Here is a 115,343-nt window from a genome sequence, read left to right as displayed (position 1 = left end):
ATTATCGTGATGTACGGAGACCACTACGGCATCTCCGAAAACCATAATAAAGCGATGGCGAAAGTGCTCGGCAAAGATGAGATCACTGAATACGACAATGCCCAGCTTCAGCGGGTGCCGCTCTTTATCCACGCTCCCGGCGTGAAAGGCGGCCGTAATCACAAATTTGCCGGTGAAGTCGATGTCGCGCCGACCGTTCTTCATCTGCTCGGCGTCGATACGAAAGATTATCTCATGTCAGGTTCAGATATCTTATCGAAAGAGCACAGAGAAGTCATTCCGTTCCGTAACGGAGACTTCATCTCACCGAACTATACGAAAGTGTCCGGCAAGTATTACGATACGAAAACCGGAAGACTTTTAGATGATTCAGAAGTCGACAAAAAAGAAGACTCTCTCGTCAAGACTGAGCTTGAAATGTCTGATAAGATCATCAACGGCGATCTGCTTCGTTTCTATCAGCCGAAAGGCTTTAAGAAAGTGGATCCTTCACAATTCGATTATACGAAGCGTGAAGATTCCTCAGCAGATGATCAAAAAGAATAAACAAAAGCCAGATCATATCAATGATCTGGCTTTTTTATGTTCAGCTCCCGGCGGCGGCCATAGAGCGCTTTTGCAGGCTGTCGGAAAGAACTGAATAAGCGACGACTTTCTTTTTCTGCTGTTTGACGACATCTACATGATCTTCGTAGCTGTATACAAACACCGTCACATCTTTTTTTCCTTTTCTCGTCTTAATGACAAGCGGATCGGCTCCGTTTTGCGGATGAAGATAACGCTCTTCATCCCCTGGGTATATATAATGCCGTTCGATAAACACGGCTTCGTTAAAATCATCAATCACCCGGCGTTTGTCTTCGCCTTCCAGACGTTTTCCGCCGAGGGAAACGGCAGCGGACGCGTCACTGAGCTTTGAATGGGTTTCAAACTTGCGGAGGATCCATTCCACCGCTCCGGTAGGAAGGCATGTCAGCACAATCTTAATCAGGCTTATGACAACTATTGAAACAACTGCAATCCATGTCACCTTACATCATCTCCATACTTGTTCTACATGAATCTTAACATAGAAGAAAACGTTGTTTTTTGTACATTATGTGAAACTTGATATATGTTCAAAAAAAATCCGGATCACATAGGTGATCCGGATTTATCAAGTCTGCTTCTGATCGTCAAGGCGGACGGCTTCTCTCAGCTCTTCCGCGACAAATTCGACGTTCGGCCCGATAATGACCTGCGCCGTTTTATTCCCCGTTTTGATAACCCCTTTTGCTCCCGCTTTTTTAAGCGCCGCTTCATTAATGAGAGACGTATCCTGCACGGTCAGCCTGAGGCGGGTCGCACAGTGATCAATCGTTTCGAGGTTTTGCCTGCCGCCGAGCCCCTTGAGCATGGCATGTTCTTCGACGGAACCGGCCGTATCTTCACTAAGCACTTCTTCCTCTTCCTCATCATCTTCCCGTCCCGGCGTTTTCAAGTTTAACGTTTTGATGAGCATATAGAAGACGACAAAATAGATCACTGCATAACAAAGCCCGACAACGAGCAGCAAAAGCGGTTTTTCGGCAATGCCGTAGCTGAGGAGATAATCGATCGCCCCCGCCGAGAATGAAAAACCTGACCTGATTCCGAGAACATTCACGATAAATAAAGAGAACCCGGTTAATATAGCATGAACCCCGTACAAAAGCGGTGATAAAAACATAAATGCAAATTCAATCGGCTCTGTAATTCCGGTAATAAATGCCGTCAGCGCGAGACCGATCATCATTCCGGCCGTCGCTTTGCGCTTACTTGGCTTAGCCGCGGCAATCATTGCCAGACATGCGGCCGGAAGCCCGAACATCATAATCGGGAAGAATCCCGTCATATAAGTTCCCGCCGTCGGATCTTTCGCAAAGAAGCGGGCCAGATCTCCCGTTTTTCCGTGAAAATCGCCAAACTGGAACCAAAAAATATTATTCAGCACATGATGAAGACCGAATGGAATCAAAAGCCGGTTAAAAATCCCGTAAATCCCGGCGCCGATTCCGCCAAGCCCGATCATCCATTCCCCGAAAGACGTAATCACCGACTGAATCGGCGGCCACACAAATCCGAAGATCCCCGCCAAAATAATGGTAATCAGCGCCGTTACAATCGGAACGAGCCTGCGCCCGCTGAAAAACCCGAGATATTCGGGCAGCTTCGTATCCTTAAAGCGATTATACGTGTATCCCGCAATTAACCCCGCGATAATCCCTCCGAAAACGGCCATATTATTTGTCGAATTGATTGATTTTACAGCCGCGTCCAGCATGATATAAGAAATTGCTCCCGACAGAGCGGCGGCCCCGTTGCTGTCTTTCGAAATCCCGATCGCGATTCCGATCGCGAAAATCAGCGGCAGATGATCAAATACCGCGGTCCCCGCCGCGTAAATGAACGGAATATTTAATAAGTCCTCTCTGCCGATGGCCAAAATAATACCAACGGCGGGCAGAACGGCAATCGGAAGCATAAATGATTTTCCGAGTTTTTGCAAAAATTGAAGCATTTTACCCATCCCCCTTCTTTTTTCTTAAATATACCACATAAGTTATCTAGTGATCTATACCAATTTTCCTTCATTTATTCACATAAGGCTTGTTGGTTTTCTATTTATAAACCAGTTGTGGTAAGCTTGAATCAGATGATTAAAAATAGAAAGCGGGAATGACAATGATTGTAACGAACGATCAAGAATTAGAAGGCCTTAAAAAAATCGGCAGAATCGTCGCGCTGGCGCGTGAAGAAATGAAGAAAAAAGCCGAGCCCGGCATGAGCACGAAAGATCTTGACCTGATCGGAAAGGCGGTGCTTGACGAGCACGGAGCCGCTTCCGCTCCGGAGAAGGAATACGATTTCCCGGGCGTGACATGCATCAGCGTAAATGACGAAGTCGCTCACGGTATTCCGAGCGCCTCTAAAATCTTAAAAGCCGGAGATCTTGTAAATATCGATATTTCGGCGGAGTTCGGCGGTTTTTATTCCGATACGGGAATTTCATTTGTACTCGGAGAAGGCGATGAACGTCTGCAAAAGCTTTGTAACTGCGCAGCATCCGCATTTCAGAAAGGATTGGATCAGGCAAAAGCCGGCAAACGCCAAAACCAGATCGGCAGAGCCGTCTATCATGAAGCCCGCTCCAACGGATTTACCGTTATTAAAACGCTGACGGGCCACGGAATCGGCAGAAACCTCCATGAAGCGCCGAACCACATCATGAATTACTACGATCCGTTTGATAACGCGCTGTTTAAAAACGGAACCGTGATCGCGCTTGAGCCGTTTATTTCCACGAAAGCGGAAACGATTGTTGAAGCGGGAGACGGCTGGACGTTTAAAACGCCGGATAAAAGCCTTGTCGCCCAAGTGGAACACACCATCGTGATCACAAAAGACAAACCGATTATTTTAACTGCATTGTAATGTTTCATCTCCCTTCCAAACAGGTATACAACAACTAACCCGAAGGAGGGAGACGCATGAAAAAAGATAAAGAAAAAATCAAAATCGAAAACGAAATACACGCCATGCACGGCGTAACGAAACAGCAGATTTTAGAGGATTTCGAGGAATTTAAGGCGTACCTTCATCAGAAAATTTCCGCCGGAAAAAAACTGGGTCTGGATGACAGCAAAATCATCAAAAGCGCCGCCATCCTCGGGGACTATCTCGCCAAACACGAGGAGCCCCGCAATGCGGAAGAAAAACTCTTACAAGAACTGTGGGACATTGCGGATGACAATGAAAAACAGCATTTGGCCCAGCTTCTCGTCAAACTTGCCGGACACTGATACAGTGCCCGGCTTTTTTATGCTCCGTTATAAGAGTTGTGCTACACTGGACATATGTCTGTGAAAGGAGCCATTTTTCAACATGTGGTTTATTATCTTCGGGTTTATTTTCTTTATTGAAAGCATCATTCTCACCGTTTACGGAGTGAAGAAAAAGAAGGGGATGCTGATTTATTTCGGCGTCGTTTTCGGAATCATGACACTCGGAACGGTGCTGTTAAAATTAACCGGCCATTAAGCATGAAAAGACCGCCCTTTACATATATATGTAAGAAAGCTTTACATCTCTGAATCGAAAGTCTCAGTTTTTGCGTTGTCCCTTTTCAGCGTCTTTTTATAGATGTTACAATGCCAAAAGTTTGGCAAAAACTGAAGAAACCTCCCCAGCGGGAGAACGGAGAAAGGAGTTTTCTGACATGCATTATGGCAGTAAAGGCTGGTATGTAGAAGAGTTAAAGAAAAAAGGAATTACCCACTATGAAGGAAGAAAGCTTCAAAGCTTCAAAAAGTACTTCCTTGCCAATCTGCTGGAAACAAAAAAACAAGCATAACGTAAATCAGCCGTGCTGTCAGTGCAGCACGGCTTTTTTCTATACATTAGTGAGCCTGTCTCTTTTTTTAAGGAAGGACTCCCTCCAGCTTTCTGACAGCGCTTCTTCCCGCAGTATTTCTTCAATCGCTGACAGATTGCCGGAATCACGATATTTCACTTCATTCGCATACCAGACGGAAATGCTTTCTTTTCCTCTCGACAGACGCTTGAGGACGGGACGCGGATCGACATATCCTTCTTCAAGCACCCTGAAATAAAAGCCGGTAAATCCCGTCTGCTGTACACGGAGCACCATATCTTTGATGCCATATTTGAGCGCGAGTTTGACGCAGGGCTGGCGCGGCTGGCTTACTTGAACGACGGCTTCCCCCAGCTGAAAGACGTCTCCGATCCACACGTCTTGTTCGGCCAGTCCTTTGACCGTTACATTCTCCCCGAACGCGGCGGCGGGAAGTTTTCTCGCGAGCGTTGTTTCCCAATATGAATAATGCTCGGCGGGATACACGCACACCGCTTTATCGGGGCCTCCGTGATGCTTCAAGTCGGCTTGCCCGTCCCCGTCAAAATGGGTTTTATACAGCATGACGGGAGAATCTGCGGGCCGCTTTATGATGCCGGAATTGATTTGTCTGCCGGCAAATTCATGAATTGCGGGCTTTCCGAGATTGATAGATAAGACAGAACAGTCTTGCGTCACCTCGTTCACATCCTTTGCGAAATATCCTATCTTTCCTTTATCATAGTAAGAAAAAGGTGGTTTTTCCATGCTTCAGTATCATATGATTGCAGACGGCCGGGTTCAGGGCGTAGGTTTTCGCTACTTCGTCCAGATGGAAGCCGACAGACATAAGGTAGCCGGCTGGGTAAAAAACCGTGATGACGGCCGGGTGGAAATCCTTGCCGAAGGTCCTGAAGAGTCGTTAAAACAATTTGCCGAAGCAGTCAGAAAAGGCAGCCCCTTCTCAAATGTCACAGGCGTAACCATCGAAGAATCACACCGTCTGAAAGGGTACCGCACCTTTTCCATCAGTTACTGATAAGGCTTGTCCTGATAATAATAATTCGGCTTCACAATCGTATTGTCATATGATTTATGGAAAATGTGGGTGGAAGCCGGCGAGATCGGCGGAATCAGCCAGGTCCAGTCGCCCGTCAGCTTTCTGCCCGCGTCTTGTTCCTGTTCTTCAAAGCGTTTAAATTGATTCGCCGCCGTATGGTGATCGACAATGCTGACACCGTGTTTTTTGTATGAATAGAGCACTGCCTTATTCAGTTCCACCAGCACCTGATCTTTCCATAGGTCGGTATTCAGGCTGGCGGAAATCCCCATGACTGCAGCGGCTTTTTTGAGCATATCATACCGTTTTTCGTCAGCAAGGTTCCTTGCGCCGATTTCGGTTCCCATATACCATCCGTTAAAAGGCGCCGCGTTGTACGACAGCCCGCCGATTTCAAGCCTCATATCGGCGATAATCGGAACCCCGTACCATCTGAGATTTAAATCGGCAAACTCTTCAATATCCGGATGGGTGATCGGCACTTCTTTCACGAGCGTCTGAGGCAGGTCATACCAGACCGGCTGCCCGTCCCCTTTCATCCGGAAAAGCAGCGGCAGAATATCAAAATCGGTCCGCTTCCCGCGCCAGCCGAGTTTTTCGCAGACAGCCGTCAGCTCATATGATGCCGGATCACCGACTCTTCCTTTTTCAGTCTCATATCCCGCATAGCGGATGAGCTGGTGATTCCAGATTTCCACTTGCTTCTCCCCATTCTTCTCAGGAGGGAAAATCGTAATCGTCGGTTTAATTTTTCCGCCGTTCGTGGCGATTTCAATATGTTCAAATAATGCGTCGCGCACCTCTTCTTTCGTGTTCACACCGCGCCGGTCAATGACGTTCAGCGATTGCCAGAACAGACGCCCGATACAGCGGTTGCTGTTGCGCCACGCCATTTTCGCCCCGTGTTCAAGCTCTTCCGCCGTATGGACGTAACTTCCCGTCCGATCTATCTCATCTTTTATCGCGTGCAGACGCGCGTTGATTTGCGATTCCATTCCGAGTTCCTGATAGCAGACATCAATAAAATCCTTCGCCTCATCCCAAAGTATTTCCGTATGTTTCAAAAAACTCTCTCCTTCAATTTACATCTGTTTCCCATTGTATCGTTTTTAGGAGTGAACACAATGGTTTTTTTGTATCATACTGGAAACTGCAAAGAAAAAACACCTGTGATGTTCGCAGGTGTTTTACAAAACGGAATGCAGTTTTTCAGCCAGTGTAAGCAAATCCTCACGGTAGTTTTTTCCCGTCATCGGAATTCCGTGACCCGTCAAAAGCGCTTCCGGCTCCAGTTCGGCCAGTTTCTGAACGGATGCGGCCGCCGTCTGCGTATCCGCTGTAAAATAAGCGGGCGGCCCGTGAAGCTCTTGCTTTTGAATGACAACGTCCGCAAGCGATTCCTGTTCAACAGTGATCACGGCATCACCGGCAAGCAGAACGCGGTCTTTATCCCGGAATAATGAAATATGGCCGGGTGTGTGACCGGGCGTATGCACCCATCTCCACTCCTCAAGAAACGGAACGGTACCGTCTGAAGGCAATGCCTGAACGGACGGAATGCGGATCGTATGGCGCGGAAACAGCGGTGACAGCTTTGCGACAAGCCCCTTTTTCGCATCGGGCCTGGCAGGCGGATAATCCGCTTTCCCCGTGACGTACGGGAGCTCCTTTTCATGAATGTAAACCGGCACATCCCAAAACTCAAGCAGCTCTTCAATCGCACCGACATGATCAAAATGACCGTGTGTCAAAATGACCGCCTTCAGCTGATACCCCTCTTTGAACCGGCGTTTCATTTCTTCTGTTATCATCTCCGCCGATTGAGGCATTCCAGCGTCAACCAGAATGATTTCCCGCGGAGCTGAGGGATTTTCGATAAAGTAAACATTCGCAATCTGCACGGTCAGTCCGTAAACGCCGTCCGCCGCTTTAAAACCGGCCCCGCTTCTCACTGAAAAAAGCGGCATAAACGGATCACTCATCATGGCACCTCCTCTGATGCCTTTAGTGTGCGACGAACCGGGTGTTTTATGTTAAAAAATCGTGATTGCGCCGATGATGAGCGCAAAGGCCGTCATGACGATAACGGCAAGAACCGCCCATTTCATGGCAAATTTCTGGTGTTCATCAATGGTGACCCCGGCAAGCCCGACTAATAAATGCGTCGACGGCACGAGCGGGCTTAACATATGAATCGGCTGGCCGATGATCGAAGCGCGGGCGATTTCCACCTTATCTACACCGTACGCCACGGCGGTCTCGGATAAAATGGGCAGCACGCCGTAAAAATAGGCGTCATTGGGCATCAGAAATGTAAAAATACCGCTCGTTAAGGCAACAATTGCCGGAATAAATCCCCCCATCTGTTCCGGAATAAGCGATACGAGGGAAATGGCCATCTCATCAACCATCTTCGTCCCCGTTAAAATTCCGGTAAACACACCTGCGGCAAAAATCATCGAACCGATCGCAAGCACATTGCTCGAATGGGCTGAAATACGCTCCCTTTGATCGTTAAGCTTCGGATAGTTGACAATCAGCGCGATACAAAACGCAATGATGAACAGCACGGTTAAATTCACTTTTCCTGACACTAAAAATCCCACTAAAGAAAGCGTTAACAGTAAATTGAACCACCACAGTTTCGGCCGCCTCCATTCATCTTCCGCAGCCGCAGCCGTTTCATTTGTATGGGACGGCTGCTTTAATTCGATCACCCCGAGCCGTTTCCTTTCCATCCTTCCGAGTACATAAGCGACCACAATCATACACACCATTCCGCTGGCAATGACAGGCAGCATCGGCCCCGTCAGCTCTGCCGGGTCAACGCCGAGCGCACTCGCCGCACGCGGCGTCGCGCCGCCCCATGGTATCGTGTTCATGATACCCATGCCGACACCGGCGATTCCCGCTAAAATAATCGGACGGATTCCGAGCATGATATACAAAGGCAGCATTGCGCTTGTCGTAATCATATACGTCGTCGAGCCGTCTCCGTCCAGTGCGACAAGCATGGTCAAAACGGCTGTTCCGACTACAATTTTGAGCGGGTCGCCTTTAACCAGCTTTAAAATACGCGACACCATCGGATCAAATAAACCGGTATCAATCATAATGCCGAAATAAAGAATCGCAAACATAATCATGACTGCAATCGGCGCCACCTGTTCAATCCCGGAAATCATCATCTCGCCGACCCGGTTAAAAGAAAACCCGGCAAACAGCGCAAACACGATCGGCGTTAATACGAGCGCCGTTAACACTGAAAGCCGTTTTGTCATAATCAGCACCATAAAAACAAGCATCATAAGAAAGCCTAAGATTGCTAACACAGTATGTCCCCCTTATCATGAATACGCTTACATTTTAAAGGCCCGATCCCCTTTATCCGCCTTTTTGCTATCTTATGAGAATTGGATATTGAAGTAAATATTTTGGATTTTAAAGATTTTTAATTTTTTATAACCTTTTCGTTCATTTTGTTCATTTATAAATAAAAAGCCTCCCGCAAATATGCGGAAGGCTTATTTTTCGCTGCTCATCATCTCTTTATAAAACTCGGTCTGCTCTTCTAAAAAGCGTTTTGCGCCGCTGCTGTTTTTATAAAAGCTCTCCCAATCCCGTTTTTTCAACATTTGCTTCCACTCCGCGGATGAGGTAATCTGTTTCAAAGCCTGATCCCAATAGGCGATCTCGCCTTCGGTCATGTCTTTCGGCCCCATGATGCCTCTCCAGTGCGCAAAGACAAACGGCACCCCCTGCTCTTTCCATGTCGGCACATCGCTGAAGCCGGAGAGCCTTTTGTCCGACGTAACGGCCGCCAATGTGATTTTCCCTTTCCGATAGGCGTCTCTCGCTTCTGAAATGGTCATTGAGGCGGCGTCTATCTCGTGGCTGATAAGAGCTTCAATGACTTCATTGCTGCTCCCGTATTGAAAAAAGCGGATATCAAACGGAGAAATTCCGGCCATTTCCGCCGCTCTCGCAAAGGAGAGCTGGTCATCATTTCCGAGGCCGGGCGCAAATCCGATTTTTATGCCGCCCGGATGTGCTTTAATATCGCCGAGCAGCCGCTTTCCGCTTTTTATCTTTGAATCCTTCGGAAGAGCGACGGTCTGCCACTCTTTTGCGATAATGGCCAAAGGCGTAAAATCAGCTGCCTTCAGCCGGCTTTGTCCCAAAATTTCATTGCTTAACAGCAGGCTTGAATTCATACTGATGACATCCGTTTTTCGTTCGTTTACATATTTCCAGCCGCTGTCTCCGCCTCCGCCGGGTTTATAGACGATCTTTACGGGCCGGCCTAATATTTGCTTCCGCTCTATAACCGATTGCAAAGCTTTTGCCGTTACGTCCCAGCCCCCTTGAGGCGCCGCCGGGACGACAATTTCAACCGGCCCTTCGGCTGAACGGATGCCCGCCATCTGCCGTCCGTCAAAAGAAACCAGCGCCGCCAGCATGACAAGAAGCACTCCCAACCGCTTCATTTCTCCCATCCCTTATTCATGTGCTAAATAATATTTCCGTTCCGGCCTGCCGATAATGCCGTACTCTAATTCAGCGAGCGCTTCTTCCTGAGAAACGAGAAACTCGGCGTAGCGCCGCGCCGTTGTTCTGGAGGCGCCCATTTTTTCGCCCAGTTCTTCGGCCGTCATCCCTTTTTGGGCTTCCCTGAGCGCGTTTTTGATTTTTTGAAGTGTAATCGAATTAATCCCGGTCGGCAGATCATTGAGCTGTTTTTGTTCTTTCTGACCGCTTCCGAAAAACATGTCGATAACAGACTGGCTCAGCTCCGGCTGTGAGTGCAGCCATTCTCTTTTTTCCCGGTACTGCAAAAGCACTTCTGTAAATTTATGTGCCGACACCGGCTTTATGACATAGTGGGAAACGCCTGATCTGAGCGCTTCCTGCAGCAGTCTTGTTTCGGCAGAAGCCGTAATAATGATGATATCAACAGAAGGAAAACGGCCGCGGATAAGGGGAAGCAGATCTGTTCCCAGCTCATCCGGCATATAAATATCCAAAAGCAGCAGATCAGGCTGCCGTTTCTCAAGCAGCGATATGGTGTCTTTGGCATTGATTGCTTTGCCGATGACATTGAATCCATCAAGATGTTCGATAAATTTTTCGTGAATTTGCGCTATTCGAAAGTCGTCCTCTGCAATCGCGATGTTAATCACACCGATTCCCCCTTTGGCGTTTCTTTCGGTATAAACACCGTAAATACGGCACCGCCGCTCTTCTGCTGCGAAATCTCTATCGATCCCTGCAATTCACTGACGGCTTCTTTCAGATTGGCTAAGCCGTATCCTCTCCTCGTCCCCTTTGAAGAGTAGCCCTTTTCAAATATCGTTTCTGTTTTTTCCTGAGGCACGCCGTCTCCTGAATCTGCCACTTCGATGACGATATCTCTGCCGATATCGGTCATAAAAAAGGCGACCTCTTTTTTCTCTTTTTCGGCGACGGCTTCGAAAGCGTTATCAATAAGATTTCCGATGATCGTAATGAGCTGGGATGAACCCACATGCTCCGGCAGCGATTCTAAAAAGCTGTTTTCATCTATTGAAAGCTTCACTTTCTTCTCAGACGCCTTTCCCATTTTTCCTAATAGTATGGCCTGAACCCGCTGTGAATGAATGTTTTGAAAGAGGATTTCGTGCTGTTCATTCTGGATGGCGTACTCTTCTTTTATCAGTTCAATGGCTTCATTATATTCGCCCAGCTCTAACAGACCGAGGATCGCGTAAAGCTTATTCGAGAATTCATGCGTTTGCGCCCGAAGATCCTCTGAGTATTTTTTCATTTCAGTCAGCTTGTTAATCAGTTTCTTGAGCTCTGTTTTCTCCCGGAAGCTGATCACCGCTCCGTATACTTGTCCGGTCTGCTTCATTTCTTTCACGTTTAAGATAAATACTTTATCTCCGGCACGCACCTCCACGTTCGGCGGTAATTCTCCCCCTGCCAAAACCGGCATGAGATTTGCGCCCGGCATGATTTCTTTTATATGCCTTCCGATCATCGGTTCCGGAAGATTCAGCATACCAGCCGCAGATAAATTCATCATGGTTACCGCGCCTTCTTTGTTTACGGCGATAATCCCTTCTTTCATCGCAAGGAGCATCGCATTGCGCTCCCTGTACAGCGCTGCAATTTCATGCGGTTCAAGGCCGAGTGTATCTTTACGGATGCTTTTTGCGAGCGCCGCCGCTCCCCCGATGCCGATAAGAAACACCAAACATGCAAAATAGCCTAAATGCCGCAGATGCGCTTTCATATCTTTTTCTATCTCATCTTGTAAAAACTCGACTGTCACCGTTCCGACGACTTCGTTATGATTTTTTTCCTCCAAAATAACCGGGGCGCTTCCCCGGACAGCCTTCATTCCGTCGGAAACCGGTGACCCGCCGAACATGACGGTTTTATTTTGCAGATTTTGATTTTCTTTCGGAATACTGCTTCGGGCCGAATGAAATGCAACATGCCCTTTTTGATCAGTGATGTAGACGGCGTGCGCGCCTGCCTGTTCTTTCATTTGTTCAATGACGTCTAACTTTGTAAAAGCTTCTTGATCCGCAAGCCGGAACGCCTCTTTTACAGGAGGCATGTATGAAATGGTTTTTGCCGTTTGCACCGCCAGCTGTTCAGCCTGCTTCTGGCCTTCCTTTAATTGCTGAAAGGCAAATATAACTGTGAGCGTTCCGATGACAAGTATTAATAAAGCCGCAATTAATCCGGCGATTTTCATTTGCAGAGAGACACAAAACCGCTTTGCTTCCAACACAGCACCAGCCGTCCTTTCCTCCTAAAATCATACCACTTTTTAAATCTTTGTTTCTCATTTTTGAGAATTTTCGTGATCTTGTTCTCTTGCGGCTTACCAAAAAGGTATGATAGGTATATATTTACTTTTACATAGTTTATATAACACACAAAAAAGACCGACCGAAGTCAGTCTGCAATCTATCAGGAAATCGTAACTCCCGCGCTTGCATATCCCGCCACTGTATTAATAAGCGAAAGGCCTGTCGCAGTGGCGGAGAATACCATTAACAGCCGGGTTTGAGGAGTTACCGCAATGTTCAGCCCTGTCGTGATTCCGTTGCTGATGCTGCCGATTGACAATATGCCGGTGAGGGGAGGAGCTAAAGTGACGGATGCTCCGGGGATCGGCGTGAACGTATTGTTCGGCACTGTGGAACTGTATAATTGTGCGGTTATCGTAACAGTCGAGCCGACAAGCGACAATGCTGCGGTTGTACTGAAATAAGCGGCAATTGATGTAATGGTTCCGCTTCTCGGAGCAGAAAAAGCAAAGTTCAGCAGAGTTCCTCCGGCCCCGGTGAGATCAATTGCACCTCCCCCTCCGACATTGACGCCCGTTACAGAATTGCCGAACCCGACAAGGCTCACCGTTCCGATTAATCCGCCGGCAATGGTCGTCACGGCAGTGGGAAGACCTGAAGCATAGGGAATGATCGCGCCTGCTCCGGTTACCCCGGTTACTCCAGTTACACCGGTGGCGCCGATTTCTCCGGTCGAGCCCGTTACTCCAGTAGCTCCCGTAGCTCCCGTTACTCCCGTGGCACCTGTTACTCCAGTAGCGCCGGGATCTCCGGTGGCTCCTGTTATTCCTGTTGCTCCAGTTGATCCCGTTACTCCAGTGACTCCGGTGAGCCCGGTGGCTCCTGTTATTCCTGTCGCTCCGGTATCCCCGGTTACTCCCGTTACTCCGGTCGATCCGGTTACTCCAGTGGCGCCGGTGAGCCCGGTTGCTCCCGTTATCCCAGTGGCTCCGGTTACTCCCGTTACTCCGGTCGCCCCGGTTACACCGGTCGAGCCTGTTACTCCAGTTACTCCGGTGGCTCCAGTCGTGCCCGTTATTCCAGTCACTCCCGTTACCCCGGTGGCACCGGTTATTCCAGTAGCGCCGGTGGCTCCAGTCGCGCCGGGATCTCCAGTGACGCCGGTTATCCCAGTCGAGCCCGTTGCTCCGGTGAATCCCGTTGCTCCGGTAAACCCCGTTGCTCCGGTAAACCCCGTTGCTCCAGTAAATCCCGTTGCTCCAGTCAGCCCTGTTGCTCCGGTCAGCCCCGTTGCTCCGGTGCACCCCGTTGCTCCGGTGAATCCTCTTACATGAAAATGATTTGGATGACAGCATGGACACCATCTTTCATGACAGCAAGAGTTTTCGCAACAGAATCCTTCACAGCAATGTGCACGATTTTGATAACTGCGCCTTTGATTTCTTCTTTTATGTTGAAAATGACAGCAACACTCATTACTATTCCGGCAGTCGTAATCCCAAGAGTCGTATCTGTTATACCAAGTATCTCCTTTTCTCATTACACCACCTCTATTTGCATAATATTTCCATGGGGAAAAAAGGTGTGGCAAAATCCCACTTCTATTGGGCAAATTTTTAAATGTTCTTTAAGGCTGCATCATGCAGCATTTACAGAAAAAAGACCTAACTGTGCATAAGTCAGGTCTTTCATCTTTAAAATATCAGTCTGCTGTTGTCATTAGGTTGTCGGGAAACTTATGCTGTTAAAATCGATATTGAGAGCAGTTGCTGTCGTTAAATTATTAGCAGTTGTGAAAATAATCCTCAGCTGGTACGTGTTTGTTCCTGCGGTCGGCGCAGTATCCACTGTAGTATCAGCCACCCCAAAACGTTGAGTAGTCGCGCTAATAACAGACCGCGACAGAAGTCTTGTGTGAATCTGTACTGCTCCCCTATATAATCTTATTTCAAAGACAAAGTTTGAATTGGCTGTAGATGTTACATCGACGCTGACTGAATAATCAAGCTTTACATTTTGCAAAGTATTAACTGGAATTTCCAGTGCAGCAACAGGAACTTCTGTATTTAACGGCGGGTAAACAGTGAGCGGCCCGTTGGTTCTTGTGAAGAGCAAGGCCGGTGTACTGGCAGTTGGGCCTGTTACTCCTGTTACTCCTGTTACTCCTGTCGCTCCCGTTGTCCCGGTTACTCCTGTCGCTCCGGTTGATCCTGTGACTCCCGTTGTCCCGGTTCGTCCTGTTGGGCCTGTTATTCCTGTCGCTCCCGTTGTCCCGGTTACTCCCGTGGCTCCAGTCGATCCTGTGACTCCCGTTGTCCCGGTTCGTCCTGTTGGGCCTGTTATTCCTGTCGCTCCCGTTGGTCCCGTTGTCCCGGTTACTCCGGTTGATCCTGTGACTCCCATGGCTCCAGTCGATCCTGTGACTCCCGTTGTCCCGGTTCGTCCTGTTGGGCCTGTTGGGCCTGTTGATCCTGTAGAGCCTGTCGGACCGGAATTCACTATGATTTGAAGGAGAGACACGTCATCAATTAGTATTGTTGTGTTCGTATTCACAGATGCCTTACTGATCATAATCTGAGCATCAGTTACTCCATCAGGAACAACAGCTGTTGTTTGGTATACCTCTGTCCATGTATTAAAAATTACATTCGGTAAATGGCCTATCGTGATCGCTGCATCTAAACCTGTTGCAATCGGTTCACCTAATGAATTTAAATATAAGATTTGCAAGTTAACCTGAGGGTTTGAAGCCGTTCCAATGGTTCCTAATGAAACTTGAAAATGATATGCCTGACCGACCGTAACCGGGACGATTTGTGAAAGTGAAGCAACGTTTGTTTCAATCAAAAATTGTGCTGAATATGTTCCTGAATGGGCAAATATACTGTTAACAGCGGCATTGGCCACGTCCCACCCGTTTAAATCTCCACTTTCAAAACCGCCATTGACAATGAGGTTGTCAATCGCCAATTCACTCCCCCTCTCTTGTATTCGTGTTTTCATTGCAGCCGACTTTACATAACTATTGTATCTAAACTCATGGTTATCAAAGCGATATAAAAAAGGTGACTGAAAAAACGATCACCTTTTAAACATTTATGGCAGAGGGAATGATGTTGCGTTTAAAGCCCGGTTTGTAATATCGACTTGTGTTACATTATTTGTATTTCCAACTGTTAATACCGCATTATACACAGTTATTCCGGAAGCCGGAACTTGGTCAACAAACGTATGAGGAATAATAATAGATTGCCCGGCTGAATAGAATAGATTCAATTCAAGAGTTTCGGTGCTGATTATAATTCCATTTCTCTCAAAGTCAAGAGAAAGCACGAGGGAGAAATCAGGTGTCAGCGGATTAAGGGTGATATTAAGCTGAATTGTCGTATCAATCTTCACCAATTGAGTGGCAACTGCAGTTATAGTTGCCGTCAAGACACTTGTCGGAGTACCATCTAAAGGAATCACCACTTGATCAACCGCATTCTGAAAAGCAACCGTCGGCTGTGATCCCGTCGCACCAGTTGGCCCGGTAGCTCCTGTAGCTCCAGTTGGTCCGGTATCTCCCGTCGCACCAGTTGGTCCGGTATCTCCCGTAACCCCAGTTGGCCCGGTAGCTCCCGTAACCCCAGTTGGCCCGGTAGCTCCTGTAGCTCCAGTTGGTCCGGTATCTCCCGTCGCACCAGTTGGCCCGGTAGCTCCTGTAGCTCCAGTTGGTCCGGTATCTCCCGTCGCACCAGTTGGCCCGGTAGCTCCGGTATCTCCTGTAGCTCCAGTTGGACCCGTGATTCCCGTCGCACCAGTTGGCCCGGTAGCTCCCGTAACCCCAGTTGGCCCGGTAGCTCCTGTAGCTCCAGTTGATCCGATATCTCCTGTAATCCCAGTTGGTCCAGTAGCTCCTGTAGCTCCTGTAGCTCCAGTTGGTCCGGTAGCTCCTGTAGCTCCAGTTGGTCCGGTAGCTCCCGTCGCCCCAGTTGGCCCGGTAGCTCCTGTAGCTCCAGTCGGTCCGGTAGCTCCCGTAACCCCAGTTGGCCCGGTAGCTCCTGTAGCTCCAGTCGGTCCGGTAGCTCCCGTCGCACCAGTTGGTCCGGTAGCTCCTGTAGCTCCAGTTGGTCCGGTAGCTCCCGTCGCACCAGTTGGCCCGGTAGCTCCCGTAACCCCAGTTGGCCCGGTATCTCCCGTAACCCCAGTTGGCCCGGTAGCTCCTGTAGCTCCAGTTGGTCCGGTAGCTCCCGTCGCACCAGTTGGCCCGGTAGCTCCCGTCGCACCAGTTGGCCCGGTAGCTCCTGTAGCTCCAGTTGGACCCGTGGTTCCCGTCGCACCAGTTGGCCCGGTAGCTCCCGTAACCCCAGTTGGCCCGGTAGCTCCCGTCGCACCAGTCGGTCCGGTAGCTCCTGTAGCTCCAGTTGGTCCGGTAGCTCCCGTCGCTCCAGTTGGCCCGATATCTCCCGTAACCCCAGTTGGCCCGGTAGCTCCCGTCGCACCAGTTGGCCCGGTAGCTCCCGTAACCCCAGTTGGCCCGGTATCTCCTGTAGCTCCAGTTGGTCCGGTAGCTCCCGTAACCCCAGTTGGCCCGGTAGCTCCTGTAGCTCCAGTTGGTCCGGTAGCTCCCGTAACCCCAGTTGGCCCGGTAGCTCCCGTCGCTCCAGTTGGCCCGGTATCTCCCGTAACCCCAGTTGGCCCGGTATCTCCCGTCGCCCCAGTTGGCCCGGTAGCTCCCGTAACCCCAGTTGGCCCGGTATCTCCTGTAGCTCCAGTTGGCCCGGTAGCTCCCGTCGCACCAGTTGACCCCGTCGCTCCAGTGGCTCCTGTTGGACCCGTCGCTCCCGTGATTCCTGTTACTTCAACAAATGCGACATCATCAATTAATACAACTGGAGTATTACTTGACCCGGCTGTTTTACTGATTAAAATTTGTGCCTGAACAGCTGCAGCCGGCGCAGCAGTTGTTGTTTGATAGACCTCAGTCCATGTATCAAATATAGTATTAGGCATGTTTCCTATTGTGACGTTTATGTTTAATCCAGTTCCTACCACTGCGTTTGAAGCATCTAAATATAAAACTCTCAGATTGATTTCAGGGTTTGCAATTGTGCCAATTTTGCCGAGAGAAATGAAAAGCTGAAATGATTGCTGCGGAGAGACAGGAACAGTTTGTGACAAGGAGGCACTCGTAATTCCGCCTGCAAATTGGGCGGAGAATGCTCCCGTATGAGCAAATGCAGACACAATCGAAGCATTCACCCCGCTCCAGCCTGTTAAGTCTCCGGATTCGAAACTTCCATTGTTTATGAGATTTTGAATCGCCAATCTATACCCTCCTTTCATCATTTTTGCTAGTACAAATCAACATAGCATATGCAGTTTTATCTATTATGGAAACTCAATTCGCGAGATTTCTGTTTATTCCCTATTTAAATGTACTATCCGATCATATTGATGGCACGGTTTGTCACATTAACACCTGTTACATTAACAGAACCGGCAACCGTTAATACCACATCATACGTGATGGTCCCGGCAGACGGCGCCTGGTCTACGAATGTCAGCGGAATAATGAGAGACTGCCCGCCTGAGTAAAACAAATTCAATTCAAGCGTCTCTGTACTGACTGTTATCCCGTCTCTTTTCAGCGTCAAAATCAGCTTCAGTGAAAAATCCGGGGATAAAGGCTCATGACTGATATTGAGCTGTACCGTAGAATCTACTTTTATCAATTGAGAAGCTGCTGCTATAACTGTGCCGGACAGAATATTTGCCGGTGATCCATCCAAAGGAATGACGGCGGCATCAGCAGCTTGTTGAAAAGCCAGAATCGGTATGCCGCCGGGCGGACCCGGGGGACCGGTTGGACCGGGAGGACCTTGAGAGCCCGGAAGCCCTGCCGGCCCTCTCTTCCCCGGAGGTCCTTGTACACTATTAGGAGAGCACAGTGCAGGGTACTTTTCTGCAAAGGAGGGGGTTTTATCACTTTCTATGTGAGAACAGCCATCAGAAATTTTTTCATTATATCTGCGCGAAGGCTCTTTATACCAGCTCTTCACATGACGGCTCATACATTTATAGTGAGAGCTTTGCCCAGTGAACGGATTATTTCGTTTCGCACTCATAAAATCACCTCATACCTTATGGTACTCAGGCGGTTTATACATTGTGAAATGTCCCATCAATCTCTTAGTTCAAAAAAAAAAGAAGGCAGATCGCATCTGCCTTCTTCTTACCACAAACCTAATACTTTCCACCATAATCCGCCGATCACAAGCCATGTCACAATATGGACGATTGACAGGATAAAGCCGATGGACCACCATTTGCTTTGCGATATATAACCCGCTCCGAAAAAGACCGGAGCCGCTCCTGAGCCGTAATGCGTCGTCGAACCGAAAAGGTTGCTGAAAAACGCCAGGCTGAGCGCCGCCAACAGCGGCGGAGCGCCTGCAGCCACGATGACGGCGAGAAATGCCGCATACATGGCGCTGATATGCGCGGTTGCGCTCGCAAAGAAGTAATGCGTGTAATAATACACGACAATCAGAATCATAAATGCCACAATCCATGAAAAACCGGAAACAGAAGATTTCATCATATTGCTGAACCAAGACACCATGCCGAGCTCATTCAGGAAATTCGCCAGCATCACAAGCGCCGCGAACCAAGTCAGCGTATCCCATGCACCTTGTTCCTTTTTGATGTCCTCCCATGTTAATACCTGTGACAAAAGCAAAACGGATAATCCGATCAGGGCCGTCGTCGTTGCGTCAATATTTAAGCTTCCTCCGAAAATCCACAGCGCAAGCACCAATAAAAAGACGATGACCATGGAGAGTTCGGATTTTTTAAACGGACCCATTTCTTTCAATTTTTCCGTTGCGATTTTAGCCGCATCCGGTGTTTCTTTAATTTCCGGCGGATACAGCTTATAAATGACGAGCGGCGTAATGATTAAGCTCGCCAATCCCGGTACAATGGCCGCGATTGCCCAGCTTGTCCATGTGATGTCCACCCCTGCGACATCGTGGGCCAGCTTGGCGATCAGCGGGTTCGCCGCCATTGCCGTCAAAAACATCGCAGACGTAATCAAGTTTCCTTGAAAACCGGTTTTTAATAAGAAAGCGCCGATTTTCCGCTCTGTTCCGTCTGCCGGCGTTGATCCGAAAGTTTCGGATAATGATCTGATAATAGGAAAAATAATGCCGCCCGCCCGTGCCGTGTTGCTCGGAATGGCAGGTGATAAAATTAAATCACTGAAAAGCAGTGAATAAGAAAGGCCGAGTGTTTTCTTCCCGAACCGTTGTACGAATACGTAAGAAATCCTGGCGCCGAGCCCGGTTTTGATGAAACCCCGGGAAATAAAAAAGGCGATGACAATCAGCCAGATTGTCTTGTTTCCAAATCCGCTTAACGTATTTTCAATAGATAGCGTTCCCGTTAACGCGGTGACTGCCAATGCAAAAATTGCAATTGCGCCCATTGGCAAGGGCTTGGAGATAAAGCCGATAATTGTTGCGACAAAAATAGCGAACAAATGCCATGCTTTAGGTTCAAGTCCGGACGGCGCGGGAATAAACCAAATGATTAATCCCACAGCAACAGTAATAAGCAAAGGAATGATTTTTACTGCCTGCTGTTTTTTTGCGTCTTTTTCTGAAGCCATTACAGGTCTCCTCCTATTTTGTTGTCTTCCATCCCCTATCCCATTTTACTACTTAACTAAGTTAATAAACGTTTTTGTTAATTAAAAAACACAAAGGAATATTTTCCTTTGTGCTTCTTGTTTATTATTTTAATATGCCCGACCCGGCTTTAGATATAACATCTGATTTTACATTTGATGATGAGCCGATGGAACCGTGCAATGACGGTGTCCAGCCGACGGACTGACTTAATCCGTTGGCGGCCGACGCGTTAATGGCGGCGCCGTTTAAAAGAGTGCCGTCTTCATGAAGCGCTTTTCCGCCGCTGAAGACGCTGATGACTTTATCAGCAGCCAGTCCCGGCACTTCAAAAACATTATTCTGGGCATATATTTTCGACGCGTGGCCCGCGCCCCACGCATAGCTGAACGGGTATGCGGCGCTTTTAGAGCCTGCGTAAAAATTATTATAAATATGAACCTGCCCGTACCGGACCCGCGGTGCGCGCTGGACGATGTTCTGGTAATAGTTATGGTGAAGGGTCACCTTCAGTTTTCCTTCATCCGACGTCTTGCTGTCGCTGTTTCCGATGACGGAGCCTTTGTCATGGTCATGATATTTATTATAGGACAATGTAATATAATTCGCCCCGTTGGCTATATCCGTCTGGCCGTCATGGTGCTGATATTTTCTCCCGTAATAGTAGGGAAAACCGCTGTCGGGATTCGATCCGTCATTAAAGGTGCAATGATCGATCCAGATGTGCGTCGCGCCGTTAATGGTGATATTGTCATATTCAGAGTTCCAGTTGCCGCTGCTGCCGTCCGTCGGGTCCCATTGCGGAAAATAGTCGTAAGCGTCTTGAAATTCAATGTTGCGGATGATGACATTGTCGACGCCGTTCTTTATATTAAAACTTCCGCCTGTCACTTTGGCATTTGAACCCGAGCCGATGATCGTCGTATTTGAAGGGATGTCAATCACGACCCGTGCCTTCTGGTTTTTTTGCGATCGCTGTCTGGCGTCTTCCTGGGTGCCTGACGGCGCTTTTTTTCCCCATTTGTCCGGGTCGTACGCCTTCAGATAGGCGTTCGGATCATATGCCGGATCTTTATAATCATTAAAGCCGAGTGTTTTATTGCGGTCGTCCGTATTCATATTGATTGTGCCTTGTATGTAAATAATCTTCGGCGTGCTGTTGGCGCTTCCCCCTAATGCGGAAACGAGCTGCTGTCTGTTTGATACGGTGTATACATTCGATGAAGAGGCTTTCGCGCCGCCGGTTGTCCCGCCGGAAGCGGCTCCCCAGCCGTCATTTGTTCCTAACGTCTGCCGTCCCAGATCAGCGGCATAGACGTCCGCAGGGATCATACATAAACAAACCGCCAGCATAAATAACATTTTTTTCATGAATTGTGCTCCTCCTGATTCTTTGTTCCAATTTATTACAATCGAATTGTATCAAATCAGTTGAGAAACAGCACCGAAAATGTACAGAATGTGCCTTTCGGTTTTATTGCGGAAACCGCAAAAAAATCCCAAGGGACCGAAAACCCCTTGGGATCTGTTCAGCTTACGCCCATGATTTTACTTTTTCGTTATCCGTGACAAACAGAAGAACTTTTCCTTCATCTAAGCGCTTTTCAAATTGCGATGCTTCCTCTTCCGAAAAGCCGATTTCGTGAATTTTGTTGCGGAGCTCGTCGCCTTTTTTATTAAACATATTGCCGACCGCGTGTTTAATGCCCGTTTCTTTCGCTCCGATGGTATTGACATCAGTATTATCGGCCAGGCGGTCCGTTCTGTCGTCATCATGAGAAAGCACATATACGTCTTCTTTTGCGACACCCAATTGCTGAAGCTCTTTTACGTCCTGCATCAGTTTTTGATCATTTGTATATTCTCTTACTACCGGTTTCATTGATAAGTCCTCCCTTTTGTTTTGTATATTGGATGTTTACCCGATCAATCAAGGATCAAACAAAAGAAAGAGAGTTCAGTGGGAAAACGGGCAGATTGTCGGTGGATATTTTCTGGCGGGACATGTTACAGTAGAAAAAGCAACTTTTATCAGAAAAATAAAAATCTTCATGAGCCGATTAAGCAGGGAGGTGGTTCCTATTCATTACTTTTCACCGGAACAGCGATTTAACGCTTGGGTTGTCAGTGATTTAGTGAAGCAGGTATTCCGCCGGCATACCCGCTGCCCGGATGGAATAAAAGAGCTTACGGCCTTTGCTGAAGATACTTTTCATATTAATATCGATTTCGTTTTCTCTATCATTATCAATATCGGTGATATCGAATCCGTTCTGCCGAAAGAAATTGAAAATAGGCTGGGTTCTTATCTGACCGCGCTTCAGCCCGTCGTTACCGCTGACATGCTTCATTCTTCAAAAACGAATGCCTATGAATATTTGGAACATGAGAAAAACACCGATGTGTACCGGTTATTCTATTAAATATGCATATAAGGAAAGAAGGGCCCTGGGCCCTTCTTTTTTTATGACCGCTGACGGTTTGATTTTGTAATCGGGAAATGGTTCGTGTTACATTTGGAACAACCACTTATCTTGAAGGAGGATTCAGTATGCCGAATCATCAGCAGCAAATTCAATTGGCAAGACGCCCCAAAGGCGTTCCCGCCCATGACGATTTCCGCTTTGAAACGATTGCCGTGCCCGAACCGAAAGACGGCGAAGTGCTTGTGAAAACGAGTTATGTGTCCGTTGATCCGTACATGCGCGGACGGATGCAGGATACAAAATCATATGTAGAGCCGTTCGCTTTAGATGAAGCCATAACAGGCGGAGTGATTGCCGAGGTTCTGACAGACGGCGATAAGCTGAAAAAAGGAGATGTTGTGATCGGAAATCTCGCGTGGCAGGAATATTCAGCCGTCAATGAGTCCGCCCTCCGCAAGTTGGATACGGATATCGCACCCGCCCAGGCGTATCTCGGCATTTTAGGGATGACCGGACTGACCGCTTACTTCGGGCTGCTCGATATCGGCCGTCCGAAAAAAGGCGAAACCGTCGTCGTTTCAGGCGCGGCGGGCGCCGTCGGCTCAACAGTCGGACAGATTGCCAAAATCAAAGGCGCGCGGGTTGTCGGCATCGCCGGATCTGATGAAAAAATCGCGTATTTGAAAGAGGAGCTTCAATTTGATGAAGCCATTAATTACAAAACGGCGGATGATATTCAAAAAGCGCTGGAACAGGCATGTCCTGACGGCGTCGATGTCTATTTTGACAATGTCGGCGGACCGATTTCAGATGCGGTGATAAACCTGCTGAATGAATTCGCCCGCATTTCGGTATGCGGAGCGATCTCATCGTACAATACCGAAAGTGAAGAAGAAGACATGGGCCCCCGCGTCCAGCCGAAGCTGATCAAAACAAAAGCGCTGATGCAGGGATTCATCGTCAGTGATTATGCTGACCGCTTTTCCGAAGGTGCGAAACAATTGGCCGAATGGCTTAAGGACGGAAAGCTTCATTATGAAGAAACGATTACGGAAGGATTCAGCAATATTCCTGACGCGTTCCTCGGCCTGTTTAAAGGAGAAAACAAAGGCAAACAGATCATCAAAGTCAGTGATCCAAGTTAACATGATGATGACAAAAAGGAGGGCTTTGTCCCCTCCTTTTCTTCTTTTTCGGATCAGCCGCGAAGAATCAAAGTAAGAAAGCCGTCTTCACCAGGCTCCGTATCTTCCAAAGTGAATCCCGCTGCTTGAAAGCAGGCTAAACTGATTTGATTGTCTTTTTCGATGCTTGCCGCCCATTCCCGCACGCTACTAACATCAGGGTCAGTCAGCAGTTTTTGCAAGATCTGTTTTCCGTACCCTTGAAGCTGGTACAAAGGATTGACGATCAATCCGATATATGCCCGCTCCTCCACAAACTCTATAGAGACCATGCCTGTCGGACACTACCCGTCATATGCCATAATGACAGTATCGTCTTCATCTTTATTCAATCGTGCATACCACGCGTCTAATGGCAGCATCGCATCCATTCTCCGTTTGATATTATCGTTCTTAAACCAGTGTTCAAGTATTTTCAGCTCACGTTTCTTCAATATTTGAAATCGGTCTATTGAAACCATCTTCCCGCCCCGCCTGAACCTTTTCTATTATTTTACAACAAAAAAACGAAGGGCTTCCCGCCCTCCGTTTCTTATTTCTCAGATAATTTTCCGCCTGAATAAACGGCCTCTTTCAGCGCAATTCCGAGTGATTTGGCCATTTTTTTCAATTTGGATTCTTCCATCGGCGTGACAAGGCTGAGTACGGTTCCTTCTTTACCGGCCCGCCCCGTCCGGCCTGATCTGTGAATGTACCCATCTTCATTCGGGATGTCCGCGTGAATGACGTACGGAAGATCATCGATATCGAGTCCGCGCGCCGCAATGTCAGTCGCCAGAAGCAGCGGAAATTCTCCCCGTTCAAACGCTGATAATATCTTTGCCCGCTCCATTTTTTTCGCTTCTCCGTGCAGGATGCCGAGATCCACATGGTGATAGGCGAGTTTTTCCGCATAGACGCTTAAATTTCCGATATCTCTGACGAACACGAGCGCCTGCATGCCGTTCAGCCGTGACAGCTTTTGCAATAGCTTTACTTTATCCCGCTGATCGCAGACGAGATATTGATGCGTGACGCGCGCTTTTTCCGCCGTATTCCGCTTCACTTTCAAAACGGCCGGTTCGTGTGCGATGGTATTCAGCACCTGTTCTGTTTCCGGCTGCAGCGTAGCGGAAAAGCTTAAAAGCTGTCGGTCTTTCAGCGTCGTTTTAATGATTTTTTTCATCGTTTCGCGGTGTTCCTGTGTCACGAGCTGATCCGCTTCATCAAGAACGATCGTCTTGACTTCATGCATTTTCAGCTTTTTCGCCTGAATCAATTCGAGCACCCTGCCCGGTGTGCCCGCAATGATATGCGGTTTATTTTTGAGCTTTTCCACCTGCTTTTTCACGTTTGCCCCGCCGATCAAAGACAAAGCGCGAAGATCGGAGCCTTTTATCCAATCCTGAATCACTTGAAAAATCTGCATCACAAGCTCGCGGGACGGCGCTAAAATGATCACTTGCGGATGTTTCTGTTCCGGGTTGATCCGCTCCAGAACCGGAAGCGTGTACGCCAATGTTTTTCCCGTTCCCGTCGGGGATTCGGCAATGACGTCTTTCCCTTCCATAATCACCTGGGCGGCTTTTTCCTGAATGACGGTCGGCTCCTGAAAGCCTGAGGCCTCCCAGTTTTCGGCGATAAATGGTTGTGTATGCTGTAAAAATGGCCATGTTTGGGTCATGTCGTTCTCCTCAATTCTTAAAATCTACTCCATAGTATCTCAAATGCACGCGCCAAACGCAATTTTCTTTTTCCTTCCAAGCCTTTTAACAAACGGTCTCCTCCTTTATAATCATAAATGAGAAAGACACATGATAAAAAAGCGTGTCTGATAACGATAGAGGTGTAATGATGAGTATTTTATCCGTAAAAGATTTAAGCCACGGCTTTGGTGACCGTGCGCTTTTTAACAATGTATCGTTCCGTCTTTTAAAAGGGGAACACGTCGGCTTAATCGGAGCAAACGGCGAAGGTAAATCAACGTTTATGAATATTATTACCGGAAAGCTTGAGCCTGATGAGGGTAAGGTTGAATGGGCGAAAAACGTGCGCGTCGGCTACCTCGATCAGCATACCGTGCTTGAAAAAGGAAAAACGATCCGCGACGTGCTGAAAGATGCGTTCCATTACTTATTTGCGATGGAAGAGGAAATGAATGAGATTTACAACAAAATGGGCGAAGCGGACCCTGATGAGCTTGAGCAGCTGCTTGAAGATGTCGGTGTCATTCAAGACGCCCTGACAAACAATGACTTCTACGTGATTGACAGCAAAGTTGAAGAAATCGCCCGCGGCCTCGGCCTGCAGGATGTCGGACTTGACCGCGACGTCACAGATTTAAGCGGCGGACAGCGGACGAAAGTGCTGCTCGCCAAACTGCTTTTGGAAAAACCGGAAATCCTTCTGTTGGACGAACCGACCAACTACCTTGATGAACAGCATATTGAATGGCTGAAACGCTATTTGCAGGAATATGAAAATGCGTTCATCTTAATTTCTCACGACATTCCGTTTTTAAACAGCGTGATCAATTTGATTTATCATGTGGAAAATCAGGAGCTGACGCGTTATGTCGGCGACTACCATCAGTTTATGGAAGTATACGAAGTGAAAAAACAGCAGCTCGAAGCCGCCTATAAAAAACAGCAGCAGGAAGTGGCTGAGCTGAAAGATTTCGTCGCCCGCAACAAAGCGCGCGTCAGCACGAGAAATATGGCGATGTCCCGCCAGAAAAAGCTTGATAAGATGGATATGATCGAACTGGCGGCCGAAAAACCGAAACCGGAATTCCATTTCAAGCCTGCGAGAACGTCAGGCAAGCTCATTTTTGAAACGAAGGACTTAGTCATCGGCTACGATACTCCGCTGTCACGCCCGCTCAATCTCAGAATGGAGCGCGGACAGAAAGTCGCCCTGTACGGCGCAAACGGCATCGGGAAGACGACGCTGTTAAAAAGCCTGCTCGGTGAAATCCAGCCGCTGGAAGGCACGGTGGAACGGGGCGAGCATCAATACACGGGCTATTTCGAGCAGGAAGTGAAAGAAACCAATAACAATACGTGCATCGAAGAAGTGTGGAGCGAATTTCCTTCCTTTACCCAGTACGAAATCCGCGCCGCCCTCGCCAAATGCGGCCTGACGACCAAACACATTGAAAGCCGCGTCTCCGTTCTCAGCGGAGGAGAAAAAGCGAAGGTCAGACTGTGCAAGCTGATCAATTCAGAAACAAACCTGCTCGTGCTTGACGAACCGACAAACCACCTGGATGTCGATGCGAAAGAAGAGCTGAAACGTGCGCTGAAAGAATACAAAGGCTCTATTCTGCTGATTTCCCACGAACCCGAGTTCTACATGGATATCGCGACGGAAACATGGAATTGTGAATCTTGGACGACGAAAGTGCTGTAAACACAAAAAGGAACTCCCGCCTGTGCGGAAGTTCCTTTTTTTCTTAATGTCCGGCTTTTATTCCGGCGAGATGTTTGCGTCCCATGAGAAGGACAAGCATGCCGACAAAAACGACGATCCCGCCTACTGTATATGGAGTGCTTGCGGTGAAGTGTTCTGACAGCATTCCCGCAATCCACGGAGCGAGCGCACCGCCGATAAAACGGACTGAGCTGTAGGCTGAAGACGCGATTGAACGTTCAACCGGCGCAGAACCCATCACAGCGGTTGTCATGATCGTATTCACCATACCGAGAACAGCACCGGCGACAACGATACACGTAATGATCAACGTCTGATGGTCAGTCCATATCCCCATGACGATGAGAATGACCGCAAAGGCGATAAAGAGAACGACGAGCGAACCCACTGTTCCCAGCGCTTTGTGCACGAGCGGCGCCGTAAAGACTGACGTAATTGCCAGCAATAAACCCCAGCCGAAGAAGACATATCCAAGGCCGTGTTCATCTAAATCCAGCACGAACGGAGAATAAGCAAGCAAAATAAAAAATCCAAAGTTGTATAAGAATGCAGATACTGCCATTGTCAAAAGGCCTTTATATTTGAGCGCCTTCATCGCATCAAACACACCGACGCGTTTCGCCGGTTTCGGCAGCTTCGGCAGCATGAGTGAAATCGCGCAAAGCGCTATGAACATGAGGACAGATACTCCGAAGAACGGAGCGCGCCATGAAATGCTGCCAAGCTCACCGCCGGCAAGCGGCCCGACGGAAATCCCCAAGCCGAGTGCAGCCTCATACAGAATAATGGCTTTGGCGCTGCCGCCGACAGATACCCCGACAATGACGGCAAGCGCGGTTGAAATAAAGAGAGCATTCCCAAGCCCCCAGCCGCCGCGATAGCCGACAAGCTGAGCGATTGAACTTGAGCTTCCGCCGAGGGCGGCAAACACGATGATAAAAATAAGTCCGAGAAGCAGCGTCCATTTTGCGCCGATCCGGCTGGAAATCGCGCCGGAGAAAAACATCATAAAACCGGTAACGAGCAAATAACTTGTAAATAACAGAGATACTTCACTAGGTGAAGCATGTAATTGTGCGGCGATCGCCGGAAGAATCGGATCGACAAGACCGATTCCCATAAAGGAAATAACACAGGCAAACGCAACCGCCCAAACGGCTTTCGGCTGGCTGAATAAGCCTGTTTTCTGTTGTGATGATGTATCCATTTGACCAGACCTCCTGTTTCATCCATTAAAAGAAACGCTATATCCATAGCGTTTACAGCAAAATCATTCGATTGATTGAATGGCGCGGTCAGCTTTTTCTTTCATTCCGTTAAGGCGCGTTTTAAAATGCTGAAATGTGCTGATCTTCTCATCAATCATCTCAAGCTGGTGGTTCAAAGCCTGCTGAATCTCTTCCAGCTTTTCTTTCCGTTCCTTCGGATCCAGTGACAACAAGTACCCCTCTTTGTTTAATTCCAGCTGACGGCTCATCTCCATAAACTGCTGAAGCTCCTGAAGGGAAAAACCGAGCACTTCTTTTGTGCTGGTTACTTTTTCGAGCTCCTCCATATCATCTTCAGAGTAAAGCCGGACGCCGCCTTCTGTCCGTTTAGGAGCAGGAATCAAACCAATCTCCTCGTAAAAACGAATGGTTCGTTTTGTCAATCCGCTTCGCTTGGCAACTTGATCAATCTTCATCCATTCCAAGGTGAATCCCCCTCTTGTCGTATCTGTTTCTATTATACACCATTTGAACCTTAACGTAAACGTAAACTTTTTATGCCTGATAAACTTTGTTTGGACAAAACGTTTGTCTTTAAAGCGCCGGGAGATATCTGTGTAAGATAAAAAAAGCCGGTATGACCCGCCATCTTTCTCGGGGGCCGTACCGGCTTTTCTTAATTCTCAAGTTCTTCAATCATCAGTGACAATTCGGTCCAGCGCTCCATCGCCGCTTCAAGCTCTTCAGCCGTTTTTGCCTGTTCGGCCATCAGTTCTTGAATCTTTCCGAAATCACTTCCCGCTTCAGCGATTTCCGCTTCCAGACGCTGATGCTTTTCTTCAAGGCCGGCGATTTTGTCTTCGATGCCGTCCCATTCGATCTGATCCTTATATGAAAGCTTTTTGCGCTTTTTCTTCGGCTCTTCCTCCGTCTTTTTCTCTTCGGCCGGCTGTTTTACCGCCGTCTTCTTCGCTTTTGCGTGTTCCATGTATTCACTGTACGAACCTTGGAAACGGGAAATGACACCTTGTCCTTCAAATACGATCAGTCGGTCAATGACGCGGTCAAGGAAATAGCGGTCATGGGATACGGTGATGACGACGCCTGGGAACTGTTCGATATAATCCTCGAGCACGCTTAATGTTTCTGTGTCCAGATCATTGGTCGGCTCATCTAAAAACAGCACATTCGGCTCCTGCATCAGTACATTCAGCAAGTACAGACGGCGCTTTTCCCCGCCCGACAGCTTTCTGATATATGTCTGCTGCATCGGACGCGGGAACAGAAAACGCTCAAGCATTTGTTCCGCGGTGATGACATCGCCTTCCGCCGTTTTGACGATTTCAGCCGTCTCTTTTATATATTCAATGACTTTCATATCGCCGTTCATTTCGCTGTGGTCCTGGGTGTAGTAGCCGATCCGGACCGTCTGCCCGATGGTGATATTGCCGCTGTCAGGCTGAATTCTGCCGGCGAGGCTGTTTAAAAGTGTCGTTTTCCCGATTCCGTTCGGCCCGATGATGCCGATTCTTTCCCCCGGGATGACAAGCTCATTAAACTGGCTGATCAGCGCTTGGCCGTTATAGGTAATGGCGACGTTATCGGCTTCGATCACCTGTTTTCCGAGACGGTGGGAGCCGATCGCGAAATCGAGTGATCCGGAGACTGCCGGCCCTTTTTGCTCTTTGAGCGCCTCCGCTCTGTCCACTCTCGCTTTTTGTTTCGTCGAGCGCGCTTTCGCCCCTCTTCTGAGCCACGCCAATTCGCGGCGCAGGAGGTTTTGACGTTTTGTTTCTTTCTGCTCCGCCAGCGCTTCCCGTTCGGCCCGTTTTTCCAAGAATACTTCATAGTTTCCTTTATACGTATAAAGGCTGCCTCTCTCAAGCTCGTAAATTCTGTTCGTCACCCTGTTCAGAAAATATCTGTCGTGCGTGACAAGCATAACGGCGCCCGGATATTGCGATAAGTAGCCTTCCAGCCATTCAATCGTTTCATTGTCCAAGTGGTTTGTCGGTTCATCCAATATGAGCAGGTCTGCCGGCTGGATGACGTTTTTCGCAATCGCGACGCGCTTTCTCTGGCCGCCGGACAGCTCACTGACATCCTTCATCAGATCGGTGACGCCAAGTTTGGTTAAAACCGTTTTGGCTAACGTATTCGCCTCCCACGCATCATTCGCGTCCATTCGGGCCTGCGCATCAAGCAGCTGTTTCTGGCGCTGGTCATTTTCCGGTTCTTCATTCAGCGCCTGAAGCGCTTTTTCGTATTCTCTCATCGTTCTCATGACGGCTGATCCGCCGGAATAAATATGCTCAAGTACGGTTTGTCCGGCCGGAAGATCAGGGTCCTGATGCAAAAACTCAATATGCACGTTTCCTGAAGCCGTAATCTCGCCTTCCTCCGTTGATTCAAGGCCGGCAATGGTTTTCAGAAGCGTAGACTTCCCCGTTCCGTTCGGGCCGATTAAACCGATTCTTTCATTCTCTTCAATATGAAAGGAGATATGGTCGAATAATGTCTTATCTCCGTATGTTTTATAAAGGTTTTCCGCTTTTATGATGCTCATGGTTCCTATCAATCCTCACGTAAGTTCATGTGTTCATTTTAAATCAGGCGCTGGAATAAAACTAGTAAAAGGACAGACAAATTTCTTGGAAGAGATCATTTTGTCCGAAGAATGTTTCCGCCTCTCCTTTTATACACTGGAGGGGAAGAGGTGATGACATGATCAGCGTCAGTTTGTGCGTTATCGTGAAAAATGAAGAGGAAGTGCTTGCGGGCTGTCTTGATTCCGTTAAAGACATTGCGGATGAAATTGTGATTGCTGATACGGGCTCGACCGACCGGACGAAAGAAATCGCGGCCCGTTATACGGATAAGATTTATGATTTTGAATGGATCGATCACTTTGCGGCCGCCCGTAACTTTGTGTTTTCGAAAGCGGAAATGGATTATATTCTGTGGCTGGACGCTGACGATATGCTGACGGAAAAGGACCGTGAAAAGCTGATTGAGCTGAAGGCGTCGCTTTCAAAAGAGGTGGATGCGGTATCCATGTATTATCACGTCGGCTTTGATGCTCGGGGAGAGGTCAGCTTCAGATACCGCCGCAACCGACTCGTCAAGCGTGAAAAAGGGTTCCGCTGGATCGGAGCCGTGCATGAGTATCTTGAAGTATACGGAAACATCATAGAAACCGATATTGCCGTCACACACCGGAAATCCGCGAAAAAGCACTCGCCTCCCTCAGACCGCAACTTGAAGATTTATGAGAAAATGGCGGAAAACAGTGAAACGATGACACCGCGCGATTTGTTTTACTTCGCGAATGAATTAAAGGATCACGGCCAATATCAGCGCGCCATCACGTATTATCACCATTTTCTTTCCACAAAACAGTGCTGGATCGAAGACGAGATCAGAACGTGCCAATATCTATCCGATTGCTACAGGGCGGTCGGCCATGAAGAGGCCGCCATGACGTCTCTCTTAAAATCATTTCTGATCGATTGTCCGCGGCCGGAGTTCTGCTGCAGGCTCGGCGACTATTTTGCGGAGAAACGGCAATACCGGCAGGGCGTGTTTTGGTATGAGCTCGCCCTATCCGCCAAATGCAGTGATGCAGGCTTTACCCAGCTCGAATATTCCACCTGGTATCCCCATCTGCAGCTCTGCGTCTGCCACTGGCAGCTCGGCGACAGAGAAAAAGCGAAGATTCATAACGACAAAGCCGCCTCCTATCATCCGTCACATCCGAGTGTCCTGTATAATCAAAACGTGCTCGGCACATAACATCGAAAAAAAGAGCTGCCCCGTATGAAGGGCAGCTCCTTATTGATCACGCTGTCGGAATTCCTCCGCTTACACTGTAAATTTGGGATGTCACATAGCTCGATTCTTCTGAGGCCAAAAAGACATAAATCCCTGCTAGCTCCGCCGGCTGTCCGGCGCGCTTTAATGGAACGGCCGGTGTTTCCTTACCGAATTTCGGAATGTTTTCACCGGGCTGCCCTCCCGAAATCTGCAGAGGCGTCCAGATCGGCCCCGGCGCTACCGAGTTGACTCTGATTCCTTTATTCGCCAGCTGTTTTCCTAAGCCGACAGTAAAACCGATAATGGCATGTTTCGTCGCGGCATAATCCAACAGCATCGGGCTTGGATTATACCCTTCTACGGACGTTGTCGTGATAATAGACGCGCCTTCCGGCAGATACGGAAGCGCGGCTTTGACGAGCCAATACAGCGAGAATACGTTGACTTCAAATGTTTGATAGATTTGTTCTGTGGCAAGATCGCTGATATCATCCACTGCCTGCTGTTTGCCGGCGACAAGAGCGAGCGTGTCAAGACCGCCAAGCTCTTGATACGCTTTTTCCGCCAATTCTCCGCAAAACGCTTCATCGCTTAAATCTCCCGGCAACAGAACGGCTTTTCTTCCCTCTTTTTCAATTAACGCTTTCACTTCTTCAGCATCCGGCTGTTCCTCAGGCAGATAGTTAATCGCCACATCCGCCCCTTCCCGGGCATAAGCAATCGCGGCGGCCCGGCCGATACCTGAATCGCCGCCGGTGACGAGGGCTTTTCTTCCCTTCAGCTTGCCGGCTCCTTTATAGCTTGTTTCACCGCAATCCGGCACAGGCTTCATCTCTTTCTGCAAACCGGGCGGTTCTTGATATTGTTTTGGAAATTCATCATGATCATATTTCGTCAGCGGGTTGTGCAGATTTGCATCAGACATACAAGACTCTCCTTTATCATTGGTGATGTATTCGTATGTGTACCCCTGAGCATGACGGATCAAACGTGTAAGTGCAGTTTCCGATTGGTAAAGGGAAAACAAAAAAGGAGCCCGTAAGCTCCCTTTTTTTATGACTCTCCGAGTACGTTTTCAGCCATTTTCGCTAAATGCTGGGCGCTTCCCGAAATTTCCTGCATCGTTGCAGAAATTTGTTCAACCGCCGCCGCTTGACCGTTTGTGTTCTGGTTGATGGATTCAATAGAGTCCTCCAGCCCTTTCAGCAGGCTGTGGATTTTTTTCGTAATCTGGTCAATTTGGCCGACGTTGTCTTTTGAATGAGTGGCAAGCTTGCGGATCTCATCCGCCACTACGGAAAAGCCCTTGCCGGATTCTCCTGCTCTCGCGGCTTCAATGGCCGCATTCAAACCGAGCAGATTGCTTTGATCCGAGATGCCCTTGACAGTGACGGAAATGTCGGCGATTTCTCCCGCGCTTTCACTGACTTGTTTCGCCTGAGTGGAAATCCCGGTCATCTGTGCTGAGAAACCGCTGATGGATTCTGAGATATCCGCGATGGCCGAAGCGGTCTGTTCCACGACGGCGGACAGGCTTTCAGCGACATCATGAAGCTTGGCTGATTTTTCAAGGCTCGTGCCGAGACCGACGCCGCCGATGACTTTTCCGTTTTCATCGTGAAGCGGAATCGCTCTGGCGATCAGCGGAAATCCGAACAGCTCTTTCGGCACCATGCTTGTCTTCTTCTGATTCATGCGGATCGCGTCTGTAATGATGTCCCCTTTTTGCAGCGGGTCTCCCGGCTTTACGTTAAGAGAAAACGTTTTAGCCGGAATATTCACGATTAATTTTTCTGTATCATAAATTCCGATGGTGATGTCATCTTGGATCAGGCTGTTTAAAAAAGGCGCAACTTTGACAAATGCGTCAAGCAGGCTGTGCGTTTGCTGCTCCGTCTGTATACTCATTTCTTTCACTCCTTCTTAATATGGGAATTGCCGTTTTTCATGCTGAACCGAAATCCATTTCAGCGTGGTGAATTCTTCAAGGCTCCATTCACCGTTCAGCCTGCCGAGACCTGATTGCTTCTCGCCGCCGAACGCGACGTTCGGTTCATCATTAATGGTCGTATCGTTGACGTGAATCATGCCGGTTTCGATCCGCTTAGCAAACTCAACGCCGCGCTCAACGTTTGCCGTATGCACGGCTCCGCTTAAACCGAACGGTGTCGCGTTTGCGATGCTTACCGCTTCATCCTCCGTTTCAAACGTCATGATGCAGACGGCCGGTCCGAACAGCTCCTCCTTCGCAATGCTCATCTCAGGTTTCACATCTTTTAAAATGACGGGCTCAGCGACCGTTCCGCTGAATCGGCCGGACAGCACCGGAACCGCTCCCTCTTCTATCGCTTTTTCGACAGACCGTCTCAGACCTTCCGCCTGTCTCTCATTGATTAAAGGACCGATAACCGTATCAGGGTCCATCGGATCGCCGACTTTCAGCGATGACACTTTCGCTTCGTAAAGCTCTGTAAATTTGTCATATACAGATGTGTGAACGAGCACGCGGTTCGCCGACATGCAGATCTGGCCTTGATGCGTAAACCGGCTGAATACAGCCGCATTGACGGCGTATTCAAGATCAGCATCCTCAAGCACGATCAGCGCGCTGTTTCCGCCAAGCTCCAACAGCGGTTTTTTAAAGTGTTTGACCGCAAGCTGTCCGATATAGCTGCCCACTCCGGTTGAGCCTGTAAATGAGATTATCCGCGGGACGGGATGCTCAACAAAGCTGTCGCCGATCTCCCCGATATCCGTCACGATAACATTCAGCAGCCCGTCCGGTACGCCGGCCGCTTCAAAAATTTTCGCGATAAGCGTTCCGCCGCAGATCGGTGTTTCTTCATGAGGCTTCAGCACGACGCCGTTCCCCGCGCCCAGTGCCGGCGCAACAGATTTCATCGAAAGGAAAAACGGGAAATTAAACGGGCTGATCACCCCCACGACTCCGGCGGGTATTCTGTACAGCCTGTTTTCTTTTCCGTCAATCGTGGACGGGAGAATTTTCCCTTCCATCCGCACCGGAAATGTTGCGGCTTCTTTTATCATATTTTTGACAAGTCCGATTTCAAACTCAGCCTTCAGCCGTGTTCCGCCAAGCTCCTCCATGATTAAGTAAATAATCGCTTCTTCGTGCTCTTCAATGAAAGAAACGGCTTTTTCCAAAATGGCCCGCTTTTTAAAAGGGTTTACTTTGTCCCATTCTTGTTTCGCAAGAGCCGCGGCCCGATATGCCGCATCCACGTCATCAGACGTCGCTTTTTGGAATGAGGTGATGACTTTTTGAGTATAAGGATTTCTGTTTTCCAATACGTTCCGGCTGCTCCCATCCCTCCATCGGCCGCCGATAAACTGCTTATTTAGTTCTTCATATTGAAACATGTAAACATCTCCCTTTCACCGAAACTTGAAATTAGTTGATGAGTCATCTTTTGTATCGGTCTTAAGGTGAGAAAATTGAACTATTTCACAATAAAATTCCCGTTCCTTCCGTGCATCGACGCTTTTTAGCTTTGTCCTTTTAAAGTGGAAAATTCTTTAATTGACTGCGAGAAATTTCGACAATATAATACAAACGTCAGTGTATATAATGATAAGAATATTATGAATTTTCAGGAGGACCCATATGTCTTTACTATTTCGGAAAAAGCCGCTGGCCGACTTAAAGGCCCAGAGCAAACAGACCAGCCTGTCCCGCTCGTTAAGCGCTTTTGACTTGGTTTTGCTCGGAATCGGCTGTGTTGTCGGCACGGGGATTTTTGTGATTACCGGGACTGTGGCCGCGACAGGCGCAGGACCGGCTTTGATTCTGTCGTTTGTGCTCGCGGGCCTTGCCTGCGCGCTCGCCGCGTTTTGTTATGCGGAATTTTCTTCATCCATTCCGATTTCAGGCAGCGTATATACGTATTCATATGTCACTCTCGGGGAGTGTCTCGCGTTTTTAATCGGATGGGACTTAATGCTTGAATATGTCATCGCGCTCGCCGCCGTCGCAACCGGCTGGTCATCCTATTTCCAGTCGCTTCTTGCGGGCTTCGGGCTGCATCTTCCGGAGGCGCTGACCGCCGCACCCGGCAGCAAAACGGGTGCCGGGTTCAACCTGCCGGCCGTTATCATTATTTTGGTCATTACCGCGATTGTTTCAAGGGGCGTGAAAGAAAGCACCCGCTTTAACAATGTCATTGTATTGATGAAAATTGCGATCATTCTGCTGTTTATCATCGTCGGTTTCGGCTACGTGAAACCGGAAAACTGGTCGCCGTTTATGCCGTTCGGAATGAAAGGCGTCATCACGAGCGCCGCGACCGTTTTCTTCGCGTATCTCGGATTTGATGCCGTGTCAAACGCGTCGGAAGAAGTGAAAAACCCGCAGAAATCAATGCCGGTCGGAATCATCGGCGCGCTCGCCATCTGCACCGTCCTTTACATTACGGTATCGCTCGTCCTGACGGGAATGCTTTCGTACACCAAGCTGAATGTCGGGGATCCGGTATCTTTCGCGCTCCAATTTGTCGGCCAGAACAAGATAGCAGGCATTATTTCCGTCGGCGCGATTATCGGGATTACAACGGTCATGCTCGCTCTGCTTTACGCTCAGGTGCGCCTTACATTTGCGATGAGCAGAGACGGCCTTTTGCCCCGCATGTTTTCCAAGGTTCACCCGCGTTTTAAAACACCGTTTCAAAACACATGGGTGACGGGGATCGTTGCCGCCGGGATCGCGGGTTTTATTGATTTGGGAACCTTGGCGCATCTCGTCAACATGGGAACCTTGGCGGCCTTTACGGTCATTGCGATCGCCGTCATCGTTTTAAGAAAGAAACATCCGGAGATCAAATCTTCCTTCCGTGTTCCTTTCGTGCCTTTTGTGCCGATCATCAGCGCATGCTTATGCCTGTATCTCGCAAGCAGCCTGCCGGGCGTGACATGGCTCGCCTTTGTCATCTGGATCGCCGCCGGGATCGTCGTTTATATGATGTATTCGAGAAAACACAGTTTGTTAAATAAATAAAAAGGGAGGCTCTTTTTTCTGTTTGAGAAAGAAGAGCCTTTTTTGCACTTGATCATTCATTCACCTTATGAATAATATGGTGTATGCTTCGTTTACATAAAAAGGAGGAGAATCACTTTGGCAATTGCCGCCCCGCTTAAAGAAAAACCTGTCCATCGTCCCGAGACAACCATGTATTCTATTTTGTTCATTATCGGGATTTGTCATCTGCTGAACGATTCACTGCAAGCGGTGATTCCGGCGATGTTTCCGATATTGGAACGTTCCATGAATCTTACATTTACGCAGCTCGGAATTATCGCCTTTACGCTGAATATGGTGTCTTCCGTGATGCAGCCCGTCATCGGCTGGTATACGGATAAACGCCCGATGCCGTATGCCTTGCCGCTCGGACTCACCGCAAGCATGCTCGGCATTTTAGGTCTGGCGTTCGCCCCGTCTTTTCTGACGATTTTATGCTGTGTCTTTTTTATCGGCCTTGGCTCCGCCGTCTTTCATCCTGAAGGATCGCGTGTCGCCTACATGGCCGCCGGCGAAAAGCGCGGGTTGGCGCAATCGATTTACCAAGTCGGAGGGAATACCGGCCAGGCGATGGCGCCCTTGATTACCGCGCTGATTCTCGTTCCGCTCGGTCAATTCGGCTCTGTCTGGTTTACGCTAGTCGCCGCAATCGCTGTTCTGTTTCTCATTTATATCGCCAAATGGTATAAAGGCCGCCTTATTCATTTGCGCGCCGTAAGTAAAAAATCACCGGCCTCCGCTGTGCAGACCGTGATTACAAAACCGATTATTCTCGCCCTTATCATGATTATCTTCTTAATTTTCGCGCGCTCCTGGTATGTGAGCGCGATCGGCAACTTTTATACGTTCTATGCGATGAATGCCTATCATGTCAGCATTCAGCAGGCACAGAGCTACATCTTCGTCTTTTTATTTTTCGGAGCTGTCGGAACGTTTCTCGGCGGGCCGCTTGCAGACCGTTTCGGAAAGCGGAACGTCATCATCGTTTCGATGATAGCATCGGCTCCATTGACAATTTTCCTTCCGTTTGCGGGGCCTGTCATCGCCTATGGCGTACTGGCGCTGATCGGTGTTGTTCTGATGTCCAGCTTCTCCGTGACGGTTGTCTACGCGCAGGAGCTTGTTCCAGGCAAAATCGGAACGATGTCAGGGCTTACGGTCGGGCTCGCCTTCGGAATGGGCGCGATCGGAGCCGTTGCGCTCGGAGCTCTTATTGATTCAGCGGGATTGACGCCGACTATGACTGCCGTCGCCTTTCTGCCCGTTTTAGGTCTGCTCGCCTTTGTCCTGCCGAGCGACAAAACATTAAAAGAATGGCATTCATAAAAATAATCCCTGCCTTTTCGGCAGGGATTTTATGTTTCAACCGTATAAAAATGAGTGTCAGGAACCGCATATTTCGGAATAAACCCGTCTCTGAAATCAGGAAACGCTTTTTGAATTTCATCAATCCATTTTTTTACGTTTTTGATGTACGGCACGTAAATCATATTGACTGTCGCCTCGTCATCAATGTGATAGTACCAGCACAGACTGAATTCGTTCTCCGTGACGAGCGTAAAGCCTGAAAAATGATAAAAAATCAGCGGGGTGTCATTGACATATACAGCCCCGCCGCGCAGGCTGACGTCATATTGCTCAATATTCCACAGCGCCGCATTCGCGCCGATCGACTCCGTGACATGAACGTCTTCAAACTGCGCGGGCCACTTTTCAACATACCTTTGATCACCGTATGTCTTTTTTTCTTCATTCATCTCCACCGTACAATAGGAGATGCAATCCTGCCTCCACTGCCAGACCGCCCGATACGCTTCCCCGGTATTCCGGGCGCCGACAAACCCGGTGTTGTACTGCCCTGTCAGCTTGTAATAAGACGCAAACCGTTCTGAATTGCGGTGATCCGTCAGAAAAAGGGAAGCATCCGGCTTTTCCGCAAACAGCTCGCCCGCATCTGAGAAGAAAAAGAGATCGGTGTCCAAGTGGGCAAAATATTCGGCTTCATCATACTCCGTCATCACATGGAACAGAAATGCCGGTTTCAGCGTCCAGCAATATTCATGAAACGTCCGGCCGCCCTTTGCTTCAAGCAGCTCCGGGTCCTCCATTTCATGGAGCTGAACCGCCGTGACATGTTCCCACGGCACCTGCTGGAGCAATTCATACGCCTTCTGGTCGACACACAGCACATACAGATGAAAATCCCGGCAATGCTCATGGAGAGAATGAATCATCGGCATCAGTTTAAAGATATGCGTTCTGGAAACAATGGTTGAAAAATGATATTTACTCACCATATCACATCCAATTTATTTAAGATCCACATGCAGTAAATCAGCAGCCAGCGCTTTGAACGCCCTTGCAAAGTGCGTGACGCCCAGCTTTTTTTCCGCTTTTGCCAAAAGCTTTCCGACCTCCGGCAGATTGAAGCTGTTCGCCGTGATCCGCGGGCTTTTCGTCTTCCAGTCCGGGTCGAGGTTGCGGTCTTTAACCGCGTGCAGCAGCTCGAGAAAAATGTGCAGCAGGCTTTCATATTTCTCATAATCAAGCAGCACTTCGATGTCTGCCATCATGCTGTTGGTTAACTCCGCGTCAAACGGGCCGTTAAACGCGAGGTGCACGTCAAGCGAATGAATGTCATTGTACTTGTCGCACATGTACGCGATATTCGCCCTGATATCATCAACGGAAGCGCAGTTGCTCGGATGCTCCTGATGTACGCTCATGATATCGCGCCGCAGCTGAAATCTCATTCCCGACTGATGAAGCCTGATGCCGAGATCATAATCTTCAAAGCCGTATCTGACAATGCCTTCATCAAACAGGCCGAGATCTGCCACGTGCTGTCTCTTGACTGACGAATTGTTCGTAATGAAAAAACGCCACGGCAGACGGTAGCCGTTCAAATCATCTCCGTATTTTTCCAAAATGCTTTTCAGCACACGGATAAAGTCGGTATCTAAATCAAAGCATTGGTCAAGAAAACTTCCGTCTCTGATATCACTTTCATGAAGGAGCGGCTCTTTATCGCCCGGCAGCTCTTCATACAGTTCGGCGAGTTTTTCCTTATGCTCTTTTTCAAAACGGTCATAATAAAAGCTGTAAATCCGCTTCCAGAACATACCGCATACGACAAGATCGTCCCGGTTCTCATGAGCCTTGATATGCTTCGCCACCAAATCCTTTTCGGCAAGCATATCGCTGTCATGGAAGATCAAAATATCGCCTCTGGCATTGCGGACCGCCTGATTCCGGCCGTAAGCGATCCCTCTGTTTTCTTTAATTCTCACAAAAATCAGCGGAAAATTCGCGCTGAATGATTCAAGCATGGATAAGGTTCCGTCTTCCGAACCGTTGTCAGCCACAATCACTTCGAACGGCTCTGTGCATTCCTGTTCATTCAGGGACAGCAGGCTGTTATAAAGCCGCTCCTTGGAATTATATGCGGGAACAATGACGCTTGCCTTCACTTTTCGTTCACTTCCTGTATATGATCATTTATTTGTTATCATCCTCAGATGCAAAGCCGCTGAACTCCGGGCAGACGGCGCTGACCGTCCCGATCACCCGCTTCAGAATGTCCTGATAAAGCTGATGGACAAACGGCAGGTCGGTCCGGTCCGTCTCATGAATCTGCCGAATGTCGCCGGCTGTAACGATCCGGTATCCGCTGAAATGATAGAAAATCAGCGGACTTCCGTCTTCGAGCACAAGACGCCCGTCCTTCCATGAAAACGTGTGGCGGCCGTAATTCCAATGGCCGATATTCACGCCGGGCGTGGTGATGTCACACACATTCGGGAACAGGCCGGACATGTAATCCAAGTAGCCTTGATCTCCGAATTTTCCTTCGCCCGGCGCATTTTTGCATTCTTCCAGGCAGCGTTCTTTCCACCATCTGAGACAATCTGTGCCGGCACTGTCGGTTTTGAAGCTGAGAAAACCGGAATTATACCGGCCTAAAAGACGCTGCAGCATGTCGATTTCCTGTTTTTCAAATGAGGGAATGACGATATCGCCCCGTGACAGAAGCACCGAACAATCCGGCTGATTGTCAAAAATCGCGCGCGGATCAGCGAAGAAAAACAAATCGGCATCAATGTACGTGACACGCTCTAATTCCGGATGTCCGTCCAGCACGAATTCGAGAAATACCGGCTTCACCGTCCAGCAGTATTCGCTCTGATCCCTCGTCCGCTTCAGTTCAAGGAGCTCCTCATTTTCCAGTGCGGACATCTGAATCAAGGTGACATTATCCTGCCGCATTGCCTGAAGCACGTCATAGGTGTCTTGGTCCATACACAAAGTAAAAATGGGGGCGTCCGCCTGAACCGCTTTCAATGAGCCGAACAAAGCGATAGCCTGATACAGCCTTCCTTTTGATAAAACTGTGCAATATGCGCTTGTCACGTCTTTCTCTCACCTCTGTTTCTGTTACTTTTGAAAAAAGGCTTTATACCATTCGATCGTTTTTTCCAATCCTTCATCAATGGTATGCGCGGGCGTCCAATTCAGAAGCTTCCTCGCCTTTTCCGCCGATAAATATTGGTGCTTGATTTCATGGCTTCCCTGGTTGAGCACTTTCGGCTTGAGGTCACTGTCCATGGCCTTAAGAATTTTTTCTACAAGCTCCAGCACCGTCAGCTGAATCTCATTGCTGAAGTTGAACGCTTCTCCCGCAAGATTGAGCTCCTCCATCTTTTCCGCCAGCAAAAGGTATGCCTCGACCGCATCCTCGATGTAAAAATAATCACGGATAAATGTGCCGTCGCTGCGGATTTCCGGCGCTTCACCGTTCAGCACGAGCTGAATCGTCTGCGGAATAATCCGGTTGAAGTTCAAATCTCCGCCGCCGTACAAGTTGCCGCAGCGCGTAATACAGACCGGAAGTCCGTACGTATTAAAATATGTGTGGCTTAATAAATCGGCACAGCTTTTTGATACGTCATAAGGATGTTTGCCTTGAAGAGGCATGTTTTCATCGTACGGCAGTGTCGGCTGGTCGCCGTACGCTTTATCACTGGACGCGACGATCACCCGCTTGATGAGCGGATGCCTGCGGCACGCTTCAAGGATGTTCCATGTGCCGAGAATATTGGCTTCAAATGTGGAAATCGGATTGCGGTTTGCGACGCCGACGATCGCCTGAGCGGCTAAATGAAAGACCGTGTCAATTTCATATTCGCCCAGCGCCCGCTCAATCACATCCAGATCTTCAAGCGCGCCCTGCACGATATTCATTTGCTTCACTTGTTCTCCCTGATACAGGTTCGACTTGGGCACAGTGTCACGGACAAGTCCCGTCACATTGGCCCCCTGATCGATCAGTTCCTTCACCAAGCAGCTTCCTAAAAGACCTGTACATCCCGTCACAAACACATTTTTATTTTTCCAGAAACTCAAACTTGATCACCATACCTTCCATACATGTTGTCCCCGGTCCCACATCTTGTTGATTTCCAGCAGGTTTTTATACGTATCGATCGCCGTCCAGAAACCGTAATGCCGGTATACCGCCAATTCGCCGTCTTTCGCCAGCTCCTTCAGCGGTTCTTCTTCAAACATGACATCCCTGTCTTTCGGCAGATAATCAAATACCTTCGGGCTGAGCACGAAAAATCCGCCGTTGATGATGCCGTCACTTGAGGTTTTTTCAGAAAAGCTTTTCGCCATACCGTCTTCAACCGTCAGCGTTCCGAATTGCGAGGTCTTTTCTATACCGGTGACGGTCGCCGCAGCCCCTTTTGATTGATGATAGCTGATCAGATGAAACAGGTTGATGTTGGCCAGTCCGTCCCCGTACGTCATAAGAAAGGTTTCATCACCGATGATGTCCTTCGCCTGTAAAAGCCGCCCCGCTGTCTGCGTGTGTTCCCCCGTGTCTAAAAAAGTGATTTTCCACGGCTCGGATTTTCCCAATATCCGCAATTCTCCGGTAGAGCTGTCCAGCGTCATGCTGTGATTCTTCCAGTCATAATCTAAGAAATATTCCTTAATCATCTCTCCTTTGAAACCAAGAAGCAGGATAAATTCGTTCACGCCATAGTATTGATAGAGTTTCATAATATGCCATAGAATCGGTTTGCCGCCTATCATGGCGAGCGGTTTGGGACGTTCATTGGTGATTTCGCTCATTCTCGTTCCTTTTCCGCCGCAGAGAATGACTGCTTTCATCTCTACCCCTCTTCTCTGTGAATATTGGATTCGAAACCGCCCGTATAAGAGAAACCAACCCGATAATTTGTCCGATTCTCTATCACCGGTTTCAAAATCTACTGTAAGATATGAGAGATTGGCGCCCTTTGTGACCAAAAGCTCTCTCTTTTTTCAGATTGGTGAAGATACACACAAAAAAAGAGCCCCACGGAAATTCCGTAAGGCTCTTTCTATTATTTATTATCCTGATTCAGCTTTTCTTTGCCGTAATGATATTTAGACGGATCAACCGGCGTAAAGTCGCTCAATTTGTGGAATCTGAGCAAGTCTTTGTACATCACGCTGTCAGACAGCTTCAGCTGCTCTGTGACTCTGGCTTTCAGGTTTTTCGTTTCCTGATTGCCTTTCAGTTCTTTTCCTGTCTTCGTATCGTATACGACATTGGAGATGGAAGTATATTTCGGCGTGACGTAATCTCCGTTACGGAACGTCACCGTATCATCATGGTCTTTCGAGAAGAGATCGGTGCCGAAATTAATATATTTCTTAGAATCGATGCCTTCCAAGTGAAGGATCGTCGGCACAACGTCCATTTCACCGCCGTACGTATGGTTCACCCCGCCTTTTTTGCCGGGGATGCGAAGCATAAGCGGCACACGCTGATTCTGCGCGTTTTGATAAGGCGTAATTTCTTTGCCGAGAATTTCTTTCATCGCGCGGTTATGGTTTTCAGAGATTCCGTAATGGTCTCCGTAAAGCATAATCACCGAGTTGTCATATAAACCGGATGACTTCAGATCTTTAAAGAACTGTTCAAGCGCTTCGTCGAGATAACGCGCCGTCTGGAAATAGTCATCCACAGTCGCGTCGCCCGTTTTCGCTTTTTCGATCGTTGCGTCTTTTTCATCAAGCGTAAACGGATAATGGTTCGTCAGCGTGAGCAAATGCGCGTAGAACGGCTGTTTCAGCGATTGAAGCTTCGGAATGGATTCTTTGAAGAATGGTTTATCCTTCAGTCCCATATTGACAAGGTTGTCATCAGACATATCGTATGTGCTGGCGTCAAAGAATTTATCGTAGCCGATATGTTTGTAAATCTGGTCACGGTTCCAGAATGATTTGTAGTCACCGTGTAAAACGGCGCTTGTATAGCCCTCACTTTGGTCAAGGATGGCAGGAAGCGATTGATACGTGTTTTCCCCTTTTGTCACGAAGGCTGACCCTTCAGGCAGTCCGAACAGGCTGTTATCCATCATCAGCTCGGCGTCAGATGTTTTACCTTGGCCCGTTTGGTGGAAAAAGTTATCAAAGTACGTCATGTCCTCTCCGCCGCGGGCGAGTTTATTCAGGAACGGCGTGACTTCTTTTCCGTCAAGTTTGTAGTTGATCAAAAACGATTGGAAACTTTCCAAGTGAATCTTAATAATGTTTTTGCCTTTGGCCTTGCCGAAATACTCGGCGTTCGGCTTCGCATAATGCGACGATGTGTAGTTTTCAACGCTCGTCAGGTCATCGCTGCTGGCATATGCCCGCTGTGATTCCGTCTGCGCCGTCTGTACGCCGTCATAAATCGTGTAATTATAAAGGCCTAAGTATTTTACAATGTAATTGCGGTCAAACGTTCTTGTCAGCAGCTCCGGGCGGTCCTCTTCGGCAATCGCCAGGTTCACGAAGAACAAAACAATACCCGTCACGATAATTAATGACGTATACCGTTTTTTCAGCTTGAATTCCTTCAGCTCACGTCTCCACACCAGAAGCGCGATTAAAATAATAATATCAACAAAGTATAAAATATCATGGCCGGACATAATGCTGAAGATGCCGTCTCCCATATTTCCCACATTACCGGATTGCTTTAAGTTCGGGAATGTCAAGAAATCATCGAAGAATCGATAGAATAGGATATTTGCATACAAAATAAACGTCATGATGAAATCAATAATCACCATGATAATCGCTGATTTGCGGCCTTTCGCAAACAATGCCAGTCCTAAAAAGAAAATGGCGCTTGAGAACGGATTGATCACAAGCAGAAACTGCTGCGTCGGACCCTTCACCCCAAGGTTGAATTCAGCATGATAGGCTAAATACGTTTTGGCCCAAAACAAAATAATAGCCAGTACAAAAAAACTAAGTCTGTAAGAAAATAATTTCTTCATGGCAACCTCTACTTTCCTAAACACTTTAAATCTGTATTCTTACTTTTTGCTTCAATTCCTGCTTTCCGAGCAAAACGAAAGCATCACACAGCCCCATAAACACACCATTTAAAAAAACGATATATTTATCATTCGTGTCATGCCCATTGAACATCTTATCCCGCCAGCCATTAGACGCAGGATATCCGTTCTTCGTTTCACATTTTTTTCTGGCATTAAAAGGTACCGTATCAGACCCGGTCTGAAAATAGGAGATACCAAATATAAGAATAACACAAACTTCTAAAAACGAAAAATGAATATCAAAGACAGCCGCCCAACAGGCGGGCTGAAGTTATTGTATGCAAAGGGGTTGAAAAACTTGAAGGTTTTTTTGGCTGATGTAAAAAAAGGACTGGAGTCATCCAGTCCTTTACCTGTCAAATTATCGCTTAGACCCTAAAGATATACTTTCTTCACGTATACCTTTTGTTTTTTATAATCCAACCATGCAGCAGAGCTGGCATTTGTGACTGCTTTAACTGTTCTCCAACACTGGTCCTTAACGCGTCTTGCAAATTTCTGTTTCTCATTAGCGAAAAAAATTGTGAACTGGTTTCATCAAACCCGCCAATAAAGGAATTACCTACATGAAATGACACCCCATGTTGTTCTTTGGTCACAACATGCAGGAGCTGTTTAAATTCTTCCATTGTTAAAGAAGCACGATATTGATCTTTTAAATAGGCTTCTTCCTCACGAGATTGCGCTGTGTTAAGGCCCTCTCCCAAACTGTTCCTGTCCAAGTCTACAATATAGATACATGATTGATCTGATAATAGATGGATGAGTGTATTTACAATAGCAATAGGATTCTTAAAGAGTCCAAAACATAGATGTATGAATATAATGTCTTGCTTCTTAGACACATATTGCATAATATTTTCTGCATTTGAACATATAAAAGATGCATTAATACCGAGTTTTTTTGCTGAAGAAATTGCTTGGGCAGAGGAATCAATACCTGTCAGTTCGATCTTTTGAAACCGACTGTTCAAATATTGAATTACTTGCCCCTGTCCGCAACCAATATCTAATACAGAATACGGCTCTCTATTAAATTTACTGGAGTAAAACGACAGAAATGTTTCAATTGAAATACTTCTAATGGATGAGGTTTCCCTCTCATCATACCGAAAGCTCACTTTACTTTTCTCAGGATGAGAAAACCATGTTTGTGCTTGAATTCTGTTGGCTTCTGACTCTCTGACAATTGTTTCAATTTCCATATAACTGTGACACCTCCAAAGAGTTTACCACTCTGCTTGAGACATTGTCGGCGAAGATGTATTTATTTTCTTTTTGCTGACAGGATGAAAATACTGGATAGTTAAATTATGCACAATATGGAATGCAGCTGCTGATAAAAAATCAAATTGTGCAGCTATTACAGCTATTACAGTAAATACAGTCATATAGGGGGCTGACTTTACACCACCAAGGGGCATATGGAGCAGCAAGAATCCTATCGAGCTAATACACGTACACAATAAGACAGAATCAAAGAAGTATAGTTTAAATAGAAAAGGAATACAAATTCTCCATATTAATTCCTCTGAAACTGCGCATAAAGGCAGGAAAATCAATGTATCAAGTTTATTTACTTTTCTTTTAACAAATACAACGGATTTGTTTTTCCCCTTCCAGATAACATAAGGAAAAAAGAAACCTAGGGCACTAAATAATAAAACACCGTACGCATTATTGCTATGTATTAAAAAAAAGTTATCATCTAATAAGAAGATGCTGCAACACATAATTCCACCAAAAACGGTGATAATATCATAACTGCGCTGCGGTGTTATATGACGAGTCAGTTTATATTCCTTAGTTCTATGCTTGATTTGATACATAACTGTTAGCTTTGAAACATAGGGACCCATCAAATGAATCAGGATCCCTATAAAGATGCATGCCCTTAACTCCATCATGTTCCTGCAACTAAAGTATATATAGGGGCATCGTCTACTCCATTATGGCCACCAATAAGATCCATGAGCTCATCATCTATAAACCCTCCGTATGGACGGCTCTGGATACATTGGGCTGTGGCCAATAAAATCATATTCTGCATCAGATGACCCGCTTCAATAAATATAAATCGATATGAACGATGGCCATATTTAAACCTTGACCTCCAAAAGCTAGCCGATATGATTACAGCGAAAGAAAAGTCCTTTACAGCTTCTTCTTGTAACATTATTCTTCCGAAATCCTCTTCAGAGTACTCACCTAGATGAACTAGGCCCTTACGATAAGGATCAAAGTGATATAGACCTTTTTCCAAAGAATCCACCTTGTTGCTAACAACGTACAGATCCAACGGATAAAGAGCTCCGCCAGAAGGAATAGGGCGTCTAGGACCTTCAGGGCGCTCTATTAATCCATAACTACCCTGCAGAATGGTAGAAAGCTGTGCTAATGTTGTACTACCACCGTTAAACTGTTCGATACTTCTCCTATTTTGAATAACTTCATCTAATGATACACTTGTCCTCAATGGGGAAGGTAATGTAATCAATGGCAAGTCATCAAATCGTTTACCTGCATGAGTAGCGATCTTCTGTAATGTTGCAGATCTCATTAGGCCTGCTACTCCTGGCGCGTCCCACGCCATAGAGCTTCGATAAACTTTCGAAGCCTCAAACCAGTTCTCAGAAGGATCATCAAATCTTAGTTTTTCATTGCCATAGACTACATCAACCAAATTAGTGGCATGCCTTTCAATCTCTTTCATTTCGTTAACCCCTTTCACCTTAGTATTTATGGGAATGGATGAGGTACTGGATTAAGTGTTTCGATTGTAAACGGGTCTGGTACTAACCCTAAATCGTAAGAATGTCGTAATATACGTTCTCCACCCAACATTCTTCCCCTGTAAAGGACATCTATAGGTTTAAACCCTGGAATGATGGACTTTACTACATAAGCTCCGGCATCTTTTATATCAGGACTTGTTAAATCAAATGTAGCCACTTTGAAACCTTTTTCATATAGGTGATCATTTAGACTATTCCAAAGTACATCAGGAGAACTATCATCGAATGACTTAAATTGGTTAACATCAACTAAAGTGCTGTTACTTGTAAGGAAATCAGCTTCCTTGACGATATCGGTTCCTGCGTAAAGCTTGATATGGTCCTCAAAACTATTGATATCCCTATTAAAATCCGCATTCACTAATGCGTTACCTAAACGTTGTTCCGTCTTGACCCAAGTTCTTGTATACATACCTTCAATTGCTGCCTTTTCACAAGCCCTTTCTATTGAATAGGAGGAGGCGGCTCCAATTGCAAAAGGGGCTAAATTCGTATGAGGATTTCTGACAACTGCTAGCACAGAAGGAATACCTGAAAATACAGTCATATCAACTAAGTGTAGCCGCAATGATGTTGGTTTAATATATCTTTCATAAAAGCGTTTTAATCTCGGAGAAGAATTCACATCAATCTGGGGCAAGCTCAGCTTGTTATACCAGGTAAGCATAAAAGCATCCCGTTCAATCGTTTCAAATAAACCTGAAATTGCTGCTTCTACAAAGGTAATTCCGCAAGCAAGACCATTACTTGTAGCATGACCTATATTAGTGTCCCCAGGCCATTCCGTATGATTGGCGATATGGATTAGTTGCCCTGGGGTCCATACCTCCTCATTTGTTTTAGCATATGTCCCTTTTCTCCACCACAGCTTAGTATTTTCATTCCAAACTTCATGAGGAAATATAGGATCTTTGAATTGAGTTGGAGCGTACAATTCCCAATCTTTATATCCAATGAAACGCTTATTCTCCTTCTCTAATTCCTTTTGTGATCCAAAACATACAACATCAGAATCAAATGGAAGATAAGCTGCACTATATCTTTCCACCGTTTCCCCAATAGCAGCTAGTCTTGCCGCAGCCGCATTATCCGATCCGCCTCCATTATAAGAATTAGAGGGGACTCCGAATAAAATTTTACTGTCTGTCCCATGAGCACCGTACGAGTGTCCCCAAACGTCATCTACATCGCGTAATTTCCGATACTCTCTTCTCACTATACCTACATATGGATCAGCAAGACTATCAAGGACTTTCCATGAATCTTCTAATGTCGTCCATTTACTCACCATAATTATTTGGCCACCTCGCCGTGATACCATACTTGAGGAAACCCTGTGTCAGCGGCAGGAGAACACTTTTGGCATCTCGGTACTCTATATACACGATGGTTATCAACTGAAACTCCCCTGTCATCCAAATTGACAGTTATAAAACCACCTGGAACGGCGCTTGGTGCATAGTCTCTTAGTGTAATCCACTCTGTGACAAGATTATTCGCTATTCCTGCCTGTACCAAATGAACTGGCTGATTATATACCGGTTGTTTCGCAGCGTTGACTGGCTTGACCTTCATCAATTCTGAACGAAATACCTCATCTGAAAAGTTTGCTGATTTACGTAGGTTATAACAATGGAGACATGCAGACTTGTGCGGGATGAAAAATGGACCAACCCAAGCTGTCTGACCATCGTATGGAATAACACACAACCAAGGGACATGATCTTCTAATGACTGATCATTTACTTGTTCTAACAGCGGGTCCAAATGTGAAGCTGCTACAGCAATACGTATCGAAGGCTTCCCATTATCCGGTTTTTCTTTCCAATCTATGTTTAATCCTGTTTCCTGCAAGCTATTAGTTAGGTTTATTGCTAGGTTATTTTCCCCATGTGCTACAACTTCCACTATGCTTGTCTTTAATCTATGTAAGATCTGGTTGACTTCCACTTGCCCCCCTGCCCTCTCATATGCCAAAAAAGCAGTCATGTCAAAATTAGAAGTAGATTGTATACACAATCCGTTCGTCACCAGGAAATCGAAGACGTTTCTTAACTGATCTTTCTCTAGGTTGAACCTTTGGTGCAGTTCTTCAATTGAGACTCCATTCTCACATACAAGATATTCTGAAATTGCCTCAAAGAATTCAACGATTCCTTCTCCATCAACTTTTGTAATGGATTGTGCTTTAAAGCTTAACAGGCTTCCTTCCAATTCTCCCAAAGTAATATGAGGAGATAATTTGAACCTTACAACCGTTTGAATAGAGTGAGTTTGTTGAGACATCTGTATTCCTCCTTAATTAATTTGTTTATTTTCAAATAATTGAGCTGCATTTGGCGGATGCCCAATTATCTGTTCCAGAATATTAGTAGTTGGTTCTAGTCGGTCATCGGAAGACAGTATCTGATATTCTACCAACCATTCTATTAGATCCAGTGGCATGTTATTTTGCATCAGCATCCTAATCGCTTCCTCTTTATTTTTACATTGTAAATCTATCTGCATTTCCAAATCTTGTTCAAATATATCTTTTAGTCTTTCCATACTAATAACTTCCGCTCCGGTTAGGTCAAAGGCTTTCCCTGCGCGAACATTTACATCTTTTTTTGAGATTAAGCATGCAGATGCAACATCTTGAGTGGAAATCCAATTTACGCCTACCGGAGAAAAAGCAGTGAGCAGTATTCCTGTGGCTGCTGCCCATCCTCTGTACAACTCGATTCCGATATCCAAAGGGGATGTTCTGTATAAAATACTTTTTTTATATTTTTGTAGTAACTCTGTTTCCACGTAACCCAATTCATCATTCAAATTATATCTCCGGTTTGAAAGTATGATTGTTTCAGCATCCAAGTCAAAAGAGTTGATGAAAGAATCACTTTCGTACTTTATTGATCCGCCTAAATCTACAATCTGCAGCGGATAATCATGGAGCTCAGCCGCCTTATCCTCCAATATTTGTTTCAGGGGTTCCCTAACTCCCATGTAGTGAATTTTCACGTCCAATACCTCCTAGTCAATAATCTCACTCGATCAATCTCATGATTTGTCATCAGAAAGATAAGCAAAAAAGTTAATATAACCAATTAATACTTAATATAGAAATTATAAATTTGATAATCACCGTAAATAAATGTCTTAACAAAAGATGGTTGAACCATAAAAGTTAGGACAGTGCAGCAGCAAATAGAAAACAGCATACAAGATTAAGTTAGTTAGGATCAGAAGTTAAATACCTTTCTTAAAAGTAAACAAAGGATGGTGTCTTGAGAAAACAAATAAGTTAATAACGTATTACTTCCTCCTACTTTAGATCGCCAGGGGCGGCCTGGTTCATCTCTCTGTGCGACAAAATAATACAGGGAGTTACGAATTCACAAATATCATTAAATCAATTATTGATTTTGTAATACTATCTGAAGAAGCTTCTGAAGAATGCTGAGGTAATACAAAGAAGAGTAAATCTTTCGTAGGTGACACCAGAATCATTACAATACCAATGGGGTACAAGAAACCCTTAGTAAATTAAGCTTTATTCTAAGCAGTCGGGCAGTCACCCCTTTTGTCCAACAGACAAAGCTCAAGCTTCCTTGAAGTTTGACATTTCCTGTTAAGAATCCACCCAAAGCCCCGATCAGCCTATGCGATTCGCCTGAATTAGCTTAGCTTTAACTTCAAACAACGTTTCCTTTTTCCTAACAAGTTGGGTTATTCCGCTTAAAAAATAGTATTTATTCCCATAACCCTATTAAAACACATACTTTCCCTCTGATCAAATATAAAATTCAGAATTATTAATTTCATTTTTAACTAAATTTAGAGTGATTCAGCTTCTTAAACCAAATTGCTCATTATAAATTCATTATCTATATCACAAAAAATTACATATTTGGGTTGACAATATTGTCCATATAAATCACAATATGGTACATATCGGTGAATTCTTTGTCGATAAATTTTATGGAGGAGGTAACAATTATGACTCAAATTAAAGTGCCAACTGCTCTTATTGCAAGTGTACACGGAGAAGGTCAACATTTATTCGAGCCAATGGCTGCACGCTGTACCTGTACCACAATCATCTCTAGTTCATCTACGTTTTAACCTCTAAGACAAATAGACCAATAAGATGATCCTTATTGGTCTATGCTTCTTTATATTAAATTTAAATTAATTCTACTGAATGTAATGAAGTCCCCTCTTCTTGCAGTATACGGTATGTTGTTTTATCCATTTTGCCTCCTGTAATTTTAACGTTTGCAATATCACAAGATTCAAACCGAATATTAATTAGAATGCAGTTCGTAAAGGATACTTTCTTTAGATAGCAGTTCTTGAAGAACGTATGCAGGATGGAGGTATCTGTAAAATTGACTTTTGGCAGGTGACAACCGGTATAAAGCATATACTCAAGTTTACATGTGTCATAATTTGACTGGCTGAGATCACTTTTTTTAAATGTCGATTCTATGATGGCGGAGTCTTTACATGAGAAATTCTTGAAGTAGCAGTTTTTGAAGACAGAGTGTTCGACATCGATATTCTGAAGAGTTGCACTTTTAAAGTCACTGAGATAGTACTCGGCATTTACCGGCTCAAAATCCTCCGTTTTTTGCAAATTCTTATTTATAAACGTCTTTTTTTTGAGTTTTAATACATTGGATTTATCTATATTCAGGTCACTGGTATCGACCGCCAAGCTTTTGGATTCTATTTCGCGTATAAGCAACTTCTCAATATCCAGCTTTGTCATACCCTCTGCTTCCAGGCTAATACTTCTATCATGAAGCTTAGTTAAAAGCTCCGTTTTTTTTCTGCTCAGTAACGAATTTCTTTCGTACTTTTTAAATAGAGCCTCGACATACAGTTTTAGTTTTTCACTTATCATTTCCCGCTCTCCTTTTAGTCCCAGCTGCGTTTTAATGACCCATTCTTCAGCGGTCTAGTTTCTTGCCATTTTAATGTAATGCCGGTATCCAATTAGAGAAACTATAAATCCCAGTATTGTATAGCCCAGTACAACAAGGGTTACCCATATTAGACTTTCTCCTCCCGATATCGTCGAGACCGATTGAATTAACCCTTGATGCGCCCAGTACTGCGGAAAGAGCATTCCAATAGTTTGAAGATAGCTTGGTAATTGATCATAAGGGGTCCATAAACCACATACAACAGCGGTACCTAATGCAATCACATTTGTCATGACCAAACCGGTATTTTCAGTCTTTGCAAAGACTGAAATGGCAACTCCCCAGGATGTAACCAGTAAAGATATCAACACAACAACCCACAGATACGCCGGAAAATTATTAATTTCAATATCATACAGAAATATTCCTAAAACAGAAAGGAGAAGAATTTGCATAAAAGTTATGACTAAAAAAGGAATGCTTTTTCCTAAGAAGAAATTATAAGGCTTTAAAGGGGTACTTGCCAGTCTTGATACAATTCCTTTTTCCCGATCCTTTACAAAACTTATAACGATGGAGATAATAATGAATGTAGAAAAGAATACGCTCATACCGGTTACAGATTGTGAAGCTACTAAAGTTTTGTTTGTACTGTCTGTCGTAAATAGCTCAATCAGCAATATGATGGACACAATAGGTAATATAATCGTCCAAAAAAACAGAGACTTATCCTTTAACTGTTTTAGCGTTTCAATTTGAGCGAGCGGTAACATGATAAATTCCCCCTTTATTCTTCATCACGCAAATCAGTGCCGGTAAGTTTAAAGAATACATCTTCTAATTTTGGCTTATATAAAAACAACTGATGAGGCACAATATTGTTTTCCTTACTGACGCTAATTAAGCGCTCCATGGTTTCTAAAGGTTTTTTGGTTTTTATTATCAGCCCTGAATTAACGACTGAAAACTCAAAACCATGGCTCTTTATTAATTCATGAGACAATGAGGAGTTAAACATAATAGATGATTCTTTATGTCGTTTAAGCAGTTCATTTATTTCTCCTTCATCGATAATCTGCCCTCTGTCGATAAAAGCTACATAGTCACAAAGAGTTTCAATCTCTTCCATGTAATGGCTCACATAAATAATGGTTTTACCGGCTTTTTTGAGTCGATTTACGATGTTAAAAATGTAGCGGCGTGATTGCGGATCCACGCCTACCGTCGGCTCATCTAGAATAATTAAGTCTGGATCGTGCATTAATGCACACCCGATATTTAAACGGCGCTTCATTCCTCCGGAAAAGTTCTCCACAACGTCGTTTGTCCTTTCTGACAACCCGATATCTTCTAACAGTTTTTTTGTTGTTTGCTTTAGTTTTAAGCCATTCAGTCCATGTACCTTTCCGAAAAATTCCATGTTAGTCTTTGCGGTTAATTTTTCTTCAAGGCTGATATCCTGTGGAACATAACCCAATCTGCCATTTTCATTACCGACAAATTCAACCTTACCGTCATATTCCCGGATGATGCGTGAGATGATCTTAATTAAGGTAGATTTGCCGGATCCGTTCGGTCCAACAAGTCCATAGCAGACTCCTTTCGGAATTGTTAAAGCCACATTGTCCAAAGCCAGAGTCGTGCCATAGCGCTTACTTATATGTTCAACTTGCAGCATTTACACCATTCCCCCACTGTTATTTATTTTAAATATGGATTCAATTGTATTAATGTACTCCTTGTAGGCTGCTTTCCCTTCTTTCGTAATCTGAACAATAGTCTTCGGCTTTTTGGATACGAACTTCTTGGTTAGTTCTATATAAGCTGCATCTTCTAACTTTTTCAGATGCGAACCTAAATTCCCATCTGTGATGTCTAATGACTTTTTCAGGAAAGTAAAATCACATTGATCATAAGTCATCAGTAAACTCATAATTCCCAACCGTACTTTGGCATGTATTAAATCATTGATATTGTTAACATTACTCATTTCCTTGCCCTTTTCTTTTCAAAATCATTCCTGTAAGTAATAGGCTGCCTCCGCCAATAAATGCAAAAACAATATTCATTGCATTAGGAAGTAAGCAGAATGTAAGCATACCGAGTATGCTCAGCCAAAATCCCATAACAAAAATCTCTTTTGTTAACACGATGCCTAAGAATATGTACATAATAGACACCATTAACACAATCAAAAACGATAGAAATTCTCCTGTTCGCGGCAATAATCCCATTAAAATCAGGAAAACAAAAATGCATACCATTAATATGAATCCAATCCATGCATATTTTAATTGATTCTTTAAGAAAGTGGGCATGGGATCAAATTGTTTCTGCTTAAGATATGTCTTCAAAGTCAGTATCCACCCTAATACTGCCAGTATTAACCAGACACAAGCAAGGACTACAGAAGGTACCTTACATAAAGAAACGGAGTACGCAATAATCCATATACAGCCCCAAATAATGAAATATGGACTGGTTTGCCTTGAGTACTCAGTCTTGTAGTTCGTCAAGACTTTGATATGAGATAAGTTTTCAGCTATCTCTGATTCACGAAAATTCTGATTTGGCATAAGACAGGCTCCTCTTTTTACAAAGTACTTTGTGAAACAGAGTATATTCTAATTCCATATATTTGTAAAGAGGTTTTATCCAAAATAGGCGCAACTATTTAGTCTTGGAAACAGCAGATGGGACTCTTGGCGCTGATATCCTTCCACCACTGTGAGACATCCTTATCTTGTTATAAGATCTCACAACAAAGCCTTCAGATTGCTGACAAACCGAATGTATATCGATTGGAAAGCAATTCATTTTCTTGAAGGAAAAAGGACTGGAGTCATCCAGTCCTTTTCATCAAATCGGTCAAATCCCCGCCCAAACATCTTTTGCGTAAATGCCTTTTGTCTGGAGGTCCAAAAGCCATTCTTGCGCTTGCCGTTCGTCTGTTTCGCGGACCGACTGATACGCTTTTTGCAGCGTTGCCTCTACATCGGGCGCCATTTTGCTGCCGTCGCCGCATACGTAGAGGTGCCCTCCCCGGCCGAGGATGGAAATTAAAGCGCCGGCGTCTTTCGCCATTAAGTGCTGCACATACGTTTTCGGTACGCCTTCTTTGCGGGAGAAAGCCGTATGAAGCGTCACGATTCCGTCTTTTTCATAAGCTTCAAGCTCGTCACGGTAAATAAAATCATGATCGTTTCTGCATCCGAAATACAGATGAGCCTCCCCCAGCTCTTTTCCTTCTTTTTTTAACGCCGCCCGGGCCTGCAGAAATCCGCGGAACGGGGCGACTCCTGTGCCGGGACCGACCATAATAATCGGTTTTTCCGGATCTTCCGGCAGCCGGAATCGTGTTTCCGGAGTGCGGACAAACATCACGATACCATCCTCAGGGCCGCGGTCCGCTAAATAATTCGAAGCGACTCCGCGATACTCACCCAAACCGCTCCGGGCGGGGCCGCGAACGACGCCGACGGTAATTGAAGCCTGCCCGGGATGTTTCCGGGGCGAACTTGAAATCGAATAATACCGCGGCTTCAACGGGCGCAAAAGCTCCAGAAATCGCTCAAACGGAAGTTCACACGCTTCATATTTTTCAAGGAGATCGAGCATCGAGACGCGCGATGTTAAGATTTGCTCCTGATAGACGCCCTCCTCAAGAAAATCTTCCAATTCCCGTTTATGCGGCGGGCAGACCGTATAAGCAGCCATTTCCCGGATTTGAGCCCTTGATGCCGCTTCCTGCAATTCGACACAGCTGCTCAGAAGATCATGCAGCCTGACCGGCCGATCGAGCGGGAGATGAGCCGCGCTCTGTCCGCTGGCTGTCAGCAGCACTTGATCATTCCCGTTCAGATTGAATCGGCGGAGAACACGGCTGACCTGCTCTTTGCTGTTTACCGGCAGCACGCCGAGATGATCCCCTTCATGATAGGCAGCCTCTTTCGGCAGAGTGATTTCGATATGCCTTGTGCTCCGGCCGCTTTCCGGCGCCTGAAGTTCCCTGTTTTCCGCAACGGATGCGTAAACCGCTTCATACGTCTGTGCCAAAGGAGACCCCCCAAGCCCGCTGACAAATTGAAGGCCCAGCGCACTTCGCTCTTTTTCGGCATTTTCATTCAGCTTGAGACCGAATGCCTTCATGGCGTCCGTCCACATGCTTTTTTTCCATTCATCAAGCTTTCCTTCAAAATCGCCGCTGACGTCCCCCTCGCCTCGGGAGGAAAAGCGTTCCGCCCCTTTTTCGGCAAGCTTCTCATCAATAAGCCTCGGCACGGCCTGATATGTCGCCGCCCAGTTATGATCACCGCAGCCGAAGACGGCATATCGGACGCCTTCCAGCTCCCCGGGTTTGACTTCTTCAAGCCATTGAACGAATTGTCCCGCGTTGCTCGGAGGCTTTCCGTTATAAGAGGACGTAATGATCAAGAGAGCTCCTTCTTTCGGCAGTTTTCCGATCCGGTCATTTAAAGGCGCCGTTTCAGTCCGGACGCCGTGCATCCCGGCAGTATCGGCAAGCTCCCGCGCCACGCCTTCTGCGGTTCCCGTATCTGAGCCGTACAGAATCAGAAGCGGTCGGTTATCAAGCCCGATAATGGATGCGCCTTTTGTTTCCCGTTTTTCTTTTCCGACGTCTTCCGCCGCTTTTTCAGCCGCCGGGAGAGCAGCCGCAACGTCTTCTTTGTTTCTCGGCCGCACCCGGATATGAAAGTCGCCGGGCTTGATCGTCAGTGTCTGTTTAATATCGAGCTCATAATCGGTGTGATCGATAAAGGTAAAATGCTGCAGAATCATCCCCAGAACAAGAGTTGCTTCATGCAGGGCGAACTGCATACCGATACACGCCCTCTGACCGTTTCCGAACGGCTTATACGCATGGTGAGGCACTCGATCAGGATGTTCAAACCGCTCCGGATAAAATTCCTCCGCATTGTCTCCCCACGCGTCTTTATCACGGTGAAGCTGGGGAATTAAGACGGAAATTCTGTCTTTCGGCGTGATCGGATATTTCCCGCCGATCACCGTATCCTCTTTCGCATAAAGGCTGAACGCAGGCGCGGTCGGCCATAAACGCAATGACTCCTGCAAAATCATTCGGATATAAGTAAGATCCAGCACTTGTTTATATGAAGGAACGGGATCGGTCAATACCCGATCAGCTTCCTCATAGGCTTTTTCCAAAACACGGGGATGTTTCAGCAGAAAGTAGATGGCAAAGGAAAGCAGGCCGCTTGTCGTTTCGTGGCCCGCAATTAAAAACGTGATGATTTGAAACCGGATATTTTCATCATCAAGTTTTTCGCCCGTTTCCGGGTCTTCCACATTCAGCATTCTGGCCAGCAGATCCTTTTCATCCCGGCCGCCTGACCGGCGCTCTGCGATAATACTGTCTACTAACGAAAACATCGCCTGAATGTCATGATGAAATTGGCGCTTCGTTCTGATCATAAGCTTATCCTGAACATCAAGGCGCTGCATTTGGTGCATCGCTTCATCAAGGGCGCGCACCATGCTGTTGATAAACGGATGAGGCGTTTCCCTGTAATAGCTGTTAAACCGATAGTTAAAGCCGCAAAGCCCAATCGTATCAAGCGTCAGCCGGGTCATATCAGCAGGCACATCAACGGCCTCATCCGGGTTCAGCCTAGCCCATTTTTGAATCAGCTGCACCGCGATATCAGTCATCATCGAATGATAATCTTTCATCGCGCGCTGGCTGAAGGTCGGCATCAGAATATGATGCGCCTTTCGCCAGTTAGGCTCATGCGTCCAGCTTGTAAACAGCCCGTCACCGGAAAACGCCCGGACTTTCTCTAAAGCCCCTTCAATGCTTTTATCGAACCGCTCTTCATCACAAACCTCTTTCACCAGTTCATGGCCGGACACGACGATAATGGCGCCTGCCGGCGTATGGAGCTGAAAAATAGGCCCCTGCTCGTTTGCCAGTTTGATCAGCGACATTGTAGGCTTGTCTTTATCAAGCAAAGGAAGATTGCCGAGCGGGCCGAATGTCTTCGGCTGCGGAATCGGACCTGTTTCCTTCATGAATAACACCCTTTCTTACACGTTGATGCGTTCCTTCCAACTACATTGCCCTTTTCACCGGCCGATTATCCGCCGTCACGGATCAATCATCGGATTGACGATCGATAACGGTTTTTTCTATACTGGAGAGGCTTGTTAAATACAGAAATAAGGTGAGTTCACATATGGATTTTGAAATCAAGTTTTTATCGTTTTATGTCATTCAAGTGGAAGGAAAAGACGAACAGGCAAACAAACAGTTCAAACATTTCCAGACCCTTGACACGGAAGAATTTGAAGAAAGCGAGCTGAAGGATTTTCTAGACGGGGAATTGAAGAAAATCGTCAAACGGAAAGCCGAACGGCATCCGCAATCCGAGCAAGTCCCAACAAAAATCGGCCATTTTATCACGGAGCCGGGCCATGAGCTTGATTCAAATCCGAATTACAACCTTTTCAACCGCGCCAGACTTGCGGATACGAAGGAAGCATTTATCGAAGCAAGCGAGCAATTCGTCCGCACTTACCTTGACACGAGTGCCGTGCGCGGCGGTGTTTTTATCGTGGCATCGGCCGTTCCGCGCAAGTATTTTGAAGACAAATTCGTCTTTATGATGAAATGCGATTTCGAGCCGAAGGTCGCCCGCATCTCAGACGCCTCGTCTCTCATTAAAAAGGTCGAAATGGCCATCACGACAAAAAACATGAAAAGCATTCAATATCCGTATATGCCGGAAGAAGGCATGACGGAAGAGCATGAGCTGAAAATCCACCAGGCCTCGCACGCCCGTTATTTCGAAGATTTTCTCAAATTTGTCGAATACGGCGAATCGATGCCGGAAATCATGAAAAACCAAGTCATGAACATGGTGCAGGAACACGTGTATGAAACGTTTGAAGAAAACAGCGAAGAGCTTCAGCAGTTTGAGCACGACATTGAAATTTGGGAAGCGAGTGAAAAGCGGGAAATTCAGGAGCGCCTCGACACTCATCAAGTCATCGAGGCATCCGCGCAGATCATTGAACACACGCCGGAAGCCGAGCTGAAAATGAAAGTCGGAGAAACAGAGATTAAAGGATTACTGGCTGATTTCGGCGAATCCATCCATCTCGCAAAAGTGAACGGGCGCTATGTCGCGCTCATTGAGGCGGAGACGATCTCGTTTGAAAAAGGCAGTTCGCCGGTGGAGTTTCACAAGCCTGAGGGGCTGCATGAGGTGATTGAACGGATACGGAATAAATCTGAACAAGACTGACAAAAGTCCAGACGCCATGTTCTGGACTTTCTTTATTTAATAAGGCTCTTTGAGCAATCGATAGCATTCACTGATGATGTCTTGGACGCCGGGCGTTCCCTTTATCTCGCGGCGGACGATTTCAGATGAGAGATTCTGCACCTGTAATGCCCGCTCCGCCCGTCTTTCGAAGTATGCTTGACATGCAGTTTCATGGTTTTCGTGTTTTTGCAGTTCTTCACTAAGCACAATCGCGTCTTCAATCGCCATCGCCGCTCCCTGGGCCAATGTCGGCGCTCCTGCATGGACGGCATCCCCGCCCAGAACGACGCGGCCTCTGTGCCACGGTTCTTTGACCGCCATCTGCTCAATCTTATGAAACAAAACGGGATATTCCTTTGACATATTCTCTGTCACAAACTTTACTCCCGGAATTCCGCGCAGCAAGTCTTTCACCCGTTCAAAACGCGTGTCCTCGTCATCCCTGAAGTCAGCGTCATACGGCCGGATGATAAATACGTATCCTGTTTTTTCAGAGAGCGGCACGACTCCGACCTGCGTCTGCCCTTTTTTATACATCAGTGTCGAATCATGAAATATCGGCTCGGGAAAAGAAATGTAAAATCTGTGCGCTCCCATGCCGAGATACTCTGTTTTCACTTCTCTTTGCAGCATTTGATCGCGGACAGCGGAGCGGATGCCGTCAAAGCCGGCGAGGATGTCAGCCGTCATCGCGGTTCCGTCTGCACAATGCACCGTTATGTCATCTGCCGTTTCTTCGTAAGACACGACTTTTTTACCGAGCAGAATCGTGACCCCCGCCGCTTCAGCATGTTTTTTGAGGATATCGTTTAACGTTTGCCGCAATATATTATTCCGCCCCGGCAATGAATCATCTAAAAACGCCTCACTCACTTTAAACTGCAGCGTTCCGTTTTCATCATGCTGCTTCAGCCATTCCGTTTGAAAGCCGTGTTGACAGCATTCATCATACACACCGATTTCCCGCAGCACCCGCAGCGCATTTTGGGGCTGGAGAATGCCCGCTCCGCTTTTTCGCATGTCGGACGCCGCCTCGCAAAGGGTCACTTCAAAACCCGCTCTGCCGAGAGAAATCGCTGCGGACAGGCCGCCGATCCCTCCGCCCGCTATGATGATCTTTTTCACTTCATGGTTCATCACGATACCGCCTTCTCTATTTATTTATCATTCATTAACTATTAGCCACCTTACTATATAAGCTGAAAAACTGTCAATCTTTATAGGTTGCCTTTTGAATCCGGCAAGCTTATACTTTGAATCACTAAAATCGTACGGAGGCTTACAAAAATGGAGTTGAGACATTTGCCGGATTATTCGCAGATTGCCGGACGCGCTGAGATTTACGCCGATATGGATGCTGAATCATTGAAAACATTTTTGACGTTATTTGATATGTCTAAAAAAATGAATCAGGTCATGGAGCATTATTTCTCAAGTCACGGATTGTCCGAAGGGAAATTCAAAATTTTGATGTTTCTGTTTGACGCACCCGGACACAGCCTGAGTCCGACAGAGCTAGCAAAAAAATCCAATGTCACCAAAGCGACCATCACCGGATTGATCGACGGACTCGCACGGGACGGCTTTGTAAACCGCAGCCGGCATACCGGCGACAGACGAAAAATCAGCATCGAACTCACAAAAGAAGGAAAAGAAAAGCTGATGCTGTTTCTTCCCGGCCACTTCTCCAACATTTCAGGAGTCATGGAAAGCTTCACCGCTGAACAAAAAGCGGAATTGACAAAAATGCTTGAAGTATTATTTGATAAGCTTCTGCTGTTTTCCGGCGGCAGAACATAAAAAGGCGCCCCTCTCAGCAGGGCGCCTTTTTCGCGCGGTTAATCATCACTGTTTAAAATTCCGAAAAACCGTAGCAGGTTGATAAACAGGTTAATAAAGTCGATATAAAGCGTCAATGCCATCAAAGGAATCAGGTCAGCCGTGATGTCCCGGTGCTTGATCTGGTTCAGATCGTATAAGATGTACATTGAAAACACAATCGTCCCGATGACGGAATACGCCATCATGGCGGCGGAATTCAGCGGGCTGAAAATATTAAAGATCCCCACTGCGAGAAGCGCGATGACAGCGACAAGCAAGAAGGACCATAAAAACGACAAGTCCTTTTTCGTCTTAGCGCCGATCGTGCCGAGCACCGCAAAAATCACAAACGATGAACCGAATGCCTCCAATACGACATAGGCCCCCGCTGCGGACGCATAATGGCTGATAATCGGAAACAGCGTCATTCCGGAAATGAAAGCGAATGAAAAGACAAACACATATCCGACGGCTTTTTTTCGGCGCAGCCAAAATGCGGCGATGATCATGACGACCTCTAAGATCGACAGCGGCAGCATCAATGCCGGCGGAATGAACTGACCCGTATACAGGCCGATTGTCGCAACTAACAGTGTAAACACAAATACCGTTATAATGCGCTGCATAATAGATTGTTTGCTCTCATAAGCAGCAGTTTGCATGTCAAAAGTCCTCCCAAAAAAATGATCTTGATAGGTCTATTATAAATAAAATGGGAGAAATTTTCATGATTTTAAGAAGATTTTAAGGATGTCAGGCCTGACGTTTTGCTGCGCATTCCTGCATATCCATGAAATCATGCAGTTTTTTCGTCAAGCCGCCGTGCCCGAATCGGATATTCCCCTTCTGCCCCGGCGTTTTCGCGAAATCGAGAAATGCCAGCACATAAAGACGCCTGACGGGAATCGGAATGACGCCCGCATCATAAAACCAGCCGTCAATTGTATTGAGCACGCCTTTGTTAATGCCGTATTGCTTCGTGCACCAATGCAGAAAGCGCACTTCGGGCAGGTGCAGATACCGGCTCTCACGGAAAGGAACAGTTGAATGCTTCATATGTATCGCCTCCTGTCATTGGCTGTTTTTTAAGATTGTTTTACTTCTTTGCTCTTCAGGGAAAATCGATATTTCTCCACCTTATCAATTTGTGTCACTTGGGAATTATGAACCGTAATCTGAACAGTCCCGAAATCGAGCGTTTCCAGCGCACTGATAATCTTTTCGATCACATGCGGATCTACGTTTCCTTTGGACGTCATCATGCTCCCCCTTTATGTCTGGCCGTTCGTCTTTTGACAATGAGTGTTTTAATTCATACTATTCTGATAAGAAATATACAATTATACTATTATGTTTTCATTCAGAAATCAATAACATTTACACAATTTTTGGATATGTTTTCTTTGCGAAAACTTTCACTTCCTTCGCTTTGATATAAACCGTGTCGCCGACGCCCGCCCCCAAGGCGTCATATTGCTCTTTTTAAGAACGCAATCTTCACGTTCCGACATATTTACATTGTTTTCCGCTGACAAAAAAAGCGCCCCGCCTCTGGCCGGAGCACCTTTTTTTTCTATGCTTTTGCTTCCTCGAAAACACATGTGACGCCCATGCTGGCGAGCGCCTGCTCCAGGGAGCCGTAGGTTTGATACTCTGAAAAATCAAGCCCCAATTGGATAGAAGTCTGTGCCACATCAGGCCGAATGCCGGAAAACACGGTTCTGATGCCGAGGAGAAATAACGTTTTCGACAGCATATACAATTGCTGCGCCACCATCGTATCGACAATGGGCACACCGGACAGATCAATCACAAGATTTGTGATCCGTTTGGCGACACAGTTTTCCGGCACCGACTCCAAAATCACGCGTGCCCGTCTCGTATCAATCGAGCCGATGAGCGGCAGAGTGCCGATCGTATCCGCGATCAAAATAACCGGACAGCTCAATTCGGAAATAAGCTCCTGCTGAGATGACAGCCTCGCGATCATTAATTTCTGAAACTGTTCAGTAAAATCCGTCATCAGCTGATCAAACGAGCCGTTGACAAGGTGATTCCAGCGGCGGGCATCCTCGTTTGTTACGATGTCCTGATGCTCATCCATAAAACGGGTGACCGCCTCCCAAAAGACGGTTCTTGAATTGCCGATCGCCTCAACGACCTCATGAACCTCCGCGTCTTGCTCCACTCTGCTTTTCGCTACCTGTGCGGCCCATTTTTCTTTGTTATGCTGAAAAACGGCCGGATCTTCCAAAAAAGCGCTTGCGATGACCGTGTTTGTAAAGGTATGCTGCTCGATCAGCAGCTGTTTCATTTCCTCACTTAATTGATCCGCAGAATAAAAACGCCCTCTCAGCTTCCGTCTCAGCTTGAGCCATTTTTCCGTCAGCTCTGCCGAATGTGTAATAATATAATCATGAAGTAATTGGTCTTTGTTCACTGCCGTCTCCTCTTTCAAGAATATGTACTTTTGTCTAAATTATAAATCGGAATCGCCGATCGTACTAGAGAAATTAAAAAAAGCCTGCACATTAAAGCTTTTGATTGCTTTTTTCGGCAGGAGGATACACTATAAAAGAAATGAAACAGGAGGTCAGTATGATGATCAAAAAAATCGCGACAGTCGCCGTATACACTGATGATCAGCAAAAAGCGAAAACATTCTGGACGGAAAAAGCGGGGTTTGAAACCGTCGCCGAGCATCCGATGGGCCCGGGCGCCTTCTGGCTTGAGGTAGCGCCCAAAGGGGCCACCACTCATTTGGTTATTTATCCGAAATCGATGATGAAAGGGGCCGAGCATATGAAGGCTTCTATCGTATTTGAGTGTGAAGATGTCTTTGCCGCATACGAACAGATGAAAAAGAACGGCATCACCTTTTTAGATGAACCGAAACAAATGGAATGGGGCAGCTTCGTGCAATTTAAAGATGAGGATGGTCATGTCTTTCTCCTGAAATCGTAATCCGTCAGGCACCTTAATTGACTTTGAGAATCATTTTCATTTAAAATGTTGGATAAAGCGTGAAAAGGATTGGAGAGCTGCCAGATGTTTGTGCAAATCAGAAAAATGACCGTAAAAGAAGGACATGCCGACAAAGTAATCGAACGCTTCAGTTCAGAAGGCGTGATTGAAAAGCAGGAAGGTTTGATAGACGTAACGGTCCTGGAAAAAAAAGTCCGCCGCGGTGATGAAGAAGTCGTCGTGTTAATCCGCTGGGAGTCAGAAGACCATTGGAAACAATGGGAAAAAAGCGAAGAGCACATCGCGGCCCACAAAGCAAACCAAGGCAAGCCGAAACCTGATTATATGCTTGGGACGGATGTCGGTATGTATCATGTCAGAGCCGTTAAAACAGGCGTACACGAAAAATAATAAAGAGCATTTGCCCCAGGGCAATGCTCTTTTTATTTTTTCTCCTCATACGGCAGGACAAACAGCGGTTTATCGGGCTTCCATTCCGCATACAGCACGTCCTCTGTTTTTTTGATGTTCAGCTTTTTCAGCTCCTGATTCAGCTGCTTTTCTTCCAGCCCGGCTTCTTTCAGATTTTCATACAGCACTTCGCCGTCAATAATCAGCGTGACCGGCAAAGAGACCTGCTTCGGCTTTATTTGCATGTCGCCGTTTTTCGTCGTGTCATATTGAAATTTCGGCAGGACGCTGACCATCCCGTTTGTTTCTAAAATCGCGTACTCCGCTTCCTGTATGGAAAAGCAATTCGCCTGTCTGAGAAGGCTTTGCAATTGATTAATGTCCAGCTTATTCTTTTTCAGCACATCATATTTCAGTTTTCCTTTATGTATGATAATACTCGGCTCGCCTTCCAACAGCTTTCTGGAGCTTTTTACTTTCTGCGTAATCAGTTCGATGAGATAAATTAAAATCCCCCATAACAGAGAGGCAAAAATGATTTCAAAAATCCTGACGCCTTTATCATACACCGCATTTCCGACCAGTTCGCCGAGGATGAGCGCGGAAATAAAATCAAACGGCGTAATTTGCGAGAATTGAGTTTTTCCAAGCAATTTTAAAATCACAAATAAAATACCCAAACCGCATACTAACTCCCAAGCCACTGTAAGTAAATGTCCCATATTCGCACCTTCTTCTTAAAAGTCATTACCATTATGGACATTCGCCTGTTTTCTATACAGCGGCCGGCAACACACAAAAAAACGCAGCCGAGGCCGCGTTTTTTCACTTCTGCTTACTGTTTTCGATTCGATCTGACGACCCGTAAGCACACCTCAGCGGCATAACCGGCGGCCGCTCCGGAACCCGCAAACATCGCGGCAAGCCCCAAGCCCATTCCTTCCCAGCCGCCGACACCGAAAATGCTGTAAACAACCGTACCGAAAGCAGTCAGGCCCAGCACCGCCAAAAGGCACTCAGGCCACATCTTTTTCGGCCATTTCTTGCGGAGCACAGCCGATACGGCAAAGTTAAGACAAAATGCGGCCAGACAGATCAGATAAAAAAACCCCATGTCTTTTACCTCCGTCATGAGAAGCTTTTTATTTACTCACCTTTTTTTCAAACAAATGATAACCCGGCGCGGGTCCTTTTGATTCGTACCCCATTCCGCTGTAAAACGACTGAAGCGCCTTGTTTTCGGACACGCAATCGAGCCGGATTTTCGTTTTTCCCGGACAAGACACACCCGTCTCCGCCCAAGTCATGATTGTCCGGCCGAGCCCCACCCCTGCAAACCGCCTGTTAATCGCCAGCCGGTGGAGATATACGGACTCCTCATGTCCTTCATCGCCCCAAAGACGTCTGTCCCACCCGCTTGCTTCGGGAAGCAGCATGACGACGCCGGCCAGCTCTTCATTCTGCCTGAATAAAAAAACATACCCTTGGGCGATCGCCTCCCGCATATTGTGGGTATCTTCCCCTTCTAGAAGGCCGCTCCACTGGTTCGACCCTTTATCGCGAAGCCATTCTGCCGCTTGCACGAGCAGATCCATGACCTCTTTTGCATCATCTTTCCGGGCGGAGGTGACCCGGAATGCCCCCGCCGTCTCCTCCGTAATCGTAAAAGGTGTCATAAAATCCTCCTGTAATCAGAATATTCGACACCTTTATTATAGACCAAACGCAGAAAGGAAAAAAACAGCCGTCGTGTTTGAGGGCCGTTTAAAAAATTTTCTTCTTATCACGTTCTTCTTTTAAAATCTCAACCGCTTCCCTGAAACGCATAGAGTGGACGATTTCACGCTCACGCAGAAAACGGAGTGAATCATTCAGGTCAGGATCATCGGAAATATCAATAATCCATTGATACGTCGCTCTCGCCTTTTCTTCAGCCGCAATATCCTCATATAAATCAGCGATCGGATCTCCCTTCGCCTGTATGTAAGATGCTGTGAACGGAACTCCGGCCGCATTGTGATAAAACAGCGCGCTGTCATGGTTGACGTAATGATCACTGAGCCCTGCATCACGCAGCTGCTCCGGGGTCGCATCTTTTGTCAGCTTATAAATCATCGTCGCAATCATTTCTAAATGCGCAAACTCCTCCGTGCCGATATCCGTCAGCAGGCCGATCACCTTGTCAGGAATCGTGTAGCGCTGGTTTAAGTACCGGAGCGCTGCGGCCAATTCGCCGTCCGCCCCGCCGTATTGTTCAATGAGAAACTTAGCCAGCATCGGGTTGCATGTACTGACTTTAACCGGATACTGCAGCTTTTTTTCATATACCCACATTTACAGATCCCTCCTTATACTTGCCATGGCCAAGGACCGCGGCCCCAGTCCCATTGAGCGCCGACCTGACTCACGCCGAATTGCAGAAGCGGTCCGTACTCAGGTTCAAACCGCTTTCTAAGCTGTCTTGAGTACCGGGAATATTCATGAAACTGCTGAAGCGCGAGACGGTCATGGGGATGCGTATCCAGATAAAGCGTCAGCTCCACCAAGACAAAGTCCGCCGCCTGAATTTGCTCCAGCAGCCGATAATATTCATCATCAATCTTTTTCGCCATATTCGATTCCCCCCCGATAAGGATTATCATAGAAATCGTAAAGATCCTTCCAAAGGGTCCCTTTTCTCAATGCCTCCATCGGAGAAAACTGCTCCAAGTGATACGGCTGAAACCGCATATAAAGATGCGGCGGCGTTCTGAAGTATTTTCTCCCGATCGGCGGGCAGGGATCAAACCGGCTGTGGAAGGGTTTATAGGATTTGACCGGTGTAAACGGCTGATTTTCTTTCATTACGATCCTCCTTTCCTAAACACATGACCTTAATAGGTATGAATCCGTATCGGCATTTATGCCCTGTAAGAAAATAAAAAAGCCAGCGCTTAGAAACGGTCACAAAAAAACACTCTTGCTGTTCCAAGAGTGCTTTTTCCCGAATGGTCAGATATATTGGCTTTCCCGATGATGATGATGATGGAACGGGTAGCCGCCGTAGCCTCCGCCATAGCCGCCAAAACCGTACCCCGGATATCCCCCGAAGCCGCCGTAGCCGCCGTAGCCGCCAAAACCGCCGTAACCGCCAAAACCGTATCCCGGGTATCCGTAGCCTCCGCCGAAACCGTATCCCGGATATCCTCCGAAGCCTCCGTAGCCGCCAAAACCGTACCCCGGGTAGCCTCCGAAGCCGCCATAGCCTCCGCCGTAGCCTCCGCCGTAAATCGGTCTTCTTTCATTCATGATTTATCGCTCCTTCACATAGGTTACAGTCCAGTTTATGACATCCGGAAGGAAACGTATGGGCATCCGCCCAGTTTTGGCGAAATAATAAATAATTGCTTACGGAGAAAAATACGATACAGGCCGACCGCTTAAGCAAAATAAAAAGGCCGGAACTTATGCCGCCCCGGCCTTTTTGTCTTTATTCGCCTAAATCTACATTGTGATAAACCTGCTGTACGTCTTCCAGGTCTTCCAGCACATCGATCAGCTTTTCAAATTGAGCTTTCGCATCTTCCGGAAGCTCGACTTCATTTTGCGCAAGCATCGTCAGCTCCGCAACCGTGAACTCTTCAACGCCGGCATTTTTGAATGCCTCCTGTACCGCATGGAATTGATCAGGCTCGGCATATACGATAACACTGTCATCCTCTTCTAAAATATCGCGCACGTCCACATCAGCTTCCATCAGCAATTCCAGCGCTTCATCCGCCGTCTTGCCTTCAACGCCGATAACGGCAGTCGCATCGAACATGTAAGCGACAGACCCGCTCACACCCATATTTCCGCCGTTTTTCCCGAATGCGGCGCGCACTTCAGGCGCCGTGCGGTTTACATTATTCGTTAACGCATCAACGATGATCATTGAACCGTTCGGCCCGAAACCTTCGTAACGCAGCTCGTCAAAGTTCTCCTCCGCGCCGCCTTTCGCCTTTTCAATCGCACGCTCAATAATATTTTTCGGCACACTGTACGTCTTCGCGCGCTCAAGCACCACTTTTAACGCCTGGTTCGATTCCGGATCTGGCTCGCCTTGTTTTGCCGCCACATAAATCTCACGGCCGAACTTCGCGTAAATCCGGCTCGTATTTGCGTCCTTTGATGCTTTCTTTTCTTTAATATTGTTCCACTTACGGCCCATTTTGTTCCACTCTCTTTCACGAATTGAATCTGTATGATAAATACTCTGCTTCTATTATACCTCAGCGGTTGGGTTGTTTCGAGTGTAAGACATTAGAAAAAACAGGCACGCTTAAAATCACCGGAGCGCAGTAAGCCGAATGTGAGGGTTATTGTACAAAACATAAAAAGCCTCCCTTCATACAGGAAGGAAGTCGCAAGCCAAAAGATTCATTTTATTCTTATTACCTATTTCCTACACTGTATATCCTGACTCACGTGGTAAAATTTTGATATCGAACAAAAGAAAGGATATGGTCATGAAAGTTTTCGAAGCAACCACCCTGCTGGCCGCCGCCAAACAGCGCGCGGGTGAATACAAAGAACTGCGCGGCCAGATGGTCAACTTGAAAAAAGCGTTTCAAGGTATGGCTGATCTCGGTGACAATGATTTCTCAGGCCGGGGCGCAAATAACATCAAAGCCTTTTTCCAAGACCACGCCGGCGTCACAGACAGCTGGCTTGATCTGATCGACATGAAAATCGCATTTCTCACAAGCCTTCCCGGTAAGGTCGAAGATGCCGGACTTTCCAATTCGCATGTGGAGGAATCATTTCTGGAGCATGAGCTCACCCACGCCCTCAGTAAATCAAAGGTGATTATGGAAGAGCAGAAAAAGGACATGCGCTCCATCCTCGGAGAGATCGATGACATCATCTCGCTCGATCTCTTTTCCACCGAAAGCGTGGATCACAAGCTCCAATCAGCCGACAAAAAGAGAAACGAAACGATACATAAACTCGGCAGACTTGATCACGATCTAACGAAAGAATACGCAGAAACCGAAGCGAACGAACAGTTCATCCAAGCCGACTTTGAGCAGCTCCAAAACACTACGGGCAAAGGAAAAGGCGCCACGCCGCTTCACTACAATGCCAAGGCGTACCGAGAAAGCGACATCCATAAGAAGAAAGGCGAGATTGCAAGACATTCGGATGCTTATTTGAAGATGAAGAAAGAGGAAGCGAAAGAACGAGAGATTGAAAAACTGAAAGAAAGACTGAAAAACTACGATTATGCGAATGCTGATGAATTCTATTCAATGGCCAAAACGATCGGCTATAAAAACCTGACAAAAGAACAGCAGCGCTACTTCACTCAAATTGAAAACAAGCGTGAACTTACAGATGGTTTCAAAGGCGTTGCCGTCGGCCTTTATGATTCCGGAAAAGACGCGGTCACAGGCCTGTGGGATATGGTCACAGATCCGGGCGGAACGGTTGAAGCCATTACAGGTGCGGTGGCTCACCCGATCAAAACGTATGAAGCCATTTCAGCGGCAATCGAAGAATCGTACCAAAAAGACATGGTGAATGGCGACACCTACTCCAGAGCAAGATGGGTGTCATATGCAGTAGGCACCGTTGTGACATCAGTCGTCGGCACAAAAGGCGTCGGCGCCGTCTCAAAAACTGGCACAGCCGCCAAAGTGACAACCAAAGTCAAAACAGCAGCAAGCAAATCCGCCACAGCTCAAAAAGCGATAACAGTCTCAAAACAAACCGTTGACCACATCAAGCAAAAGGTCAACACAGGCATGGAAGTATCAAAAAAACGCGTCAAAACCAAGTTGAATCAAATCGGAAATCTCACTCTAGCTGATATTCTCCCGTATCATCCGCGTCACGACTTAGTGCCGGCGGGCGTGCCTTACAATGCTGTCAGCGGGGTCACACTTAAAGAAGGACTTCAGAAATTCGCCAAGGTCATCCTGCCGAAACCGTACGGAACTTCTGCAAGCGGCAGACGGACACCGGCACCGCATGTCCCGCCGGTAACGGTCAAATACGGCGAGCATTTTGCGAAATGGACCAGAAAGAAAGTATTGAAGCCGAATGTCATCTACAAAACAAAAGAAGGCTACACATACACTACTGACAACTATGGTAGAATTACAAGTGTCAAAGCAGACTTGCAGCTGGGAGAAGCAAAACGCAACCAATATGCGCAGTCTAAAGCAGGTAAACCAGACCGTCTGACAGATGACGACGGAGGCCACCTAATCGCTACTCAATTCAAGGGCTCAGGCCAGTTCGACAACATCGTGCCGATGAATTCTCAGATTAATAGGAGCGGCGGCCGATGGTATGAAATGGAGCAAGAATGGGCAAAGGCTCTTAAAGAAGAACCACCTAAAAGAGTTAATGTTAACATAGAATCTATATATAAAGGTGACTCTTTAAGACCTACAAAATTCATAATCGAATATACGATTGGCAATAAAACAAAATTCGTGACAATAAAAAACCAAGCTGGAGGTTAAACTTATGGAAACTGAGAAAATGGGACAGTTATATCAACAAATAGCAGAGCAGCTTAATGAAATGATTCCATGTGAATGGACAAAAATCATTCTTTATGCGGAAATATTAGATGATTCGTCAGAAGTTTACTTTTTCTTCAATACACTACAAAGTGAAGAGAATATCTATTCTCATGATATACCGAAGCAATTTGATGTTAGTAAAAAAATATACGTGAGTTTATTAATTGAACTTCAAGAGTTATTCGAGGAGTTAAGAGAAGAATTTAAAGCAAACAACCAAGATATTTGGACCAATTTAACGCTTAAACTATATAATACTGGAAAATTCTCAATTGACTACGATTACACCGATGTCATCGCCTCAGACTTAAACGGAACACAACGACAAATGATATGGGAATATCAGAATTTAGGGATATTACCTGAAGATGGGAACGATAAAGAATTTGTAATAAGCTACTTCGGTCTATAAATCAATAATAGCCCAGCGCTTCTCTGCTGGGCTATTTTTTATAACTAGGATTTCTCGACGATTGAAGGTGAAAAGGTTGGAAAATGCAAGATCTGTACCAGCTTATTAGTAAGAAATTAAATGACATCATACCTTGTGAATGGACAAAAATATATCTTTATGCAGAAGTATTAGCTGACTCTACCATGGTTCTCTTTCACTTCAAGACACCAGAAAAATGTCAACTGATTTATTCGCAAGATATACCAGTCCGATACAGTGTAAGTAAAGATATCTTCAAAACTTTATTAAGAGAAATCCGTGAACTTTTTGAGGAATTACGAGCTGAGCACAAAAATAATAATGATCAGGTTTGGACGAACCTTACATTGACATTGGAGAGCAACGGTCCATTCCAACTTGATTATAATGATGACGATATTTTGGCATCTGAGCTTGATGGGTATCAAAGAATTGCATTATGGGAGTACAAAACTCTTGGAATTTTGCCTGAAGACGAGGAAGATCAAGAATTTTTAATTAGCTACCTAAACCTATAAATTTGAACTGGAGGTTAGCATGGAAATAGAAAAAATGGGTGAATTATATCAACAGATAGCAGAAGGCATTAACGAAATCATTCCTTCTGAATGGGAAAGAGTTATTCTTTATGCGGAAATACTTGACGATTCATCTGAGGTTTTCTTTTATTTCAATACTCCATATAATGAAGATTTGATATATTCTCATAATATCCCTGAACACTATCATGTCAGTGAGGAGATTTATGAGGAGCTACTATTTGACTTGCATGACTTATTCGAGGAATTACGAGATGAATTTAAAGAAAACAATCAAGATATATGGACTAATCTAACACTTAGTCTGGGGATAAGCGGAGAATTTTCGATAGATTATAATTATGAAGACGTTATTCAATCTCCATATACCATCACTCAAAGACAAACAATCTGGACTTATAAAAATGTAGGAATTTATCCTAAGAGTAAACCTTTAAAATCCTTTTTAAAACAATATCTAAGTTCTCAAAAATTGATATCCCACTCCTTTTTCTGGAGGTAAATTTTTGAAACAATGATCCTTAAAAGAAGAGTTTTAATCATAAATAAACAGTTGTAATAATTTAACTACATTATTTAGGAAGCGCTTGCGTGAGAGTGTTATATAACCTCAATTTGAGAACTATGGTACCGCAAACCAATGCTGCTATTCTTTTATATAATTTTGAATATATTGAGGGGACAAAGAAAAATAAACGCAAAAAACAATACAATTTATTGGTTCAGTAACCTTTTGTTTGAGTAAAATTTAAAATAGAAAACGATTTCTAAATAAATTGAGCAAAATAGGAAATTTATCAATAAAGATACTATTTTATATTCCTCCAGCCCTAATAAATAACTCTGAGCCCTCTTAATTGTGGGCTTTAAATTTATCTCATCTCACTTTATAAAGGGCACCATCTTGGCAGTAAGAAAAAAAATAATTTAACAATTGGATCAATAAAATGTAATCAAAAGAACCCTACTTCAGTAATGAAAAACATAATGAACAGTTTTCAAAGTTAGTTCTTACATAGCATTGCCGAGTGTCAATTATGCCCTTAAAACCATTGATAGCAATAAAAGATCTGTTATAATCAATAATTAGAGGATTAATTACTTTCAGAAAAAAATACAAATGATATCACTCGCTTATCATTAGACAGCCGTACATCTCTTTAAGATCTGAAAAGGTGATTTCTATACCTATACGTTTCAATTGATCCTTACGCTGATCAAACAATTTTTTTAAAAGTGTTTCTTTATCTTCATCTCTCCCTAAATGTATAAGACGATGACAAAGTGGACATAAACTTACCATGTTCTCTAGTTGATCTAAGTCATATTGGAATTCACCTTGCTTAGATATGGGCACAAGATGATGACATTCAACAAAAGGCTTATTGGTAGATTTAGAGATAAATGTTTTATGGGAGTCTTCAATTTCGCAAGTGTAATTTGAAAGCATCATAGCCATTGAGGCTAGGCTTGCATTCCTTGTCCACTGCTTTTGTCCACCTTTATTATAAATTGGTTCTGGACGTACTTTTTTTTGATTTACTTCATATGTCTTTTTTACACTCTCAGATATAATAAAATGCTGAACTGCTAGCTGATATTCTTCTTCATTAGTCGTATCATCTGTAAACAACCCGTCTTCCTGTAATAAAATGAAATCATTGAACTGTTCTATTGATCTCTTTCCAATCAGTCCTTCTATTTCTTTATATGTAATCAACAAATTTTGTAAATCGGTTATGAATTCTTCCTTACTAGGTATATTGCTCACATCATAATTTCGTCCACATATATGTCCTAGTTCATATCCTCTAGCAAGATCACCATTACCCTTTAAATCAATATTTAAAAGATTCATGTTTCTAGGTATAGTATTTAATTTTCCTCTAATTATAGAAGCTGTTTTTTTTATTTTTTCCTTCCCTAGCTTTGTTCCATATTTATCTTTAAAATATGTCCAACCTTGATTCAAACTAACATAAAAGCCACTGCCATCAGCATTAAACAAGTATACAATATAGTACCCTCTTGTGGCTGAAATCGTTAATTTCTTAATAAAGACAGAAATCCATGGGATCTCAGCCCATCTACCTTGTCCTACCGAACCTACTATATGATAAATTTTTTGATCCAATTCAGCGTCTTTAAAAAAAGACTCCTTTATCTTATGACGAACAAGGGTCCCTAAAAGATGGTCTTTAAACCTCTCTCTTTTAGCTTTATGATATTCTGTTATTATCTTAACCATTTTTTCTTGTATGGTTGATTTCGTATCATCTAAAACTTTAGCCATTATTTCAAACACCTCTATATATAAATGAGATACCTAAAAGCTTTAATAAACGCATTAAGATTGTCATGTATTGCCCTCAACATCTATATTTTTCCATTCCGAGGTCGAAGCTAAATATATCGTTACACTCAAGGCACAATAAAAGTTTCATTTATATACCATTTGTTTCAGCTTGTCTTCGCAAATTATTTTAATTTGATTCATACCAATGATACTCGTCTAAATATTTATTCTTAGTTGGAAAACCGGAACAAATTAAATCTGACAATTTCTTGGATTGTTCAGATTCACCTAATGTGTATTTGCACATATGTATTAATTTTTCTTTTTCAATTGGTAATTCATTTACCTTTAATTCCTCAAATAAATTAAACAATTCACCAATTACCCCAAGTATTATAGCTGTTTCACTAGTATAAATTAGATTTGATTGATTTTTAATATATTCTCTTTGGAAGTAACCCTTAAAATTATCCAATTCCAAATTAAAGTCCAACTGTCTATAACCTTCAAAAGAATAATTCTCAAGGTTTCTTTCTTCGGTAAGATGCTGAGGGTAGCTATGGGTCAACTCTGTAACACCGATTTTTTTTGTATCTATATCCGAATACTTGTTCCAAACATGACCATGTGAACCACCGCTACCTAAATCTTTAGTAATTATCAGCTTACCTTCATTTAAAGATGGATTGATATTGATTTCTATACCGTACCTTGCATAACTAGCCACAAAACTGCCATTCTTCCTTATATTACTTTGATAACCATTTTTATTTACTAGCTTATAGATATCTTCAACGAAATTTTTACTACTCCCGGTAACTATATATCTAGATTTTCCTGTTAAAGCAATAATACTGTTGGCTAAATAGAATTTTGCATAATACGCAGTAATTTCAATCCAATGCTGTAATCCGCCGTCATAAAGCTTTAATGCACATAAATAATTATAAAAAGCCTTGTAAAAGTTAAATAACGATTCATGTAACAATAACGCCTTAAAAAATTCTAAATCTTCCTGTACTAATTTAACTTCAAACTGATTATTATTAATAGAGTTTTTAAATATGTCTTTGTTTTCAGGATATATTTTTTTAATAAAAAGGGGAACATTCCACTCGCTAGGTCTAGGAGGTATTCCTCTTATAGATAAACTTTTAGTCTTATAATCCGTTTCTTTATAAAATTCAATCAAACTTTTTCTATCCATACTTTCCCCCTTAAACACCTTTTACTTTGGTTTATTTCTGTACATACTTAAAATAAGTTGTTAGTGCAACTTGTAAGTCTGACAGGGACGAGATGCACAATCATCTCTTCATTTGATTTTGTAAATATAGTGGGTACGTCTATGGTTACGCCCTATACTTCTTAAAATTCTCTGCCTGTTCAAATATCTCTTTAAAAATCTCATCTTTAGGAACAGGAGGGTAATCGTTTTCAGCAAGCGTTAAAATAAGATCGACTTTTAGCTCTGCCTTAATATCATCTCTACTCGACCAGTCTGTATATCTTGCTTTATCCGCGATGATAGACTTTATTTCTTGTGATAGCTTAATAAGTTTGCCGTGCGGGTATTCAAATTCATGTTTCTCCGATATTGCTTTGAGAATATCGTAGAAAGCCTTCTCCTCATAATCAATTCCTAAATCCTTGAAAGAATCCCGCTCGTTCATTAGTTCTCCAAACAAATCCGCAAATTGTTCTGCAACATCATCCAAAACATCACTTTGCAAAGCTTGGAAGTCTTTTCTTTCATTATATTGTTCAAGCAATTTTTTAAATCTTTTTGAAAAGTCGACACCCTGAATTTTATTGGTTTTTTTAAATTCCTCAATTGCTTTTGACAGTAGTTTTTGTAGAAGCTTAATTTTAGTGTTTGGTAGTTTGATTTTATTAATCTTAGCTAAGTATTCGTCACTAAATAAATCCGCATTATTTTTCGAATCATTTTTATCAAGCTTAAATACTTCTTCCACTCCTTCACTTATTAAAGCTTCTTCCATCATCTGTCTTACTTTTTCATTCATTTGAGCAGTATCCGGAGCATCACCTTTTGTTAGTTTATGGATGATGGACCTTATAGCTAGGTAATAGTGAATATAATCTCTTTCCATTTGGCTTATATTTTCACTAGACACACATAAATTGTAGGCAGAGCGAAGTTTCTTCGTTATGGCCATAAAACGTTTTTCTAATTGCTCCGTTTGTTGTACAAATTCTGCTGCTTGATTTAAGCATTGTAATTGTTGCAATGGAGTTCCGTGAAAATATGCAGTATTATCAAATTTATAAAAGATTTTTGCTAATAAATCTAGCTGATCCTTTACAATGACAACTGCCTTATCGATACCATTAAAATTTTCCCCCTCTACAACACCATATTTTTTCATCGCTACATTTAAATTGCTCTTTATTCCAAAATAATCGACAACTAATCCAGTTTCTTTACCTTCATAAATTCTGTTTACTCGTGAAATAGTCTGAATCAGGGTGTGCTGCTGAATTGGTTTATCAATATATATGGTATCTAGTGATGGTACATCAAATCCTGTTAGCCACATATCAACAACGATGGCTATTTTGAAGTTTGATTTTTCATTTTTGAATTGCCTATCTAACTCTTTACGATATTCTTTCGTACCTAACAGGTCATAAAGTTCTTTACTATCATCTTTAGTACGAGTCATGACCATTTTAATTTTTTCCATTGGTTTAATTTCTTTTTTTTCTTTATCAGTAAGCTCAACACCTTCGTCACAGACTCTAACTTCTGCCCACTCTGGACGTAGTGCAATAATTTCTTTATACAAGTCATAAGCAATATGTCGGTTGGCAGCTACAAACATTGCCTTACCTTTTATTGTTGCACCTTCTTCAATTCTCTTTTCATAATGCTCTACAAAATCTTCAGCCACTAATTTTAACCGTTTAGGATCACCAAGAATAACTTCCATTTGGGTTACTGCTCTTTTACTTTCATCAATCTGATACTCATTAGCTCCAGCAGTTTCGCACACTTTATAGTATTCTTCGATTTCATGCAATTTTGTTTCATTGAGATTTACTTTAGCAGCTCTTCCCTCATAAACAATCCGTACAGTTATTTCATCGTATACAGCTTCAATCATTGTGTATGCATCTTCTACTTCCCCAAATACATCTAAAGTTGCATCCACCGGTGTACCAGTAAAACCAATATAAGTTGCATTAGGCAGAGATTTGTGCAAATGCTTGGCAAAACCATATTTTTTCTCGACACCATCTTTAGTGATTTTTATTTTTTGGTCAAGATTTGTTTGCGAACGATGTGCTTCGTCCGAAATACAAATTACATTGTTTCTATCTGTCAGCAGATCAACATTTTCATTAAACTTTTGAATAGTAGTTAAAAATACGCCACCACTTTTTCTATTTTGTAGGTATGACTTTAAATCTTCCCGACTTTCCACACTTATTACTTGGTCATCGCCTATAAAATACTTAGCATTTGTGAATTGTCCTGCAAGTTGATCATCTAAATCTGTTCTATCTGATATCAAGACAACAGTAGGGCTTTGTAGGTCTTTATCTCTCATTAAAAGTCTTGTAAGATATAGCATGGTATAACTCTTGCCTGAACCTGTTGCTCCAAAATACGTACCACCCTTACCTGAACCTTGCGGCCGCATATTTCTTTTAATGCTTTTTAATAATTTTGTTGCGGCATAATATTGTGGATAACGAGGAACAATTTTTTCTTTTTTGCTGCTTGTATCAGGGAAATAAATGAAGTGACGTACCACTTCTAGGAAACGTTTTTGGTTAAATAGACCCTTCACCATTGAATAAAGTGAATCAATGCCATCCTTTTCAAACGATTCCTTACCTTCTATTTTTCGCCATGCATAAAAGAAATCATAGGGAGCAAATAACGAACCAGCCTTATTATTTACTCCATCACTAATAACACAAAATGTATTATACTTAAAAAGCTCAGGGATATCCCTCTGGTAACGAACAGTCAGTTGTGTATAGGCATCTTTTATAGTCGTATTTTCTTTGATAGCACTTTTGAACTCTATCACTACTAAAGGTAAGCCATTTACATAAACAATTACATCTGGAATACACTTTTTAAACCCTTGTATCTCTAGTTGATTTACTATTCTAAATAGATTATTGTCGATATTATTAGGAGCAAAATCTATTAATTGAATAAATAAATCCTTTTTACTTCGGTCTTCTCGTTTTAGAATAAAACCATCTGAAATCATTTTGATAATAGCTTTGTTACTTTCGTATAAATTCGATGCAGGTAATACTTCCATCTGTCGCATGATATTGTCAATCTCATTCGGCGTAATGTTATCATCTGAGTAGCGATTAAGTAAAAATGCTTTTAAATCATCGCGTAGAAGTACATCACTTATTTCCTTCTGAATGCCCGTTCCGCTTTGGTGTGAATAGCTTTCACTTTCAAAAAGTTCTATTACGGCTTGCTCTAAGGACTTTTCAGAGAATTTCAATGTTCTTCCCCCTCGTCGTGGCAAGTTTAGATAAAAGCAGCTTTACAGTTGAGCTTAATAACTTATTTAGTTCAACTTTAAGATAAATTGCGTTATATAAACCCCTTACTATATTTTGAAAACTATTTTCGATATCTTTAGGTGGATGCACTACATTTTGCTCCGCAAAATCTTTTACTATCAATGCATTAAAAACCGCTCCACTTGCTTGTTTTTTTAAACTTCTAATTGTAGCAATAGTTAATTGGTGGATATAATACTGATTATCCCCCATCAATGCATAACAACTTTGATTCATTGTCATTTCAGTCCCAGCTAAAGCTATAGCCCCAACTGTCCCTCTAGCTGTAACAAAAACGGTGTTTTTGGGATATAATTTTGTACTGCTATTTCGTAATCCCAGTTTAGATACAGATTTTTCTGTCTCAAGGCAATAATAACTTTCGGAAACATCTCCCGGAGTAAAAAATGGAATACCACCATTCCAATAAGTATCAATAGTTGTATCTGGTGTACCCCCACCACCCACTTTTACAACATCCGTGAATGATTTTACTTCCCAACCCTTCGGTATCTCAGTGTTTAATATTGGATTAAATTTCATTTTTCCACCACTAGATTTATAAGGATTACCCAATTGATTTGGAAATTCAAAGTCAATAAACCATTGCTTATAGATAGTCTGTACGGTTTCTTCTAATTTTTGAATGAAAAGATTATTCACCTTTATTCTATCTAATAATATTTTGTGCTTATTTATAATTTCCTTTTGCTCATCAATGGAAGGAACCGGGAGTTGCATATTACAAAAATCTTCCCACTCAATACTACCTCTAACACCACCTATAGCATAAAAACAAGCTTCTCTGTCAAACTCACTTCTACTAAACCACATCATTAAATACTCCGGTAAAATCATCTCAGTATCTACAACTTCAAAAACAGGATAGGCAGCAGATATGATAGCTTCATCATAATCCTGTAGTAATGCAACTGGCATTTTTTTATCTCGCCTTACTTGCATGGTGCTACAAGCAAACTGTTTTTTTCTTATAATCTTATAGTTTTTAAAATCTGTTCCAATTGTATTTGCAACTGATGGAATGAATTCTTTTGTAATACTTAGTCCTAAAAGGGTTGTTACATTAAGATTAACATTCCTTTCATCAACTAACCGAATGCAATCACCAATCCTCTTATAATTCGATTTCATAACCTAACTCCTTAAAAACTTTTAATAAATCCTTTTTAGAGTCTTCTTCAGCTTTAAGCAGGTCAACAAATTCACTTTGTATTAGTTTCATCTTCTCATCAAAGTCAATATCCTCGTCACGATTAGCAAACTCAATGTATTTACTTGGCACTAATGAGAAATCTTTATTTACAACCTCTTCAAATGTTGCGCTGTAACTGAATTCCGGGATATTTTGATATTTAGTTTCATAATCAGTTTGTTGCCAGTTATGATATATGTTTGTAACCTTTGTAATATCATCTTCCGAAAACTGAGTATATTTTTTTTCAAATGGGACACCCATTTCTCGCAAATCCATAAATAATACTTCTTTTTCTCTGTTACGATACTTTTTTAAACTTCCATTTTGGTCAATAGTACGAGCCTTTTTGTTTTTATTCAGGATCCAAAGCGTAACACTTATGTTAGTGGTATAAAACATATTTTGCGGTAATACAATGATAGATTCGACTAGATCATTTTCAATCAATTTCTTACGTATTTTATATTCATCGCCACCACCGCTTAATGCACCATTCGCCAATAGAAACCCGGCTACACCATTCTCAGATAGTTTAGAAACAATATTGAGAATCCAAGCATAGTTAGCATTACCTCTAGGTGGTACTTCGTAACCTGCCCAACGCGGATCATCTGTTAACTCATTCTCAGCTCTCCATTGTTTCTGATTAAACGGAGGATTTGCCATAATAAAATCAGCCTTCAAATCTTTATGTTGGTCATTAAAGAAAGTATCAGCAGCAGTCTCTCCAAGATTAGCCGAAATTCCTCTTATAGCTAGGTTCATCTTTGCCAGCTTGTAGGTTGTAGTTGTATACTCCTGTCCGTAAATCGATATATCTTTCTTATTTCCCTGATGTGATTCAATAAATTTTACTGATTGAACAAACATACCCCCTGATCCACAAGCGGGGTCATAAATTTTACCTTTATATGGTTCGAGCATTTCTGCAATAAGATTTACTATGCTTTTTGGAGTATAAAATTCTCCTTTTCCTTTTCCTTCTGCCAATGCAAACTTACTTAGGAAATACTCATAAATCCTTCCTACAATGTCTTGCTGCTTATCTTTGATAGTGTTTATGTTGTTTATTGTATCTATTAAGGATGCTAGTTTACTTACATCAAGGTTTAAACGGGAATAATAATTATCAGGTAACGCGCCTTTTAATGCCGGATTATTTTTCTCTACAGTAAAAAGAGCGGTATCGATTTTTAATGCAATATCTTCTTGCTTGGCGTTCTCTACTAAGTAACTCCATCTCGAAGTTTCAGATAGATAAAATACATTTTTCATGGTGTAAAACTCAACCATATCAACATATTTTTCTTTACCCTCATCTAATAACTCCGCTTTTCGTTCTTCAAATTTATCACTAGCAAATTTCAAAAAGATTAATCCTAAAACAACGTGTTTATATTCTGAAGCCTCAACGGATCCGCGTAATTTATTGGCGGAATCCCATAATGTTTCCTCCATACTCTTTTCTTTTGTATCTTTCTTTTTAGCCATTAAAATAGCCCCCAATTCTCTTTATCATATCTCATTAATTATAAGGATGAAATGATTATTTAAATTTCATGGAATTTCACCCCTTATATTTCTATATCTATTATACCGTTTTAAAATCACTTATAAAGGACCTATAATCTTGAAGTAGTCAGCTCACAAACCTAACACATGAGCTGACGCTGATAAAAATTAATCTAGACCCTCAATTACATTTCCGATTCCAATTTTGTTTAAGCACTCAACTTGCCTTGCTTTAATATTTCTTTTGCTTGTTAGATTAAACCGTTATATTTCTGTTCAGCATTTCTAACACCCTGAACAATCTCCATTTGCTCTTGAAGATTAACATCAGGAAACTCGATATCCTCAATATCACTTGTAGTCAAAACTTTTACTGTACCGCCTTTGATATAAAAGAAGACGGTACACCGGTGATTAATTACCGATTTGCCGCCCCAACATTTGAATAAAAGCAGGTTTTTCCCTTATCGGGAGCCTGCTTCATTTTTTAAAATCATCTGCGATACTACCTCCACATGATTCGTATGCGGGAACATATCCACAGGCTGCACTTCGAGCGTCTGATACCCGCCATCCTCAAGCATCCGCAAATCTCTTGCAAGCGTTCCTGGATTGCAGGACACGTACACCACTCGCTTCGGTTTCATGTCGATGATTGTCCGCAGTAGCGCTTCGTCACAGCCTTTTCTTGGCGGGTCGACGACGAGGGTGTCGGCCGTGATACCTTCTTTATACCATTTCGGAATGACGGTTTCCGCTTCTCCGACTGCGAATTCTGCGTTTGTGATGCCGTTCAGCTCAGCGTTGCGTTTTGCATCCTCGATGGCTTCCGGCACGATTTCGACGCCGTATACTTTCTTCGCCTGCTTCGCCAGAAATAGAGAAATCGTTCCGATGCCGCAGTAGGCGTCGATGACGGTTTCTTCCCCTTGCAGCTCCGCGTACTCAAGCGCTTTGTCGTAGAGCACTTTTGTCTGTTCCGGGTTGACCTGATAGAACGATCTGGCGGAGATGGCGAATTTGACGTCTCCGATGAGGTCATAGATGTATTCTTCGCCCCAGATGACGTTTGTTTCGTTCCCAAAGATGACGTTTGTTTTGTTTGGATTGATGTTTTGCACGATGGATTTGACGTGCGGGAATTGCGCTGTGATGTCTTCGATGATCTTCGCTTTGTGCGGGAAATCGCTTGTTCTTGTGATGAAGACGATCATCATTTCGCCTGTGACGACGCCGTATCTGACCATGATGTGGCGGAGCCAGCCTTTGTGGCGTTCTTCGTTGTAGGCTTTGACGCCGTATGAGGTGCAAATGTCTTTGACAGCTTGAACGGCTTCGTCGTTTTTGGATTGCTGGATCAGGCAGGCGCTCATATCGATGATGTCATGGCTTCTTTGCTGATAGAATCCGGCGACGAGTCCGCCTTCCCGTTCTCCTACCGGCACCTGCGCTTTGTTTCTGTAGTTCCACGGGTCTTCCATGCCGAGCGTCGGATGCACGATGACTTTTGAAAGGTTCAGCTTGCCGATCCGTTCTAAGACGTCTTTGACTTGTTTCTGTTTAAACAAGAGCTGGCCTTCATAGGTCATGTGCTGAAGCTGGCAGCCTCCGCATTGCTTGTAGATCGGACACGGGGCATCCGTTCTGTGCGGGCTTTCTTCTTTCAGTTCAATCAAGCGGCCGAAAGCGAAGCCTTTTTTGACGCGTGTCACTTTGATTTGCGCTTTTTCCTCAGGCAGGGCGTTCGGCACGAAGATCGGGAAGCCCTGAACCTTTGCGACGCCCGCTCCGTCGTGCGTCAAATCCTCAAATGTCACATCATAGTATTCATTTTTTTCTATCGGGGGTTTCATTTTCATCTATAATCACCTCTAGTTTTACCAATAGCCTTGTTTCAGCGTGCTGGCAAACCTTCAAATTCAATGTCAGCCTTCAAAGGTTTCCGATCACGCTGAAAAGATGACAAAATCCTAAAACGAATACTGTTTTAGGATTTTGTCCGCGTATTAATCATCCAGCTGTTCCGCTTTCTCCTTCGGCATGATGACGTGAATATGCCGGTACAGGTTCACGAATTCGCCCGGCAGCATGCCGCCGTATTCGCCGTCCAGGTTCAGCTGCATCTTTTCTGATACATTGACTTTCACACGGTTCGCTTTTGTGTAAATAATGTGCTGATCGTTAATATGATCGCCTCTGAGCGCCATGCTCGCGACTCTGATAAACTCCGCGAGATTGGCTTTTTTCAAAATAATCAAATCAAACATGCCGTCATTCAGGCTGGAATCAGGGGCCAGCTTCTCGAATCCGCCGACCGAGTTGGTCAGCGTCACTAAAAACAGCATAATTTCGCCTTGAAACAGCTTGCCGTCATATTCAATCTCGACTTCTGTCGGTCGAAGTGAAGGCAGCATTTCCATTCCCTTTAAATAATAAGCAAGCTGGCCGAGCATCGTTTTCAGTTTGCTTGGCACATCATACGTCAGCTCCGTCAGACGGCCTCCGCCGGCGATGTTGATAAAATACTGACCGTTCACCTGTCCGATGTCGATCGGGCGGGCTACGCCGTTAATGACGGTATCAGCGGCATTCAGTATATTCTCTCTCGGAATGCCCAGCGCTCTGGCGAAGTCATTTGTCGTGCCGACCGGAATGATGCCGAGTGTCGGGCGTTTGTCTAACGGCGCGAGGCCGTTGACGACTTCATTAATCGTTCCGTCTCCGCCGGCTGCGATAATCAGGTCAAACTCCCGCAAAGCGGCTTCTGTTGCGGCGTGGGTGGCATCCCCCGCGCATGTGGTGGCATGGGTGGAGGTTTCATAACCGGCTTGTTCAAATTTTTGCAGGACCTGGGCAAGATTTTTCTTAAAAAGCTCCCGTCCTGAAGTCGGATTGTATATTATGCGTGCACGTTTCATTATCTCATCATCCTACTTAAGAGTATCCGATCCATTATTAACACTAACAACCTTTAATTATACTATGACTTGAGAAAATCGCAACAATATGTACAGGAATTGCCAGAAGAAAAAAGGCCCGGCTCCGTTTAAGGAGCCAAGGCCCGCTGTCTTACTCTTCTTCCGTTCCAGGTTTTTTCTTACGGAATTTCGCTAATACTTCATATACGATCGGCACAATCAGAAGGGTAAGCAGAGTCGAACTGATTAAACCGCCGATAACGGTGACACCGAGTCCTTTAGAAATGACCTGGCTTCCGCCTTCGAAGCCCAATGCCAATGGAAGCAGGGCGCCGATTGTCGCGATCGCCGTCATCAGAATCGGACGCAATCTCGTAGAGCCGGCTTCCAGGAGCGCTTCTCTCGTCGATAAGCCTTCCGCTTCTTTATGGATGACGCGGTCAATTAAGACAATCGCATTTGTGACGACGATTCCGATCAGCATCAGCATACCGATCATGGCATTTAGACTGATCGTCTCTCCGGATACATACAGTCCGGCTAATGCGCCGATGACTGTAAACGGAAGCGAGAACAGAATCGCAAACGGCGCTAATGCTCCGCCGAACGTGATCACAAGAACGAGGTATACGATGGCGATTGCGGCAAGCATTGCTAAGCCGAGTTTCGTAAAGGAATCAGCAATATCCGCTGATACACCGCCGGTATCAATCGATACATTGTCCGGGTGATCCAGTTTGTCCACTTTCTTTTGAACGGCTGATGACACCTTCGTGACGTTGTCAGAAGTGACGGTTGCCGTTACGTCAGCGTACACTTTGCCGTCGCGTTTGGAAATGGTATCGGATGTCGTGCCGTTTTTCACTTTCGCCACATCGCCGATTTTTACTTCTTGGCCTGCAGGCGATGTGATGGTTTTATCCTCTAATTCTTTTACACTCTTATACTGGTCTTTTTCTGTTTTGATGTTGACGTCAAGCTCTTTGCCGTCCTTTTTCACCGTTGTCAAAGGAGACTGTGACGTTTGGGACATCAGGGCTTGGGAGATTTGCGAAGCCGTCAGGCCCTGCTTGCTGAGTTTCTCCTGGTCAGCGACAAACGTGTACTCATCATATGTGCTGGAAAGGCCTGAGTTGATGTCTTTCAGATCCTTCTGCTTTTTCATGATGCCTTCGATGTCTTTGACCGTGCCTTTAATATCAGACTCTGAATCTCCGTACACATAGTACGTTAATTCGTTGTTGTTGCCTGACGAACTGAAATTTTGTGATTTCCATTCGCCGCGGCTGGATGTTTTTTTGATTTCTTTTAAGACATTGTCTTTTTCTTTGTCAAAATCAGGCGTGTCATCCTCGTATTTCACGTAGAACAATGCGCCGTTTGAGCTTCCGCCGAGCGGACTTTGCGAGCCTAATGAATACTGAACGGTATCGACATGTTTGCGTTTAAGCAGCATGTCTTCCGCTTTTTGCGCAGCTTTTTCAGCTTCGCTTTTCGTTTCGCCCGGTTCAGGCGTGTATGTGAGCTGCATCGTTTTGTCCGCTTGCGCAGGCAGGTAGCTCGCGCCGATCAGAGGTACGAGGAACAAACTGCCGACAAGCATCAGAACCGCGATGATAGATGTAATCCATTTATGTCTTAATGACCAATGCAGCACTTTTTTATAGAAATTGGCCAATCTGCCCGGCTTATGCTCTTTCGCTTTAACAGGCGCGCCTGTGAGCGATTTTTTGAATAAGCTGTGCGCAAGCATCGGCACCAGTGTGATCGAAATCAACAGCGATGCGGCAAGCGCGAAGACGATTGTTAATGCAAACGGCATAAACAGTTCGCCGATCTGTCCGCCGACCATGGCAAGCGGCAGGAATACGGCAATGGTTACGATCGTTGATGACATGATCGGTTTAAACATTTCTTTCGTCGCTTCACGCACCAATTGCTTCCCGCGTAAAGGTTCATCTTTCAGCCTCATGCGGCGGTAAATGTTTTCGATCACGACAATCGAGTCGTCGACTACCCGTCCGATGGCGACCGTCATCGCACCGAGCGTCATTATGTTCAATGTGACATCAAGCTGATTCAGCACAAGAAGCGCAATCAGCAGTGACAGCGGGATGGAAACGATAGAAATCATCGTTGATTTAATATCTCTTAAGAATAAGAGAATGATCACGACCGCAAAAATCGCGCCGAAAATCGCTTTGCTTAACATCGTATCCACCGACTCTGTAATCGGCTCTGCCATATCAAGAGTCGAGCTGTACTTGAACCCTTTATGGTCTTTTTTGTATTGATTCAGTTCATCTTTAATCGCATCGGCCACTTCTACCGTGTTGGCGTCATTGGCTTTTACGATATTAATTCCGATGCTGTCCTTTCCGTTCGTGCGGGAAATGGATTCAGCTTTTTTCACATCTTTAATGTCGGCAATGTCAGAAAGCTTGACTGTCGGCACCCCTGCTGACGCGCTTTGCTGTGCCTGCTGCATAGCCTGAGCGTCCGCCGCAGACGCCGCACCGGCTCCGCCCGCTTGACCTTGAGCGGCAGAAGAAGATGTGACCGGAATTCTCATATCTTTCAGATCTTTAATTGCCGTAATATCTCCGTTAACGACAACTGATTTTTCTTTGTTGCCGAATGTGTACAATCCAAGCGGCGTATTGACGTCAGAGCCTTGGATCACTTTCTTGACGGTATCTTCATCGAGTCCGTACTCTTTCATTTTTTTGTCTTTGAAAGAGAATTCCACCTGCTCTTCCTGCTGTCCGGAAACTTGCACAGACGCAACGCCCTGAATGCCTTCAAGCTTAGGAACGAGAGTGTTTTCCACATTTTTGGTCAGGTCTTCAAGCGAGCTTTTGCCGCTTGTCACACTGAGCGTCAAAATCGGGAAAGAGTTGAGGCTGTAACGGGAAATGTCAGGTTTTTTCGCGTCGTCAGGAAGGCTGACACTGTCCAGCGCTTCAGCGACTTCGGTTTTCGCCTTGTCCATATCCTTGTTGTAATCATATTCAATCATAACCGATGAGACGTTTTCAGAGGATGTGGACGTTACGACGCTCACTCCTTCTAAATTCTGGACCGCCTGCTCGATCGGTTTTGTCACGTCATCCGCAACTTGACTCGGAGCAGCTCCGGGATAAGTCGTATTTACTGAAAGGTAAGGCATGTTGACGTCCGGTATGGATTCCTGCTTCATATTCATACCGGCATACAGCCCTGCTACAGTAACGATAATCGTCATCAGCCAAACTGCGAATTTGTTCTTCAGTACAAAGTTAATAATGTGGTTCATCATGTCCTCCGTTAATTTTTATTGACTGACTGGTCATTCTATATAATACTAAACGGTATAACTCAACATCGTCAACTAATAAGGCAGTAAATTTTTCTAAATTTTTCAGGATTAAGGGGAAGCACGTCATGAACGAAAAAAAAGAGAAAATCATAAAAACAGGCATCCATTTATTTGCCAAAAAAGGGTTTTCTTCAACAACCATTCAGGAAATCGCCGGTGAATGCGGAATTTCAAAAGGGGCCTTCTATCTCCATTTCAAATCAAAAGAAGACCTTTTGCTCTCAGCATGTGAGTATTACATCGGCATGTCTATGGAAGAAATAAAGAAAATCAAAACAGAACATCAGCATAAACCGCCTAAGGACGTATTCCGAAAACAAATCGCATATCAATTCCAGGAATTTATGGAACACAAGGACTTTATCATTCTCTTGCTGAGCGAAAAGGTCATTCCTGAAAATCAAAAGGTCAAACAGTATTTTCATGAGGCCAATATTCAATTTAACATGCTGTATCGGGATGCGTTGCTCTCCGTTTACGGAGATGCCGTCACACCGTTTTTAGCGGATGCGTCCGTTATGGCGCAAGGAATTGTGAGCTCCTATATTCATTTCTTGATTTTTAATGAACATACGGCATTCCGGACGGAAAACGTGGCGGCCTTTCTGATTGCCAGAATCGATGATCTGATTACGGGACTGATAAGAGACAATCCCGATCCGCTGCTGCCTGAGGATATCTTCACTCAGCCCGCGGCGGACAGAGAAAGACTGCTTGCGGATATTCAAAAGATAAAAGCACAGCAGGGGCTGCCTGAGGACGTCCTCGTATCGCTTGAAGTCATTGAAGAGGAATGTGCAAAGGAAGAGCCGCGAAAACCGATTATTAAAGGAATGCTGTCCAACTTGGCAGGCAGCGGAAATGAGCAGATTGAAACGCTGCGGGCTTCCATTGAAACCTATTTCATCTTATAAAAAAAGAGACCGGCGCTTACCGGTCTCCGTGTCAGCAGCGCCCTTAGAGGCGGCTGCTTTTTTTTATCGTTTTTTGATTTCTTCAAGTAAGATCTTGTTGACCATCGGCGGGTTGGCCTGTCCTTTTGAGGCTTTCATAATCTGCCCGACAAGGAAGCCGATCGCGCGGTCTTTTCCGTTTTTGAAGTCTTCAATTGACTGCGGGTTGCTGTCAAGCGCATCTGTTACCAGCTTCAGAAGCACGCTTTCGTCAGAAATCTGCACGAGGCCTTTTTCTTTGACGATTTTTTCTGCGTCGCCGCCTTTTTCAATTAATTCTTTAAAGACTTTCTTCGCGATTTTGGACGAGATGGTTCCTTTTTCAATCAGCTTAATCATGCCGGCAAGGCCTTCAGGAGTCAGTGCGACATCCTCAAGCTCTTTTTGTTCGGCGTTCAGGTAAGCTGAGACTTCACCCATCAGCCAGTTTGATGCCTGCTTGGCTTCTGCGCCTTTATTGACCGTTTCTTCGAAGAAATCAGCCATTTCTTTCGTCAGCGTCAGAACCATTGCGTCATAAGCAGGCAGGCCGAGCTCTTCGATATAACGCTTGCGGCGCTCGTCCGGAAGCTCAGGAATGGTTGCTCTTACGCGTTCTTTCCATTCGTCATCAATGTAGAGCTCGACAAGGTCAGGCTCAGGGAAATAGCGATAGTCGTCCGAACCTTCTTTGACACGCATCAAAATGGTTTTTTTCGTCGCTTCATCGTAACGGCGCGTCTCCTGCTGAATGACTCCGCCTGACAGAAGCACCTGCTCCTGGCGTTTCTCTTCATGCTCAAGTCCTTTTTGCACGAACGCGAAGGAGTTCAGGTTTTTCAGCTCCGTTTTTGTGCCGAATTTCTCCTGGCCGATCGGACGGAGGGAAATGTTGGCGTCACAGCGCAGTGAACCTTCTTCCATTTTACAGTCGGAAACACCTGTGTATTGAATAATTGATTTCAGCTTTTCGAGATATGCGTAAGCTTCCTCCGGTGTGCGGATATCCGGCTCAGATACAATCTCGACAAGCGGCGTGCCCTGGCGGTTGAAGTCAACGAGGGAATAGCCGTCGCCCGTATGCGTCAGTTTTCCCGCATCTTCTTCAAGGTGAAGACGGGTAATGCCGATTTTTTTCGTTTTTCCACCGACTTCGATTTCGATCCAGCCGTTTTCGCCGATCGGCTTGTCAAATTGAGAAATTTGATATGCCTTCGGGTTGTCCGGATAGAAATAGTTTTTCCGGTCAAACTTCGTATCCGTTGCGATTTCGCAGTTCAAAGCCATTGCGGCTTTCATCGCGAATTCGACCGCTTCTTTGTTCAAAACGGGCAGCACGCCGGGATAGCCGAGGTCGATGACGCTCGTTTGGGTATTCGCTTCCGCGCCGAATGGCGTCGGTGAGCTTGAGAAAATTTTAGATTTTGTTTTTAATTCCACATGGACTTCAAGTCCGATTACCGTTTCAAAGTTCACTTCATTTCACCCCTTACAGTTCAGGTTTCGCTTTATGATGATCTGTTGCCTGCTCAAAAGCATGAGCGACGCGGTATACAGTGCCTTCATCGAAGTGTTTTCCGATGATTTGCAGTCCGAGCGGCAGTCCGTCCGCAAATCCGCACGGCACGCTGATTCCCGGCACACCCGCGAGGTTGACAGGGATCGTTAAAATATCGTTGGCGTACATTGTGAGCGGATCGCTGGTTTTTTCGCCGATTTTGAATGCCGGTGTCGGCGTTGTCGGTCCGACGATGACATCGTATTTCTCAAATACGTCTTCAAAATCTTTCTTAATAAGCGTGCGCACTTTTTGCGCTTTTTTGTAATACGCGTCATAGTAGCCGGAGCTGAGCGCGAAGGTGCCGAGCATGATGCGGCGCTTCACTTCATTGCCGAAGCCTTCTGAGCGTGTCTGTTTATAAAGGTCGATCAGGTTGTCCGCATTATCTGAGCGGTAGCCGTAGCGGATGCCGTCAAAGCGCGCAAGGTTTGCAGACGCTTCGGAAGAAGACAGCAGATAATACGTCGCAAGCGCGTATTTGCTGTGCGGCAGAGATACTTCTTCCCATGTCGCTCCGAGGTCTTCAAGCACTTTTAAAGCGGCTAAAACCGATTCTTTCGCTTCTTTGCCGACGCCTTCTCCGAGATATTCTTTCGGTACGGCGATTTTTAAGCCTTTAATATCGCCAGTTAATGAAGAAAGAAAGTCCGGCACTTCGACATTGGCGCTCGTAGAGTCCATTTTGTCCGGGCCTGAAATCGCCTGAAGCAGGAATGCGTTATCTTCTACGGTTCTTGTGATCGGCCCGATCTGGTCCAGTGAAGACGCAAAAGCGACCAAACCGTAACGCGACACGCGTCCGTATGTAGGCTTTAATCCGACGACGCCGCAGAAAGAAGCCGGCTGGCGGATGGAGCCGCCCGTATCAGATCCGAGTGAAAACGGCACTTCGCCCGCGGCAACCGCAGCTGCGGAACCGCCGCTTGATCCGCCGGGAACCGTATCGAGATTCCAAGGGTTTTTCGTCGCTTTGTACGCGGAGTTTTCAGTAGAAGAACCCATCGCGAACTCGTCCATATTCAGCTTTCCGATCGTGACGGCTTCAGCAGCTTGAAGGCGCTCCACGACCGTCGCATCGTAAATCGGATCGAAGTTTTCGAGGATTTTGCTTGAGCATGTTGTGCGAAGCCCTTTGGTCACGATGTTGTCTTTGACGCCGATCGGCATTCCGAAGAGAAGACCGTGTTCAGACCGTCCGTCAACCGCTTCGTCAAGTTCTTTCGCGTAAGCGCGGGCTCTTTCTTCATCAAGCTGTAAAAACGCCTGCACCTTATCATCCACGGATGCGATCCGTTTGTAAGATTCATCAACAAGATCGGAAATCTTGATTTCTTTTTTATGTATCATTTGTTTCAGTTCTGTGATTTTGTGATCAAATAATGACATACTGTCTCCCTCCTTTAATCCAGAATAGATGGCACACGGACATAGCCGTCTTTATGATCGGGAGCATTTTTCATGACATCCTCGACCGGAAGGCCTTTACCCGCTTCATCTTCTCTCATTACGTTTTTCATTTTCAGCACGTGTGTTGTCGGTTCCACGTTATCCGTGTCCACTTCATTAAGCTCCTCGGCAAACGAGATGATGCTGTCAAGCTGTTCTGTGAACATTTCAGCTTCTTCATCCGTAATGGCGAGTCTCGCCAAATGAGCGACATGCTTTACTTCTTCTATAGAAATTCGTGACATAAGATCCACCTCCGCATAATTCTCCGTTTCGTCATATAATACTGATCATATCAAAAACGAGCCCTCTAAAGCAACAAAACGCCGCCTTCTGAGGCATGATGAAACCCTCTCTATTTTATCCTAAATCGGGGAGAAAGAGAAACGAATTATATGTCAGAAAATTTTTACTTTTATAATTTATTGGTAGCGTTTTCATCTCTAAGCTGTTCTATGTTGGCGGGGATTTTTTCCTTGAGCGGGCCAGGTTTCGAGAGTTGATTGATCGGGGATACTTTGTTAGGTTTAGTAACCATAGCCAGCACTAAATCATGCGATCCGCATGGAATGACGACTAAAGGCTGGATCGCCGGCGCATATTCCGGCACTACTAATCTACAGAGGTGATGCAACATTTACATGAAAGAAGAGAGGGTCCAAAAACGTGAGTATTGAACTAATTATATCTCTTGGCATTTACTTTGCTGCCATGCTGTTAATCGGCTGGTACGCATTCAGGAAGACAACGAATATTAATGATTACATGCTGGGCGGAAGAGGACTCGGCCCGTTCGTAACGGCGCTGTCCGCAGGTGCGGCCGATATGAGCGCATGGATGCTGATGGGAGTTCCCGGCGCAATGTTCGCAACGGGGTTATCGACCTTATGGCTGGCGCTCGGTTTGACGATCGGCGCGTATTCAAATTATCTGCTGCTTGCTCCGAGGCTGCGCGCTTACACGGAAGTTGCGGATGATGCGATTACGATTCCCGATTTTTTCGATAAACGGTTCCGCCACTCGTCATCATTGCTGAAAATTGTTTCCGCCGTGATTATTATGATCTTTTTCACACTGTACACATCGTCCGGGATGGTATCCGGAGGCAGGTTATTTGAATCGGCATTCGGCGCCGACTACAAATTCGGTTTGTTTTTAACGGCCGGTGTTGTTGTGCTTTACACGCTGTTTGGCGGTTTCCTCGCTGTCAGTCTGACTGACTTTGTACAGGGAGCGATCATGTTTGCGGCATTAGTGCTTGTGCCGATCGTTGCTTTTACCCAGCTCGGGAGCGTTTCAACGACGATTGATTCGATCAACGCCGTTAACCCGAAACTATTGGATATCTTTAAAGGCGCGAGCGTCATTAGCATTATTTCTTATTTGGCATGGGGACTCGGCTATTACGGCCAGCCTCATATCATCGTACGATTTATGGCGATTAAAGAAGTGAAAGATTTAAAACCCGCCCGCAGAATCGGGATGAGCTGGATGGCCATTTCAGTTGTCGGTTCATTGCTTACCGGGATTATCGGGGTTGCGTATTCTCATCACTTCGGAGTCTCCGTAAAAGACCCGGAAACGATTTTCATTATTTTTTCTAAAATCTTGTTCCACCCGCTGATTACGGGCTTCTTGCTGTCCGCGATTTTAGCGGCGATCATGAGTTCCATTTCCTCACAGCTTCTCGTAACGGCAAGCGCCATTACGGAAGATTTATACCGCGCTTTTTTCAGACGGGAAGCGAGCGATAAAGAATTAGTCATGACCGGACGCCTGTCGGTATTGATCGTGGCCGTTATCGCCATCCTGCTTTCCATGAATCCGAACAGCACCATTCTTGATCTGGTCGGATATGCGTGGGCAGGTTTCGGTTCGGCTATCGGCCCGGCGCTCTTGCTCAGTCTGTACTGGAAACGGATGAATGAATGGGGAGCGCTTGCGGCGATGATTACCGGGGCCGCGGCCGTTTTAATCTGGATCACGACAGGGCTTGCCGCTTCAACCGGCGTATACGAAATCATTCCGGGGTTCTTCCTCAGTCTGATTGCCGGTATTGCCGTCAGCCTGCTGACCAAAAAACCGGCCGATGCTTCTTATCAGCTGTTCAGCCGGATGGAAGCTCTTTTGAAAAACAAGAAATAGACAAAAAGCCGTCAGATTTTATCCCTGACGGCTTTTTTCTTCCGCACTTGTCCTGCTATAAATACTGTGAGAAAATCATATCAATTTATTATAAGAAAAATTGCGGAGGTGCTGTGCAAATTGAGCTGGCCTATCGAACCAGAGATTTTATTAAAGCTGGGCATTGCCACGCTGATCGGCATGATCATCGGTCTTGAACGCGAGCTGAAAAACAAACCGCTCGGACTGAAAACCTGTATCGTCATCGCCGTCAGCTCCTGTATGCTGACGATCGTCAGCATTAATGCGGCATATCATTTCCCGAAATATTACCGAATCATGATGGATCCGCTCCGCCTTCCCGCCCAAATCATTTCCGGCGTCGGTTTTATCGGCGCGGGCGTGATCCTGCGTAAAAGCAATGACGTCATATCCGGCCTGACGACATCGGCCATCATCTGGGGCGCAGCCGGGCTCGGTCTGGCTACAGGCGCCGGCTTTTATAAAGAGGCGTTCGCAAGTCTCTTGTTTATCCTGATCAGTGTCGAATTTCTTCCGTGGCTGATCAGAAAAATCGGTCCCAACCGCTTGAAGGAAAAGGATATCCGCGTGAGAATGTCTCTTTCCGATAAAGACAAAATGACCGAGATTCTAAAAGAAATGAAAAGCAAACGGCTCCGCATTCACTCCGTCCGGATTGATGATCTGCGCGAAAAAGAATTTCCGATTATGGAAGTGAAAGTCAGTGTTCACAAAAACCGCTACACCACTGACGTCTATTATGATATTAAAGAAATTCAAGGTGTCGTCGGAGTGAAGTGTGATACGTTATAAAAAAACGCCGGGCTGGATTCAGCCGGCGTTTTTCTATTTATACGAATGCAGAAAAGTTATACTCCGTAATCGGGGTTTCGTTTTCGATATCGCGCCTGAAGGCTTTCAGCATCTCACGTTCCTCGTCCCCGAGTGAATTGAGGTCAAACGCCTGATGCAATAATCCGTAGATCAGCATATGGCGCAGCCGGAGAAAATCCGGGATGTGTTCAAGCCAGGCGGGGTCAAGGTCATTTTCTTCCCTGTAGCCTTTCATAAAGTGAGTCATGAATTCACCCGTAAACGCGGCCTTGTCTTCATACGGGATGACCGGATACCACAACATGTTGTACAGCAGAATACTGATATCATTCACAAACCAATTGTAGCCGATATCATCAAAATCAAATGCAGTGATTTTTCCGTTGTCCCAATTGAAATTGCCGTGGTGCAGATCGGCGTGCACAAGGCCGTAGTTTTCAGGGTTCTTCGGCAAACGGCGCAGTTTTTCCATTAGAGCATCCGACCGCTCAAATACGAGATGCTGATCTGCGGGCACGTATTTTCTCAGCTTCAGCTGCTCCTCTTCATCCCATTCCTGCCTTTTATATGTCGGATCGCTCAGACAGTAGCTTTTCGTCAGCCGGTGCATGTTCCCCGTGTACTTTCCAAGCTGGTAAAACAGAGTTCCGTTCCAGTCTGATTCCTCCACTTTGCGTCCGGGCGCTTTTTCATAGACTCTTACTAAAAACGCTCCGCCTTTTCCATCCGGCACTTCTTCGACATCTTTGCCATTTAATGAAGGAATCGGCTTTGCTGCTGAAAGCCCTCCCTTTGCCAGATGATGAAGCCATTCCATTTCTCCGAGAATATATTCCGGTGTTCTTCTGATCGTATGCGTAATTTTTAAGATATAAGGTTCGTTATCTTTCACAATTTCATATACGTAGTTCTCGGCGTCCGCAATAAATTGAAACTTGGTAAAGCCGTATATTTCACCTGCTTCAGCGAGCACCTTATCTTCCTCAAAAATCGCTTTAATATCTTTATGCATGCTGATTCACCCTTTTCATAACGTTTGTAGGCGGTGTGTGTACTCAGCAAATGTCATTCATCAACATTCCTGCCCTTCTTTTTTCACAGCAGATTAGTAACATCCGCTTAGAAACGAAATGTGTTTTCCTGTTAATTCCTGATTATACAAATATCTTAACATACCTCATTCCTCGCTCCAACGATATTCACAATAAAAAAACCCTTGCTCATACAGAAATGAACAAGGGCATCTTGGTTAATCGTAAATATGGACGGTCGGTTCTTTGTCACCCGCATTGCGGACGATCAGCGCTTCCTGGCCGTCAGACGAGGTAATGTTAATTTCGACATCAACTGAGCCTTTTGAATAATAATCCATCAGCTCACCTGTTAAGTATTGGGTAAAGGCGATGACTTCGCTTTTCCCGTAAAATTGCATCGGGATTTCAATCTTCATTTTTCTCATTTCATCGTTTTCGTACATTGCCGTTCCGACGACTCCGGTGTAATTCGGGAAGTAGCTGTCGATGGCGTTTTTGAAGCGTTTAAATACTTCGGAATCATCAGGGTATTTCTTTGCCGTGTCTGTATCCGCCGGATAGAAGACGTACTTTTCTTTGACATCATCCCAGTTTGAAATGGTGGATGAGCCGGCTTTGACTTCTGTTTTTGCAATGTAATTCCCCGGTACGATTGATGTTTTCGGCGCTTGTTTATAAAGGGCGACGGTAATCGGCACATTTTTCAGGTTATCCATTTTCCGAAGGCGGTTAACGACTTCCTGGGCGATTTCTTCACCGTGGCTGCGGATCGTTTTGTCACTGAGCTCCACTTCCTGCTGCGGATCACCTGTGTTTTCACGGTAATAGTATACAGAGTTGAGAGCGAGACCGATCATGATACCGCCAAGCTGGATGGAATTTTTATCTTTTCTTACTAAGTAATCCTGCTCAAGCATGGACGCTAAGTAAATCGGGCTGTTTTCATTTTTCTCTTTTGCCGATCCCGAGCTTGGCAGCACGGGATTTAAGCCGAGATTCTGAAAATTGGAATCTGCCTTTTTCGCCTTTTTCAGATCACTGCCTTCTTTTTTGCGGTCAAGCCAGCTGAGTACCGTGTCCTCATCTAAATACTGGCCTTCCTGATACAAATAGTCATCCGTCGGGAACGTGTCTTGAGCGAGCCGCATCAGACCCGTCTCGAATTCATCGATGTCCAGCCTCGTGTTCAGCCGGTCCGCGGTCAGGCCGCGCGCTTTTCCGGCCTTAAACGGAAGCACCATTTTATAGTAGGAATCAGAGATATTATATTTCGGTATGATCGCTTTTTCAGAAGACTTTGCCGTTTTCTGCGTGATCTCTTCCTCTTTGTTCCCCCCGAAACTCGGCGAACAGGCCGACAGCATGAGTACTGCCGCCGTTGCCGTCGCCGCCAATGCCAACATCTTTTTCAATAGAAAACACTCCTCTTATTTCTTTAGCTCTCCCAATAGCTGTGCTTCATTCCATACTTCAATATTTAATTCCTGCGCTTTTGTCAGCTTGCTTCCGGCCGCTTCTCCGGCAATCAGCAAATCTGTTTTTTTGCTGACAGATCCCGTCAGCTTTCCGCCGAGCGCTTCAATCTGCGCCTTGGCTTCATTTCTGGACAGCTCTTCAAGCTTTCCGGTCAACACGATGGTTTTGCCGGCAAAATAAGAGTCGCTGTCCTCCGCTTTTACTTTTTTCGGGCCTTTGTAGAGTGTGTTCACACCGAGTTCCTCAAGTTCATTCAATAGCTCAAGCATTTCTTCTTTGCGGAAATAGGTGATAACGGCATCGGCCATCTTTTCGCCGATTTCATCCACCGCAAGCAGCTCTTCTTCCGTGACTTGTTTCAGATTTTCCAGGCTTTCAAAATGCATGGCGAGTGTTTTGGCCGCTTTTGAGCCGATAAAACGGATGCCGAGACCGAACAGCAGGCGTTCCAGCGAATTCTCTTTCGACTTTTGGATGGAGCTGATCAGATTGTCAGTTGATTTTTCCCCCATCCGCTCAAGCCGGATGACCTGCTCTTTCGTCAGCTTATACAAATCAGCGACATTACGGACGAGATGTTCACGGAAAAGCTGTGTGATGACACGTTCTCCGAGTCCGTCAATATTCATCGCGTTGCGTGAGACAAAGTGAATCAGGCCTTCTCTGATCTGCGCCGGACATTCCGGATTGATGCAGCGCAGCGCGACTTCTCCTTCAATGCGGACAAGTTCGCTTTCGCACTCAGGGCATCCGGTCGGCATATTGAATTCTTTTTCTTCCCCGGTCCGCTGTTCGATTAAGACATTGACGACCTCAGGGATGATGTCGCCCGCTTTTTTGACGACCACTTTATCGAGAATGCGGATATCCTTCTCTTTAATTAAATCTTCGTTATGAAGGGATGCTCTTGAGACCGTCGTTCCCGCGACTTTTACCGGTTCCAGAACGGCGGTCGGCGTAATGACGCCCGTTCTTCCGACATTCAGTTCGATATCGAGCAGTTTTGTCACGACCTCTTCCGCCGGGAATTTATACGCAATCGCCCAGCGCGGGCTTTTTGCCGTATACCCGAGCTCTTCCTGCTGGTCGAGCGAATCGACTTTGATGACGATTCCGTCAATTTCATACGGGAGATCGGCCCGCTTCGCCTGCAGCTCTTCGATCATTTCAATGACTTCATCTATCGTGGCGCATTTTTTCCGTTCCTGGTTTGTTTTAAAACCGAGCTCATCCAGAAAATCCAGGCCTTGACTCTGTGTTTCCACACCCATTTCGTCAAGCTCCGCTATACTGTAGACGAAGATGTCAAGATTTCGTTTCGCTGCAATTTTCGGATCGAGCTGTCTGAGTGAGCCCGCAGCCGCATTCCGGGGATTGGCGAACGGCTCCTCTTCATGTTTCAGCCTTTCTTCATTGAGCGCTTCAAATGACTGTTTCGGCATGTACGCCTCTCCGCGCACTTCTATGGAAAGATTCCGTTTCATTTTCAGCGGAATGTTGCGGATCGTTTTTAAGTTTTCCGTGATATCTTCGCCCGTCGTTCCGTCTCCTCTTGTCGCGCCTCTGACGAAATAGCCGTCTTCATAACGGAGAGAAACAGCAAGACCGTCTATTTTCAGCTCCACATTATAAGCGACGCCGTCACCGACAGCCTGACGGACGCGGCGGTCAAAATCGCGGAGGTCATCATCGTTAAATGCGTTGCCGAGACTGAGCATCGGCGTGCCATGCTGCACCTTTTGAAACGATTCAAGCACCGCTCCCCCGACCCGCTGTGTGGGCGAATCAGGCGTTCTGAGTTCCGGGTGCTCTTCCTCTATGGCAATCAGCTCCTGCATCAGTCTGTCGTACTCGGAATCCGGCACGCTCGGTTCATCTAAGGTGTAATATTCATAACTGTACTGATCGATGGTGCGGCGCAATTCTTCTGCCCGGTGTTTCGCTGTTTCTTTGTCCATCATGTTCTTCCTTTCCTCTTCAGGTTACTGCTTTTCAATCGGCGCAAAAGCGGCAAGCAGACGCTTCACGCCGACTGGGCTCGGGAATGCGATATCAAGCTCGGTGCTTTCGCCTTCTCCTTTTACGCTGACAACCGTTCCGGTGCCCCATTTTTTATGGCCCGCTTTATCGCCGACCGCCCAGCTGAGCGAGTCGCCGCCTGTTTTGTTCGCATAGGAAACGGGACGGGATACGGGCCCGCGTTTTGGCTGCACTTTTCTTCCCGGCTGCATGCGAGGTGTTTTCTTCTCATTTAGGTTCTCCAATAAATCGCCAGGTATTTCCCTGATAAAGCGGGATTCCGGATTCATATTGGTGCGGCCGAATAAGGTGCGCATTTTGGCATTCGTTAAATACAATTCTTCTTCCGCCCTCGTAATGCCTACATATGCGAGCCTGCGTTCTTCTTCCATCTCGGCTTCTTCCATCAGGGAGCGGCTGTGCGGGAACACGCCTTCTTCCATGCCCATTAAGAACACGACAGGAAATTCAAGCCCCTTAGCGGCGTGCAGTGTCATTAAAGTGACGGCATCCTTTCCGCCTGATTCCTCTTCCTTCTGGTCGAGCTGGTCAATATCCGCAATCAGCGCCAAATCAGTCAGAAACGCGACGAGAGACTTGTCTTCGCTTTTTTGTTCGAAGTTTTTCGTCACGGAAAGAAACTCGTCGATATTTTCAAGACGGCTTTGGGCTTCGATTGATTTTTCGGCCTTCAGCATTTCTCTGTATTCCGTTTTCTCGAGAATTTCTTCCGTGAGTTCCGTAATGGACAGGTAATCCTGCATGTTCGTCAGATTTTCAATCATCGCGCCAAAGCCGTCAAGCGCGTTTGCCGCTTTCGCGCTGACGCCGATGAAATCAACCTGTTTGATCGCCTGGAACATTGACATTCCGTTCATCGCCGCATATGAAGCGATTTTTTCTAGCGAAGTGGCGCCGACGCCCCGCTTCGGCACATTGACGATCCGCGTAAAACTGATGTCGTCGTCCGGGTTTGACACAAGGCGCAGGTATGCGAGAATGTCTTTAATTTCTTTCCTGTCGTAGAACTTGGTTCCGCCGACGATATTGTAGTTCAGTCCGGATTTTAAAAGGGTTTCCTCAATGACGCGCGACTGGGCGTTTGTCCGGTATAAAATCGCGATATCGGAAAGCTTCCGCCGGCCCGAGCTGTGCAGCTCGTAAATTTTGCCCGCGACGAATTGGCCTTCGCCGAATTCATTGTCGCCGCTGTAATAAGAAAGCTTGATGCCTTCGTCATTTTCCGTCCACAGGTTTTTCGGCTTGCGGTTTGAGTTGTTTTTGATCACTTCGTTAGCCGCCTGCAGAATCCGCTTTGTTGAGCGGTAGTTTTGCTCGAGCAGAATCACGTTTGCGCTCGGATAATCTTTTTCAAAGGAAAGGATATTCGCGATATCCGCCCCGCGCCATCTGTAAATGGACTGGTCGGAGTCACCGACGACGCAGATATTTTCAAGACGGGCCGCAAGCTGCTTCACAAGCAGGTATTGCGCCCTGTTCGTATCCTGATACTCGTCTACGTGAATGTACTGGAATTTGCGCTGATAAAACTCAAGCACTTCCGGCACACGCTCGAAAAGCTTAATCGTCGTCATGATTAAATCATCAAAATCAAGCGATTGGTTTTTCAGCAGTTTTTTCTGATAATCGGTATACACGTCACTCGTGACCTGATCGTAGTAGCCGCCGGCCGTTTTTGCGAATTCCTCAGGTTCGATCAGCTCGTTTTTTGCGCTGCTGATGGAGCCTAAAATACTTCTCGGATCAAACTTTTTCGGATCGATATTCCGCTCTTTCAGAATCCCTTTAATAACGGAAAGCTGATCAGCCGTATCAAGAATGGAGAAATTTCGGTTGATGCCGATTCTGTCAATATCCCTGCGCAGAATCCGCACACACATGCTGTGGAAGGTGGAAATCCAGATTTCATCCGCGCCGGGTCCGAGAATGCTCTCCACCCGCTCCTTCATTTCTCTGGCGGCTTTATTTGTAAATGTAATCGCCAGAATGTTCCATGGCGCCACGTGTTTTTCCGCCATTAAGTATGCGATTCTGTGCGTCAGCACACGTGTTTTTCCGCTTCCCGCGCCCGCCATCAGAAGCAGGGGACCGTCCGTCGTCTTGACCGCTTCCTGCTGAACGGGATTTAATCCGCTTAATAATTGATTGCTAATGTAATTCATATCCGTTCACCGCCTATCAAACATATGTTCTATCATAAATCAATTTCGTCCGCTTGGCTACTTTGTCTTTACAGCCGCCACCGTTTTAAGCGCCTGATCAAAATCTTCATATACGGCATTTCCGACAACGATGACGTCGGCATGACGGCCGAACCGTTCCGCCGTTTCTGCGTCTTTAATGCCGCCTCCGTAAAACAGGACGGACTTGTCCAGCACAGCCTTCGTTTTCTCCACCATTTCTATGTCCGCCAGCATCCCGCTGTATTCCAGATAAAAAATCGGGAGATGAAGCAAATGTTCCGCGACCCGCGCATAGGCGAGAATATCTTCTGTTTCTATATGTGTATCCGCCTCCGTCAAAGCGGCCGCCTTACAATCAGGGTTGACGATGCAGTAGCCCTCCGTCACGATTTCCTCCATTGACATGAGCTCTCCGTATTCTTTCATCGCCTGATGATGCATGCCGACAATCCAGTCCGCCTTTTTGCTGTTGAGCACACTCGGAATGAAATAAAGATCAAACCCGGGCACAATGGAATCAATCGTCGACACCTCAAGTACGCACGGCACTAAAAACCGCCGCACCTTTGACATCAGTCTCAGCACATTGTCCTCGGTGATATTGTCGCTTCCTCCGATCACAATGGCGTCAGTCCCTGATTCACAAAGCCGTTCCAGCTGTTCATCCGGTAAATCTTTATTCGGATCGAGTTTAAAAACATGCTTCCACTCGTTAACATCGTACATGCGTTTTCGTTCCTCCATTCGTTTCTTGCCATTTAAACATTATAACAAATTCGTTTGGCCCGGAAAAACGGAAAAAGACGTCATTCACCTGATTCACAAAAAAAGATTGCGCTCCGCCGGACGGGAAACGGCTATGTTTGAAAACAGACAATATGTGGAATGTCAAAGAGAAAAAAGACAAGGAGTCTGATCTCAATGGAACAAGCCATTATCGTACTGATTTGTATATTGATTTTTATTATTTTAGTTCCCGCCGCACTGTTTCTCTGGATATACATAAGAGACGAAAAGCAGGAAGAACATTCAGTGCTGCGCAATTATCCCGTAGCGGGAAAACTGCGCTATATATTTGAAAAAATCGGACCTGAGCTGCGGCAGTATTTATTCAGCAATGATAACGAAGAACAGCCGTTTTCCCGGAGAGAATATGAACAGACGGTCATGTCCGGAAAGTATAAAAGCAGAATGATGGGCTTCGGCTCAGAACGGGATTTCAATCAGCCGGGCTATTATATCCGTAACGCCCTCTTCCCGAAACAAAGGGAGGAGCTGCGCGCAGATCAGACGCCGAAGATCGACACGATGGTATATAAAATTGACAAAGACAACCTGCTGAAACGCAGCGAACACCGCGAAAAAGCAAAAGCGGACCCTTATTACCTGCATCCGGACGATGTGCAAGTGATCGGCCGCGACACATGCAAAAAGCCGTTTTATGTGAAAGGGTTAATCGGACAATCAGCGATGAGCTACGGCTCACTTGGCGACAGGGCAATCACCGCCCTGTCAAAAGGGCTGCACCAGGCCGGCGGCACATGGATGAATACAGGCGAAGGCGGCCTGTCTGAGTATCACCTGAAAGGCGGCGCGGATATTATCTGCCAAATCGGCCCCGGCCTGTTCGGCGTCCGCACCGAAGATGGAGAATTTTCGTGGGAAGAATTTAAGAAAAAAAGCCGCCTCGAGCAGATTAAAGCCTTTGAATTAAAGCTTGCGCAAGGGGCGAAAGCAAGAGGCGGGCATATTGACGGTTCAAAGGTGACCGAAGAAATTGCCGCCATCAGAAATGTGCAGCCCGGACAATCCATTGACAGCCCAAACCGCTTCAACGAGTTCTCAAATGTTCCGGACATGCTTGATTTCATTGAGAAATTAAGGACTGTCGGCGAAAAACCGGTCGGTATCAAAATTGTCCCGGGCAGCCGCAAAGACCTTGAAGACCTTATTTCCTGTATGAGTTCATCAGGCAAACTTCCCGACTTTATTACGATTGACGGCAGTGAAGGGGGAACGGGAGCTTCTTTCCATGAGCTGGCGGATTCCGTCGGCCTGCCGATTCTGACCGGCCTTCCCCTTGTTGACGGCCTTTTGAAGACATACGGGATAAGAGATAAGCTGAAAATTTTCGCATCCGGAAAGCTGCTCACTCCGGATAAGATTGCCGTTGCCCTCGCGTTAGGCGCGGATTTTGTCAATATTGCCCGGGGAATGATGTTTTCAGTCGGCTGTATCCGCGCTCAAGTATGCCACACCAATCATTGTCCTGTCGGAGTGGCGACAACCGACCCAAAACTTCAGCGCGCGCTCAGTATCGAGGATAAACAGCACCGCGTCTGCAACTACGTGCTCTCATTGCGTGAAGGGCTGTTTCACCTTGCCGCTGCGGCGGGCATCAGCTCGCCGATTCATTTTTCAGCTGAACACATCGTATACCGGGAGGAAGACGGAAGCCTGAGGGAACTTCCCGGCCTTTTGAATCAGCACGCATAAAAAAAACCGCCTGCCGTCATCGGCAGAGCGGTTTTTTACGTAGCTGAGGAGGATTCTCCTTTGTTTACGCGGTCAAGCGCCATTTCATAGGCGTCGTTACCATAATTTAAGCAGCGCTTCACCCGGGAAATCGTCGCTGTGGAAGCACCCGTTTCGCTTTCTATTTTGTGATACGTATTTCCTTCGCGGAGCATTCTTGCCACTTCCAAACGCTGCGCCAGCGATTGGATTTCATTAATCGTACAAAGATCGTCAAAGAAACGATAGCATTCCTCCAGATCTTTCAGCGATAAAATAGATAAAAATAACTGGTCCAGTTCTTTTCCGCGTAATTTATCGATTTGCATCGTCAAACACCTTCTCCTTTACTAATGGAAGCTGCATCGAGATCAGGCACGATATTAATCCATGTCTTTCCTGGCACAAACGGAAGAATCTCACCGCCTTTTACGGGCAGAATACGGCCGTCTTTATATTCCCAGTCTGACTCTATAACATCGCCGTGCTGAAGCAGGAGGCCCTTCCCCCCTGACTGAATATCGATGGCCCGCCTTCCATCTTTGTCTGTCATGCGATGGCCGGCTTCAACAATAAAAATGTTGTGCATGGCTAAAGGCTTTCCGGTCTCCCGGTCTGTCGCTTTCACACCATCAGAGCTTCTTGTATAAGCATCAGCTTTTTTATCATAATCGTATTCGACAAGATTTGTAATGTTTTGTGTTCCATAATCTATCCGAATATTGTAGGTTTCATTTCCTGGTTTTGCATCTGATGTCTGAAATGGGAGCGGTTCTGTTTTTCCGTTCAGCTTGTATCCTTTTTGTTCCGCCGCCTTCCTGATATTGTCATACGACGTGTAGGAATTGTGGGGCGGCTTGCTGAAATCGGCTCTCCAAAACAGGCTTCCGTCAAAATCCAAACCGTTTATATAATCGTAAGCTCCGGACTCCAGCTGCTTTTTTGCGCCGGGACTCCAGCCATGATGGACAAATATGCTGTTAAACCCGCTGCTGAGCGTGACAAAATATTCCCTCGCGCTCCGCACAGGCCCGACCGTTTCCGGCATCTCACTTTGAAAAATCGCGAGAAACCGCGTAATCCGGCCCTCCGCGAGCGCTTCGATGACAACATCCGCCTTTGACAGCCCGGATTGGGGCCTCGCCTTCGGATGATTGTTCACTGCGACTGCAATCGGACGGCGTTCTGCAAGCTTCTGCTCAGTTTTCAGCCCCGTTAAAGGAGCTTCCGCTTCTTTCGGCTGCACCTGATCGGCATTATTCTGCCGGCAGGCGGCAAGCAGCAAAAACGCAAAACAAAGCATACAAACGGTTTTCCATCTTTTCATATGTCGGCTCCCTGCTTTTATATTTTAACGCATTATCGATGGAAAGAGTACAGTTTTTTTCATCACGTCAAATATTCCTCTCGGCGTAATGCGGATATAAGGCAGGTGTGTGCTCTGCAAAAAGAGCAGCGTATAGATCGGATCGCAGAATCGGTAGCCCCGCTCCTCCAGCAACATCCTCAGTTTTTGCTCTTTCTCAAGCACTTCTTCATACTTCTCCGCGGATGCAGAACCGTTTAAGGCGAGGGGAATCTCATGAAGAATCTTCCCGTTTTCGGCAAGCACGATTCCGCCGCCGATTTCTTTCATCCGTGAGAAAGCGAGCAGGATATCTTCTTTATTTTTTCCGGCAGCGATAATATCTCCGGTTGTCGTGTAGGAACTGACAAAGCCCTGCACCCGATCGGCAAAACCTTTCAGCATTGTATTGACCCGCCATTTTCCATGCTTATCGAGAAGCGTGAGATAGCATTCATCATGATCAAAAGAAAGCTGGTCAACAGAATTATCAATCGCAATCATATACGGCTCCATAATGACCGCGTTGCGCATGGTCACACCCATCGGCATTGAAAACTGTAAATCATCCATCGTCATATCATATGAAAGCTCAAGAGGGACAAGACCGCCCTTTTTCCAATCCGTTTCTGTAAACGCATTCATATTTCGGCCGTCTTCCCTCAGCAGGATGCCTTTGGAGATCACCGTGACCGGGTCCGGATTCATCGGGTCATCGAGAATGTTCAATGAAGCAAGCCGTCCCGGACCGACCACACCGAGAAAGTCGTCCATCTGATAATACTTCGCGATATTAAAGGAGGCCATATTGTAGGCATCGATCGCCGGAACTCCTTCCTCCAAAGCGATTTTGATTAATTCATTCGTCATGCCGCCTTTATAAAAATGCGGCGTCGCTCCATCCGTCGTGTAGAAGAAATGATCATAATGCCGGAAGCCTTTTTGATGAAGATCCTGCAAAATCGTTCTCAAATCAGGGCGGATGGATGAATGTCTGAGCGAAACATAGTAGCCCAATTCAAGCCGTCTCATCACCTCGCCGCCATTCATCGCCTCGTGGTCGGAATCAGCTCCGAACAGTTTCATCTTCGTCAGTGTTTTTTCAGAGGCTCCGGGAAAATGCCCTTCTATCCGCTTGCGCAGTTTTTTTGTCGCCTGCATGCAATGAAGCATCAGGTCATCGCCGTCCATGAGGCGCGGCCATCCGGTCAATTCTCCGCCTTGAATGACATCCGGGTGCTCAATCCATTGCTTTCGGACATCAAAAGAAAGAAGCTGATCCTCATTCAGCACTTCAGTCTGCAGATCATATCTGGACCACCAGAAGTATTGCACCGGCTGTTTTTTCAGTTCCTCCAATATAGTAAGCGCTTTCTTTTTACCGCTATGCAAAAGAAAAAACAAGTTATCATTAACAAACGTCGTTGTTCCGAATTGAGACACATATTCGGCGAGCGTTTGGGGATTATATATTTGAAAAGGATGTGTATGCGGTTCAATGTAACCTGGCACAATGTATTTTCCTTCACAATTTATGGTATGAATGTGCTCTGCTGCATCAGGAAGCTCATCACCAACATATACAATTCGGTCTCCGTAAATCCAGACATTCTTTTTCAGCCATTGTTTTAAAAAAGGATTTAATACGAGAGCATCCCGTAAAAGTAGCGTTGGAAGCAGCTTTGAGTCTACAACATCCGCCTGTGATCTGATGTCTTTATTTTTCCAGTTAAAGGTACGTTCGGACATTCACATACTCTCCTTCGCTTATATTAGACCCATCGTATCACATCCGCACAATTATCGCACGGCTAAAACGTTACAAATTATTGAAGATGAATGAAAAACTTTTTCTAAGGGAGCTGAAATGATGAAACCGAATATCAGTTTATTAAATGCCGTTATGCGCATCACTTGCGGCCTCACCATTTTGTCTGCTGCTTCAGCGAAATACACGAGAAAACCTTGGTGCAAGATGCATCTCTTCTGTATGATGATGGGCGCGATGAAAGCGGCATCCGGCATCCTCCGCTTCTGTCCGGTGACATATATGTTCCAAACCGGAATGAATCAGGATGACAGCCATCAGCAAGAAAAATAACAAGCCGTTTCGGCTTGTTATTTAATTTCTCCTGTTCCGCGAGTCTGAGAAGAATCCGTCTATACGCCGGAGGACTTCATCGATGACTGCGTGTCACACGGCAAGCCGACAGTCTTAGTCGTCTTTTCAGAAGAAACCCCGCATCTTATATGACGCGGGGTTTTCCTCTTTATCGCTGCGATGCTTTCAGCGCACGGGCGCCGATGTCGCTTCTGTAAAACAGTCCGGGTTTTGTCAGCCCTGAAACGGCGCTGTACACTTTATCTCTCGCCGCTTCAAATGTCTCAGCAAATGCCGTGACATTGGCGACCCGGCCGCCGTTTGTAACAAATTGTCCGCCGTCTTTTTTCGTTCCGGCATGAAAAACGGCGATCCCGTCTTCAGCGGACGTCAAACTGCCGATCGGAGTGCCTTTCGCATAGCCTTCCGGATAGCCTTCAGAAGCCAGCACAACGCTGACGGCGGCCGTATCCTTCCACCTTAGGTCAACATCCTTCTCATGCAGAAGATCAAAGAGCACCTGAATGAGGTCAGATTCCATTCTCGGCACGACAACCTGTGTTTCCGGATCTCCGAAGCGCGCGTTGAATTCAATGACTTTTGATCCGTTTTCCGTCAGAATCAGCCCCGCGTACAGCACGCCCGTGAAGGAGCGCCCCTCTTTGACCATTGCTTTTGCCGCCGGCTTCACAATCGTTTCGACTGCGCTTCTGACGATATCATCGGAAATGTGCGGCACTGGTGAGTAGGCTCCCATTCCGCCCGTATTCGGCCCATTGTCTCCATCGAAGGCGCGTTTATGATCTTGAGCGATTACCATCGGATAGACGGTCTCCCCTTTTACAAACGCCATTAAAGAAAATTCTTCGCCGGCGAGGAACTCTTCAATGACAACGGATGCGCTCGCCTCCCCGAATTTCTCATCCTCAAGAAAATCGTGCAGGCATTCAATCGCTTCTTCTTCCGTCATCGCGACCGTGACACCTTTTCCGGCGGCAAGCCCGTCCGCTTTAATGACAATCGGCGCGCCTTTTTGCTGCACATATGCTTTCGCCTCTTCAAATGAAGTAAACGTCTCATACTCCGCCGTCGGAATGCCGTATTTTTTCATTAAATCCTTGGCAAACTGTTTGCTCCCTTCAATGATTGCCGCTTTTTCAGACGGTCCGAAAACAAGCAGTCCGGCTTTTTCAAACTCGTCGGCTATCCCTTCAATCAGAGGAACTTCGGGGCCGATAATCGTCAGCCCGACACGATGTTCTTTCGCAAACGCAATGAGTGCGGCATGATCGCTTTCTTCAATGTTGACCAGCGTCGCGCAGTCTGCCATACCGTCATTTCCGGGCGCGGTGTACACCGTGTCAACAAGCGGGCTTTGCGCCGCTTTCCAAGCCAATGTATGCTCTCTGCCGCCTTTTCCGATAATCAATACATTCACGCTTCGTTCCCCCTCTTAATGTTTGAAATGTCTGATGCCGGTGAATACCATGGCGATGCCGTATTCATCCGCTTTTTTAATCGAATCTTCATCGCGGACCGATCCGCCGGGCTGGATAATCGCCGTGACACCGGCTTTTGCGGCTTCTTCGACTGTATCCGGCATCGGGAAAAACGCGTCTGATCCGAGCGCGCTGCCTTTTGCTTTTTCTCCGGCCTGCTCAATGGCGATTTTAGCTGAACCGACGCGATTCATCTGCCCCGCTCCCACACCGACCGTCATATGGTCTTTTGCAAGAACGATCGCGTTGGATTTCACATGTTTGACGACTTTCCAGGCCAACTTCAAATCTTCCCATTCCTGATCGCTCGGCTCTCTTTTTGTCGGGATGCTGATGTCGGCATCATCAAATCCATGGACGTCTAAATCTTGAATCAAAAGGCCGCCCTGTACGGATGTCAGCTGTTTTTCTTTCTTCCCTGATGCGGACACGTCAAGCGTGAGCAGACGAAGGTTTTTCTTCGCCGTCAGTACGTTCAGCGCTTCTTCACTGAAAGAAGGGGCGATAATGATTTCTAAAAAGATGCCGTGAAGGGCTTCAGCCGTTGCCTGATCAACTTCACGGTTCAGCGCGATGATGCCGCCGAAAATGGAGGTTTTATCAGCTTCATACGCTTTATTGAATGCTTCCTCAATTGAAGCTCCCGTACCGACTCCGCACGGGTTCATATGTTTAACGGCAACAGCTGCGGGTTCTGTAAATTCCCGGACGATTTGAACGGCCGCATCTGCGTCCTTAATATTGTTGTAAGAAAGCTCTTTGCCGTGAAGCTGTTTTGCCGCCGCGATGGAACCGGAGACGGGAAGTGCGCTTTGATAGAAAACAGCCTCTTGGTGAGGGTTTTCACCATAGCGGAGCGATTGTTTTTTCTCAAATGTAACGGTGAATTGCTCAGGGTCTTTCTCACCGGCCTCGCGTGTTAAGTAATCAGCGATTAATGCGTCGTATGCCGCGGTATGGCGGAATACTTTGGCCGCAAGCTCGCGTTTTCTTTTAAGCGAAACGCCGCCGTGTTCTTTAATCTCATTGAGCACGGAGCTGTAATCGGCCGGATCTGTGATGACCGTCACATCCTGATGGTTTTTCGATGCGGCGCGCAGCATGCCGGGACCGCCGATATCAATGTTTTCTATCGCTTCATCGTATGTTACGTCTTCTTTCGAAATCGTTTCTTTAAACGGGTAAAGGTTGACGACCACAAGGTCAATGGGGGCAATGCCATGCTCATTGATCTGCGCCATATGCTCTTCATTATCTCTTACGGCAAGCAGTCCGCCGTGAATATTAGGATGGAGCGTTTTTAACCGTCCGTCCATAATTTCAGGAAATCCGGTCACTTCTGAAATGCCGATGACATCCACACCGTTTTCCTGAAGAAGTTTTTTTGTTCCTCCGGTCGAAATGACTTCGACGCCGAGCTCTGTCAGTTCCTTTACGAAAGGTACGAGATTTGTTTTATCAGAAACACTGATTAGTGCGCGTTTGATTGTCATGCCTTTTCACCTCTGTTATTTAGTCCCAGCAGCTGTTTCACAACGCTCGGATACCATTTGTGCTCAAGCTCGTGTATTGTATGCTCTATGTTTTCAAGCGTATCGTTTTCCTGTATTTCGAATGCTTTTTGCGCGATAATCGGTCCGGTGTCCATGCCTTCGTCGACGTAATGAACGGTAATGCCCGCCACTTTCACACCGGCCCGATACGCCTGTCCGACAGCGTCAATCCCGGGGAATGCCGGAAGAAGCGAGGGATGTATATTAATAATGCGGCCCCCGTATGCTTCAAGCAGCGTATCTCCAATCAGTCTCATATAGCCGGCGAGAACGATTAATTCCGCCCCGTGCAGGCGCAGCTGTTCAATAACGGCCCGTTCAAAGGCCGCTTTGTTTTCAAAAGATGACGGTTCAAAGGCGAATGACGGAATGTGTAAAGCCTCCGCCCTTTCCACCGCCTTTGCCTGAGGCTTATCCGTCACGAGAAGCGAGAGCTCCGCATCCCACTTCTCTTCTCTCATGCGTTTGGCAATGGCCTCGAAGTTCGATCCGTTTCCTGAAGCAAATACCGCAAACTTTTTCATGAAAGAGCCGCACCGCCGAAAGAAATGCCTTCGCCCCGCTTGACCCGGCCGATCAGATAAGCCTTCTCGCCCTGAGCTTCAAGCGTGTCGATAACGCCTGTCAAGTCCTCTTCTTTAACGGCAAGGACAAAACCGATGCCCATATTAAAGACATTGAACATTTCTTCTTCTTTCAGCTTGCCGTGCTCCTGCAGAAACGGAAAAATCGGCGGGATCGGCCATGATCCGTGATCAATTTCCGCGCTCAATCCGTCCGGCAGCATCCGCGGGATGTTCTCGATGAATCCTCCGCCTGTCACATGCGCCATGCCGTCTACCTTACCGCTTTTCACCGCCTTGAGCACCGGCTTCACATATATTCTCGTCGGTTCCAGCAATTCTTCTCCGAGAGGACGCGCAAACGGTTCATAGACAGTATCCAAATCAAGTCCGCCGTCATCAAGAAGCACTTTTCTCACTAGGGAAAACCCGTTGCTGTGAAGGCCGCTTGAAGTAAGTCCGATTAAGAGATGCCCCTCTTCGATATGTTCACCGGTGACGATTTCGTCTTTTTCCGCGACGCCGACTGAAAAGCCCGCAATATCGTATTCATCAGCCGTATACAGCCCCGGCATTTCCGCCGTCTCACCGCCGATAAGCGCTGATCCTGACTGCTCGCATCCGTCCGCCACGCCCTGAACGATCTGCTCAATTTTTACCGGATCGGCCTTGCCGACCGCTAAATAATCTAGGAAAAACAGCGGCTCCGCTCCTTGGGCAAGCACATCATTTACACACATCGCGACCGCATCGACGCCGATCGTGTCATGCTTATCCATTGAAAATGCGAGTTTCAGCTTGGTGCCGACACCGTCTGTTCCGGAAATTAAAACAGGCTTTTGATACGGAAGCTCTGACAGATCAAACATTCCGCCAAAACCGCCCAGGCTTCCCATAACGCCGAGCCTTTGCGTGCGCTCCACGTGTTTTTTCATTCGTTTGACGGCCTCGTATCCGGCTTCGATGTCAACTCCGGCATTTTTATAAGCATCAGACATCCCTATCACTCCTTGTCAATTCGTTTCTCCTTAAAAGCAGAAAGAGAAAGGCAGCCTGAATTCCCGCTGCCTTTATGTCATTTTCAGATTTTATTTTGTCAGCACCGCTTCTTTTACGTGAGGAAGCACTGTATCCTGATAAATTTCCGTCGGATATTTGCCCGTAAAACAAGCGAGGCATTGTCCGCAATTGGTGTCTTCAAATGTTCGGCCGACTCCTTTTAACAATCCGTCTACACTTAAGAAAGAAAGCGTGTCAGCACCGATGATCTGGCGGATTTCTTCCACGGAATGAGAAGAAGCGATCAGCTCCTCATGGGTTGATGTGTCGATGCCGTAGAAGCACGGATGAGCGATCGGCGGTGAACTAATTTTCACATGCACCTCTGTCGCACCCGCTTCTCTGAGCATCGTGACAATCCGGCGGCTTGTCGTCCCGCGCACGATGGAATCATCAACCATGACGACCCGTTTTCCTTCAACAACACCGCGGACGGCGGACAGCTTCATTCTGACGCCTTGCTCACGGAGAGCCTGTGACGGCTGGATAAACGTTCTGCCGACATAACGGTTTTTAATGAGACCGAGTTCGTACGGGATGCCCGTTGCCTCGGCATAGCCGATGGCCGCAGAAATACTGGAATCAGGCACGCCTGTGACGACATCCGCTTCAACCGCGGACTCCTGGGCAAGCATTTTCCCGAGGTTTTTCCGGGCGCTGTGCACGTTAATGCCGTCGATATTGCTGTCAGGTCTTGAGAAATAAATGTACTCCATGCTGCAGATGGAACGGTTGATATTCATGGAAAAACGCTCTGATTTCATGCCTTCATCATTGATGATCAGCATTTCGCCCGGCTCTACCTCGCGAAGGTATGTCGCACCGACCACATCGAATGCGCACGTTTCTGAAGCGACGACGTAAGCATCACCCATCATGCCGATTGACAGCGGTCTGAGTCCGTTCGGGTCAAGCGCTACGATCATTTCTGTTTCAGTCATGATTAAAAAGGCATAAGCGCCTTTCAGCATAGATAGTGAATTTTTGATTTGATCCTTCAGCGAAAAGTGTCCGCTGCGTTTAATCAGATGAGCCAGCACTTCCGTATCGGAGGAAGTCTGAAAGATGCTCCCTTGGTTTTCAAGCTGCTGCTTCAACTGTGTGGCGTTGACCAAGTTGCCGTTATGGGCGAGCGCGAGGCTGCCGTTGTTTTGTGAACGGAACAGGAGCGGCTGAACATTTTCATATCCGCCTCCGCCTGCCGTCGCATAACGGACGTGCCCGATCGCGCCTTTTCCCTTCACTTTGCTCAGTTCGCCGTTTTGAAAAACCTCGGTAATAAGCCCCTGTCCTTTATGCGCCGTCAGTTTTTCACCGTCAGTCGCCACGATGCCGGCGCCTTCCTGTCCTCTGTGCTGGAGGCTGTGCAGGCCGTAATATGTGATCTGCGGAGCTTCTTCATGTCCCCAGATGCCAAACACACCGCATTCTTCATTCAGGCCTTTGATTTCAGCAAGCATGGAATAGCTCCTTTCCACGCGCGCTCTAGTTCTTTCGTTTGCGCGTGAACCAATTGTTGTCCGTCCTGGTTTTGAATCGCCAGAAGTCCGTCAGCCGTTACCTCGCCGATATGAACCGCATCGGCCACAGCCGCTTCAAACGCCGCTTGGTGTTCTTTTTTCACCGAAACGACGAAGCGGGATTGAGATTCAGAGAATAATAATGCCGCTTCCCCTTCTACAGTCACGTTGGCGCCAAGGTTTTCCGTCGTCATGACGCTTTCTGCAATCGCTACGCCTAAGCCGCCTTCTGATACGTCATGCGCTGATTGAACGAAGCCTTTTTTAATCGCGTCAAGCAATGCTTTTTGGCGTGACAGCTCTATATCAAGATCGATTTGCGGCGCTTTGCCGTAAATGCGGCCTTCTGTCATTTTTTGCAGTTCGCTTCCGGCAAACTCAGGTTTTGTTTCGCCGATCACGTATACAAGATCCCCCGCTTGTTTGAAATGCTGTGTCGTAATATGAGCGGTATCTTCAATTAAGCCGACCATGCCGATAACAGGCGTCGGGTAGATCGCCGTTCCGTTCGATTCATTATAAAGTGATACGTTTCCGCCGATGACGGGTGTGCTGAGAACATTGCACGCCTC

General features: G+C 46.0%; 105 protein-coding genes and 2 pseudogenes (2 of these 107 only partly in view). 27 read left to right on the top strand and 80 right to left on the bottom strand.

Annotated elements, in window-relative coordinates:
• Positions 1-546, top strand: partial view of an LTA synthase family protein gene (locus tag ACKTRM_RS04010; protein ID WP_007610031.1) — the 3' end only. The gene continues 1,392 nt to the left of window position 1, outside the view; 546 of the gene's 1,938 nt are visible here — the last part of the coding sequence; its start codon lies off the left edge, out of view; it ends in the stop codon at positions 544-546.
• A gap of 40 nt (positions 547-586) precedes the next feature.
• Here the strand turns inward: ACKTRM_RS04010 and ACKTRM_RS04005 are convergent, their stop codons facing one another.
• Both ACKTRM_RS04005 and nagE read right to left on the bottom strand, forming a co-directional pair.
• Positions 587-1,030, bottom strand: a complete 444-nt coding sequence (locus ACKTRM_RS04005; protein WP_007408492.1) for a YfmQ family protein — start codon at positions 1,028-1,030, stop codon at positions 587-589.
• 126 nt (positions 1,031-1,156) lie between these two features.
• Positions 1,157-2,539, bottom strand: a complete 1,383-nt coding sequence (gene nagE, locus ACKTRM_RS04000) for an N-acetylglucosamine-specific PTS transporter subunit IIBC (protein WP_012117066.1) — start codon at positions 2,537-2,539, stop codon at positions 1,157-1,159.
• Between the two features lie 164 nt (positions 2,540-2,703).
• Between nagE and map the strand changes: the two genes are divergently transcribed.
• From map to ACKTRM_RS03980, 4 genes are all read left to right on the top strand, one after another.
• Complete coding sequence (gene map, locus ACKTRM_RS03995; protein WP_007408490.1) at positions 2,704-3,453, top strand: type I methionyl aminopeptidase; 750 nt, start codon at positions 2,704-2,706, stop codon at positions 3,451-3,453.
• Between the two features lie 56 nt (positions 3,454-3,509).
• Positions 3,510-3,821: a DUF3243 domain-containing protein gene (locus ACKTRM_RS03990; RefSeq protein ID WP_003155607.1), complete on the top strand. Its 312-nt coding sequence runs from the start codon at positions 3,510-3,512 to the stop codon at positions 3,819-3,821.
• 82 nt (positions 3,822-3,903) lie between these two features.
• Positions 3,904-4,059: a hypothetical protein gene (locus tag ACKTRM_RS03985; protein WP_003155608.1), complete on the top strand. Its 156-nt coding sequence runs from the start codon at positions 3,904-3,906 to the stop codon at positions 4,057-4,059.
• Positions 4,060-4,237: 178 nt separating this feature from the next.
• Complete coding sequence (locus ACKTRM_RS03980; RefSeq protein ID WP_003155609.1) at positions 4,238-4,372, top strand: YflJ family protein; 135 nt, start codon at positions 4,238-4,240, stop codon at positions 4,370-4,372.
• A gap of 39 nt (positions 4,373-4,411) precedes the next feature.
• On the opposite strand, the gene ACKTRM_RS03975 is transcribed toward ACKTRM_RS03980, so the two are convergent.
• On the bottom strand, positions 4,412-5,071 hold the full coding sequence (locus ACKTRM_RS03975) for an MOSC domain-containing protein (RefSeq protein WP_012117065.1): 660 nt from the start codon (positions 5,069-5,071) through the stop codon (positions 4,412-4,414).
• A 67-nt stretch (positions 5,072-5,138) separates the two neighbouring features.
• Here ACKTRM_RS03975 and ACKTRM_RS03970 point away from each other — a divergent pair, with 67 nt between their 5' ends.
• Positions 5,139-5,411: an acylphosphatase gene (locus ACKTRM_RS03970; protein WP_012117064.1), complete on the top strand. Its 273-nt coding sequence runs from the start codon at positions 5,139-5,141 to the stop codon at positions 5,409-5,411.
• Here ACKTRM_RS03970 and nosA read toward each other — a convergent pair.
• The 7 genes and pseudogenes from nosA to ACKTRM_RS03935 form a co-directional block, all read right to left on the bottom strand.
• Positions 5,405-6,496: a nitric oxide synthase gene (gene nosA / locus ACKTRM_RS03965; RefSeq protein ID WP_012117063.1), complete on the bottom strand. Its 1,092-nt coding sequence runs from the start codon at positions 6,494-6,496 to the stop codon at positions 5,405-5,407. The genes ACKTRM_RS03970 and nosA overlap by 7 nt on opposite strands.
• A 123-nt stretch (positions 6,497-6,619) precedes the next feature.
• Entirely contained in the window at positions 6,620-7,414 is a 795-nt protein-coding gene (locus ACKTRM_RS03960; protein WP_012117062.1) for an MBL fold metallo-hydrolase, read from the bottom strand.
• A gap of 51 nt (positions 7,415-7,465) precedes the next feature.
• Positions 7,466-8,764 carry a citrate:proton symporter gene (locus ACKTRM_RS03955; RefSeq protein ID WP_007408485.1) on the bottom strand — a complete coding sequence of 433 codons (1,299 nt, stop codon included), beginning with the start codon at positions 8,762-8,764 and terminating at the stop codon, positions 7,466-7,468.
• Between the two features lie 192 nt (positions 8,765-8,956).
• Positions 8,957-9,919: a tripartite tricarboxylate transporter substrate binding protein gene (locus ACKTRM_RS03950; RefSeq protein WP_012117061.1), complete on the bottom strand. Its 963-nt coding sequence runs from the start codon at positions 9,917-9,919 to the stop codon at positions 8,957-8,959.
• Between the two features lie 12 nt (positions 9,920-9,931).
• Positions 9,932-10,612 carry a response regulator gene (locus ACKTRM_RS03945; RefSeq protein WP_012117060.1) on the bottom strand — a complete coding sequence of 227 codons (681 nt, stop codon included), beginning with the start codon at positions 10,610-10,612 and terminating at the stop codon, positions 9,932-9,934.
• Positions 10,609-12,213, bottom strand: coding sequence for a sensor histidine kinase (locus tag ACKTRM_RS03940; protein ID WP_012117059.1), 1,605 nt, complete (start codon positions 12,211-12,213; stop codon positions 10,609-10,611). The genes ACKTRM_RS03945 and ACKTRM_RS03940 overlap by 4 nt, the downstream gene beginning before the upstream one ends.
• A gap of 182 nt (positions 12,214-12,395) precedes the next feature.
• Positions 12,396-13,559 (bottom strand): annotated as a pseudogene (locus ACKTRM_RS03935) (exosporium glycoprotein BclB-related protein); the annotation flags it as partial.
• A gap of 6 nt (positions 13,560-13,565) precedes the next feature.
• On the opposite strand from ACKTRM_RS03935, the gene ACKTRM_RS03930 reads away from it, so the two are divergent.
• Positions 13,566-13,913, top strand: coding sequence for a hypothetical protein (locus tag ACKTRM_RS03930; RefSeq protein ID WP_269475401.1), 348 nt, complete (start codon positions 13,566-13,568; stop codon positions 13,911-13,913).
• Between the two features lie 41 nt (positions 13,914-13,954).
• On the opposite strand, the gene ACKTRM_RS03925 is transcribed toward ACKTRM_RS03930, so the two are convergent.
• From ACKTRM_RS03925 to ACKTRM_RS03900, 6 genes are all read right to left on the bottom strand, one after another.
• On the bottom strand, positions 13,955-15,238 hold the full coding sequence (locus ACKTRM_RS03925; RefSeq protein WP_123912793.1) for an NTTRR-F1 domain: 1,284 nt from the start codon (positions 15,236-15,238) through the stop codon (positions 13,955-13,957).
• Between the two features lie 93 nt (positions 15,239-15,331).
• Complete coding sequence (locus tag ACKTRM_RS03920) at positions 15,332-17,563, bottom strand: NTTRR-F1 domain (RefSeq protein WP_227749521.1); 2,232 nt, start codon at positions 17,561-17,563, stop codon at positions 15,332-15,334.
• A 95-nt stretch (positions 17,564-17,658) separates the two neighbouring features.
• Positions 17,659-17,952 carry a hypothetical protein gene (locus tag ACKTRM_RS03915; protein ID WP_123912791.1) on the bottom strand — a complete coding sequence of 98 codons (294 nt, stop codon included), beginning with the start codon at positions 17,950-17,952 and terminating at the stop codon, positions 17,659-17,661.
• A gap of 500 nt (positions 17,953-18,452) precedes the next feature.
• The gene (locus ACKTRM_RS03910) at positions 18,453-19,889 is read right to left on the bottom strand and encodes an anion permease (RefSeq protein ID WP_007408966.1); all 1,437 of its coding nucleotides are present in this window, start codon (positions 19,887-19,889) and stop codon (positions 18,453-18,455) included.
• A gap of 124 nt (positions 19,890-20,013) precedes the next feature.
• Complete coding sequence (locus tag ACKTRM_RS03905) at positions 20,014-21,279, bottom strand: pectate lyase family protein (protein ID WP_012117054.1); 1,266 nt, start codon at positions 21,277-21,279, stop codon at positions 20,014-20,016.
• Positions 21,280-21,442: 163 nt separating this feature from the next.
• Positions 21,443-21,790, bottom strand: coding sequence for a general stress protein (locus tag ACKTRM_RS03900; RefSeq protein ID WP_003155650.1), 348 nt, complete (start codon positions 21,788-21,790; stop codon positions 21,443-21,445).
• 190 nt (positions 21,791-21,980) lie between these two features.
• Between ACKTRM_RS03900 and ACKTRM_RS03895 the strand changes: the two genes are divergently transcribed.
• Both ACKTRM_RS03895 and ACKTRM_RS03890 read left to right on the top strand, forming a co-directional pair.
• The gene (locus tag ACKTRM_RS03895) at positions 21,981-22,331 is read left to right on the top strand and encodes a DUF3212 family protein (RefSeq protein ID WP_007610002.1); all 351 of its coding nucleotides are present in this window, start codon (positions 21,981-21,983) and stop codon (positions 22,329-22,331) included.
• A gap of 128 nt (positions 22,332-22,459) precedes the next feature.
• Positions 22,460-23,479, top strand: a complete 1,020-nt coding sequence (locus ACKTRM_RS03890) for an NADP-dependent oxidoreductase (RefSeq protein WP_012117053.1) — start codon at positions 22,460-22,462, stop codon at positions 23,477-23,479.
• A 53-nt stretch (positions 23,480-23,532) separates the two neighbouring features.
• Here ACKTRM_RS03890 and ACKTRM_RS03885 read toward each other — a convergent pair.
• Positions 23,533-23,979, bottom strand: a pseudogene (locus ACKTRM_RS03885) (GNAT family N-acetyltransferase).
• Between the two features lie 71 nt (positions 23,980-24,050).
• Positions 24,051-25,181 (bottom strand): DEAD/DEAH box helicase, encoded by a 1,131-nt coding sequence (locus ACKTRM_RS03880; protein WP_012117052.1) that lies wholly within the window; start codon positions 25,179-25,181, stop codon positions 24,051-24,053.
• Between the two features lie 170 nt (positions 25,182-25,351).
• On the opposite strand from ACKTRM_RS03880, the gene ACKTRM_RS03875 reads away from it, so the two are divergent.
• Positions 25,352-26,908: an ABC-F family ATP-binding cassette domain-containing protein gene (locus ACKTRM_RS03875; RefSeq protein ID WP_012117051.1), complete on the top strand. Its 1,557-nt coding sequence runs from the start codon at positions 25,352-25,354 to the stop codon at positions 26,906-26,908.
• 43 nt (positions 26,909-26,951) lie between these two features.
• On the opposite strand, the gene ACKTRM_RS03870 is transcribed toward ACKTRM_RS03875, so the two are convergent.
• The 3 genes from ACKTRM_RS03870 to ACKTRM_RS03860 form a co-directional block, all read right to left on the bottom strand.
• Entirely contained in the window at positions 26,952-28,136 is a 1,185-nt protein-coding gene (locus ACKTRM_RS03870) for an MFS transporter (protein WP_007408959.1), read from the bottom strand.
• A 63-nt stretch (positions 28,137-28,199) separates the two neighbouring features.
• The gene (locus tag ACKTRM_RS03865) at positions 28,200-28,622 is read right to left on the bottom strand and encodes a MerR family transcriptional regulator (RefSeq protein ID WP_012117050.1); all 423 of its coding nucleotides are present in this window, start codon (positions 28,620-28,622) and stop codon (positions 28,200-28,202) included.
• Between the two features lie 191 nt (positions 28,623-28,813).
• A complete protein-coding gene (locus tag ACKTRM_RS03860) occupies positions 28,814-30,703 on the bottom strand; it encodes an ABC-F family ATP-binding cassette domain-containing protein (RefSeq protein WP_012117049.1) in 1,890 nt (629 codons plus the stop codon).
• 158 nt (positions 30,704-30,861) lie between these two features.
• Between ACKTRM_RS03860 and ACKTRM_RS03855 the strand changes: the two genes are divergently transcribed.
• Positions 30,862-31,929, top strand: a complete 1,068-nt coding sequence (locus ACKTRM_RS03855) for a tetratricopeptide repeat-containing glycosyltransferase family 2 protein (protein ID WP_012117048.1) — start codon at positions 30,862-30,864, stop codon at positions 31,927-31,929.
• Positions 31,930-31,975: 46 nt separating this feature from the next.
• Here the strand turns inward: ACKTRM_RS03855 and ACKTRM_RS03850 are convergent, their stop codons facing one another.
• The 3 genes from ACKTRM_RS03850 to ACKTRM_RS03840 all read right to left on the bottom strand — a co-directional run bounded on the left by ACKTRM_RS03850 (position 31,976) and on the right by ACKTRM_RS03840 (position 35,331).
• Positions 31,976-32,875, bottom strand: a complete 900-nt coding sequence (locus ACKTRM_RS03850; protein WP_007408956.1) for an SDR family oxidoreductase — start codon at positions 32,873-32,875, stop codon at positions 31,976-31,978.
• 128 nt (positions 32,876-33,003) lie between these two features.
• Positions 33,004-33,408: a methyl-accepting chemotaxis protein gene (locus ACKTRM_RS03845; protein WP_370466150.1), complete on the bottom strand. Its 405-nt coding sequence runs from the start codon at positions 33,406-33,408 to the stop codon at positions 33,004-33,006.
• Between the two features lie 465 nt (positions 33,409-33,873).
• On the bottom strand, positions 33,874-35,331 hold the full coding sequence (locus tag ACKTRM_RS03840; protein WP_012117047.1) for an aldehyde dehydrogenase family protein: 1,458 nt from the start codon (positions 35,329-35,331) through the stop codon (positions 33,874-33,876).
• Between the two features lie 244 nt (positions 35,332-35,575).
• On the opposite strand from ACKTRM_RS03840, the gene ACKTRM_RS03835 reads away from it, so the two are divergent.
• Positions 35,576-36,961: an amino acid permease gene (locus ACKTRM_RS03835; RefSeq protein ID WP_012117046.1), complete on the top strand. Its 1,386-nt coding sequence runs from the start codon at positions 35,576-35,578 to the stop codon at positions 36,959-36,961.
• Positions 36,962-37,078: 117 nt separating this feature from the next.
• Positions 37,079-38,308, top strand: a complete 1,230-nt coding sequence (locus ACKTRM_RS03830; protein WP_007408952.1) for an MFS transporter — start codon at positions 37,079-37,081, stop codon at positions 38,306-38,308.
• Between the two features lie 29 nt (positions 38,309-38,337).
• Here the strand turns inward: ACKTRM_RS03830 and ACKTRM_RS03825 are convergent, their stop codons facing one another.
• From ACKTRM_RS03825 to ACKTRM_RS03770, 12 genes are all read right to left on the bottom strand, one after another.
• Positions 38,338-39,276 carry a putative nucleotide-diphospho-sugar transferase gene (locus ACKTRM_RS03825; protein WP_012117045.1) on the bottom strand — a complete coding sequence of 313 codons (939 nt, stop codon included), beginning with the start codon at positions 39,274-39,276 and terminating at the stop codon, positions 38,338-38,340.
• A gap of 15 nt (positions 39,277-39,291) precedes the next feature.
• Entirely contained in the window at positions 39,292-40,452 is a 1,161-nt protein-coding gene (locus ACKTRM_RS03820; protein ID WP_012117044.1) for a glycosyltransferase family 2 protein, read from the bottom strand.
• A 28-nt stretch (positions 40,453-40,480) separates the two neighbouring features.
• On the bottom strand, positions 40,481-41,392 hold the full coding sequence (locus ACKTRM_RS03815; protein ID WP_012117043.1) for a putative nucleotide-diphospho-sugar transferase: 912 nt from the start codon (positions 41,390-41,392) through the stop codon (positions 40,481-40,483).
• Between the two features lie 24 nt (positions 41,393-41,416).
• The gene (locus tag ACKTRM_RS03810) at positions 41,417-42,385 is read right to left on the bottom strand and encodes a GDP-mannose 4,6-dehydratase (RefSeq protein WP_012117042.1); all 969 of its coding nucleotides are present in this window, start codon (positions 42,383-42,385) and stop codon (positions 41,417-41,419) included.
• Positions 42,386-42,391: 6 nt separating this feature from the next.
• On the bottom strand, positions 42,392-43,156 hold the full coding sequence (rfbF, locus tag ACKTRM_RS03805; protein WP_012117041.1) for a glucose-1-phosphate cytidylyltransferase: 765 nt from the start codon (positions 43,154-43,156) through the stop codon (positions 42,392-42,394).
• 215 nt (positions 43,157-43,371) lie between these two features.
• Complete coding sequence (locus tag ACKTRM_RS03800; protein WP_003155677.1) at positions 43,372-45,300, bottom strand: LTA synthase family protein; 1,929 nt, start codon at positions 45,298-45,300, stop codon at positions 43,372-43,374.
• Positions 45,301-45,755: 455 nt separating this feature from the next.
• The gene (locus ACKTRM_RS03795) at positions 45,756-46,568 is read right to left on the bottom strand and encodes a class I SAM-dependent methyltransferase (RefSeq protein WP_012117040.1); all 813 of its coding nucleotides are present in this window, start codon (positions 46,566-46,568) and stop codon (positions 45,756-45,758) included.
• Between the two features lie 24 nt (positions 46,569-46,592).
• Entirely contained in the window at positions 46,593-47,267 is a 675-nt protein-coding gene (locus ACKTRM_RS03790; RefSeq protein ID WP_015239354.1) for a CPBP family glutamic-type intramembrane protease, read from the bottom strand.
• Positions 47,267-48,076 (bottom strand): SagB/ThcOx family dehydrogenase, encoded by an 810-nt coding sequence (locus tag ACKTRM_RS03785; RefSeq protein WP_012117038.1) that lies wholly within the window; start codon positions 48,074-48,076, stop codon positions 47,267-47,269. Before ACKTRM_RS03785 ends, ACKTRM_RS03790 begins: the two co-directional genes overlap by 1 nt.
• Before the next feature lie 26 nt (positions 48,077-48,102).
• On the bottom strand, positions 48,103-49,449 hold the full coding sequence (locus ACKTRM_RS03780) for a YcaO-like family protein (RefSeq protein WP_015239353.1): 1,347 nt from the start codon (positions 49,447-49,449) through the stop codon (positions 48,103-48,105).
• A gap of 2 nt (positions 49,450-49,451) precedes the next feature.
• Positions 49,452-50,444 carry a TOMM precursor leader peptide-binding protein gene (locus ACKTRM_RS03775; RefSeq protein WP_012117036.1) on the bottom strand — a complete coding sequence of 331 codons (993 nt, stop codon included), beginning with the start codon at positions 50,442-50,444 and terminating at the stop codon, positions 49,452-49,454.
• Between the two features lie 12 nt (positions 50,445-50,456).
• Positions 50,457-51,161, bottom strand: a complete 705-nt coding sequence (locus tag ACKTRM_RS03770) for a hypothetical protein (RefSeq protein ID WP_012117035.1) — start codon at positions 51,159-51,161, stop codon at positions 50,457-50,459.
• A 978-nt stretch (positions 51,162-52,139) separates the two neighbouring features.
• Between ACKTRM_RS03770 and pznA the strand changes: the two genes are divergently transcribed.
• Positions 52,140-52,265: a TOMM peptide plantazolicin gene (gene pznA / locus ACKTRM_RS03765; protein ID WP_157662605.1), complete on the top strand. Its 126-nt coding sequence runs from the start codon at positions 52,140-52,142 to the stop codon at positions 52,263-52,265.
• A 61-nt stretch (positions 52,266-52,326) separates the two neighbouring features.
• Here pznA and ACKTRM_RS03760 read toward each other — a convergent pair whose 3' ends face one another.
• The 6 genes from ACKTRM_RS03760 to ACKTRM_RS03735 form a co-directional block, all read right to left on the bottom strand.
• The gene (locus tag ACKTRM_RS03760) at positions 52,327-53,049 is read right to left on the bottom strand and encodes a pentapeptide repeat-containing protein (RefSeq protein ID WP_012117034.1); all 723 of its coding nucleotides are present in this window, start codon (positions 53,047-53,049) and stop codon (positions 52,327-52,329) included.
• Positions 53,050-53,103: 54 nt separating this feature from the next.
• Entirely contained in the window at positions 53,104-53,844 is a 741-nt protein-coding gene (locus ACKTRM_RS03755; RefSeq protein WP_012117033.1) for an ABC transporter permease, read from the bottom strand.
• A 14-nt stretch (positions 53,845-53,858) separates the two neighbouring features.
• Positions 53,859-54,749 carry an ABC transporter ATP-binding protein gene (locus ACKTRM_RS03750; protein WP_012117032.1) on the bottom strand — a complete coding sequence of 297 codons (891 nt, stop codon included), beginning with the start codon at positions 54,747-54,749 and terminating at the stop codon, positions 53,859-53,861.
• On the bottom strand, positions 54,750-55,061 hold the full coding sequence (locus ACKTRM_RS03745; RefSeq protein ID WP_007609957.1) for a winged helix-turn-helix domain-containing protein: 312 nt from the start codon (positions 55,059-55,061) through the stop codon (positions 54,750-54,752).
• The gene (locus ACKTRM_RS03740; RefSeq protein ID WP_012117031.1) at positions 55,054-55,647 is read right to left on the bottom strand and encodes a hypothetical protein; all 594 of its coding nucleotides are present in this window, start codon (positions 55,645-55,647) and stop codon (positions 55,054-55,056) included. The genes ACKTRM_RS03745 and ACKTRM_RS03740 overlap by 8 nt, the downstream gene beginning before the upstream one ends.
• A gap of 292 nt (positions 55,648-55,939) precedes the next feature.
• Positions 55,940-59,122, bottom strand: coding sequence for a bifunctional cytochrome P450/NADPH--P450 reductase (locus ACKTRM_RS03735; protein WP_012117030.1), 3,183 nt, complete (start codon positions 59,120-59,122; stop codon positions 55,940-55,942).
• A gap of 164 nt (positions 59,123-59,286) precedes the next feature.
• Here ACKTRM_RS03735 and ACKTRM_RS03730 point away from each other — a divergent pair, with 164 nt between their 5' ends.
• A complete protein-coding gene (locus ACKTRM_RS03730) occupies positions 59,287-60,357 on the top strand; it encodes a DUF3900 domain-containing protein (RefSeq protein WP_007408944.1) in 1,071 nt (356 codons plus the stop codon).
• A 36-nt stretch (positions 60,358-60,393) separates the two neighbouring features.
• Here the strand turns inward: ACKTRM_RS03730 and ACKTRM_RS03725 are convergent, their stop codons facing one another.
• Complete coding sequence (locus ACKTRM_RS03725; protein WP_023356765.1) at positions 60,394-61,515, bottom strand: FAD-dependent oxidoreductase; 1,122 nt, start codon at positions 61,513-61,515, stop codon at positions 60,394-60,396.
• A 150-nt stretch (positions 61,516-61,665) separates the two neighbouring features.
• On the opposite strand from ACKTRM_RS03725, the gene ACKTRM_RS03720 reads away from it, so the two are divergent.
• On the top strand, positions 61,666-62,178 hold the full coding sequence (locus ACKTRM_RS03720; RefSeq protein WP_007408942.1) for a MarR family winged helix-turn-helix transcriptional regulator: 513 nt from the start codon (positions 61,666-61,668) through the stop codon (positions 62,176-62,178).
• Positions 62,179-62,216: 38 nt separating this feature from the next.
• Here ACKTRM_RS03720 and ACKTRM_RS03715 read toward each other — a convergent pair whose 3' ends face one another.
• The 4 genes from ACKTRM_RS03715 to ACKTRM_RS03700 all read right to left on the bottom strand — a co-directional run bounded on the left by ACKTRM_RS03715 (position 62,217) and on the right by ACKTRM_RS03700 (position 64,639).
• Positions 62,217-62,861, bottom strand: a complete 645-nt coding sequence (locus ACKTRM_RS03715; RefSeq protein ID WP_012117028.1) for a Bax inhibitor-1/YccA family protein — start codon at positions 62,859-62,861, stop codon at positions 62,217-62,219.
• Positions 62,862-62,952: 91 nt separating this feature from the next.
• Entirely contained in the window at positions 62,953-63,255 is a 303-nt protein-coding gene (locus ACKTRM_RS03710; RefSeq protein WP_007408940.1) for a hypothetical protein, read from the bottom strand.
• Positions 63,256-63,284: 29 nt separating this feature from the next.
• Complete coding sequence (locus ACKTRM_RS03705) at positions 63,285-63,458, bottom strand: YezD family protein (protein ID WP_003155693.1); 174 nt, start codon at positions 63,456-63,458, stop codon at positions 63,285-63,287.
• Between the two features lie 314 nt (positions 63,459-63,772).
• Positions 63,773-64,639: an STAS domain-containing protein gene (locus ACKTRM_RS03700; protein WP_023356763.1), complete on the bottom strand. Its 867-nt coding sequence runs from the start codon at positions 64,637-64,639 to the stop codon at positions 63,773-63,775.
• Positions 64,640-64,800: 161 nt separating this feature from the next.
• Here ACKTRM_RS03700 and ACKTRM_RS03695 point away from each other — a divergent pair, with 161 nt between their 5' ends.
• A complete protein-coding gene (locus tag ACKTRM_RS03695; protein WP_041482181.1) occupies positions 64,801-65,163 on the top strand; it encodes a VOC family protein in 363 nt (120 codons plus the stop codon).
• Positions 65,164-65,247: 84 nt separating this feature from the next.
• Entirely contained in the window at positions 65,248-65,574 is a 327-nt protein-coding gene (hmoA, locus tag ACKTRM_RS03690; protein ID WP_023356762.1) for a heme-degrading oxygenase HmoA, read from the top strand.
• 32 nt (positions 65,575-65,606) lie between these two features.
• Here the strand turns inward: hmoA and ACKTRM_RS03685 are convergent, their stop codons facing one another.
• The 8 genes from ACKTRM_RS03685 to ACKTRM_RS03650 all read right to left on the bottom strand — a co-directional run bounded on the left by ACKTRM_RS03685 (position 65,607) and on the right by ACKTRM_RS03650 (position 69,763).
• Positions 65,607-66,296 carry a YetF domain-containing protein gene (locus ACKTRM_RS03685; RefSeq protein ID WP_012117024.1) on the bottom strand — a complete coding sequence of 230 codons (690 nt, stop codon included), beginning with the start codon at positions 66,294-66,296 and terminating at the stop codon, positions 65,607-65,609.
• Positions 66,297-66,409: 113 nt separating this feature from the next.
• Positions 66,410-66,688, bottom strand: coding sequence for a YesK-like family protein (locus tag ACKTRM_RS03680; protein WP_012117023.1), 279 nt, complete (start codon positions 66,686-66,688; stop codon positions 66,410-66,412).
• Between the two features lie 28 nt (positions 66,689-66,716).
• Positions 66,717-67,250: a GNAT family N-acetyltransferase gene (locus ACKTRM_RS03675; RefSeq protein ID WP_012117022.1), complete on the bottom strand. Its 534-nt coding sequence runs from the start codon at positions 67,248-67,250 to the stop codon at positions 66,717-66,719.
• An 88-nt stretch (positions 67,251-67,338) separates the two neighbouring features.
• Positions 67,339-67,908, bottom strand: coding sequence for a spore coat protein CotJC (cotJC, locus tag ACKTRM_RS03670; protein ID WP_003155700.1), 570 nt, complete (start codon positions 67,906-67,908; stop codon positions 67,339-67,341).
• A gap of 14 nt (positions 67,909-67,922) precedes the next feature.
• Positions 67,923-68,186 (bottom strand): spore coat protein CotJB, encoded by a 264-nt coding sequence (gene cotJB, locus ACKTRM_RS03665; protein WP_007408934.1) that lies wholly within the window; start codon positions 68,184-68,186, stop codon positions 67,923-67,925.
• Positions 68,170-68,418, bottom strand: coding sequence for a spore coat-associated protein CotJA (gene cotJA / locus ACKTRM_RS03660; protein WP_007408933.1), 249 nt, complete (start codon positions 68,416-68,418; stop codon positions 68,170-68,172). The genes cotJB and cotJA overlap by 17 nt, the downstream gene beginning before the upstream one ends.
• 147 nt (positions 68,419-68,565) lie before the next feature.
• Positions 68,566-68,862 (bottom strand): hypothetical protein, encoded by a 297-nt coding sequence (locus ACKTRM_RS03655; RefSeq protein ID WP_023356760.1) that lies wholly within the window; start codon positions 68,860-68,862, stop codon positions 68,566-68,568.
• 181 nt (positions 68,863-69,043) lie between these two features.
• Complete coding sequence (locus tag ACKTRM_RS03650; protein WP_003155709.1) at positions 69,044-69,763, bottom strand: YebC/PmpR family DNA-binding transcriptional regulator; 720 nt, start codon at positions 69,761-69,763, stop codon at positions 69,044-69,046.
• A 298-nt stretch (positions 69,764-70,061) separates the two neighbouring features.
• Here ACKTRM_RS03650 and ACKTRM_RS03645 point away from each other — a divergent pair, with 298 nt between their 5' ends.
• The 4 genes from ACKTRM_RS03645 (at position 70,062) to ACKTRM_RS03630 (ending at position 73,602) form a co-directional block, all read left to right on the top strand.
• Positions 70,062-72,065, top strand: a complete 2,004-nt coding sequence (locus tag ACKTRM_RS03645; protein WP_012117021.1) for a T7SS effector LXG polymorphic toxin — start codon at positions 70,062-70,064, stop codon at positions 72,063-72,065.
• A 4-nt stretch (positions 72,066-72,069) separates the two neighbouring features.
• Positions 72,070-72,540 carry an antitoxin YezG family protein gene (locus tag ACKTRM_RS03640; RefSeq protein WP_012117020.1) on the top strand — a complete coding sequence of 157 codons (471 nt, stop codon included), beginning with the start codon at positions 72,070-72,072 and terminating at the stop codon, positions 72,538-72,540.
• A gap of 83 nt (positions 72,541-72,623) precedes the next feature.
• Positions 72,624-73,079 (top strand): TIGR01741 family protein, encoded by a 456-nt coding sequence (locus tag ACKTRM_RS03635; RefSeq protein ID WP_012117019.1) that lies wholly within the window; start codon positions 72,624-72,626, stop codon positions 73,077-73,079.
• A 19-nt stretch (positions 73,080-73,098) separates the two neighbouring features.
• Entirely contained in the window at positions 73,099-73,602 is a 504-nt protein-coding gene (locus ACKTRM_RS03630) for an antitoxin YezG family protein (protein ID WP_012117018.1), read from the top strand.
• A 624-nt stretch (positions 73,603-74,226) separates the two neighbouring features.
• On the opposite strand, the gene ACKTRM_RS03625 is transcribed toward ACKTRM_RS03630, so the two are convergent.
• The 8 genes from ACKTRM_RS03625 to ACKTRM_RS03590 form a co-directional block, all read right to left on the bottom strand.
• Positions 74,227-75,393, bottom strand: coding sequence for an MrcB family domain-containing protein (locus ACKTRM_RS03625; protein ID WP_012117017.1), 1,167 nt, complete (start codon positions 75,391-75,393; stop codon positions 74,227-74,229).
• Positions 75,394-75,583: 190 nt separating this feature from the next.
• The gene (locus ACKTRM_RS03620; RefSeq protein ID WP_012117016.1) at positions 75,584-76,603 is read right to left on the bottom strand and encodes a hypothetical protein; all 1,020 of its coding nucleotides are present in this window, start codon (positions 76,601-76,603) and stop codon (positions 75,584-75,586) included.
• A gap of 145 nt (positions 76,604-76,748) precedes the next feature.
• Positions 76,749-79,901: a type I restriction endonuclease subunit R gene (locus tag ACKTRM_RS03615; RefSeq protein ID WP_012117015.1), complete on the bottom strand. Its 3,153-nt coding sequence runs from the start codon at positions 79,899-79,901 to the stop codon at positions 76,749-76,751.
• The gene (locus ACKTRM_RS03610; protein ID WP_012117014.1) at positions 79,888-81,114 is read right to left on the bottom strand and encodes a restriction endonuclease subunit S; all 1,227 of its coding nucleotides are present in this window, start codon (positions 81,112-81,114) and stop codon (positions 79,888-79,890) included. Before ACKTRM_RS03610 ends, ACKTRM_RS03615 begins: the two co-directional genes overlap by 14 nt.
• Positions 81,098-82,669: a type I restriction-modification system subunit M gene (locus ACKTRM_RS03605; RefSeq protein ID WP_012117013.1), complete on the bottom strand. Its 1,572-nt coding sequence runs from the start codon at positions 82,667-82,669 to the stop codon at positions 81,098-81,100. Before ACKTRM_RS03605 ends, ACKTRM_RS03610 begins: the two co-directional genes overlap by 17 nt.
• Positions 82,670-83,154: 485 nt before the next feature.
• Positions 83,155-84,549 (bottom strand): 23S rRNA (uracil(1939)-C(5))-methyltransferase RlmD, encoded by a 1,395-nt coding sequence (gene rlmD, locus ACKTRM_RS03600; protein WP_012117012.1) that lies wholly within the window; start codon positions 84,547-84,549, stop codon positions 83,155-83,157.
• A 147-nt stretch (positions 84,550-84,696) separates the two neighbouring features.
• Entirely contained in the window at positions 84,697-85,608 is a 912-nt protein-coding gene (locus ACKTRM_RS03595) for a diacylglycerol kinase (RefSeq protein WP_007609891.1), read from the bottom strand.
• Positions 85,609-85,759: 151 nt separating this feature from the next.
• Entirely contained in the window at positions 85,760-88,903 is a 3,144-nt protein-coding gene (locus ACKTRM_RS03590) for an efflux RND transporter permease subunit (RefSeq protein WP_012117011.1), read from the bottom strand.
• 128 nt (positions 88,904-89,031) lie between these two features.
• On the opposite strand from ACKTRM_RS03590, the gene ACKTRM_RS03585 reads away from it, so the two are divergent.
• Positions 89,032-89,880: a TetR/AcrR family transcriptional regulator gene (locus ACKTRM_RS03585; protein ID WP_012117010.1), complete on the top strand. Its 849-nt coding sequence runs from the start codon at positions 89,032-89,034 to the stop codon at positions 89,878-89,880.
• Positions 89,881-89,943: 63 nt separating this feature from the next.
• Here ACKTRM_RS03585 and gatB read toward each other — a convergent pair whose 3' ends face one another.
• From gatB to gatC, 3 genes are read right to left on the bottom strand one after another with little or no spacing between them, the layout of a single operon-like run.
• Positions 89,944-91,374, bottom strand: coding sequence for an Asp-tRNA(Asn)/Glu-tRNA(Gln) amidotransferase subunit GatB (gene gatB, locus ACKTRM_RS03580; protein ID WP_003155730.1), 1,431 nt, complete (start codon positions 91,372-91,374; stop codon positions 89,944-89,946).
• Between the two features lie 13 nt (positions 91,375-91,387).
• Entirely contained in the window at positions 91,388-92,845 is a 1,458-nt protein-coding gene (gene gatA, locus ACKTRM_RS03575) for an Asp-tRNA(Asn)/Glu-tRNA(Gln) amidotransferase subunit GatA (RefSeq protein ID WP_007408915.1), read from the bottom strand.
• A gap of 14 nt (positions 92,846-92,859) precedes the next feature.
• On the bottom strand, positions 92,860-93,150 hold the full coding sequence (gene gatC, locus ACKTRM_RS03570; protein ID WP_003155732.1) for an Asp-tRNA(Asn)/Glu-tRNA(Gln) amidotransferase subunit GatC: 291 nt from the start codon (positions 93,148-93,150) through the stop codon (positions 92,860-92,862).
• 421 nt (positions 93,151-93,571) lie between these two features.
• Between gatC and putP the strand changes: the two genes are divergently transcribed.
• A complete protein-coding gene (gene putP, locus ACKTRM_RS03565; protein ID WP_012117009.1) occupies positions 93,572-95,050 on the top strand; it encodes a sodium/proline symporter PutP in 1,479 nt (492 codons plus the stop codon).
• A gap of 120 nt (positions 95,051-95,170) precedes the next feature.
• Entirely contained in the window at positions 95,171-95,863 is a 693-nt protein-coding gene (locus ACKTRM_RS03560; protein ID WP_012117008.1) for an MgtC/SapB family protein, read from the top strand.
• Between the two features lie 37 nt (positions 95,864-95,900).
• On the opposite strand, the gene ACKTRM_RS03555 is transcribed toward ACKTRM_RS03560, so the two are convergent.
• From ACKTRM_RS03555 to ACKTRM_RS03535, 5 genes are all read right to left on the bottom strand, one after another.
• The gene (locus tag ACKTRM_RS03555) at positions 95,901-96,896 is read right to left on the bottom strand and encodes a phosphotransferase enzyme family protein (protein WP_012117007.1); all 996 of its coding nucleotides are present in this window, start codon (positions 96,894-96,896) and stop codon (positions 95,901-95,903) included.
• Positions 96,897-97,133: 237 nt separating this feature from the next.
• Complete coding sequence (locus tag ACKTRM_RS03550; protein WP_007408912.1) at positions 97,134-98,330, bottom strand: CamS family sex pheromone protein; 1,197 nt, start codon at positions 98,328-98,330, stop codon at positions 97,134-97,136.
• A 15-nt stretch (positions 98,331-98,345) separates the two neighbouring features.
• Positions 98,346-100,352, bottom strand: a complete 2,007-nt coding sequence (ligA, locus tag ACKTRM_RS03545) for an NAD-dependent DNA ligase LigA (RefSeq protein ID WP_041482180.1) — start codon at positions 100,350-100,352, stop codon at positions 98,346-98,348.
• A gap of 24 nt (positions 100,353-100,376) precedes the next feature.
• Positions 100,377-102,596 (bottom strand): DNA helicase PcrA, encoded by a 2,220-nt coding sequence (pcrA, locus tag ACKTRM_RS03540; protein WP_007408910.1) that lies wholly within the window; start codon positions 102,594-102,596, stop codon positions 100,377-100,379.
• Positions 102,597-102,653: 57 nt separating this feature from the next.
• A complete protein-coding gene (locus ACKTRM_RS03535; RefSeq protein WP_012117005.1) occupies positions 102,654-103,343 on the bottom strand; it encodes a heptaprenylglyceryl phosphate synthase in 690 nt (229 codons plus the stop codon).
• Positions 103,344-103,538: 195 nt separating this feature from the next.
• Between ACKTRM_RS03535 and ACKTRM_RS03530 the strand changes: the two genes are divergently transcribed.
• The gene (locus ACKTRM_RS03530) at positions 103,539-105,113 is read left to right on the top strand and encodes an FMN-binding glutamate synthase family protein (RefSeq protein ID WP_012117004.1); all 1,575 of its coding nucleotides are present in this window, start codon (positions 103,539-103,541) and stop codon (positions 105,111-105,113) included.
• A gap of 35 nt (positions 105,114-105,148) precedes the next feature.
• On the opposite strand, the gene ACKTRM_RS03525 is transcribed toward ACKTRM_RS03530, so the two are convergent.
• From ACKTRM_RS03525 to ACKTRM_RS03515, 3 genes are read right to left on the bottom strand one after another with little or no spacing between them, the layout of a single operon-like run.
• Positions 105,149-105,460 (bottom strand): YerC/YecD family TrpR-related protein, encoded by a 312-nt coding sequence (locus tag ACKTRM_RS03525; protein ID WP_003155745.1) that lies wholly within the window; start codon positions 105,458-105,460, stop codon positions 105,149-105,151.
• Between the two features lie 2 nt (positions 105,461-105,462).
• Complete coding sequence (locus ACKTRM_RS03520; protein WP_012117003.1) at positions 105,463-106,458, bottom strand: DUF3048 domain-containing protein; 996 nt, start codon at positions 106,456-106,458, stop codon at positions 105,463-105,465.
• 24 nt (positions 106,459-106,482) lie between these two features.
• Entirely contained in the window at positions 106,483-108,225 is a 1,743-nt protein-coding gene (locus ACKTRM_RS03515; protein WP_012117002.1) for an adenine deaminase, read from the bottom strand.
• 121 nt (positions 108,226-108,346) lie between these two features.
• Here ACKTRM_RS03515 and ACKTRM_RS03510 point away from each other — a divergent pair, with 121 nt between their 5' ends.
• Complete coding sequence (locus tag ACKTRM_RS03510; protein ID WP_017419030.1) at positions 108,347-108,577, top strand: YgaP family membrane protein; 231 nt, start codon at positions 108,347-108,349, stop codon at positions 108,575-108,577.
• A 169-nt stretch (positions 108,578-108,746) separates the two neighbouring features.
• On the opposite strand, the gene purD is transcribed toward ACKTRM_RS03510, so the two are convergent.
• From purD to purL, 6 genes are all read right to left on the bottom strand, one after another.
• Positions 108,747-110,015, bottom strand: coding sequence for a phosphoribosylamine--glycine ligase (gene purD / locus ACKTRM_RS03505; protein WP_012117001.1), 1,269 nt, complete (start codon positions 110,013-110,015; stop codon positions 108,747-108,749).
• Positions 110,016-110,030: 15 nt separating this feature from the next.
• Positions 110,031-111,569, bottom strand: a complete 1,539-nt coding sequence (purH, locus tag ACKTRM_RS03500; RefSeq protein WP_012117000.1) for a bifunctional phosphoribosylaminoimidazolecarboxamide formyltransferase/IMP cyclohydrolase — start codon at positions 111,567-111,569, stop codon at positions 110,031-110,033.
• Positions 111,566-112,153 carry a phosphoribosylglycinamide formyltransferase gene (gene purN, locus ACKTRM_RS03495; RefSeq protein WP_012116999.1) on the bottom strand — a complete coding sequence of 196 codons (588 nt, stop codon included), beginning with the start codon at positions 112,151-112,153 and terminating at the stop codon, positions 111,566-111,568. The genes purH and purN overlap by 4 nt, the downstream gene beginning before the upstream one ends.
• Entirely contained in the window at positions 112,150-113,190 is a 1,041-nt protein-coding gene (purM, locus tag ACKTRM_RS03490) for a phosphoribosylformylglycinamidine cyclo-ligase (RefSeq protein ID WP_012116998.1), read from the bottom strand. The genes purN and purM overlap by 4 nt, the downstream gene beginning before the upstream one ends.
• A gap of 90 nt (positions 113,191-113,280) precedes the next feature.
• Complete coding sequence (gene purF, locus ACKTRM_RS03485; protein ID WP_007408900.1) at positions 113,281-114,711, bottom strand: amidophosphoribosyltransferase; 1,431 nt, start codon at positions 114,709-114,711, stop codon at positions 113,281-113,283.
• Positions 114,687-115,343, bottom strand: the final stretch of a protein-coding gene (gene purL, locus ACKTRM_RS03480) for a phosphoribosylformylglycinamidine synthase subunit PurL (protein ID WP_012116997.1). The gene runs 1,572 nt beyond the window's last position; 657 of the gene's 2,229 nt are visible here — the last part of the coding sequence; the start codon falls outside the window, past its right edge — the gene reads right to left on this strand; it ends in the stop codon at positions 114,687-114,689. Before purL ends, purF begins: the two co-directional genes overlap by 25 nt.

It is taken from the genome of Bacillus sp. D7-8, assembly GCF_052055895.1.
GTDB lineage: Bacteria > Bacillota > Bacilli > Bacillales > Bacillaceae > Bacillus > Bacillus velezensis.
This window is presented reverse-complemented; position numbering and strand designations above follow the sequence as displayed.

Bases quoted from the DNA above. Each gene is read 5' to 3' on its own strand.
- nagE (WP_012117066.1), bottom strand. From the start codon at position 2,539: ATGCTTCAATTTTTGCAAAAACTCGGAAAATCATTTATGCTTCCGATT.
- map (WP_007408490.1), top strand. From the start codon at position 2,704: ATGATTGTAACGAACGATCAAGAATTAGAAGGCCTTAAAAAAATCGGC.
- ACKTRM_RS03990 (WP_003155607.1), top strand. From the start codon at position 3,510: ATGAAAAAAGATAAAGAAAAAATCAAAATCGAAAACGAAATACACGCC.
- ACKTRM_RS03985 (WP_003155608.1), top strand. From the start codon at position 3,904: ATGTGGTTTATTATCTTCGGGTTTATTTTCTTTATTGAAAGCATCATT.
- ACKTRM_RS03980 (WP_003155609.1), top strand. From the start codon at position 4,238: ATGCATTATGGCAGTAAAGGCTGGTATGTAGAAGAGTTAAAGAAAAAA.
- ACKTRM_RS03970 (WP_012117064.1), top strand. From the start codon at position 5,139: ATGCTTCAGTATCATATGATTGCAGACGGCCGGGTTCAGGGCGTAGGT.
- ACKTRM_RS03960 (WP_012117062.1), bottom strand. From the start codon at position 7,414: ATGAGTGATCCGTTTATGCCGCTTTTTTCAGTGAGAAGCGGGGCCGGT.
- ACKTRM_RS03950 (WP_012117061.1), bottom strand. From the start codon at position 9,919: ATGAAGCGGTTGGGAGTGCTTCTTGTCATGCTGGCGGCGCTGGTTTCT.
- ACKTRM_RS03930 (WP_269475401.1), top strand. From the start codon at position 13,566: ATGAAAATGATTTGGATGACAGCATGGACACCATCTTTCATGACAGCA.
- ACKTRM_RS03925 (WP_123912793.1), bottom strand. From the start codon at position 15,238: ATGAAAACACGAATACAAGAGAGGGGGAGTGAATTGGCGATTGACAAC.
- ACKTRM_RS03920 (WP_227749521.1), bottom strand. From the start codon at position 17,563: ATGAAAGGAGGGTATAGATTGGCGATTCAAAATCTCATAAACAATGGA.
- ACKTRM_RS03910 (WP_007408966.1), bottom strand. From the start codon at position 19,889: ATGGCTTCAGAAAAAGACGCAAAAAAACAGCAGGCAGTAAAAATCATT.
- ACKTRM_RS03905 (WP_012117054.1), bottom strand. From the start codon at position 21,279: ATGAAAAAAATGTTATTTATGCTGGCGGTTTGTTTATGTATGATCCCT.
- ACKTRM_RS03900 (WP_003155650.1), bottom strand. From the start codon at position 21,790: ATGAAACCGGTAGTAAGAGAATATACAAATGATCAAAAACTGATGCAG.
- ACKTRM_RS03890 (WP_012117053.1), top strand. From the start codon at position 22,460: ATGCCGAATCATCAGCAGCAAATTCAATTGGCAAGACGCCCCAAAGGC.
- ACKTRM_RS03880 (WP_012117052.1), bottom strand. From the start codon at position 25,181: ATGACCCAAACATGGCCATTTTTACAGCATACACAACCATTTATCGCC.
- ACKTRM_RS03875 (WP_012117051.1), top strand. From the start codon at position 25,352: ATGAGTATTTTATCCGTAAAAGATTTAAGCCACGGCTTTGGTGACCGT.
- ACKTRM_RS03870 (WP_007408959.1), bottom strand. From the start codon at position 28,136: ATGGATACATCATCACAACAGAAAACAGGCTTATTCAGCCAGCCGAAA.
- ACKTRM_RS03860 (WP_012117049.1), bottom strand. From the start codon at position 30,703: ATGAGCATCATAAAAGCGGAAAACCTTTATAAAACATACGGAGATAAG.
- ACKTRM_RS03855 (WP_012117048.1), top strand. From the start codon at position 30,862: ATGATCAGCGTCAGTTTGTGCGTTATCGTGAAAAATGAAGAGGAAGTG.
- ACKTRM_RS03850 (WP_007408956.1), bottom strand. From the start codon at position 32,875: ATGTCTGATGCAAATCTGCACAACCCGCTGACGAAATATGATCATGAT.
- ACKTRM_RS03845 (WP_370466150.1), bottom strand. From the start codon at position 33,408: ATGACCGGGATTTCCACTCAGGCGAAACAAGTCAGTGAAAGCGCGGGA.
- ACKTRM_RS03840 (WP_012117047.1), bottom strand. From the start codon at position 35,331: ATGTTTCAATATGAAGAACTAAATAAGCAGTTTATCGGCGGCCGATGG.
- ACKTRM_RS03835 (WP_012117046.1), top strand. From the start codon at position 35,576: ATGTCTTTACTATTTCGGAAAAAGCCGCTGGCCGACTTAAAGGCCCAG.
- rfbF (WP_012117041.1), bottom strand. From the start codon at position 43,156: ATGAAAGCAGTCATTCTCTGCGGCGGAAAAGGAACGAGAATGAGCGAA.
- ACKTRM_RS03800 (WP_003155677.1), bottom strand. From the start codon at position 45,300: ATGAAGAAATTATTTTCTTACAGACTTAGTTTTTTTGTACTGGCTATT.
- ACKTRM_RS03795 (WP_012117040.1), bottom strand. From the start codon at position 46,568: ATGGAAATTGAAACAATTGTCAGAGAGTCAGAAGCCAACAGAATTCAA.
- ACKTRM_RS03790 (WP_015239354.1), bottom strand. From the start codon at position 47,267: ATGGAGTTAAGGGCATGCATCTTTATAGGGATCCTGATTCATTTGATG.
- ACKTRM_RS03785 (WP_012117038.1), bottom strand. From the start codon at position 48,076: ATGAAAGAGATTGAAAGGCATGCCACTAATTTGGTTGATGTAGTCTAT.
- ACKTRM_RS03780 (WP_015239353.1), bottom strand. From the start codon at position 49,449: ATGGTGAGTAAATGGACGACATTAGAAGATTCATGGAAAGTCCTTGAT.
- ACKTRM_RS03775 (WP_012117036.1), bottom strand. From the start codon at position 50,444: ATGTCTCAACAAACTCACTCTATTCAAACGGTTGTAAGGTTCAAATTA.
- pznA (WP_157662605.1), top strand. From the start codon at position 52,140: ATGACTCAAATTAAAGTGCCAACTGCTCTTATTGCAAGTGTACACGGA.
- ACKTRM_RS03760 (WP_012117034.1), bottom strand. From the start codon at position 53,049: ATGATAAGTGAAAAACTAAAACTGTATGTCGAGGCTCTATTTAAAAAG.
- ACKTRM_RS03755 (WP_012117033.1), bottom strand. From the start codon at position 53,844: ATGTTACCGCTCGCTCAAATTGAAACGCTAAAACAGTTAAAGGATAAG.
- ACKTRM_RS03750 (WP_012117032.1), bottom strand. From the start codon at position 54,749: ATGCTGCAAGTTGAACATATAAGTAAGCGCTATGGCACGACTCTGGCT.
- ACKTRM_RS03745 (WP_007609957.1), bottom strand. From the start codon at position 55,061: ATGAGTAATGTTAACAATATCAATGATTTAATACATGCCAAAGTACGG.
- ACKTRM_RS03740 (WP_012117031.1), bottom strand. From the start codon at position 55,647: ATGCCAAATCAGAATTTTCGTGAATCAGAGATAGCTGAAAACTTATCT.
- ACKTRM_RS03735 (WP_012117030.1), bottom strand. From the start codon at position 59,122: ATGAAGGAAACAGGTCCGATTCCGCAGCCGAAGACATTCGGCCCGCTC.
- ACKTRM_RS03730 (WP_007408944.1), top strand. From the start codon at position 59,287: ATGGATTTTGAAATCAAGTTTTTATCGTTTTATGTCATTCAAGTGGAA.
- ACKTRM_RS03725 (WP_023356765.1), bottom strand. From the start codon at position 61,515: ATGAACCATGAAGTGAAAAAGATCATCATAGCGGGCGGAGGGATCGGC.
- ACKTRM_RS03720 (WP_007408942.1), top strand. From the start codon at position 61,666: ATGGAGTTGAGACATTTGCCGGATTATTCGCAGATTGCCGGACGCGCT.
- ACKTRM_RS03715 (WP_012117028.1), bottom strand. From the start codon at position 62,861: ATGCAAACTGCTGCTTATGAGAGCAAACAATCTATTATGCAGCGCATT.
- ACKTRM_RS03710 (WP_007408940.1), bottom strand. From the start codon at position 63,255: ATGAAGCATTCAACTGTTCCTTTCCGTGAGAGCCGGTATCTGCACCTG.
- ACKTRM_RS03705 (WP_003155693.1), bottom strand. From the start codon at position 63,458: ATGACGTCCAAAGGAAACGTAGATCCGCATGTGATCGAAAAGATTATC.
- ACKTRM_RS03695 (WP_041482181.1), top strand. From the start codon at position 64,801: ATGATCAAAAAAATCGCGACAGTCGCCGTATACACTGATGATCAGCAA.
- hmoA (WP_023356762.1), top strand. From the start codon at position 65,248: ATGTTTGTGCAAATCAGAAAAATGACCGTAAAAGAAGGACATGCCGAC.
- ACKTRM_RS03685 (WP_012117024.1), bottom strand. From the start codon at position 66,296: ATGGGACATTTACTTACAGTGGCTTGGGAGTTAGTATGCGGTTTGGGT.
- ACKTRM_RS03680 (WP_012117023.1), bottom strand. From the start codon at position 66,688: ATGGGGTTTTTTTATCTGATCTGTCTGGCCGCATTTTGTCTTAACTTT.
- ACKTRM_RS03675 (WP_012117022.1), bottom strand. From the start codon at position 67,250: ATGACACCTTTTACGATTACGGAGGAGACGGCGGGGGCATTCCGGGTC.
- cotJC (WP_003155700.1), bottom strand. From the start codon at position 67,908: ATGTGGGTATATGAAAAAAAGCTGCAGTATCCGGTTAAAGTCAGTACA.
- cotJB (WP_007408934.1), bottom strand. From the start codon at position 68,186: ATGGCGAAAAAGATTGATGATGAATATTATCGGCTGCTGGAGCAAATT.
- cotJA (WP_007408933.1), bottom strand. From the start codon at position 68,418: ATGAAAGAAAATCAGCCGTTTACACCGGTCAAATCCTATAAACCCTTC.
- ACKTRM_RS03655 (WP_023356760.1), bottom strand. From the start codon at position 68,862: ATGAATGAAAGAAGACCGATTTACGGCGGAGGCTACGGCGGAGGCTAT.
- ACKTRM_RS03650 (WP_003155709.1), bottom strand. From the start codon at position 69,763: ATGGGCCGTAAGTGGAACAATATTAAAGAAAAGAAAGCATCAAAGGAC.
- ACKTRM_RS03645 (WP_012117021.1), top strand. From the start codon at position 70,062: ATGAAAGTTTTCGAAGCAACCACCCTGCTGGCCGCCGCCAAACAGCGC.
- ACKTRM_RS03640 (WP_012117020.1), top strand. From the start codon at position 72,070: ATGGAAACTGAGAAAATGGGACAGTTATATCAACAAATAGCAGAGCAG.
- ACKTRM_RS03635 (WP_012117019.1), top strand. From the start codon at position 72,624: ATGCAAGATCTGTACCAGCTTATTAGTAAGAAATTAAATGACATCATA.
- ACKTRM_RS03630 (WP_012117018.1), top strand. From the start codon at position 73,099: ATGGAAATAGAAAAAATGGGTGAATTATATCAACAGATAGCAGAAGGC.
- ACKTRM_RS03625 (WP_012117017.1), bottom strand. From the start codon at position 75,393: ATGGCTAAAGTTTTAGATGATACGAAATCAACCATACAAGAAAAAATG.
- ACKTRM_RS03620 (WP_012117016.1), bottom strand. From the start codon at position 76,603: ATGGATAGAAAAAGTTTGATTGAATTTTATAAAGAAACGGATTATAAG.
- ACKTRM_RS03610 (WP_012117014.1), bottom strand. From the start codon at position 81,114: ATGAAATCGAATTATAAGAGGATTGGTGATTGCATTCGGTTAGTTGAT.
- ACKTRM_RS03605 (WP_012117013.1), bottom strand. From the start codon at position 82,669: ATGGCTAAAAAGAAAGATACAAAAGAAAAGAGTATGGAGGAAACATTA.
- rlmD (WP_012117012.1), bottom strand. From the start codon at position 84,549: ATGAAAATGAAACCCCCGATAGAAAAAAATGAATACTATGATGTGACA.
- ACKTRM_RS03595 (WP_007609891.1), bottom strand. From the start codon at position 85,608: ATGAAACGTGCACGCATAATATACAATCCGACTTCAGGACGGGAGCTT.
- ACKTRM_RS03590 (WP_012117011.1), bottom strand. From the start codon at position 88,903: ATGAACCACATTATTAACTTTGTACTGAAGAACAAATTCGCAGTTTGG.
- ACKTRM_RS03585 (WP_012117010.1), top strand. From the start codon at position 89,032: ATGAACGAAAAAAAAGAGAAAATCATAAAAACAGGCATCCATTTATTT.
- gatA (WP_007408915.1), bottom strand. From the start codon at position 92,845: ATGTCATTATTTGATCACAAAATCACAGAACTGAAACAAATGATACAT.
- gatC (WP_003155732.1), bottom strand. From the start codon at position 93,150: ATGTCACGAATTTCTATAGAAGAAGTAAAGCATGTCGCTCATTTGGCG.
- ACKTRM_RS03555 (WP_012117007.1), bottom strand. From the start codon at position 96,896: ATGCATAAAGATATTAAAGCGATTTTTGAGGAAGATAAGGTGCTCGCT.
- ligA (WP_041482180.1), bottom strand. From the start codon at position 100,352: ATGGACAAAGAAACAGCGAAACACCGGGCAGAAGAATTGCGCCGCACC.
- pcrA (WP_007408910.1), bottom strand. From the start codon at position 102,596: ATGAATTACATTAGCAATCAATTATTAAGCGGATTAAATCCCGTTCAG.
- ACKTRM_RS03535 (WP_012117005.1), bottom strand. From the start codon at position 103,343: ATGTACGATGTTAACGAGTGGAAGCATGTTTTTAAACTCGATCCGAAT.
- ACKTRM_RS03530 (WP_012117004.1), top strand. From the start codon at position 103,539: ATGGAACAAGCCATTATCGTACTGATTTGTATATTGATTTTTATTATT.
- ACKTRM_RS03525 (WP_003155745.1), bottom strand. From the start codon at position 105,460: ATGCAAATCGATAAATTACGCGGAAAAGAACTGGACCAGTTATTTTTA.
- ACKTRM_RS03520 (WP_012117003.1), bottom strand. From the start codon at position 106,458: ATGAAAAGATGGAAAACCGTTTGTATGCTTTGTTTTGCGTTTTTGCTG.
- ACKTRM_RS03515 (WP_012117002.1), bottom strand. From the start codon at position 108,225: ATGTCCGAACGTACCTTTAACTGGAAAAATAAAGACATCAGATCACAG.
- ACKTRM_RS03510 (WP_017419030.1), top strand. From the start codon at position 108,347: ATGAAACCGAATATCAGTTTATTAAATGCCGTTATGCGCATCACTTGC.
- purH (WP_012117000.1), bottom strand. From the start codon at position 111,569: ATGACAATCAAACGCGCACTAATCAGTGTTTCTGATAAAACAAATCTC.
- purN (WP_012116999.1), bottom strand. From the start codon at position 112,153: ATGAAAAAGTTTGCGGTATTTGCTTCAGGAAACGGATCGAACTTCGAG.
- purM (WP_012116998.1), bottom strand. From the start codon at position 113,190: ATGTCTGATGCTTATAAAAATGCCGGAGTTGACATCGAAGCCGGATAC.
- purF (WP_007408900.1), bottom strand. From the start codon at position 114,711: ATGCTTGCTGAAATCAAAGGCCTGAATGAAGAATGCGGTGTGTTTGGC.